The organism is Mesorhizobium sp. XAP4 (assembly GCF_029269325.1).
In the GTDB taxonomy this organism is placed as follows: domain Bacteria; phylum Pseudomonadota; class Alphaproteobacteria; order Rhizobiales; family Rhizobiaceae; genus Mesorhizobium; species Mesorhizobium ciceri.
In genome coordinates this window covers 57,672-168,473 of sequence record NZ_JARIXW010000005.1, presented here as the reverse complement: position 1 = coordinate 168,473, position 110,802 = coordinate 57,672, and the positions used below count along the sequence as shown (strand labels likewise).

Here is a 110,802-nt window from a genome sequence, read left to right as displayed (position 1 = left end):
CAGCGGTTTCGGACCAAACAGCCGGGCAAGCGCCGCACCCAACCCAACGGTCAGCCCAAGGACGAAGGACAACAGCGTCAGCGGCACGGTGAAGATCAGCGCCGCCCACAACAGCGAAGGCAGCGACTCCAGCATCAGTTGCAGCCAGTGCGGCACGTAAGACCCTCCAAATAAGTCGAGGCTTCGTCGAGGCGCGACATATCACGACAAAAGCGGCGGACCGTCAAAGACGACTCGCCGCTCGATATGTCCTGTGGGCCGCGGAGCGGCCCGCCTCATAGATTACTTCGAAACGTCCTGGCCGAAATAGGTGTCGGAGATTTTCTTATAGGTGCCGTCGGCCTTGATGTCGGCCAGCGCCTTGTTGATCGCCGCGACCAGCTCCGGATCGCCCTTGCGCACGATGACGCCGGAATAGTCGGCGTTTTCCTCTTGCGCGGCGATCTTCACATTGGCGTCGGGCTTGTGCTTCTTGAAGTCGAGGAACGACAGGCTGTCATTGATCGTGGCGTCGGCACGGCCTGTCAGAAGCAGCTGGATCGATTGGTCGAAGCCATCGGTGCCGACCAGCTCGGCGCCGTTCGTTTCGGCCAGCTTGCCGAAATTCGAGGTCAGCGACTGCGCCGACTTCTTGCCCTTGAGATCGGCAAAGGTCTTGATGTCTGTGTTGTCGCCGCGCACGATCAGCACCGCCTTGGAGGCGATGTAAGGATCGGAGAAGTCGTACTTGGCCTTGCGGGCATCGGTGATTCCGACCTCGTTGATGACGGCGTCATAGCGATTGGCGTCGAGGCCGGCGATCAGCCCGTCCCACTTGCCTTCGAGGAATTCGACCTTGACGCCGAGCTTGTCGGCGATCGCCTTGGCGATTTCGACGTCGAAGCCGACCAGTGCGCCCGAAGTGTCATGATAGGTGAATGGCGCATAAGTGCCTTCCGTGCCGACCTTGATGACCCCGGCCTGCTTGATCTGGTCGAGATTGGCGCCGGCATGGCCTGCGGTGACAGCCAAGGCCTGCAGCGTTCCGGCGATGATGAGCGACTTGAGCCATTTCATTTTTCTGTGATCCCGTCCTTGGCCGGCTGACCGGCATATTGTGAGCGCTGGAAACTGACAGATGCAAGTCGAAAAAATAAGGAACAGAATTCCAAAAACGATCAGTTTCTGAAATCAGATACTCAAACTGGCGCTTTCCAGCCGACATCACGGCTATCGCGGGTAATCCCCGGAGTCCGCCAGGCAACACATACCCGCAGCCACGGTCGCGGAACCTTTCCCGCGCATGGCAGTTCTGGCTGTTCTAGGGCACGACGCCGCCATTTCAACCCGGGCGCCAGCCAAGTTTGCAAAGTCATCCGCACCACCCAGGGAGCGCCTCATGATGGAAGACACGGCAGGACGGATCATGGTCCGCGCGGCAATGAAGGCTCCCTACCTCGAGCGTGACGAAGAGCATCGGCTTGCATTGCTCTGGAAGGAGGACAACGACCAGAACGCGCTGCACAGCATCACCGTCGCGCATATGCGGCTGGTCATTTCCATGGCCTCCAAATTCCGCCATTACGGCCTGCCGCTCGGCGATTTGGTCCAGGAAGGTCATGTCGGACTGCTCGAGGCCGCCGCCCGCTTCGAGCCGGAGCGCGAGGTGCGGTTCTCGACTTATGCGACATGGTGGATCCGTGCCTCGATGCAGGACTATATCCTGCGCAACTGGTCGATCGTGCGTGGCGGCACCAGCTCGGCGCAGAAGGCGCTGTTCTTCAACCTGCGACGCCTGCGCGCGCGGCTGGCGAATGGCGCCGAGCCACTGTCAAACGCAACGCTCTATCGCGAAGTATCGGAAGCACTCGGCGTCTCCGAAGCCGACGTGGCGATGATGGATTCGCGGCTGTCGGCTCCCGACTCCTCACTCAACATGCCGGTTGCCGACGATGCGGGTTCGACCGAGCGCATGGATTTCCTGGTCTCGGACGATCCGCTGCCCGACGAGATCGTCGGCGACAAGATCGATGTCGCGCGCCGCTCGCTCTGGCTGAGGGAGGCGCTTCGCGCGCTCAACGCACGGGAGTTGAGGATCATCGAGGAACGCCGGCTTAACGACGAGGGCGCGACGCTGGAAGCGCTCGGCGAAACCCTCGGTATCTCCAAGGAACGCGTCCGCCAGATCGAGGCCCGCGCCATGGAAAAGCTGAAGGTCGCGTTGGTGAAGCAGAATCCGGAGTTCATGGCGACTGCCGCCTGAACGGCGGCAGGCGTCCGGAGGTGCCTACTTGTCCGTGACGATCTTGACCTTGTCGCCGGCCGAAACCGCGGCACCAGGCGACAGCGCGTTGAGGACGCGGAACAGGTCGAGCTTACGGTCGACGCCGACCATCTGCGCCGAAAGCGAACCCATCGTCTGCCCAGGCTGGACAGTGACGACGCGGATGCGCAGCGGCTTCAGCGCCGCCTTTTCGGCGGCACTCAAGATCCGGAACGAGCCGCTGACCGAGCGGGCGATTGTGTCCAGCGACGTGCTGGCCGAAGGGGCCGCGGTCAGCAGCCGGTAGACCTGGCCGCCGGCGCGGATCACCGCAATGTCGAACTGCCAGCCTTCGGCGCCGGCATGCGCGGTCGCTGCCTCGTTGCCGTTGATGGTTTCCTGCCTGACGCTGCTGTCGACGAGACCAGCCACCCAGCCGCTGCGGATATAGTCCGTCAGCGCCCGGTTCTTGTCGATCGACACGCCATCGAAACGGATCGCTATGTCGCCGGGGCCGGTGGCCGTCACCGCTGCCGCCGAATTGTCGATGATGAAGCCGTCCGGTACCGTGAACGAAACGCCAAGGCCCGGATGCAGGAAGGTTTCGCCGCGCACATAGCCTTCTTCCGGCGTGTCGCCATAGAGCAGGCCGTCTATGCCGGCGAGGAAGGAATCGCGGTCGCGCGTGCCGACGCCCGGCGCGCCGAACTGGCGGGCATGGCGCTGCGCCAGATCGATGCGCTGCGGCGTATTGGGGTGCGTGGCCAGGAAGTCGAGGCTGGCGTCGGTGGCGCCGCTGATCGAGCGGAAATCCGTGTAGGCCGACATCGATTGCAGGAAGCGGCCGGCGGCGAAAGGATCGTAGCCGGCCTCGCCGATCGACTTGATGCCGATGGCGTCGGCTTCCAGCTCCTGGTTGCGCGAGAATTGCGCGAGCCTCAGCTTGCCGCGGATCAACGCCGCCTTGGCGGTCGGGCTGTCGCCGAGCACATCGGAAACCACCTTGGTCGCCAGGCCTTCCTCTGCCTCGAGTTGCTGGCGCTGCAAGCCGTGATTGGCGGTGACGTGGCCCATCTCATGCGCGATGACAGCGGCAAGCTCGGCCGAATCATTGGCCAGCGCCAGGAGGCCGCGCGTGATGTAGAGATAGCCGCCCGGCAGCGCGAAGGCATTGACATTGGGCGAATTCAAAATGGTGATGCGATAGGTCTGTGTCGGGTTGGCGGACACCACCGTCAAACTACCGACCACCTTGGCGACCATGCGCTCGAGCTTGGGATCGGAATATTCGCCGCCATAGGTCGCCAGGATGCGCGGATGCTGCGCCCTGGCCAATTCGGCGAGCTTGTTGTTGGCGCCGACATTGTCCACCGTGATCGGCTTGTCGGAAGGCTGGAAGCCGGATTCCTGAACTTCCGGCGGCGTGAACATCTGGCAGCTTGCCAACGCCACGGCAAAGCCGGCCAGCGCGAGGAAGCGCGCCAGCGGTTTCATTCCCAATGTGTTAGCGCCGATCGCCAGAACGGCTTCCTTTCGGGTCCCGGCACATGACATTGAAAATCGGGGACGATCTTCAGAATGTTCACGTGCCATATCTCAAACTGCTGCAGTATCCGCGGCCCATCCCAGGGGCGGGCGCCGGATACTGCAGGCAAATCACGGCCTGTGCCGGACCGGTAGGGCGGACCTAGCCACACTCCCCCGGTCATGGCAAGCAAACGCCACATCGCCTGGAGCCGGTTTGACCGTAAATTATGTCCGCTTCCGGGCAACATCGCGTGATGTGGAATATCCGGCACCCGCGCCGATATAGCGCCGGAACGCCTCCGGACCAGCCCCGGCAAAGAAATCATCAGCCTTGCCGGTCGCAGCGACCAACCCATTGTCGACAAACACCATATGCTCGCCGATGCGGCGTGCATCCTCCGGCTGGTGGGTGACGAACAGCACTGTCATGGCGCGTTCGGCATGAACGGCGGCAACCAGGTCCAGCATCTCGTCGCGCAAAGCCGGTCCGAGCGAAGCGAAGGGCTCGTCGAGCAGCAACACCGGTCGGTCGCGCACCAGCACGCGGGCCAGTGCGACGCGCTGGCGTTCGCCCCCGGAGAGCTCGCGCGGCAGGCGTTTCTCCTTGCCCGCAAGACCGGTGCGCGCAAGCGCCTCGGCGACCGCGGCGCGGTCCGCCTCGGTCAGCCGCAGGGATGGCGAACGGCCGAGCCCGACATTCTGCTCGACGGAAAGATGCGCGAAGAGATTGTTCTCCTGGAACACCATCGACACTGGCCGCGCCGAGGCCGCCTCGGCGCTGACATCGACACCGCCGATCAGCACGCGGCCCGACCGTGGGGTCTCGAAGCCGGCGACCAGATTGAGCAGCGTCGACTTGCCCGAACCGCTCGGCCCCATGATGGCGGTGATCGTCGCCGCGGCAAACTCGACATCGAAAACAAGCGGCGCCTCGCCATAGCTGAACGACACTTTGTCCAGCCGCACCGGCGCGCCCTTCGCGAGCCCGTTGGCCGCCTTTTCACGCATCACGGACCTCCTCCCTTCCCAGCCAGTGCGCCGCCACGATCAACGCGAGACAGACGAGGCCGAGCAGCAGTGCGAGGCCGGCGGCATCCTCGGTGCGGTAGCTGCCCATCCGAGCCAGAAGAAGGTAGGGCAATGTCTGCACGGAATCACTGCCGAACAAGGCAATGACACCGAGATCGCCGAGCGACAGCGCCATGGCGAAAGCGAAGGCCGTGGCGAGCGGTCGCCGCAGCGACGGCCAGTCGACCAGCATCAGCCGGTTCCAGCCCGCAATGCCGAGCTGTGCACAGAGCCGTTCGTGACGCTCGCTCGCTGCATCATAGGCGGGACGCACGGCGCGGAGCGCAAACGGCATCGCCATCACCGCGTTGACGGTGACGACCATGACCGGGGCGATGGCGAAGACATCGCCGACATGGCGCAACAACAGGAACCAGCCGGCGCCGACGACGATCGGCGGCACGACCAGGACAAAGCCGGCGCCGGTATCGGCGGCATGTTCGAGCAGTGTCTTGCGGCCAGTCCGGCTGTTCAGCGCCAGTGCCCGCCGCGCCATGGTCAGCGCCAGCGACAGCATCACCGAAAGCAGCGCCGACAGGAAGGCGAGCGCCGCGCTGGTCAGCGTTGCCTGCCGGACAGTGGCCTCGCCGGCCAAGCGGGCGAGATCGGCACTCAATCCGGCCATCACGGTTGCCGCCATCGGCCCGACAACGAACAGCAGCGCCAGGACGATGAGTAGCGCGTTCAACCAGGTCTCGCTCCGATTGACCGAAAGATAGCGGCGTTGCGCGACCGGCAAATTGGTGTCGCCGACCACATTGGCGCCTAGCCGCGTCAGTGCCAGCACCACGATAAAGGTCAAGGCGATCTGCAGCAGCGTCAGTGCAACGGCCCGTGCGGGATCGAAATCGAAGCGCAGCGCCTGGTAGATGCCGACCTCAAGCGTCGTCGCGGCCGGCCCGCCGCCGAGCGTCAGCACGATCGTGAAGGATGTGATGCAGAGCATGAAGACCAGCCCGGCGACGCCGGGCAGTGCGGCGCGCAGCGTTGGCCATTCGATCAGCCGGAACGCCGGCCGCGCCGCCATGCCGAGTTGGCTCGCCAGCCGCCATTGGTCGGCCGGTATGGTCTGCAGCGCCTCGAGGAACAGCCGCGTCGCCAGCGGCAGGTTGAAGAAGACATGGGCGACGAGAATGCCGGACAGGCCATAGATGCCCGGCCAGCTTCCGCCGCCGATAACGGCAAGCACGCCTGCGAAATAGCCGGCACGGCCATAAAGCGCCAGGATGCCGAGCGCTGCAACAATAGCCGGTAGGGCCAACGGTACGGCGAAGATCTGCAGGATGAAGGCGCGGCCGAAGAAACGTGGATGTCGTGACAGAGCGCGCGCCACAAACAGCCCCGGGATGACCGAAAGCAGCGTCGACAGTGCCGCTTGCCAGAGCGTGAAGCGAGTGACGCGAAGCAGATAGGGATCGAAGGCTGCCCAGGCGCCCGAGAAATCATGGGCGCCCTCGAAAAGCAGGCCGGCAAACGCGCCGCCGATCAGCAGCGCGATTGCAGCGAGCGCGACAATGCCGACACTGACGCGGGAATCCGTGGAATGCGCCGGCGCCATCGCGCTGCCTATTTGCTCATCACCGCCAGCCATTCATCGACCCAGGCCTTGCGGTTGGCGGCGACCTCTTGCGGGCTGAACAGCAAGGTCTTCGTCGGCTTGACCAGTTTGTCGAAGGCCGGATTGAGCGGCTTGTCGGTCTTGCCTGCCGGGAACATCCAGTTGGTCTCGGGGATGGCATCCTGGAATTTCGGCCCGGTCATGAAGGCCATGAACTTGGCCGCCAGCGGATTCTTGGCTCCTGTCGTGGTGATACCCGCCACCTCGATCTGCAGATACTCGCCCTCCTCGAAGGAGGCCGCCTGGTAGCGCTCCGTGTTCTCGGCGACCATGTGGTAGGCTGGCGACGTCGTGTAGGACAGCACCATCGGCGCCTCGCCCTTGGTGAACAGCCCATAGGCCTCGCTCCAGCCCGGCGTCACGGTCAGCACCTTGGCCTTGAGCTTGGCCCAGGCCTCGGGTGCCTTGTCGCCATAGACTGACTTGACCCAAAGAAGCAGGCCGAGGCCTGGCGTCGAGGTGCGCGGATCCTGGATGACGATCTTGTCGTTGGCACTGCCTTCGATCAGCTCCTTCAGGCTCTTCGGCGGCGTCTTCATCTTCTGCGTGTCATAGACGACAGCGAAATAGCCGTAGTCGAAGGGGACAAAAGTGTCGTCGCTCCAGCCGCCCGGCACATTGACATCCGTCACCGCGCCATGCGGCGCGAACAAGCCTGACGCCTTGGCATCGGCGGTGAGATTGGTATCCAGGCCAAGCACGATATCGGCCTTGGTCGATGCGCCTTCCAATCTGACGCGGTTGAGCAGCGCGACGCCATCGGCGACCGAGACGAAGTCGACGTCGCAGCCGCATTCGGCCTCGAACTCCTTCTTCACCACGGGACCCGGACCCCAGTCGGCGGTGAAACTCTCATAGGTGTAGACGGTGAGCTTGTCCTTGGCCAAGGCGGGCCCGGACAAGGCCACGACCGTTGCTGAAACAAGAGCGTATAAAAGCGTGCGCATCGGCGCCTCCTTCGTTCGAATTGAAAGGAATTGAGGCGTCGGACTGTCCGAAACGTCTAATCCCTCCGCCGGTACAAACCGGATCAGGTTCAGCGGGTTGGCGAGACTGCCTCTCAGCCGGTCCGCGAAGATCGCGTCCGGCACCCCGTTAGAGCGTTTCGACACATAGGCCGGGCCGATCCGCCATGCAAGCGGGAGTTTGCCGCCTTCCGTTTCCCGTGCCGGGCTGGTAAGGGCCACACGATATGAGCACATTCACCATCCTGCTTGGCGGCGATCTCATCCGTACGCCACGGCTCGACCGTCAGGTCAAAGGCTCCCGCGTCATCGCCGCCGACGCCGGCATCGGTCATGCGCGGTTGCTGGGTCTCGTGCCGGAGCTGTGGGTGGGTGATTTCGATTCGGTGCCGGCCAACCTGCCGGACGATCTCGCTTCCGTGCCGCGCCGGACCTTCCCGGCGGAAAAGGACCAGACCGATGGCGAACTTGCCGTCGCCGCGGCACTGGAGCGCGGCGCGACCCGCCTGGTGCTGGCCGGCGCCTTTGGCGGCAAGCGCGCCGACCACGCTTTTCTGCATCTGTCGTTCGCCCTGCGGCTGGCGGAGGCGGGAACGGACGTGCTTTTGACCAGCGGCGCTCAGGAAGGCATCCCCCTGCTGCGCGGAACGGCCGGCTTCGACTATGCCGACGGCACGCTGTTTTCGGTGCTCGGCTTTTCCGAGCTCGACGGCCTGACCGTCACCGGCGCCAAATGGCCGCTCGCTCACGTCAAGGTGGCGTTCGGTTCGTCGCTGACCATTTCCAACGAGGTCAAGTCCGACAAGACCGGGGGCCGCCTCGAAATCGCGCTCGGCCATGGCCGCGCGATGCTGCTCGCTCATCCCTATCCCTTACCTGAAAGCTGACATGGCCCCGCCCCTTCTCAACCTCGACGGGATAAAACTGACCTTCGGCGGCACGCCGCTGCTCGATGGCGCCGCCTTGACGGCTTCGGCCGGCGACAAGATCGCACTGGTCGGCCGCAACGGGTCCGGCAAGTCGACCCTGCTGAAGATCGCCGCCGGCCTGATCGAGCCGCAGGACGGCGAAGTGTTTCGCCAGCCTTCGGCGACCGTCCGCTATTTGCCGCAGATGCCCGACATGGAAGGTTTTGCCACTGTCCGCGCCTATGTCGAGGCCGGGCTTGGCCCCGCCGACGATCCCTACCGCGCCAGCTATCTGATGGAGCATCTCGGCCTGTCGGGTGAGGAACGTCCGAACGACCTGTCGGGCGGCGAGGCGAGGCGCGCCGCCCTTGCCCGCGTCATGGCGCCGGAGCCCGATATCCTGCTGCTTGATGAGCCGACCAACCATCTCGACCTCTCGGTCATCGAATGGCTGGAAGAAGAACTCATCCGCACCTCCTCGGCGCTGATCGTCATCTCGCACGACCGCCGCTTCCTCGAACGCGTGTCGCGCGCCACGGTCTGGCTCGATCGCGGCCAGACCCGCAGGCTGGACAAGGGCTTCGGCCATTTCGAGGAATGGCGCGACCTGGTTCTGGAGGAAGAAGAACGCGAGCAGCACAAGCTCGGCCGCCAGATCGTTCGCGAAGAGCATTGGCTGCGCTACGGCGTGACGGCGCGGCGCAAGCGCAACATGCGCCGGCTTGGCGAGTTGCAGACCATGCGTCAGCGTTTTCGCGGTCATCGCGGGGCCGAAGGGTCGGCGACCATGGTGGCGAGCGACGCCACCGAGTCCGGCAAGCTGGTGATCGAGGCGAAAAACATCGAAAAGAGCTTTGGCGATCTCACCGTGGTCAAGGCGTTTTCGACCCGCATCCAGCGCGGCGATCGCGTTGGCCTGGTCGGGCCGAACGGCGCCGGCAAGACCACGCTCTTGAAAATGCTTACCGGCGAGATGAAGCCGGACGCCGGTTCGGTGCGGCTCGGCACCAATCTGGAGATCGCAACGCTCGACCAGAAGCGCGAGGCGGTCGACCCGCAGGAGACGCTGGCACAATATCTCACCGATGGGCGCGGCGAAAACCTCGTCATCAATGGCGAGCAGCGCCACGTGGTCTCCTACATGAAGGATTTCCTGTTCAAGCCGGAGCAGGCGCGCACGCCGGTGCGCGAGTTGTCCGGCGGCGAGCGGGCGCGGCTCCTGCTGGCGCGCGTGCTGGCGCGGCCCGCAAACCTTCTGGTGCTCGATGAGCCGACCAACGATCTCGACATGGAGACGCTTGAACTGCTGCAGGAACTGGTCGCCGGTTTCGCCGGCACCGTCATCCTGGTCAGCCACGACCGCGATTTCCTCGACCGCACCGTGACCAGCCTGATCGCGCCGGATGGTGAAGGCCGCTGGATCGAATATGCCGGCGGCTACTCCGACATGCTGGCGCAGCGCGGCGGCACGAAGCTGGACGACCGCAAGGCGCGGGCGAGAGCCGAAAATGGCGAGGCGCCCGCGTCAGGCAAGAGCGAAGCCGCCGCGCCAAAAGGGCCGGCGAAGAAACTGTCGTTCAAGCAGAAATTCGCACTGGAATCCCTGCCGAAGAAAATCGAAGCTGTGATGGCCTCGATCTCGCGGCTGGAGAACAACATCGCCGATCCGGCCTATTACGAGCGCGATCCGGCCTCGTTCCAGAAAACCATCGCCGCCCTCGACAAGGAGCGCGCGACGCTGGCCGCGCTCGAGGAAGAATGGCTGGAACTGGAGATGTTGCGCGAGGAGATGGAAGGGTAGGCTCGCACACCTCCAATTAGCGTCGCTTGATTATTGCTCCGACGCCGAAATGCGCATATATTATACGCATGTTGCGGAGGCTATTATGCGCAAAATTGCCTTGAGTGCGACCCGTCAGCCAGCAAATCTGTCGATCGATTCGAACCTCATGAGGGAAGCCAAGGGACTTGACGTGAATGTCTCGCGCGCTGCGGAGGCCGGCATCGCGGAGGCGGTAGCTGCCGAAAAAACGCGGCTGTGGAAGCTTGAGAACCGCGCCACGATGGACGCGTGGAACGACTATATCGAGAAACATGGCATCCCGCTGGAAGAGTACCGGCAGTTCTGATGCCCCGCTATGATGTCTTCGCCGGTCGCATCGAAGGCAGCTATGTGCTCGACGTTCAGTCAGAGCTGCTCGACAATTTCAAGACGCGGGTGGTCGTGCCGCTTCTGCCGGTCGCAATGGTGCCACCGCCGATGCGAAAGCTTCATCCGATTTTTGAGATCAACGGTCGAAAGCTCGTTATGGCAACACACCTGGTTGCCACCGTTTCTGCCAGCGAATTAGGCGAAAGTCGGCTGAACCTGATCAAGCACCATGACGACATCGTCGCTGCGCTCGACATGCTGTTCCAGGGCTTCTGAACGGCGGCTACAGCGTCTCAGCCTGCCGTCTTGGCCTGCCAGGCCTTGATTGCCTCGTCGAACACCTTCTCTCCGGGAATGCCCTTTTCCATGGTCAGCAACGCCCGCCGTCCGGTCTTGTAGACCACCGGCACGTCGATCCAGTCCTGGCCGCGCAACAAGGTCATGTTGGCGTCTTCGTCGGCCTTGTTGTCGTTGAGCGCGACGAGGAAGAAGCCGTCGGCAATCTTGGCCGGAATGCCGATCAGCGGGCTGCCGGCATCCTGCTCCGAAGCCTTCATGGCAACGCGCAGGATGTTGTCGACACCGCCGCCCTCGAAGCCGTCGGGCGTCAGGAAGATCATCTCGATAATATGGCTGGCCGGCAGCGTCTGGTCGGTGTTGCGGCGGATGGTCATGCGCAACTGGATGTCCTTGCCGGGAATGGTCGCCTCGGCGCGGATCGCCGGCTCCGGCGGCAGGTCGCCACCGGGCGATTCCTGCACCAGCGACCAGACGATGTTGCCGGGCTCGGCGGAGCCCTGGGCGGTGCTGGTGCGCTCCTCATAGAAGATCGCCTTCTGGCCGACAGGCAGGGCGGCTTCCGCAGGCGCAGCCGCCGGGGCGGGCGGCGCGGCACCTGCCGGTGCTGGCGGCGTGCCGGCAGCACCGGCCGGCGCTGCAGGCGCTGCTCCGTTGGCAGGCGGCGTTGCGGGGGCGGCATCTGTCGCCGGAGGCGTAGTCGCGGCAGGCGTACCGGCGGCCGGTGCGGAAATCGCCGGTGCGTTCGTGGCCGAGGGCGGAGTGGTCAGCGCCGCGACCGATTCGCCTTCGCCGATGCCGCTTTGGCCACCGGCCGGACCCGGGTCGACTTCACCACCCTGCGGTGTCAGCCGCTGGGTGTATTTCGTGCTTTCGGCTTCCGTGCCGCCAGCCGCGGGCGCCGGCGGCGCTGCCGCGGCATCGGTTGCCGGCTTGGCCGGCGCCGGCTTCACGGGTTCGGTTTTCGCTACCTGATTGCGGCCAAGCCCCAGCATCTTGCCGAAGGCGTCCTTGTTCAGCCAGATGCCATAGCCGCCGCCGGCAACGACCAGCAGTGCGACGACAGCCGCGATCAGCCCGCCATAGCTGCGCTTGCGCTCGGCGGGACGCAGGCGCTGGAAGGTGTCCTGTACCGGCTCTTCATTGTCTTCGTTGCTGGAAAAGACATCGGCCTCGTCGTCCGCCTCCTCGGCGTTCATGCCTGGAAGAGGCGTGTCGGCGCGAGCCGGCTGGGCAGGCGCCGGCGTCGATCTTTGCCAGCTTGGCTCGACCTTGGCGGCAGGCGGCGGCGCGGGTTGATAGAGCTCGGGCTTGGCGACGGGCGGTGCCGGCCAGGCCGATTCCGCCTTCGCCGGCTGCCTCGTATGGCTTGGCTGGTTCTTGTTGCGATCGATCGACGAAAAGATGTGTTCCAGCTCCGCGAGCGGGTCGGTCTCCGGCACGCTCTTGGCATAATCGCGCTCGACGCTTGTAATGGCGTCTTCCAGCGAACGCATCTGCGTGGCTATGGCTTCGGGAGCCCACGGCGGCGAACGTTCACCAAGCTTCTTCGCCAGCATGGTGCGAACGCTGGCATAGATGCGCGTACGCTTTTCCGGCGTCTCGTCGCCATGCTTGTCGAGCGCGTTTTTCAGAATAGCAACGAAATCTGCCATGCTTCAGTCGACCTGTATTTTGCTTCCGCGCCGGCCCCCACAAATCAGCCGCGATGCCCGGAAAGGCTTCAGAAACTAGTCTTGAAACGGATCGGTCACAAGTATCGTGTCGTCGCGTTCCGGGCTGGTGGAAAGGAGCGCGACCGGTGCGCCGATGAGCTCCTCGATGTAGCGGACATACTTGACCGCCTGGGCCGGCAGATCATTCCAGCTGCGCGCGCCGGCAGTGGTGCCTTTCCAGCCCTCGAGCGTCTCGTAGACCGGTTCGACACGTGCCTGCGCGCCCTGGCTGGCCGGCAGATAATCGATCATCTCGCCGTCGAGACGGTAACCGGTGCAGACCTTGATCTCGTCCAGCCCGTCAAGCACGTCGAGCTTGGTCAGCGCGATGCCCTTGATGCCGTTGACCGCGACGGCCTGGCGCACCAGCACCGCGTCGAACCAGCCGCAGCGGCGCTTGCGACCGGTGACGACGCCGAATTCATGGCCGCGCGTGCCGAGGAATTCGCCGACCTCGTTCTTCTGCTCGGTCGGGAACGGACCCTCGCCGACGCGTGTCGTATAGGCCTTGGTGATGCCGAGCACATAGCCGATGGCGCCCGGGCCAACGCCGGAGCCGGCGGCAGCCTGTCCGGCAACCGTGTTCGACGAGGTCACGAACGGATAGGTGCCGTGGTCGATATCGAGCAGTGTGCCCTGCGCGCCCTCGAACAGGATGCGCTCGCCAGCCCGGCGCTTGTCGTCGAGGATCTTCCAGACCCGGTCCATATAGGGCAGGATGTCGTCGGCGACCGAGGTTAGTTCCTGCATGATCGTGTCATGCGTGACTTCCGCATGACCAAGCCCGCGACGCAGCGCATTGTGGTGCGTCAGCAGCCTGTCGACTTTCAAGGGCAGTGTTTCCAAATCCGCCAAATCCATCACCCTGACCGCGCGCCGGCCCACCTTGTCCTCATAGGCGGGGCCGATGCCGCGACGGGTCGTGCCAATCTTCGTCCCGGAATTGGATGCGGCGTCCTCACGAAATCCGTCCAACTCTCGATGCAGGGACAGGATAAGCGCTGTGTTTTCGGCTATTTTCAGGCGATCCGGCGCTACTTCGACACCTTGCGCCTTGAGTTTTGCCACCTCGGCGACGAAAGCGTGCGGGTCGAACACGACGCCATTGCCGATGATGGACAGCTTGCCCTGGCGCACGACGCCCGACGGAAGCAACGACAGCTTGTAGACCTTGCCGTCGACGACCAGCGTATGGCCGGCATTGTGGCCGCCCTGGAAACGCACCACGACATCGGCGCGCTCCGACAGCCAGTCGACGATCTTGCCCTTGCCTTCGTCACCCCACTGCGAGCCGACGACCACCACATTGGCCATGTTTCTTTTCCCTTGAGACGCCGCCAAGCGGCTTGAATATGGTTCGAAACGACAGGCCTCTATAACGTCAAGACCTCGCGAGCGCGACCTTTCTTTGCCGTCGAAAATGCCCTGAGGCACAACAATTTTCGGCTTTGACATCATTTACTTGGGCGAGCGAGGGCAATAGGCCGGCAAACACCGCAGCTCCGGCGACTGGAATCCCGCGATGCATCGAAGCGCCTACATATTCCTGCTGCTCACCACCTTGCTTTGGGGTGGAAATTCGGTGGCCGGCAAGCTGGCGGTCGATCACGTCTCGCCGATGACGCTGGTCTTCCTGCGCTGGGTGCTGGCCGTGGCGATCATGCTGCCCATCGGCTGGAAGACCATCCAGAAGGACTGGCCGATGGTCCGCAAGCACTGGTTCGTGCTGGTCGCCCTCGGCGCCAGCGGCTTCACCCTGTTCAACACCATCTTCTACACGGCGCTCAACTACACGACAGCGATCAATGTCTCGATCGAACAGGCGGCTATGCCGATCCTGATCATGACTGCCAATTTCGTCTTCTTCCGCCTGCGCGTGAACTGGGCGCAGATTGTCGGCGTCGTGCTGACCATCGCCGGCGTGATCCTCACCGCCTGCCATGGCGACCCGCGCCGGCTGTTGACGCTGGAACTCAATTTCGGTGACGCCATCATGCTGGTCGCCGTCTTTCTCTACAGCGGCTATTCAGTCGGGTTGCGGCTGAAGCCGGTGATGCACTGGCAGAGCCTGATGCTGGCCCTGTCGGTTTCGGCACTCGTCACCTCGTTGCCGTTCTTCCTGTGGGAGGTCCTCGCCGGCAAGGTCATCATGCCCGACGCGCGCGGCTGGACCGTCATCGTCTATACGGCGATCGGCGCCTCGGTCGTTTCGCAGATCTTCTACATCAGGGGCAACGAGCTGATCGGCGCCAACCGCGCCGGCCTTTTCATCAATCTGGTGCCGATCTTCGGCACGCTGCTGTCGGTGCTGATCGTCGGCGAGACGTTCCAGCTCTATCAGGCGCTGGCCTTGGTGCTCGTGCTGGGCGGCATCGGGCTTGCCGAATACAGCGGGCGCAAGATGGCAATGGCGGACCACCGCGGATGACATTTGGCGGCTGACGCCCTCCGCCGTCGCGGCAACGCGAACGGCCTGGACTTCGCCAATGGCGCGGAAACAGCGGCATGAATCCTGCCGCGTCCCCTACTTGGAACATTTCACCTCCAGCGGAGTTTGAACGCCAGGGAGGCGACATGATGAGCCACAACCCTCGCAGCACGGCAAGCATTGCTGGTCACCCTATCCACCCGATGCTGATTCCGTTTCCGATTGCCTTTTTTGTCGGCACCTTCGTTTGCGACCTTATCTTCTGGCGAACAGCCGATCCCGGATGGGTCACCGGGTCGCTTTGGCTTCTCGGCGCAGGCCTGATCATGGCTGCCCTGGCTGCGCTTGCTGGCTTGACGGATGTTCTCGGCGATGTTCAGGTCCGCAATCTCACGACGGCATGGCTCCATGCCGGCGGCAATGTGCTCGTCGTGTTGATCGAGCTTTACAACTGGTACTCGCGGTATGCCGGCGGAGCGGCGGCCGTGATGCCAACCGGCATCGTCCTATCGCTGATCGTGGTTCTCATCTTGCTGTTTACGGGCTGGAAGGGCTGGGAACTGGTCTACCGACATCGCGTGGGTGTCTCCGATGGCTCGGATGAGTTGACATGAACCGGCCGCCGCGGCGGCCGGCGTCAACGAGGTGGGTCGGCGACCGCCTGTCCTCAATCACATCGCGTTGACGTCGAACTGCAGCCGCTTGGCCGAGTCGATCGACTTGTGCGCCTTGACCTTTTCCAGCACGGCTTCCGGGAACGGCGCGTCGAGATAGAGCAGCGCTATGGCATCGCCGCCCGGCCGGTTGCGGCCGAGCTGGAAGTTGGCGATGTTGACGCCATTCTCGCCGCAGACGGTGCCGAGCAGGCCGATGATGCCCGGCGCGTCCGCATTGGTGGTGTAGAGCATGTGCTGGCCGACCTCGGCATCGAGGTTGATGCCCTTGATCTGGATGAAGCGTGGCTTGCCATCCGAGAAGCATGTGCCGGCGATCGAGCGCGTCATGTGCTCGGTCTTCACCGTCAGCTTGATATAGCCGTCGAACACGCCCGACTTGTCGCGCTTGACCTCGGCCACGATGATGCCGCGCTCCTTCACCATGATCGGCGCCGACACCATGTTGACGTCCGAGACCTGAGGCCGGATCAGCCCGGCGAGTGCTGCACTGATCAGCGCGCGCGTGTTCATCGTCGCGGTCGAGCCGTCGAACAGGATCTCCACCTCCTTGATCGGATCCTCGGTGACCTGGCCGACAAAGGCGCCGAGCACCTCGGCGAGCTTGACGAACGGCTTCAGCCGCGGCGCCTCCTCGGCGGTGATCGACGGCATGTTGATGGCGTTGGAGACGGCGCCCTTGATCAGATAGTCGGCCATCTGCTCGGCAACCTGCAGCGCGACATTCTCCTGGGCCTCCGTCGTCGAGGCGCCGAGATGCGGCGTCGCCACCACATTCTCCATGCCGAACAGTTCGTTGTTCTCGGCCGGTTCGACCTCGAAGACGTCGACGCCGGCGCCGGCCACCTTGCCACTCTTCAGCGCTGCGACCAGATCGGCCTCGACGATCAGACCGCCGCGTGCGCAATTGATGATGCGCACGCCCTTCTTCATCTTGGCGATCGCCGCGGCATCGATGATGTTGCGCGTCTTGTCGGTCAGCGGCGTGTGCAGGGTGATGAAATCGGCGCGGGCGAACAGCTCGTCGAGCTCGACTTTGTCGACGCCAAGCTCCTCGGCACGGCTGTCCGACAGGAACGGATCGAAGGCGATGACGTGCATCTTGAGGCCAACGCCGCGCGTCGCGACGATCGAACCGATGTTGCCGCAACCGATGACGCCCAGCGTCTTGCCGGTTATCTCGACGCCCATGAAGCGGTTCTTTTCCCATTTGCCGGCATGGGTCGAGGCGTTGGCTTCAGGGATCTGGCGCGCCAGCGCAAAGATCATCGCCACCGCATGTTCGGCTGTGGTGATCGAGTTGCCGAAGGGCGTGTTCATCACGATGATGCCCTTGCGGCTTGCCGCCGGGATATCGACATTGTCGACGCCGATGCCGGCGCGGCCGATGACTTTGAGATTGGTAGCGGCGTTGATCAGCTTTTCGGTGACCTTGGTCGCCGAGCGGATGGCGAGGCCATCATACTGGCCGATCACTTCGGCGAGCTTATCCTTGTCCTTGCCGAGATCGGGCAGATAGTCGACCTCGACGCCGCGATCCTTGAAGATTTGCACGGCGGTGGGGGAGAGTTTGTCTGAGACGAGAACGCGGGGCGCCATGGCGGCCTCCTTGAAATGGATTTGATCCTGATGGGAGTGGGCGGCCCGAAGGCCGCCGCGAACGATCTCAGGCCGCCGCTTTGAGCGACGCCTTCTGTGCGGCGAATGCCCAGTCGAGCCAGGGCAGCAGCGCTTCGAGATCCGACGTCTCGACCGTCGCGCCGCACCAGATGCGCAGGCCGGGCGGTGCGTCGCGATAGGCACCGATATCATAGGCGACGCCTTCCTTGTCGAGCACCGACACCAGCCCCTTGGCGAAGGCCGCCTGCCCGTCGGCGTCGAGCGCGGACACGTCCGGATCGGTGAAGGACAGGCAGACGGACGTGTTCGACCGTGTCGCCGGCTGGACGGCGAGATGACCGAGCCAGGAGGACTTGCCTACAAAGCGATCGAGGACGGCCGCATTGGCATCCGCCCTGGCGATCAGCGCGTCGAGGCCGCCGGTCGACTTCGCCCAGTTGAGCGCATCGAGGTAATCCTCGACGCACAGCATCGAGGGCGTGTTGATGGTCTCGCCCTTGAAGATACCTTCGATCAGCTTGCCGCCTGAGGTCAGGCGGAAAATTTTCGGCAGCGGCCATGAGGGCTTGTAGGTTTCCAGCCGCTCGACGGCGCGAGGCGACAGGATCAGCATGCCGTGAGCGCCCTCGCCGCCCAGCACCTTCTGCCAGGAGAAAGTGACGACATCGAGTTTTTCGAAGTCGAGCCTCTGCGCGAATGCGGCGGAAGTCGCATCGCAGACGGTCAGGCCCTTGCGGTCCGCGGGAATGAAATCGCCGTTCGGCACGCGAACGCCCGACGTGGTGCCGTTCCAGGTGAACACCACATCGCGGTCGAAATCGATCTTGGTGAGATCAGGCAGCTCGCCGTAGCCGCCTTCGATCTTGCGCACGTCGGCGAGCTTCAATTGCTTGACCACGTCGGTGACCCAGCCGGAGCCAAAGCTCTCCCAGGCGACCATGTCGACGCCGCGCTCGCCGAGCAGCGACCACAGCGCCATCTCGACCGCACCGGTGTCCGACGCCGGCACGATGCCGATGCGGTAACCCGCCGGGACCTGGAGAATCTCCCGCGTCAGCTCGATCGCCTGTTCGAGCTTGGTCTTGCCGATCTTGGCGCGGTGGGAACGGCCGAGCGCAGCATTTCTTAGCGCCTCGACCGACCAGCCGGGGCGCTTTGCGCAGGGACCTGACGAGAAATTGGGGTTTGCCGGACGGAGTCCGGGCTTCATATGCGTCGTCATCGTGGTCTATCCTTCCAGATAGTGGCCCCTCGTTGGGGAGGGGTGGCCCACGGACGGCGATATTCGTTCGGGCTTCAGGCGTCAAGAGGAAAGTTTTTGTCGTTGCCGGGATACCGGCGATCCCTGATCAGGATGTCGTGACTTCAAACGCAAACGGCGGACCCCGAAAGATCCGCCGTCCTGGTCCTCGTACTCGCCGCGCCTACCAGAGATCGTAGCGCAGCCCGACCTTGACCTGATGATAATCGAGGCCCTTTTTGAACTCAGGGTTGCCGACAGCGTCTGCTGTCACGTATTTCGCGGAAGGCAGAGCCGTGTATTGATAGCCGACATCGACTGCAACATTCTTGCTGACCTGATAAGCAAAGCCGGCGCCGAGCGTATAGGCGAAGCTGAACTGCTTCTCCGACTGCGTCGTCCCATCATAGCCGTTTGGATCGTCGCATTCAAAGATGGTCGTGGTTGTACCTGATGTTGTCGATGAATTCTGACAGTTGCGAGCGCCTTGAGCGTACTTGTAGGTGCTGTACGCTATGCCGACACCGCCTCCGACATAGGGCGTGAAGCCGACATAAGTGCCCAGGTCGACAAAGGCGCTGGCCATCACATCGTAGGCCTTGTTGTTGCCGTCGTTGGAGCCTTCGCATCCACGGGTGCTTGGGCCGGCGAACGCGCTTGTGCTGCCACCGCTGGTGACAGTCACCGTCTGCGTTCCATCGCAAGTACTGTCGAATTTGCTGGCGAATTTGCTTGTCGGCAGCAGACCGAAATTCAATTCACCGCGGAAGTAATCGTTGAAATGGTAGCCCATACCTATCGAACCAGACAGCGGGCTGGTGTCCGTAACCAGACCGGCCGGAGTTTCCGAAAATTCATAGGGCTTGTTGAAGGCATAGCCGAGATCGCCGCGCAGATACCAGCCGGAGCCGACCTCGACCGGGACGTAGTCGGGCGCCTGGTCGACATAGATCGGCGGATCGTAGTCGGCCGCGTGCACCGGCGTCAGCGGCAGGAGGGCTAGTGCACCGAGCGCCAGCGCCATACGCGATGTAAGTTTCATGGTCCCCGACTCCCGAATTTGGCGCAGCCCGCAATCGCAGCGGCAGCCATCGTTTCAAGAAGCATTGTTAACCATAGTGGTTAAGTGCCGGTTAAGGCTAACAGAGCGTTAGCGAATTCATTTCCCCTGTCGATTCCAGGCGGCCAACGAAAAACCGCCCGGCTGAGGCCGGGCGGTTTGTGAAGAATTCAAGTAATGTAGATGCTGTTACTTGGTGTAGATCGGCTCGGGTTCGGGCTGGTAGGCAACGACCGGCGCGGCGCAACCGTTGTTACCACCGAACTGGTAACGCAGGCCACCGCGCACTTCGTGTGTGTTGATGCCACGATCGAAGCCGGGACCGGAGCTGGTGATGTTCCAGTCGAACATGCGGCCGCCCTGGATATGGGAGAAGCGGTAGCCGGCATCGAGAATGATCTTGTCGGTCAGGCAGTACGAAGCGCCGGCCATCAGACCGTAGGCGAAACGCCAGCTTGATCTGCCGGGATTGAACTCGGTGGTGTTCGGGTCGTAGACATCATCCCACTTGACGCGGGCGCCGCCGATGCCGGCGCCAACGTAAGGCGTGATGCCATGGTAGGTGCCGAGATCGACATAGGCGTTGGCCAGCAGCAGCAGGGCGCTCATCTTCGACACTTCGGTCGATGTTCCGTTGATATCCGAGGTGCCGCCGTTGAAGTTCGACTTGAACCAGTAGTCGGCGGTCAAATCGGTCCGGAAGTGGTCGTTGATCTTGTAGCCAACGCCGGCACCGAGCGAGAACCCGCCCTTGAGCTTGCCGAAATCGAAACTTCTGGTGCCGGGCGTGACCGTACAGTTACATTGATCGATGGTGTAGGTCATATAGTCGATGCCGCGCACGGTCGACTTGTGATAGTCGATGTCGCCGCGGATATACCAGCCGCCGACTTCTACCGGCTGCTCGTAGACGGCCTGAGGCGGAGCCTCTTCGACGATCGGTTCCGGCAGGTCGGCCGCGAACAACGGCCCCGCCAGGCCTGCGAACAGTAAGGCGAGCAGGGCCTTTCTTGCTGTCTTGAACATGCTTGTCACCCCTGAGAAGCTCGGAACGGCGAACCCGCCCGAAATGCGATTGGCTTTCAGTCGTGGATAATGAATTGCAAAGGTTAAAAGGCGTTTAACCCTGTTGCTTAACCACGAATCTCGAAACTTCTGGGAACCGGTGCGAGATTTCCGAACAGCGAACAGACTGGGAGCCGACAAGAAAAAGCCCGCCGAAAGGCGGGCCTTGGACAGGTTCAGGCGACGACGTCCTGCCGGGCGCTGTGGGGCTCAGGCGGCGCTGCGCGTTTCCGAGATGATGTCCACGATGCCATTCACCACGGACTCGACCAGTTGCGGGTCGTCGCCCTCGGCCATCACGCGGATCAGCGGCTCTGTCCCGGATGGCCGGATAACCAGCCGTCCGGTCTTGCCGAGCCGGTTACGCGCGTCTTCGATGGCGGCCTGGACCGGCGCCTCCTCGAGCGGCTTGCCGCCGGAAATGTGAACGTTCTTCAGGAGTTGCGGCACGGGTTCGAATTTCTTCGACAGTTCGCTGACCGGCCGGCCCTGCCGCTTGATGCAGGCCAGCACCTGCAGCGCCGAAACCAGGCCGTCGCCGGTGGTCGAAAAGTCGGACAGCACGATATGGCCCGACTGTTCGCCGCCGACATTCAGCCCGTGCGCGCGCATATGCTCGACGACATAACGGTCGCCGACCTTGGTGCGGTGCAATTGCAGCTTCATGTCGCCGAGGAAGCGTTCGAGGCCCAGATTGGACATGACGGTTGAGACGACACCGCCGCCGGCAAGCCGTCCGCTCTGGTGCCAGGATTCGGCGATCAGCGCCATGATCTGGTCACCATCGACGATCGCGCCGTTTTCATCGACGATGACGACGCGATCGGCGTCGCCGTCGAGCGCGATGCCGATATCGGCGCGCACTTCGTGCACCTTCTTTTGCAGGCCGGCCGGGTGGGTCGAGCCGCATTCCTTGTTGATGTTGAAGCCGTTGGGCTCGACATTGATGGAGACGACTTCGGCGCCCAGTTCCCACAGCGCCTCGGGCGCCACCTTGTAGGCCGCACCATTGGCGCAATCGACGACGATCCTCAAGCCCGCGAGCGACATCGAGCGCGGCAAGGTGCGCTTGGCGAATTCGATGTAGCGGTCATGCACGCCGTCGACGCGCTTGGCGCGGCCAAGCCCGTCGGAATCGGCGAGCGCCAGTTCGATATCCCTGTCGAGCATGCTCTCGATGCGCTCCTCGATCTCGTCGGAGAGCTTGTAGCCGTCGGGTCCGAACAGCTTGATGCCGTTGTCGTAGTAGGGGTTGTGCGAGGCCGAGATCATGACGCCGATATCGGCGCGCAGCGAACGCACCAGCATGGCGACAGCCGGCGTCGGGATCGGGCCGAGCAGGAACACGTCCATGCCGGCGGCACAAAGACCGGCGACCATGGCATTCTCGATCATATAACCGGAAAGTCTGGTGTCCTTGCCGAGCACGACACGATGTCGATGGCTGCCGCGCTGGAAGGAAAGGCCGGCGGCCATGCCGACCCGCATCGCGATTTCAGCGGTCATCGGAAACTTGTTGGCGCGTCCGCGAATGCCGTCCGTGCCGAAATAATTCCCTGCCATGCCAGTCAGCTTCCTCGACGTTTCTTCCCCGGCACGTCATGCCACAAGTGGCCAGGGCGCTATGATCACATTGTGTGATTATACGTTACCAATCCTTAGAAAACCATTGTTGTGCACTGCACACAACGTGGCCGCAACCTGACATGCCCAGACTGCCATGCTGCAATATACAAGTCATTCGAGCCTTTCAGCGCGGATGCACCAGGAAAATCTTGCTCTGAACCAGGCAACGGACAACGATTTCATCACCTTATCGGGAGAAGCCGATTTTCGGCGATATATACGCCACTTAGCATCTGGCGCAACCGACCGTTGAGCGTTATTGATTTGCAGGGACGTATCATGGGCTGCTGCAACGGAGAAACGCTATGCTCATCCACCGACTTGCCACTTTGACCGGCCTCGCCGTCGTGACCTTGTTCCTGGCCGCGCCAGCCAACGCACTGACGATGGCCGAGTGCAGCACGAAGTATAACGCCGCCAAGGATGCGGGGACACTGGCCGGAGCGACCTGGAACCAGTTCCGCAAGGCTCAGTGCGGCACCGACGCCGCAGCGACGACCGACGCCAAGCCGGCCGATGCCAAGAAAGCGACCGACACCACGAAGGCTGCCGCGGCGGACGACAGCACGGCCAAGGGCCTGACGGCGAAGGAATGCAGCACCAAGTATCAGGCGGCGAAGGCTGCCGGCACGCTGAACGGCATGAAGTGGAACGACTTCCGCAAATCCGAATGCGCCGCCGGTGCATCCGCCGCTGCCGCCGCCAAGCCGGCGACCACCAAGGCCGCCGCGGCTCCCGCCGCTCCCGCAGACAATGGCGGCAAGGGTCTGAGCATGGCCGAATGCAGCACCAAGTATCAGGCCGCCAAGACGGCCAACACGCTGAACGGCATGAAGTGGAACGACTTCCGCAAGACCGAGTGCGGCGCAGCCGCCTCGGATGACGACACCGTGCCGGCCGCCGACGAGGCGAGCTACACCAAGGAGCCGGCGAAGCCGACGACGGCTGCGCCCAAGGGCGTCAAGTTCCCGTCCGCGATCTCGGCGAAATATGCCAGCGAGACCCCCGGAAAGGGCCGCATGCACACCTGCCTCGACCAGTACTATGTCCTCAAGGACGCCAACGCGCTCGGCGGCCTGAAGTGGATCCAGAAGGGCGGCGGCTTCTACAGCCTGTGCAATGCCAAGCTGAAGGGCTGATCGCTTAGCCATAGTCTCCAAACAAAGGCCCGCGCATCGCAAGATGCGCGGGCCTTTTTTGTTGCGCGAAGACGCACACTGCCTTGCTCGCATCTGCATGTCGCCGGCTGCCGGCATCATCAATTCGCCTACACTGCCCACCGCCAAGCTCATCGGTAGTCCGTAAAGATTCTGGTTGAACATATAGAGAACAAACCATATACAAAAAGACGTCAAACTTATTATCAACCAGGAGGGTCTTATGCACGGTTTGAAATTGGCGGTATTGACTGCGACCGCATTTGTCGCTTGGAGCGTCGCCCCCGCAAGCGCACTGACGATGAAGGAATGCGGCGAGACCTATCGAACAGCCAAGGAAGGCGGCACTCTGAACGGCATGGACTGGACGGCTTTTCGCAAGGAGAAGTGCGCGACATCAGCAGCGGACAGTGTCAGCGAGGATACGGTCAAAACCGAGCCGCAGACGAAAAAGGAAACCAGCGCGGCGGTCGCCCCCACTGTAGCGCCCGCGGGCGTGACATTTCCGACCACGCTGGCCGCCGAGTTCAAGACCGAAAAGCCCGCGAAGGCGCGCATGAAGACCTGTCTCCAGGGCTACCATGGCAACAAGGACGCGGGCACGTTGAACGGCCTTCGCTGGATCCAGAAGGGCGGCGGTTATTACAGCCTGTGCAATGCCAAGCTGAAGAGCTGAGCGACAAGACATCTGAAGAAGAGAAGGCCTGCGAACCGCAGGGTTCGCGGGCCTTTTTGTTGCCTTCGAGGGCACGCCAGCGGCGACGTTGCCAATCTCCCCCTTGTGGGGGAGATTGGCTATCACCTAGGCTTTCGCCAATCGTCACCGTCGCAGATGCGAGGTCGCGGACAACTCCTCCCCAACGCCAAAAACAAAAAACGCCGCGGAGCAAGCCGCGGCGTTCGACGAAATCGGTGGCCGAACTCAGCTCGACGGCTGTGGTTCCATACCGCCTTCGGGCTCAGGACCCTTCTTGCGGCGGCCGCCGGACTTCGGCACGGCCGAGCCACGACTTGGCGGCGTATCGTCGCCGAGGTCGCGTGCGGGCTTGTGGCCGGCGATCAACTGCTTGATCTCCTCGCCGGACAGCGTCTCGTATTCCAGCAGGCCCTGCGCCAGCGCGATCCATTCCTTCTTCTTCTTGGTCAGGATGGACTTCGCCGACGAATAGGCCTCATCGATCAGGCGGCGCACTTCGGCGTCGATGATCTGCGCCGTTTCTTCCGAGACGTTCTGCGTGCGTGCCACCGAATGGCCAAGGAACACTTCTTCCTGGTTGTCGCCATAGGCGACATGGCCGAGCTTGTCGGAAAAGCCCCAGCGCGTGACCATGGCACGCGCCAGCTTGGTCGCCTGCTCGATATCCGAAGAAGCTCCGGAGGTGATGTTCTCCTTGCCGAACTTGAACTCCTCGGCGACACGGCCGCCCATCATGATGGCGAGCCGCGAGATCATGTATTTGTAGCTCATCGAATAGCGGTCGCCTTCGGGCAACTGCATGACCATGCCGAGCGCACGGCCGCGCGGGATGATGGTGGCCTTGTGCAGCGGATCGGCCGACGGCACGTTGAGCGCGAGGATGGCGTGGCCGGCCTCATGGTAGGCGGTCAGTTCCTTCTCGGCCTGCGTCATGGCCGACGAGCGGCGCTCGGCGCCCATCATGATCTTGTCCTTGGCGTCCTCGAATTCAGCCATGGTGACGAGGCGCTTGTTGCGTCGTGCCGCCATCAGCGCGGATTCGTTGACGAGGTTCATCAGGTCGGCGCCGGAGAAGCCAGGCGTGCCGCGCGCGATCACCTTGAGGTCGACATTGGGCGCCAGCGGCACGTTGCGCACATGCACCTTGAGGATCTTCTCGCGGCCGACGATGTCAGGGTTCGGCACCACGACCTGGCGGTCGAAGCGGCCTGGCCTGAGCAGTGCCGGATCGAGCACGTCGGGCCGGTTGGTGGCAGCGATCAGGATGATGCTTTCGTTGGATTCGAAACCGTCCATCTCGACCAGCAGCTGGTTCAGCGTCTGCTCGCGTTCGTCATTGCCGCCGCCGAGGCCGGCGCCGCGATGACGGCCGACTGCGTCGATTTCGTCAATGAAGATGATGCAGGGCGCGTTCTTCTTGGCCTGGTCGAACATGTCGCGGACGCGGCTTGCACCGACGCCGACGAACATCTCGACGAAGTCAGAACCGGAAATGGTGAAGAACGGCACATTGGCTTCGCCGGCAACCGAGCGCGCGAGCAGCGTCTTGCCGGTTCCCGGAGGGCCGACGAGCAGCACGCCGCGCGGAATCTTGCCGCCGAGCCGCTGGAACTTCTGCGGATCGCGCAGGAACTCGACGATCTCTTCCAGATCTTCCTTGGCTTCGTCGACGCCGGCAACGTCCTGGAAAGTGACGCGGCCATGCGCTTCGGTGAGCAGCTTGGCCTTCGATTTGCCGAAGCCCATCGCGCGGCCGGAGCCGGACTGCATCTGGCGCATGAAGAATATCCAGACGCCGAGGATGAGGATCATCGGCAGCCAGGAGATCAAATAGCCGAACAGCGAATTGGAACCGTCCGTTTCAGGCCGTGCATTGATGGTGACGTTCTTGTCCTGCAGCCGCGAGACCAGCGAAGGATCGCCGGGCGAATAGGTCTGGAAACCGCTGGAATTGTCGGTGTAGGTGCCGCTGATACGAGCGCCAGCAATGGTCACCGTCTTGACCCGCCCGGCCGCGACATCCTGCAGGAACTGCGAATAAGGCACATCGCTGGAAGCCCCTCGCGTCTGCGGCGTCTGGAACAGATTGAACAGGGCTATGAGCAGGACCGCTATGATCGCCCAGAGCGCGAGGTTGCGATAGTTCGGATTCATCAATTGTCCCGTTGGCGTCCGCGAGGCAGACACGCGTCATGAGAGGAAACTTGCGCCTAACATAGGGAGAGCGTCCCCCCTTGCCAAGCAGAACAGCACGTCTGGGTTAAGCTTTCGCGCAACCATCAGCCGGCACTGTGGCCGCTGAAAGGCAAGGGCGGGACCGGGGCCGCGCCAATCAGCCCGGCGACGGCCCGCGCCGGCGCTAGGTCGAAGGATGGCAGGAAGCGGCCGAAGGGGGCAACGACCGGCCGCGCTTCCACCGTCGCGGACTTCAGTCCATATCCAGGCAAACCAAGGCATTCACCGGCCTGCCACACCGCCGGTTCGGCCGCGAGCGCGGCGCGCATCAGGCTCGACGGGGTTTTTCCTTCACCCGTCGCCAGCCGCTTCGCCGCTGCCGCGCCTAACGGGGCAATCAACAATGCGCTGCTGCTGTCGTTCAATGTGATGTGCCGGCGGCCGTCCCACAGGGTGCTGCCGGTGGCGGCAGCGGCGGCGGGCAGTCCGCGCGCCTCGCGGCGCAGGAATATGCCGGAGCGCCGGGAATCGACAACCGTCCGCGACAATGTGGCGCAAAGAAATCCAGCCCTCAGCCGACCGAACAGAGCCTCGCTGCGGGCCTGATCCGGCAGGAAGACAATCCCGCCGGTCGTGGCCAGAAGGATGCGCAACGCATAGACGGCCGCCTGCTCGTCACCGGAGGAGAGCAGGCACGGGTCGAGGCGGATGAGGCCGATGGCTGGCTGGCTGGCGAAGCCATCGATCAAACCGGCTGCGCTGGCGCCAAGCTGCCTGCGCTCGAGGGCGGCCTGGCCCGCGAGCGTCAACATGCCCTTCACATGCTCGACACTCTCGCCGGCAAGCGCGGCCCGCACACGCGGCCGCTCGAAAGCCGCGTCGACATTGGTCGGATCGTCAGCCCAGCCGACATTTTGACGGCGCAGGACGTCGCGCAATACCGCGCGCCGCACGCCGAGGAGCGGCCGCACGATCCAGATGCGCCAGTCATAGAGGGTGGCCGGCGCCATGCCGGCAAGTCCCCGGCCGGCCATGCCGGCATGGCCTTGGCCCTCGTCCCGCGCGTGCCGCATCAGCACCGTTTCCGCCTGGTCGTCGGCGGTATGGCCGGTGAGGATCATGCCGATGCCTTCCGCTTGTGCCGCCTCGGCTAGCAGCCGGTAGCGCGCCTCGCGAGCGGCGGCGGGCAGACCGGTCGATGGCTTTGGACCCGACCATGTCAGGATGCGGTGTGAAATTCCGAGCCTGGCGCACAGCTTCGCCACTGTTTGCGCTTCCGCAGCCGAACCGGACCGCAAACCGTGGTCGATCGTCACCGCCAGCAGCCTGGTTGCCGGCGCCCTACGTTCGAGATGGTGTTTGAGAAGAAGGAGCAGGGCGGTCGAGTCGCTGCCGCCGGACACGGCCGCAACAGCGCCGCTGGTAAAATCGATATGCGAAAAAGGGTTAGTCGAAAGGTCCGGCTCGGTGTCGAGCATGATGCATGTCGCCCAAAAGTGATCCCGGTTTCAGGACAACGACATGTATGACAAGGATCAGCAGGCAGCCAGAGCCTTCTCCTGCTTGACGCGTTCCTTGAGCGCGCTGGAAATATCGGGGTAGCGCTTGCCGACCTCGCTGAAAGTGGCGCAGGCAACGTCATGCTGCTTGAGGCCGACCAGCGACACGCCGAGCTTCAGCAACATGTCGGGAGCTTTCTTGGCCTTGGGGTAGTCCTTGCTGGCGGCAAGGAACGTCTCGGCCGCATCGCGGTATTTCTGCTGGCCGAGCAATGACTCGCCCAGCCAGTAATGCGCATCCGCTGCTTTCGCATCCTTGGGGAAGCGGGCGATGTGGTCGCGAAAACCCTGCTCGGCGGTGCCGTAGTCGCCCGAGAGGATGAACTGGTATGAGTTGCGGTAGAGCTCTTCCGGATTGTTGGTGGCGGGCAACGCCGCGACCACCGTATCGGATTTGCCGGCCTTGGGCGCCGCCCCGGCGACTGGCGCGGTATCCTGCGCCGGCGCGGTCGATTGTGTGTTGCCGCCAGCATCGATGACATTGCCGTTCTTGTCGACGGTGATGCTGCCGAAGGTCTTTTCCGGCGCTCCCGTACCGGGAATAACCTTGCCGGGGTCGCCATCCGGAGATTCGACGATGACGTCCTCGACCGTCTTGCCGACTGCCGATTGATCGTTGGCGGGCTCGGCGCCGGCATCGGCCGGCGCCCGTGTTGCCGGGGCCGCCGCCACGTTGTTGTCGGTGCCGGTGGTGGCGTCCGATTTCTTCTGCGCCGGCGGCTGTCCGCCTTGCGTGCCGCCACCTTCCAGCTGCTGGAAGCGGAATTCATTATCTTCCTGCTGCTTGCGGATCTGCTCCTGCATTTGCAGGACCTGGAAATTGAGTTCCTCGATCTTGCCGTTCATCTGCCGCAGCTGCTCTTCCAGGCTGGTGACAGCGGTAGGATCGGACTGCACCAGCTGAACCTGGTCCGGTTTCTTCTTTTGACCAAAAAAGCCGGGCAATTCGATACTGGGAAGATGGAAGGTAAAGCCGCTGTCGGTTGATTGCCCTGTGCCGCTCGCCCCGGTGCCGCTAGCCAGGGCGGTGACGCCTGATAGGAGCAGCAGCGCAAGCGTGCCGCTCAGAACCGATCTCAAATGCATGTGCCTCTCGCAGTGATTTCGTTAGCTTGTTCGCGCCTTCCAATCAGAATGGGACCAGCCAAGCGCCCTCGGCTCATAGCAGGAGCCGAGACTTCGGCCAAATTTTGTTTCGGGCATCCGGATATGAAAAAGGCGGCCCCAAGGCCGCCTTTCGCACAAGTATGTTGCATTTTTACCGCTAGACGGCCACGCGTCCTTTGACGCGCCGGTCCATGATGCCTCAGGAGCCAGCGCCGCTAAGCGTAGTGACCGCGCGGCGATTCTGCGACCAGCAAGAGATGTCGTCGCAAACCGCGACCGGACGTTCCTTGCCGTAGGAAATGGTCTTGAGACGGCTGGCCGAGACGCCCTTGGCGACAAGGAAGTCACGGGTAGCGGCTGCGCGGCGGGCGCCGAGCGCCAGATTGTATTCGCGCGTTCCGCGTTCGTCGGCATGGCCTTCGACGACGATGGCATACTGCTTGTACTGGTTCAGCCACTGTGCCTGGCGCGAGAGCGTCGTCTGCGCATCGGCACGGATCGAGGTCGAGTCCGTGTCGAAGAAGATGCGGTCGCCAATGTTGACGGTGAAGTCCTGCGCCGATCCGGGTGTTGCGGCGCCGGCGCCGTTAAGGCCAAGATCGGCCGCGTTGTTCGGCGTCTTCTTCGAGGCGCAACCGGCGATGGCGAGCATCGCCACCAGCGCGATCATGACCGGGTTTCTGGTAAGTGCTGCAATACGGCCCATGCCGCCTCTCCTTCGTAATTCGAGTGGTCTAATTTGAGTGATTTCGTTGATCACCCAGTAACCACGTTTGGGTTAACCGGCATTCAAGAAACACGGTTAAATTTTGGTTTAAGCTGCCCGTCCGCAGCCATTGGCCATGAGCCACAGTTGGCGCGGACCCTAGGCGGAAATACGGCCAAAACGCGACAAAGAGATGGAAAAGAGGAATTGAAGAGTTGGGGAATTGAGGAACTGAAGAGAGAATTCACTTCAGCTTTTCTCTCAGATTGATCAGCATGCCGTAGATATGGGCATAGGATCGCAGCCAATCGTCGTGTTGTGCCTGGCTGATGTATCCAAGGTCGAACGCGTAGGAAATCCACGTCTCCACTTCGCTGCATGACCCATTGCCATCGAAATGAACCGCGCGAATTCGGGTTTGGAGTGAGTCTGCTTGGCAAATCCCTCAGCCAAATTGGCGCAGATTCCCTTGCTGGAGCGACGCAACTGATCAGCCAGTGCGTATTGCTCCATTTTCGGGAAAGCGAGCGTCGCTTTATGTACGTCAAGAGAGACCACATAAGCGCGCTTATAAACCTCTAGATCCTTCGCACGCTTGATGTGGCCGCCCGCCTTCTCCATTCTTCAGTTCTTCAATTCCCCAGTTCCTCAGTTCGTCTCTTACTCCAGCAGCGGCGACCAGGCAGGGTCCGAAGCGAAGTTCGCCGTCGGGATCGATTGCTCGTTGCGTCCGGTCAGATCGACCGAAACCAGTTTGGGGCCACCGGCGGAATCGCGGAAGAACATCAGCACGCGGCCATTCGGCGCCCAGGTCGGTCCCTCCTGCTGGAAGCCGGAGGAGAGGATGCGCTCACCCGATCCATCGGTCTTCATGACGCCGATCTGGAATTCGCCGCCGGTCTGCTTGGTGAAGGCAATCAGGTCGCCGCGCGGCGACCAGACCGGTGTCGAATAGACGCCGTCGCCGAAGGAGATGCGGGTCTGGCCCGAACCGTCGGCGCCCATCACGTAGATCTGTGCGCGGCCGCCACGGTCGGAGGTGAACACCACCTTGCTGCCGTCGGGCGAATAGGACGGCGAGGTGTCGATGGCGGTCGAGTTGGTCAGCCGCGTCGTCGAGCGGCTGCGCAGGTCCATGGCGAAGATGTTGGAATTGCCGTCGTCGCGCAGCAGGCTCATGATCACCTTCTGGCCATCGGGCGAAAAGCGCGGCGCAAAGGTCATGCCTGGGAAATTGCCGACCAGTTCGCGTTGGCCGGTCTCGATCTGCAGCAGATAGACCCGCGGCTGACCGCTTTCATAGGACATGTAGGTGATTTCCTGCCGGTTTGGCGAGAAACGCGGCGTCAGCACGATCGACCTGCCGTCCGAAAGATAGCGGACGTTGGCGCCGTCCTGGTCCATGATCGCGAGGCGCTTCTTGCGCGCATTCTTGGCGCCGGATTCGTCGATGAAGACGACGCGGGTGTCGAAATAACCTTTTTCGCCGGTCAGCCGCTCATAGATGGCGTCGGCGATGATATGGGCGACACGCCGCTGATTGGCGTCGTTGGCGAAGAACTGCTCGCCAGCCATCTGCTGGCCGGCAAAGGTATCCCACAACCGGTACTGGGCGCGGATGCGGCCGTCGGCTTCCTTGCTGACGCTGCCCGTGACCAGCGCCTGCGCGTTGATCACCTTCCAGTCGTCGAAGCGCGGTGCTGCATCGGGGTTGGTGATTTTCTCGATAAAGGCGCTCTTGTCGATCGGAGCGAACAGACCCGAACGCTTCAAATCGGCGGTGACGATCTGCGAAATCTGCGCCCCAAGCGCGTCGCCGCCCTGGAAATCCGTGATGGCGATCGGCAGCGGCTCGACGTTGCCCTTGTTGACGTTGAGCTCGACGAGCGCCAGCGCCGGCAACGTGCCTGCCGCGGTCATGCCCATCGCCATTGCTGCGACCATCAGGAGCGGCTTGAGGATTGATTTCATGTCTTCTCGCTTCTCGTACTGATTTTCGGATGACAGGGCCTTAGAGGCCGAGCATCTCCCTTGGATCGAAGGTGACGCGGACGTCGGCCCAGATGTCCTGCTTGCCGGCGGGAACTTGCAGGCCGGTGACATCGCATTTTTGCACCGCACGAACGGCACTTTCGTCGAACTGGCGATTCCCGCTCGACTTTTCGACCGCCGGGCGCCCGTCCAGCTTACCGGATGCATCCAGGTTGAACCGCACCACGACGAGGAAGTTCTCGGAACCTTCAAGGCCGACAGGAAGGGTCCAGCAGCCGCCGAGCTGGCTTTCCAGGGCACCCATTTCGGACCTGGAGAGCTTCTGACCTTGGTCCTTGTCGCCGCCGAGCGACGCCTGCTGGGTCGAGCGCTTGGCGCCGCCGCCGGATGGTTTCTGCTTGTCGAGGAGCGCGGAGATCTCGTCGGCGTTGAATTGCTTGTCATCGGATTTCGGCTTCGACGACGCTTCCTTGACCGGCTTGTCGGCGTCCTTCCGCTCCGGCGCCTTGGCGCTTTCGGCCTGCGCCGGCTGCGGCTTCGGCCGCGCTTCCGGCGCGGGAGCGGAATCCGGCAGCTGCGTCGCCTCGGCGGGCGGCTCCTGCGCTATGGCTTCAGCGACGGCGTCGGGCTTGACCTCGGGCGTCGGATCGATGGCCGCGGTCTTGTCCTGCGGCGGCGGGGTCGGCGCCGGCTTGGCCGGTGTCGGCTTGGGATCGGCCTGCTTGACCGGCTCGGGCTTGACCTCTTCCTTGGGCGTCGGCGCCGGCGCCACTTCCGTTGCCGGGGTGGGCTTGGGCTTCTCCTGCGGCTTTGGCACGTCCTCGGGCTTCGGCTTTTCGATCGGGGTCGGCGCGGGCGGCGGAGCCGAGGTCATGTCGACGGGCTTCGGCTTGGCTTCCGGCGTTATCGGCTTGTCGGTGTCGACGCTGTTCTCGCCGACCTTCTGCGCATCCGGAACGATGTCCGGGCGCTGCGTCGGCACAGGCGCCGGCTTTTCATGCATCACGGCCTTTTTGTCGCCCTGCAACGTCTGCGCAATGGCTTCCATCGGCACGATATCGACCGCGACCGACTCGACGTCGGACGACGGAAGTGCCGCCGGCGCCGTCAGCGTGAACAGGCCGAAGGTCAGCGCCGCCGTATGCAAGATCACCGATGTGGTGAGGCCGGTCTTCATCGCGCGTCTACTGGTCCTGTTCCTGCAGTGAAACCAGGCCGATGTTCTTGTAGCCGGCGGCCGAAATACGGGCCATCACCTTCATCGCCGTACCATAGTCGGTGGACTTGTCGCCGCGGATGAAGATGCGCTCCTCATAGCCGGTCTTGGAAATTGCCTGCAGCTTGGCTACCAGTTCCTCGATCGGGATTTCGGTTTCCTGCAGGTAAATCTGGCCGGCGGCGTTGATCGAGACGGTGATCGGCTGCGTGTCGGCATTCATCGCCTTAGCCTGCGTATCCGGCAGGTCGATCGGCACGCCGACCGTCAGCATTGGCGCCGCGACCATGAAGATGATCAGCAGCACCAGCATCACGTCGACCATCGGCGTGACGTTGATCTCGGACATCAGTGCATGGTGACGGCCGCGCCGCCTGTGGCCGCGCCCGCCGCGTCCTCCCATGCCCATGGACATACCCATCTGCTACTCCTCAGGCCTTGGGGGCCACTTTTTCATCGATTTGGCGCGAGAGTATGGCGGAGAACTCGTCGGAGAATCCTTCCATGCGCACGGCTATCTTGCTCGCATCGGACGACAGCTTGTTGTAGGCGATGACGGCGGGAATGGCGGCGAGCAGGCCGATGGCCGTCGCCAACAGCGCTTCGGCGATGCCCGGCGCAACCACGGCGAGACTGGTATTCTTGGAGCCGGCGATCGCCTGAAACGACGTCATGATGCCGATGACGGTGCCGAACAGGCCGATGAAGGGTGCCGCCGAGCCGGTGGTGGCAAGGAAGCCGAGGCGGCCTTCCAGCTTTTCCATCTCGCGGGTCAGCGCCAGGTCCATCGCCTTGTCGATGCGGGTTTGCAGGCCGAGCGGCGACTTGGCGCCCTTCTCGAAACTCTTCTTCCACTCGCGCATGGCCGCCACGAAAATGGCGCCCATGCCGGTGGTCTTGCGATCGGCGAGCGTGCGGTAAAGCTCCTCCAGCGACTGCCCCGACCAGAACACCTGCTCGAACCGGTTGAGCGCCAGCCGCATGCGGGCATAGGAAACCAGCTTGTCGACGATGATCGCCCAGGTCCAGACCGAGGCGCAGAGCAGGCCGATCATGACCAGCTTGACCACCCAGCTGGCCGAAACGAACAGCGACCAAACCGACAATTGCGCGCCCGGATCGGCGAGTGCGATATTTTCCATCGTTACGTCCTTAAGATTTTCCGGGCGAAGCTGGCGGCTGGCCCCTGGCATCCCTTGTGGTCGGTTCGCACGAAGCTACCGGAACAACCCCAAACTGTGCCGTTGTCGGCCTTTTCAGGGCAAATATTGGTGAAAGGAAGGCGTTCGATAACGCCAATCTTCACCAATCTCTTCATGAACCGTTATGGTTAAGGATGGGTTAGTATATAAGGCGCGGCGCATTGCCACGCCCGCACAGTTGTAACGCCATCATCCAAGCGCGAAGTCAGGATGGGTTGAGATTCAGGTCAGGCCGAGCCGAAAGCGGTGGTTTCCGAGAACCGGAGCGGAGGGTACTTGAAGTACCCGAGCACCGGAAGCGCAGGGAATCACCGTTTGCAGGCCGGCATCACCTGAATATCATCCCATCCGGGGCATGAATGCCGCCACCCATTCCTTGGGAAAGCGCCTTGGGCGGCCATTCTCGCCGATGATCGCCGCCTCGACCTTGGCCTCGACCAGCACCTCGTCGCCGCGCTTGAGCTGTTGCGCCATGAAGATGCGCGCGCCGGAAATCTCCTCGGTGCGGGTGTCGACGGTCAGGATGTCGTCGATGCGGGCCGGGCCGCGAAAGTCGATCTCCATGCGACGCACCACCCAGACTATTCTTTCGCCATGCTTGCCGTCGGCAAGCTCTGTGTGATGCACGCCGGTGAGCCTGAGATAGTCGGAGCGGCCGCGTTCGAAGAATTCGAGATAGCGTGCATGGTAGACGACGCCGGAGAAATCGGTGTCGGCATAGTAGACTCGCGCCATCAGCCGGTGGCCGAACGCCGTCAGCGCACCGGAAAGCCCGGCCAGCAGCGTCGCCGATTCACCATGATCGCCCATTGCGCTTCCTTTTTTAGTCCCAGCGAGGCACCAGTTTCCCGCGGAACATAACATCGGATGGCACTGTTGACGGCGATGATCAAGAGTTTGACGGCGGCGCTGTTCGTGTTGGTGGCTTTGGCGCTGCCTGGCCAGACCGCGACATTCTCGATGAAGCGCGGCCTCAATCTCGACCAGTGGGTCACCTGGCCCGGCGAGGACCAGTGGGGCGACGCCAAGGCCATCCTGCCCTATCCGGAGTGGCGGAAATTCCTTGGGGAGGACGACCTCAAGGCGTTGAAGGATGCCGGCTTCGATTTCCTGCGCATGCCGGTCGATCCATCGCCCTTTCTGTCCGACCAGACCGTGGCCTTGCGTGACGATCTCTATGCCAGCGTGCTGGACTCGGTGCGCATGATCAACCGCGCCGGACTCAAGGTGATCGTCGACATGCACCTGATCCCGGCCGGCGGCAGCCGCAAGATCGGAATGGCTGAAGTGATGGGCGACCCACGGACCTTCGACGCCTATGTCGAGATGGTCCGCAAGATGGCCCGCACGCTGGCCAGCGAAGATCCCGCCCAGGTCGCCTTCGAGCCCATGAACGAACCGATCGTCGACTGCGACAGCGATGGCACCAGCCTGTGGCCGGACCGCCAGCGCAAACTGTTCGCGGCGGCGCGATCCTCGGCGACGAAACTGACCCTGGTGCTGACCGGCGCCTGCTATTCCGCCGCGAGTTCGTTGGAAAAGATCGACCCGAAGACGATTCCGGACGACAACGTCATCTGGACCTTCCATTCCTACGATCCGTTTCTGCTCACCCATCAGGGCGCAACCTGGGCCGGAGACTTCATCCCCTATGTGACTGGCCTGCCCTATCCGCTGAGTGCGGTGCCCAAGGCACAGCTCGACGTGACGCTCGACACCATCCGCGCCAGGATCAAGGCCGAGGCGCCATGGACGCGGCAAAGCGGCCTGCTTGCCTATCTTGACGAACAGGTCGCCAGCATGGACACCCCCGACAGACTGCTCGGCTTGATGGATGCGCCGTTCGAAAAGGTCGAGGCGTGGGCGAGGGCCAACGGCGTCAAGCCTGGAAACATCACGCTGGGCGAGTTCGGCATGATCCGCCAGGAATACGGCAATTCCTATGTGATGCCCGCTGGGTATCGGGCCGCCTATGTCAGGGACATGATCGCGCGTGCCGAAGCACATGGCTTCTCATGGTCGGTGTGGAGCTATGGCGGCGCCTTCGGCATCGTCGATGCCTTCAACGGCGACAAGGCCGAGCCGGATGTGATGGACGCGATCAAATCGCTTCACTGAGGCGATCTGGATTTAGCCAAGGTCGATCGACAGGATTTCCGGCCGCATCCCGAAACGCACCGGCAATATGCTGAAACCGAGCCCGCCGGAGACGATCAGATTGCGATCGTTCTCGACGACGTGGCCATAGGCGTAGCGGTTGCCGAAACGCGATGGCACGACCGGCGAATAGCCGAACAGCCGAATTTGTCCGCCGTGGGTGTGGCCGGACAGGGTCAGCGAGACGCGCCACGGCACTTTCGGAAAAATATCCGGCTCGTGCGCAAGCAGGATGATGGGCGAGGTGTCGCTGACCTTGGCCAGCGTGCCGTCGAGATCGTCCAGCCCCGTGAAGCCGGCGCGGTCCCTGGTCGGCAGCAGAGCGAGCTGGTCGGCGAGCCCGGCAATCCACACACCATGCCCATCCTTTTCCAGGCGCACGACATCGTTCTCCAGCACCGGAATGCCGACTTTCTCCAGGGCCTTGCGCGCTACGGTCGGGCCGGCCCCGGCGCGCTGCGCGAAGCCATCTGCCCACCAGTCATGGTTGCCGAGAATCGAGAGCACGCCGAGCGGTGCCTTGAGGTTTGAGAGGGCGGAGGCCCATTGCGACGGCGTCACCGGGCCGGTCACCAACGACATGCCGGCGATATAGTCGCCGAGCAGGACGATCACGTCCGGCTGCAGGGCATTCGCGTCTTCGACAAGTGAGGCGATCCGCTCCGGCGTCATCCATGGCCGGCAGGCATGGATATCGGCAAGCGCGACGATGCGCAGCTTCAGGCCATCAGGCCAATGCGGCGGCGTTAGCGCATAGCGTTTCACATGCGTCAGCAGCATCGGCTCTATGCCGGCCGCATAGGCGCTGAACGCGGCAACCGACAGAACCGACCCGCCGATGAAGCGCAGGAATCCGCGTCTGGTGATCATTGCATGGCTCCGGCAAACCATCGGAGCGAGACTGCCCCGGGATGGCACCGCCACCAGAGCCGACGAATAAGCCGGCAAACCGGCGAAGCCGAGGATATTTTGCGCAGGCCGCTCACAGATCCTTCGTCGGCCCGGAACCTGCGCCTGATCGCCCGGCCGCTATTCTTCCTGGAACAGGTTGATCTGCTGCTGCGCCAGATCCTTCGGCGCGTCGAGGCCGAGATGGCGCCAGGCATTGGCCGTCAGCATGCGGCCGCGCGGCGTGCGCTGGATGAAACCCTGCTGGATCAGATAAGGCTCGATGATGTCCTCGATGGCATCGCGCGGTTCGGACAGGCCTGCGGCGATCGTCTCGATGCCGACCGGCCCGCCGCCGAAATTGCGCGCAATCATGCTGAGGTACCGGCGGTCGAGCGAGTCGAGGCCGAGCGCATCGACTTCCAGCCGGGTCAACGCTTCGTCGGCGATCTTGCGGTCGACGTGGCCATCGCCGGCCACCGAGGCGAAATCGCGCACACGGCGCAACAACCGGCCGGCGATGCGTGGCGTGCCCCGCGCGCGCCGCGCGATCTCCAGCGCGCCGTCGTTGCCGAGCGGCATTTGCAGGATACGCGCGCCACGCCGCACGATCTGCTCCAGCTCCTCGACCGTGTAGAAATTGAGCCGTACCGGAATGCCGAAACGGTCGCGCAACGGATTGGTGAGCAGGCCAAGCCGCGTGGTGGCGGCGACGAGCGTGAAGCGGGCGAGGTCGATCTTGACCGAGCGCGCCGCCGGGCCTTCGCCGATGATCAGGTCGAGCTGAAAATCCTCCATCGCCGGATAAAGGATCTCCTCCACCGCCGGGCTCAGCCGATGGATCTCGTCGATGAACAGCACGTCGCCTTCCTCGAGATTGGTCAGCAGCGCGGCAAGATCGCCGGCCTTGGCGATGACCGGACCCGAGGTCGAGCGGAAATTGACGCCGAGCTCGCGCGCCATGATCTGCGCCAGCGTCGTCTTGCCGAGACCAGGCGGCCCGACGAACAGCACATGGTCGAGCGCCTCGCTGCGGCTCTTGGCGGCCTCGATGAACACTTTGAGATTGGCCCGCGCCGCCGCCTGGCCGACGAAATCGTCGAGCGTCTGCGGCCGCAAGGTCTGCTCGGCATCCTCGCCGCGTTTTTCCGGTGCAATCAAGCGGGGCGACAGGCTCATGCCGCCTTCCTTGCACACGGCAAGGGGCTGAACAAGCGGCGGCTCACCGCGCAAGTTCCTTCAGCCCGAAGCGAATCAGCTTCGGCGCATCGGCATCCTCGCCCGCCGTCTTCAGCGCCGCCGCCACCGCATTGGCGGCCGTGTCGCGCGAATAGCCGAGATTGACCAGCGCCGAGACCGCGTCGGTGATCGGCGCGGATGCCACGCCGTCGCCGAGCTCCTGTTTCAGGCCGATGGTGCCCGAAGCGGTTCCGGCATAGGCCGGCGCTTTGTTCTTCAGTTCGGTGACGATGCGCTCGGCCACCTTCTTGCCGACGCCGGGTGCGCGAGAAACCATGGCGATGTCGCGCAGCGCAATCGCATTGGCGAGATCTGCCGGCGCCAGCGTCGACAAGATGGCCAGCGCCACCTTGGCGCCGACGCCCGGAACATTGTTCATCAGCAGCCGGAACCACTCGCGTTCCAGCACTGACTGGAAGCCGTAGAGCCGCAGCATGTCCTCGCGGACATAGGTCTCGATGAACAGCACCACCGCTTCGCCGGGCGAAGGCAGCGCCGCCAGCGTGCGCGCTGAACAATAGGCGACGTAGCCGACGCCATGGATATCGACGAGGCAATGATCCTCGTCGACCTCGTCCAGCGTGCCCTTGAGCTTGCCGATCATTGGACGCAATCCCCGTTAGGGATGAGTATCGGGCGTGATGAGCTCGACATCTGGAAAGTACTTTCTGAAACCTGCGGGATCGCGAGTAAGAATGGGATAGCCTCGGATGGCAGCGTGAGCCCCAATCAAGAAGTCGGGCATCACCTTCTCTCGAGGTCCGCCCAACCGCCGATAGACCGAGAACGCTCTCGACGCAGCAAAGGCCGCCTCGAACGGGAGACTTTCGCGCCGGAACTCGTCTTCAGGCAAGGCATCATCGACATCGTCTATCGCCTCATAGCGCATCGAAAACTCGGCGTAGATAATCTGATTGATGACCAGGCTGCCTTGCTTGAGGGCAGACACCATTTTGGACCACGACCACTTTGACCAGACGGGATCGCGAACGGCGATATCGACAAGCACGTTGGTGTCGACAAGCGTCGCCAAGATTAGCGATCCCGGGTCAAAGCCATGACGGCATCGGCATTCATTGTCTGATCGCCGCTGCCCTCAAGCCGATCGAGCGCAGCAAGAAAACGATCGAGTCTTTCGCGGTCGGCCAACCGCCCCTTGTCATGCTTCGGCGTGATCGTGATCTTGCCGCCTTCGATGCCGAAGATGACTTCGCTGTTGGCGCCAATCCCAAATGTCTCCCGCAGATCCCGTGGGATTGTCACTTGACCTTTGCTCGTCACACGCATGAAACACCCCTTTCTTACAAGTAAGGATTATTCCAACCCGGTGAACAAGTCAAGAACATCTCTATCCAGCGAGTGCCATCCGGTAGGCCACGCTTTGCCGGTGATGCGCGTGGCAGATGGCGATGGCGAGCGCGTCGGCGGCATGCTCGGTATCGAAAATGGCTTTCGGCAACAGCACCTTCACCATCATGTGGATCTGCTTCTTGTCGCCATGGCCGACGCCGATCACCGCCTTCTTGACGGCGTTGGGCGCATATTCGGCAACGACAAGCCCGGCACGCGCCGGCACCAGCATGGCGATGCCGCGTGCCTGGCCGAGCTTCAGCGTCGCCACGGCGTCCTTGTTGACGAAGGTCTGTTCGACCGCCGCCTCGTGCGGCATCGCGCTGTGCAGGACTTCGGCAAGCCCGTCATGCAGCTGGCACAGCCGCGTTGCCAGCGCGGCCTTATCGTCTGATTTCACAGTGCCGGAAGCAATGAAGCGCAGCGAATTGCCGAGGCTTTCGACGATGCCCCAGCCGGTGCGCCGAAGCCCGGGATCGATACCGATGATGCGAATCGCTTCCGCCATTTGCCGAGTTTACCTCCGGCGGACAGCGATGCCAGCGAAATGTGAACAAACCGGAAACAGAAGGCGGACCGCGGTCTAACCTCGAGCGAAAGCCGTGTTGAGCAGGCTGATCTGGTCGGAAACCGGGTTGGGGCGGCGAGCCATCGGTTGCATGTCGACCATGGCGCCGGAGCCATAGATCTCGTCGTCCATGCGGCGCACCAACGCTTGCAGGCGCAGCGAGCGGGTGACGAGGTCGAGGAAATCCTCGGGCAGTTCGGCCCAACCGGCGGCTTCGTCATGGGCGGAAGCGGTGTCGAGGCGCACCTTGGACTTTTCCGATGCCACCTGGTCACGGGTCATCTCGCCGGAATTGGCGGCGCGCTGCAAAAGCAGCCAGGAGGCAACCTGCATCAGCCTGGTGGTCAGCCGCATCGATTCGGCCGCGTAGAGCGTGGCGGCCAGCCGCGACAGCTTCTTCGCCTCGGCCCGGCCCTTGCCGTCGAGATATTCGGCGGCCTGTTCGACCAGACCCATGCCTTCCTGGTAAAGCGGCTTGAAGGATTGCGAGAAAACCCGGCGTTCCGCCAGCTTGACGGTTTTCGCACTGCCCTTCGAAGGCTCGTTCATTGATACGCCCCTGCACTTGCAACCGGCCGATTCGGCTCCCTGCCGATACACCCGGAACCCTATCTGACTGAAGCTTGAAAATGCGCTTCGTCACCGGTGAAGGCAAGCACATGTTTAACAGAAGGTTAACGGCACCCCTGTCGGGCGGCCCCGCTGGGGTGCGGACAAAAAAAGAGAAATCGAGACAAAAAAAGAGCCGCGGATAAGGCGGCTCTCAGGAGTTTAACAGGGAGGCGTCAAACAAAGTGGCTCCAACCACTCGGTAAGAATCCAGATCACTGGATGAACATAGTAAACACCTGTAAAGCTTAATGAAGCCTTAACGGTGCAGATGTTTTTTGACCGAACGCCGCCATACTGTGCCGTAACAGCACAGCATCTCCTGCGTCAGGCTCGGCTCAAGCGGTCTTCCAGACCGCCGGCACAGCCTCACCTTCCCTTAGGCTCGGCTCAAGCGGTCTTCCAGACCGCCGGCAAGGCGATGAAGGCGAACAGCAGCATGGCTGCGTAGAAGCCCATCGAGGAGGCCGCCACCAGCGGTTCGATCGCGGCATTGCCGGCAAGCAGGAAATAGAGGCCGATCAGCAGGCCGATGCCGCTGACCGCCGTCAGCCAGAAATGAACTGTGGCGAGCGTCTTCTGCCCGATTGCCGGAAACAAATGGTAGAAGAAGGCGAAGACCGCCGACATCAGCCATCCGGCCACCATCGTGTGGGCGTGGGTCGGCATCTGGCCGTGATCCTGGCTGATCGCCATGTACAGGCCGAGCGCCATGCCGCACAGCGAATAGATGATGGCCAGCGTGAAGAAATTCCGTGCTATCCCTTGCATAATGGTCCCCCGAATTGCCTTTTCCCGCTTGCGGGAATGGGTTGATCGTCAGGCGATTGTTGTCGCCATCGGGCTCCCGGCATTGGCGCACTAATATCGGCAGCGTATCCAGACGATGTCGCGCCAACCCCCTCCCGACGATTCGTACATTAGCAGAAAATCAGATAATGCGTTCACAATCTGCGACCTCGCGCGTTGGCCGTAAGCTGAAACAGAGCCGGATTTTTCGCGACATCGTTCCGAAACAGGCGCCACGCTAAACGCCCGCTCCTCTGACGGCCGGCGCAAATCGACGCCGCCGCAAACCTGACCGGACACTGCAGGAGCAACCCATGGACTGGTACTCGATCGTCAAATTCCTCCACGTCACTACCGCCATTCTGTGGGTCGGCGGCGGCTTCGTACTGTTCCTGCTGGGCATGCTTGCCGAGCGCGCGGGCAACATCGAGGAAAAGCTGCAGGCAATGCGCGCCAGCGGTCAGCTGGGCGGCAGGTTCTTTGCGCCGATGTCGATGCTGACGCTGATCTTCGGCCTCATCATGTGCTGGTTCTGGGTCGGCTTCTCCGATTTGTGGGTACTCATCGGCCTGGCGGGATACGCCACGACCTTTTCGATCGGCATGTTCATCTTCAAGCCGACCGGGGAGCGCATGGGCGCAATGATCGCCAAGGAGGGCGTCACGCCAGAGGTTCTTGCCATCGGCCAGCGCATGATGAGCGCGGCACGTTTCGACTATGCGGTGATGCTGGTGATCATTGCCGACATGGTGCTCAAACCGACCGTGCATGACATCGGCATCCTTGCCGGCATGGTGCTGGTCGTTATGGTCGGCGCGACACTGGCTTTTGGCGGCAACCGTCGTCTGGTGCCAAGCGCCGCCTGACCCCTAATGACGGGGCGGCTGCGCGGCGTCCTTTCTACATCAGGCCGACAATGCCATCCCACAGCAGCTTCAGCGCCACGACCGCGACGGTTGCGTAGGTAAAGGGATAGAAGGTTTCCGGCCGCATGCGGCGCACCAGCCACGCTCCGGCGATGGTCGACAGCGGCGCCAGCGGCATCAGCACCGCCGATGCCGTCAGATTGGCGGTGTCGAACTGGCCGAGCGCGAAATAGGGCACCAGCTTCAGCGCGTTGGTGGCGGCAAAGAAGATCGCTGCGGTGCCCGACAGAACTTTCGGATCGAGACGGATCGGCAAGGCATAGACCTGGAAGGGCGGGCCGCCGACATGGGCAACGAAGCTGGTGAAGCCGGCGACCGTGCCCCACACGGCGGCGGCCACGCGGTTGGGCGCGGCCGCGTGATCGGCGCCGTGGCGGAACTGCAGATAGAGCCAGCGCAGGACGAAGATGATGGCGACGGCGCCAACGATCAGCCGCACCGCCTCTTCGGTCACCAGTGCCGCCGTCAGCCAGCCAAGGCCGATGCCGATGACGGCGCCCGGCATCATGTCGACCAGCATCTTGCGGTCGTAAACGCCCCACCACGTCCACACCGAGACGATGTCCATCAGGCACAGGATCGGCAGCAGGATGGCCGCCGCCTGCACCGGCGGCATGGTCAGCGCCATCAGCGGCACGCCGACGAAACCGACGGCACCGCCAAAGCCGCCCTTCGACAGGCCGACCAGAATGACCGCCGGAATGGCGGCCGCATAGAACCACGGATCGAGAAGCAGGCCTGACATGGGAGGGGACTGGTCCGGAGGGAAAGCGTGTCGACGCTTGAATAGCCCAGAATGTCGGGCGGAGCGACAGCAAATATGAGCGTGGCGGCCGCACATGCGGGCCGACGCAGGCCTGTGCCTACCGACGCGCCGAGACCAGCAGGAACATCGGCCGCTCGAGCTCTTCCGCCAGTTCGGGTTTGGCCGCAATCTGCTCTGATGTCGGACTGAACTCCTCGACATGCGCGATGGTGAAGCCGGCCTGCAGGAGAGCGTTGAGCGTGGTGCCGATCGTGCGGTGATGTTTCACCACGCCCTTGGCCAGCCAGTCCGTGCTGCGCGGTCCTTCCACCAGATACTGGTCGACAGGCCACGTCTTTCGGCCTTCGCTATCGATCACCCAGCCGGGTTTGGTCGGCGCCATGAAGATCGGATGTTCCGTCGAAAAGACGAAATGCCCGCCAGGCGCCAGGGCCCGATGCACGGTCCCGAACAGACGCGACACATCCTCGACATAGTGCAAGGCGAGCGAACTGTAGACGAGATCGAAGCTGGCTTCCGGCAGGCTGAGCCGATCGAGATCGGCCGTCTCATAGCTTATCCCTGCATCCGGGCCGGCGGCCCTTGCTCGGGCAAGCATCTTCTCCGACAGGTCCAGGCCAAGCACCTGCGCCGCCCTATGCTCGCGTGCCCATCGGCAGAACCAGCCGAAGCCGCAGCCGAGATCGACGACCCTCAAGCCGCCGACATCGGGCAGCATCGCGCGCATCGCCGGCCACTCGGCGGCACCCTCCAGCCCTTCGACCGAACGGCCGAGTTGGCTGTAGCCTGCGAAGAAATCCTCACGGTCGTATATGTTCTGCGCCATGACAGTCTCGGTCTCATTTGGTCGGCACACTAACCAAGCGGCCACCGGCTTTCCACCCGGCTCGATCAGGAGGCATGCAAGACCTTTGCCCTATCCCGAGAAGCAGCCGCGTCGAGCGGTGGCGGCCGCCGCCGGATCGGCTGCGCCTTGATGATGGCGGTGCTTGTCTCCGCCTTGTCGGCGATACGGTCGAGAATCCCGTCGAGATCGCCGATCGAGCGTACGAACAGCCGGGCGACGAAGCAGTCATCGCCCGTTACCTTGTCGCATTCGCCGAATTCGGGGATGTCCTCGATCAGCTTCTGAACGATGTGCAGCTTGCCCGGCAGAGGCCGGATGCGCACGATCGCCTGCAGGGTATAGCCGAGCGCCAGCGGATCGATCTCGACGGTGAACGCCCGGATGACGCCGCGCTCCTCGAGTCGTCGCAGCCGCTCCGAAACGCTTGGCGACGACAGCCCGACCTGGGCGGCCAGCTCCTTCAGCGAGGTCCGTGCATCCTTGACCAGGATTTCAAGGAGATTTCGGTCGAGATCGTCCAGCATCTTTTTCCTTTTCCCGACAGCTTGGAGCTTTCTCCTAATATAATTAGGCCAATAGGCCATACACCCTTTCCAATCTGATGGAAAGCTTCGCGACCGCATGAGATTATGGCGGCTCAACCGATACGGAGGTTTGTTGTGAACGAGACAGTACGCGGCACGGTCGAAATGTCCGCCGCAATGGCCATCCTGGGAACGATCGGATGGTTCGTCGTCCTGTCCGGCCAGCCGATCATGGATGTGGTGTTTTGGCGTTGCGCTTTCGGCGCGCTGACGCTGCTCATCATCTGCGCCGGGCTGGGGTTGCTGCGCAACAGGCTGTCGCTGCGCATCATCGGCATCGCCGCGCTCGGCGGCGTCGCCATCGTCGTCAACTGGCTTTTGCTGTTCAGCGCTTTCTCGCGCGCGTCGATCTCGATCGCCACCGCCGTCTACAACACGCAGCCCTTCATGCTGGTCGGCTTCGGCGCGCTCTTCTTCGCCGAGCGGCTGAGCCTGACCAAGCTGACCTGGCTGACCATCGCCTTCGCCGGCATGGTGCTGATCGTGCAGTCGGCTCCCGATGCCGGCCCCAATGCCGGCATGGCCGGCACGGATTATTTCACCGGCATCGTCATGGCATTGGGCGCGGCCTTCTTCTGGGCCGTCGCCGCCATCGTCACCAAGAAGCTCAAGGGCACGCCACCGCATCTGATTGCGCTGATCCAGGTCTGCGTCGGCGTCGTCATGCTGGCGCCGTTCGCCAATCTATCCCGGCTTCCAGCCGATGCCTGGAGCTGGACCATGCTGGCGACGCTCGGCATCGTCCACACCGGCCTGATGTACATACTGATGTACGGCGCCATCCAGAAGCTGCCGACGCATCTGCAGGGATCGCTGTCGTTCATCTATCCCGTCGTCGCCATCCTGGTCGACGTCGTCGCCTTCGGCCATCGGCTGCATCTGAGCCAGGTCGTCGGCGCTACCGCCATCCTGATCGCCGCCGCCGGCATGAATCTCGGCTGGACGCTGTGGAAGGGCAAACCGCCCGTCGCGAGCCCGCACCCGATCAAGTGAAGCGGCCCGCCGGCTGCCCGGCGGATCAAACATCGCGATCCCGGCTGCCCGCCTGTTCAAGGCGGGCACTTTGCTCTATGCCGCAATCCAACCATCTTCGCCCGGCATAGGCGAAACGCGGGACCCGAAGAACCATGAATGAAGCAACGCCCCCCAATCGCTGTCGCATCGTGCTGATCGCGCCGCCCGGCGTGCCGGCGGCCCGTATTGTCACGGCATTCGATGGTGGCGATGTCGCTTCGCTGATCCTGCCCGAGAACGGCATGGATGAAGCCTCCTTCCAGGCTTTCGCCGAACGGATCGTGCCGGCAGCGCAAGCCGCCGGCGTTGCTGTCATCATCGCCGGCGACACCCGCATAGCCGGCCGCGTCCAGGCCGACGGCATCCATGTCGAAGTCTCCAAGGCCGAACTCGCCGAGACGATCGAGCATTTCCAGGCAAAGATGATGGTCGGCACCGGTGGCGCCAAGACGCGTGACGACGCGCTCGAGCTTGGCGAGACGCGGCCAGACTACATTTTCTTCGGCCGCTTCGGCTACGACAACAAGCCCGAACCGCACCCGCGCAACCTGTCGCTCGGCGCATGGTGGGCGGACATGATCCAGATCCCTTGCATCGTCATGGCCGGATCCGACATCGCCTCGGTCGAAGCCGTGGGCGCCACCGGCGCTGAATTCGTGGCGCTGTCGAGCGCCGTGTTCGCCGACGGCACCGACCCCAGGACAGCGGTCGCCACCGCCAACGCGCTGCTCGACGAGACTGCGCCGCGTTTCGAGGACTGAAATGTCATCGGCGACGCTTCCCCTCCAGGCTCTGCTTGCGGTGCTGATGGTCCAGGCGGCGGCCGCGGAGACCATCCCCTTGCCGCAGCCCAAGCCGGAAATCGGCGTCCACACCGATAAGCCGATCGACAAGCCGTTGCCGCAGCCCGCCACCACGGCCGAGCCTGCGCCGCTGCCGTCGGCCGACGCCGTCAATCCCGACCGCTTCGGCGCAAAACCCGCCGACGCGGCCTATGGCGCCTTCCAGCGCGGCCTCTACAAGACAGCTTACAATCTGGCATTGGTCCGGGCGCAAAACGGCGACCCGGCGGCGCAGACCCTGGTGGCCGAGATCCTGTCGCGAGGTCTCGGTGTACCGGTCAATTCGGCGCAGGCGGCGAAATGGTACGCCTTGGCCGCCGAACAGGGTGTGCCGGAATCGCAGTTCCAGTATGCGCTGATGCTGCTCGACGGCCGCTATGTCAAAAAGGATGGAAAAGAGGCCTACGCCCTGATGCAGGCCGCAGCCGAAGCCGGCAACCGGCTGGCGCAATTCAATTTCGCGCAGATGCTGGTCCAGCAGGACCCCGGCGACGCCGGTATGGCCAAGGCGGTCTCCTACTATGAACGCGCCGCTGCGACCGGCCTCGCGGACGCGCAATATGCAATGTCGCAGATCTACGCCAACGGTGTCGGCGGCAAGCCACGCGACGATGCCCAGGCAAGGCGCCTGCTGGCGCAGGCCGCAAGGCAGAACTACGACACCGCGCAAATCGATCTCGCCGCCTGGATGATCGAAGGCCGCGGCGGCGCGCGCGACCTGAAATCCGCCTTCGGCTGGATGAAGCAGGCGGCGGAGGGCGGCAATGTTGCCGCCCAGAACCGCCTGGCCAAGCTCTATATGCAAGGCATCGGCACCGATCCGGACCTGGTCCTTGCCGGTGCCTGGTACATCATTGCCCGCCGCGCCGGCCTCATCGATCCGCAGATGGACGACTTCCTGCAGGGGCTGGACGACGACCAAACCAAGCAGGCGCTGCAGAAGGCCAACCGACTGCCTTGACGGCGGTTCTCACGGTCATTGCAAGTGCAACCCCGGCTCCCTTGCCTGGTCGCAACCTGCCCGCTCCCTTGCCTCTTCTGGCGATTTGTGGTCTTGGGAGCCCGAAATCGCTTTCCCAGCGAATATCCCTTACCGACGGCGTGGCCGTAGGCATCATTCCGGATCATCTCATCATGGCCAAGATCAATGGCAACGAAATCCGTCCCGGCTATGTCATCGAGCATGATGGCGGCCTTTGGGTGGCGGTCAGGACCAACACCGTCAAGCCTGGCAAGGGCGGCGCCTACAATCAGGTCGAACTGAAGAACCTCATCAACGGCACCAAGCTCAACGAGCGCTTCCGCTCGGCCGAGACGGTCGAACAGATCCGGCTCGACCTGAAGGATTTTTCCTTCCTCTACGCGCAGGAAGACGCCCTGGTGTTCATGGACACCCAGAGCTACGAGCAGCTCGAATTGAACAAGGACTTCGTCGGCGATCGCGCCGCCTTCCTGCAGGACGGCATGATGGTAACGGTCCAGCTCTACGAAGAGCGGCCGATCGGCATTTCGCTGCCCGACTATGTGACGCTGACCATCACCGAGGCCGACCCGGTGGTGAAGGGCCAGACGGCGGCATCGTCCTACAAGCCGGCGATCCTGGAGAACGGCATCCGCGTCCTGGTGCCGCCCTTCATCGGCGCCGGCGAACGCATCATCGTCGACACCAACGAAATCACTTACGTGCGCCGCGCCGACTGACGCATGTCGCCCAACAGTGGCCCGGTTCCGGGTCACCGACATGCATCGAGGCAGAATTTAAAGCGCAGCACCGGGAAAAAGCACTATGGCACGCTCAGCCCTTCTCAACGTCATGGTCCAGGCCGCAATGAAGGCCGGCCGCTCGCTGTCGCGCGACTTCGGCGAAGTGCAGAACCTGCAGGTCTCGATGAAGGGCCCCGGCGACTATGTCAGCCAGGCCGACCGCAAGGCCGAGGACATCGTCTTCGCCGAACTGTCCAAGGCACGGCCCGGCTATTCCTTCCTGATGGAGGAGCGCGGCGTGGTCGAAGGCGACGACGGCCAGCATCGCTGGATCGTCGACCCGCTCGACGGCACCACCAATTTCCTGCACGGCATTCCGCTCTTTGCCGTTTCGATCGCGCTGGAGCGCCAGGGCCAGATCGTTGCCGGCGTCATCTACAATCCGGCGATGGACGAACTCTACACCTGCGAACGCGGCGGCGGCGCCTTCATGAACGACCGCCGCTTGCGCGTCGCCGGCCGCATCAAGCTGGTCGACACGGTCATCGGCTGCGGCATGCCGCATCTCGGCCGCGGCCACCACGGCAATTTCCTCGTCGAGCTGCGCAACGTCATGGCCGAGGTTTCCGGCGTCCGCCGCCTCGGCTCCGCATCGCTCGATCTCGCCTATGTCGCTGCCGGCCGCATGGATGGCTTCTGGGAAACCGGCCTGTCTGCCTGGGATATCGCCGCCGGGCTGCTTTTGATCCGCGAGGCGGGCGGCTTCGTCTCCGACATGGATGGCGGCCAGGACATGCTCGACAACGGTTCGGTCGTCGCCGGCAACGAGATCATCCAGCGCGCTTTGCTCAAGGTCGTGAAGAAGCCGCTCTCCTCTCGTTGACAGGCAAGCCGCGCCGACAAACCGCCGCGCTGATGCGCCGCAGTCGCAAAACCGCAACGGAAGCTTGAAATACTGCCCGGCGAGCGCCCAGATTGGAGGGCGCGGCGCAGGAACCCGGCTTAGTGAGAGACAACGAACCCTACCCCGATATCCCGTTCATCGGACGCTGGCACTATTCGCGTGCCGAGATGATCGCTGACGGTATCGTCCACGCGGTCGGCATCGTGCTGGCGATATCGGCCGGTTCCGCGCTGCTGGCGCTGGCGGCGTTTCGTGTCGGACCCGGCGAATACATCGCCGCCGCCTTCTACGTGATTTCGCTGCTCACCGTGCTCTCGGTGTCGATGACCTACAATCTGTGGCCGGTCTCGTCGCCGGCAAAATGGGTGTTGCGGCGTTTCGACCACGCCGCGATCTATCTGCTGATCGCCGCGACCTATACGCCTTTCCTGGCGCAGCTCGAAGGCTCGCCGCTGGCGCGCTGGATGATCGTGCTGGTCTGGACCGCGGCAGCGCTGGGCATTGCCATCAAGGTGTTCTTTCCCGGCCATTTCGACCGGCTGGCGATCGGCTTCTATCTCGCCATTGGCTGGAGCGGCATCATCCTGGTCAAGCCGCTTGTCCAGACGCTACCGACGACATCGATAGCGCTGATCGTTGCCGGCGGCATCGTCTACTCCTGCGGCGTCATCTTCTTCGCCTGGAAGGGGCTGCGCTTCCACAATGCGCTGTGGCACGGTTTCGTCGTCACCGGCGCCAGCCTGCATCTGGCCGCCATGGTCGACTGTCTGGTCATCAATCGCCTCTGACACTATCGACGCGGCAATATTGCCAAGCGCCATTCAATTTGGTCACAATTCCGTTTAGAGTCGCGGTTTACGTGATCGGCGGCGGCATCGGAAACGGGGCACGGATGGCTTTTCTCAGATCCTTCGGCATGGGCAGACGTTCTGATGTCCTGATCTACGACCCGCATAAATTATCGAGCCCGCAGGTCTTTCTGCTGACCATGGTGATCTTCCTGGTCATCGTCGCCTTCATCGCCGCCATCCTCACCCGACAGATCTCAACCGCCTTTGGCAGCAATCCCGGCCTCAATGGCCTGATCGTCGGCGTGCTGGTGGTCGGCATCCTTTTGGCCTTCGCCCAGGTCGGGCGACTGTTTCGCGAAGTGCGCTGGGTCAACTCCTTCCGTGCCGGCTCGGAGACGACCGAACCGGTGCTGCTGGCGCCGATGAAGGCGATGATCGGCCGTTCCTCGGCGATGGCCTTCTCGACCAGTTCGATGCGCACCATGCTCGATTCCATCGCCACGCGCCTCGACGAAAGCCGCGACACCTCGCGCTATCTCGTCGGCCTGCTGGTGTTCCTCGGCCTGCTCGGCACCTTCTGGGGATTGTTGAACACCATCGGCTCGATCCGCGAAACCATCGAATCGCTCGATCCCGGCACCGGTGACGCCGCCGCGGTGCTCGATTCCCTGAAGCAGGGGCTTTCGGCGCCGCTGGCCGGCATGGGCACCGCCTTCTCGTCCTCGCTGTTCGGCCTCTCCGGCTCGCTGGTGCTCGGCTTCCTCGACCTGCAGGCCGGCCGCGCCCAGACGCGCTTCTACACCGAACTGGAAAACTGGCTTTCCTCGGTCACCGACCTGTCGTCGGACATCGTCGTCGCCGACCCGGCCAAAACCGAATCCTCCGACGAGATCCGGGTGCTGTCGGAACGGCTGCGCTCGATGCAGGAGAATGGCGGCGGCTCCAACCCGCGCGTCGCCACCGCCATGGCCAATCTCGCCGACGGCATTTCCGGCCTGGTCAAGAATATGCGCTCGGAACAGCAGATCATGCGTGACTGGGTCGAGGCCCAGTCCGACGAGCAGAAGGCGATGCGCAACACGCTGGAAAAGATCGCCGATGCCCTGAAGAAGCCCGGAGTGCACTGACGTGGCACTCGCCAGGGGCCGGCGCACCGATCGCCGCATCGACTACTGGCCGGGCTTCGTCGACGCGCTGTCGACGCTGCTTTTGGCCATCATGTTCCTGCTCACGGTCTTCGTGCTGGCGCAGTTCCTGCTGGGACGCGAAATCTCCGGCAAGGATACGGCGCTCTCGCGCCTCAACTCGCAGATCAACGAACTGACCCAACTGCTGGCGCTGGAGCGCTCGACGGCGCAGGACAAGGATGATTCCCTGGCCAATCTGCAGGCGTCGCTGTCGGCCGCGCAAGCGGAAAAGAGCCGGCTCGAACGATTGCTGGCGCAAGGTGCCGGTGCCGGCGACGCCGCCAACCAGCGTGCAGCGGCGCTCGGCGGCGAACTCGACAGCCAGCGCCAGATCAGCCAGCAGGCGCTGAGCCAGGTCGAGATCCTCAACCAGCAGATCGCGGCGCTGCGCAAGCAGATCGGCGCGCTCGAGGATGCGCTCAACGTCTCCGAAATCCGCGACCGCGATTCCAACACCAAGATCGCCGATCTCGGCCGCCGCCTCAACGTCGCGCTGGCGCAGCGCGTGCAGGAGTTGAACCGCTACCGCTCCGACTTCTTCGGCCGTTTGCGCGAAATCCTCGCCGACCGCGAGAACATCCGCATCGTCGGCGACCGCTTCGTCTTCCAGTCGGAAGTGCTGTTCCCGACCGGCTCTGAGGTGATCAACGATGCCGGCAAGGTCGAGATGAAGAAACTCGCCGACGCCATCATCGAGTTGCAGAAGGAAATCCCGCCCGAGATCAATTGGGTGCTGCGCGTCGACGGCCATACCGACAACAAGCCGCTCTCCGGCACCGGCCGCTACCGCGACAATTGGGAACTGTCGACGGCGCGTTCGACCTCGGTGGTGAAATTTCTGATCGAGAACGGCGTGCCGGCCAACCGCCTGGTCGCGGCAGGCTTCGGTGAGTTCCAGCCCCTCGATCCCGCCGACACCGAAGAGGCGCGCAACAAGAACCGCCGTATTGAACTGAAGCTCACCGAACGTTGATCCAAAATCACGCGAACTTGTTCGTCGGCTCAACCTTAGGGCGCAGACGGAGGCCGGCAAGGCCTGAAAAGATTATCTTTTTTTAATTACACATTGTCGCAGGGCGGTCCTAGCCTGCCGCCCGGGCCGAGAACCGCCGGCGATGAATCCCCCCTCATCGCGACGCGACGGAACCGGACGGCCCAAGGCTGGAAGGCAGGCGGACAACCGCCGCCTCCCTCTACAAGAGGAGACGCGTGATGCGCTCTTTCACTCCCAAGACCTCGCTTAGAACTGCAACACTCACGGCGCTCCTCATCGCCGTTCCGCTTGCCGGCGCCTATGCCGCGGGCCATCACAAGGGCGCTCTCGACGCGACCGATCCAACCGATATGACTGGCCCGCGTGTCGAGGCGCTTATCCAACAGGTGCAGGGCGTCCGGCAGGGCATCGTGGACGCAAGACAGGCCAACAACATCACCCCGGCTGTGGCGGAACGCCTGGAAATGCGCACGGCCCACATCAGTCAGGCGGCAGAGAAAGTCGCCGCCTCCGATCACGGCAGGATACCGGCCGCGCAATACCATGATCTGCTGCGCCGTCTCGACAATGTCGACCAGCGGCTGATGATCGACACCGGCAGCGGCTTCATGATCGGCGACGGCGCCGACGGCGGCAATTACCCGAACGGCTGAGGCCATAGCGCCCGAAACGGTCCAAGAGGAAGGAACCGCCTGGCGCCTTCGAGAGCGATCCCGCGGGCGTCCTTTTTACCAGCCGAGCAATACCGCGATCAGGGCGATCACCGCCGGCACGGTCTGGATGAACAGGATCTTGCGCCCGACCGTTGCCGCGCCATAGAGGCCGGCAATGGCCACGCAAGCCAGAAAGAAGACCTTGACCTGGAAACCGGCCGCACCAAGGTATAGCCCCCAGATCAACCCGGCGGCGAGGAACCCGTTATAAAGTCCCTGATTGGCCGCGAGCACTTTCGAGGCACTGGCGAATTCCGGGGTCAGGTTGAAAGCCTTGTGCCCGCGCGGCGTGTCCCACAGCACCATCTCCAGATAGACGATGTAGGCATGGATCAAGGCCACCAGCCCGACCAGGATGTTGCCGATCATTTTTCCCCCTTGATGTGTTGCCGGCAGCATTTCATGCGCGGCCTCGCCTGCGCAAGGTGCATTTGCCGGACGGCATCCGAGGGTTGCCAACGCTTTTGCGTTGGTGTCTTTTCGCGCCGTCCCAATCACGGAAGTCGCCATGTCCTTTCAGAAACTCGACGACCTCGGTCACAAGCTCGAAGCGCTCGAGCATGCGCTGGCCATCCTCGGTGCCGATGAGGCCACGCACATGGCCGTCGGCGGCGGCGAGAAGCGTGCCGAGGCGATGTCGGCACTGGCCGGCATGTATCACACCAGGGCAACGGCGCCCGAGATAGCAGACTGGATCGCCGCGGCCGAACAGGAAGCGCTGGGGGAGGAGCAGCGCGCCGCCGTCTCGGAACTGCGGCGGCAATACACCAACCTGACCTGCCTGCCGGTCGAATTCGTCGAACGCCAGACGACCGCGCGCTTGCGTTGCGAGCAGCTGTGGCGCGGCCTGCGCGCCAAGAACGACTGGGCAGGCTTCCAGCCGGCGCTGGAAGGCGTCGTGGCGCTGGTGCGCGAGGAGGCGGCGCTGCGTGCCGATGTGCTCGGCCTGGCCCCCTATGACGCGCTGATGGAGCAGTACGACCCCGGCAACCGCACCGCCGACATCACGCCTGTGTTCAGCGACCTGAAGGCTTTTCTGAAAAGTTTCGTGCCGGAGGCGCTGGCGATCCAGGACGCACGGCAGCGCAAGCGCCCGCTGAAGCCGCTTTCGGGCACCTATGCGATCGATCGGCAGCGCGAGCTCGGCCTTGCCATGATGACGGCAGTCGGCTTCGACCTGACGCATGGGTCGCTGTCGGTGTCGCACCACCCTTTCTGCGGCGGCGTGCCGAGCGACGTGCGTATCACCACCCGCTACAAGACGTCCGACTTCCTGTCGGCGCTGATGGGCGTGCTGCACGAGACCGGCCATGCGCTCTACGAACAGAACCTGCCCAAGGCATGGTCGCACTGGCCGCTCGGCAAAGCGCGCGGCATGGCCGTGCATGAAAGCCAGAGCCTGTTCGTCGAGAAGCAGCTAGGCCGCAACCCGGCCTTCTGGCGCTGGGCGCTGCCAGTGGTTGAAAAGCATCTCGGCGAAGCCTGGTCGCTCGACGACATCCTGCCGCACGTGCATCGCGTCGGACGCGGCCTGATCCGGGTCGATGCCGACGAGGTGACCTATCCCCTGCATGTCATCCTGCGCTACGAACTGGAACAGGAACTCGTCTCGGGCCGGCTGGAGGTGGCCGATCTGCCCGAAGCCTGGGACGCCAAGATGCGCGACTACCTCGGCCTTTCCACCATCGACAACCCAGCCGACGGGCCAATGCAGGACGTGCATTGGCCCAGGGCAGCTTTCGGCTACTTCCCCTCCTACACGCTTGGCGCGATGATGGCGGCCCAGCAATGGGCGGCGCTGACGCGGGAGCATCCTGCCGCCGACGAGGATCTCGCCAAAGGCAATTTCGAGGCGATCAACGACTGGCGCCGCCAAAAAATCTGGTCACAGGGGTCACGCTGGTCGACGCCGGACCTGCTCGAACGCGCCACCGGCGAAAAGCTCAATGCTACCTATTTCGTGAACCATCTGAAGCAGCGCTATGGAGCCGCATAGCGGCTGTCGCCACAGCGGCAGATCTGCCTACTCCGCCGCGCCCCTGAAAGCACTGGCGCCGGTTTCAAACTGCAGCTTGGCCAGCCGCGCATAGATGCCGCCCTTGGCGACAAGGCTCTGATGCGTGCCTTCCTCGACGATCGAGCCGCCATCCATGACCAGGATCCTGTCGGCCTTCAGCACCGTTGCCAGGCGGTGGGCGATGACGATCGTGGTGCGGCCCTGCATCAGCCGTTCCAATGCCGTCTGCACCAGCGTTTCGCTTTCGGCGTCGAGTGCCGAGGTGGCCTCGTCGAGCAACAGGATCGGCGCGTCGCGCAAGATGGCACGGGCGATCGCAACCCGCTGGCGCTGACCGCCTGACAGCGTCACGCCGCGCTCGCCGACTTGGCTGTCATAGCCTTTTTCCAGCTTGAGGATGAATTCATCGGCAAGTGCATCCTTCGCCGCCGTCTCGATTTCGGCCTTGCTGGCTCCCGGCCGGCCGAAACCGATATTGTCACGCGCGCTTGCCGCGAAAATGGTGACGTCCTGCGGCACGATGGCGATGCGCTGGCGGACCGAAACGGGGTCGGCCTCGCGCACATCGACGCCGTCGATCAGGATCTTGCCTGTTTCGGGATCGTAAAAACGCAGGATCAGCGAAAACACCGTGCTCTTGCCGGCCCCTGACGGCCCGACGATCGCCACCGTCTCGCCCGGCATGACCTGAAAGCTTAAGCCGTGCACGGCGGCGCGGTCGGGCCTTGCCGGGTAGGAGAAGGAGATATTGTCGAAGACGATCGCGCCCTTGGCGACGGCCGGCAGCGGCTTCGGATCGGCGGGAGCCTGGATCGCCGGCTTCTCGGCCAGGATCTCGGTCAGCCGTTCGGCAGCACCCGCCGCTTGCGCAAGTTCGCCCCACACTTCCGACAGCGCGCCCAGCGCGCCGGCGGCGAACACCGAATAGAGCAGGAACTGGCCGAGCGTGCCTGGCGATATCGAGCCTTCGAGCACGTCGCGCGAGCCGAACCACAGCACCGCCACGACGGACGAGAAGATGGTGAAAATGGCGAAGAAGGTTAAGAAGGAGCGCGCGAAGATCGAGGAGCGTGCCGCCTCGAAAGCAGCTTCCACCGCAGCCGAGAAATGCCCGGTGACCAGCTTCTCATTGGTGAAGGCCTGCAGCGTGCGCACCGCGCCGATCTGCTCGCTGGCATAGGCGGTGGCATCGGCCAGCGTATCCTGCGCCTGGCGTGATTTGCGCCGCACCGAACGGCCGAAGGCGACCAGCGGCAGCACGATCACGGGTATTGCCGCGATGACCAGGCCGGACAGTTTCGGGCTGGTGATGACCATCATCCCCACCGCGCCAAGGCCGAGGATGACATTGCGCAGCGCCACCGAGGCCGTCGCTCCGACCGCCGACTTGACCTGCGTCGTGTCGGCGGCAAGCCGCGACACGATCTCGCCCGACTGGGCGGTGTCGAAGAAGGCAGGCGACAGCGTCGTCACATGGGCAAACACATCGCGCCTGATATCGGCGACGACGCGCTCGCCCAGCGTGATGACGAAATAGTAGCGGCCGGCCGATGCTGCCGCCAGCAGGGCGGCCATAGCCACCAGCGCTGCGAAATATTCGGCAATGAAGGTCGTGCTGGACGACGAGAAGCCATGATCGATCATGCGACGCACCGCCAGCGGCAGCGCCAGCGTGGTTGCCGCCGCGATAACCAGCGAGATAATGGCGCCGACGACCAGCGTGCGGTAGTGCGTGATGTAGGGGAACAGGCGCCTGAGCGGCTTGAGCGAACGCCGGCGCTCGTCTGCGCTGGTGATTTGCGCCATCCCGATGTTTCCTCCAGCCGTCCTTGGGGTCTGCGCCTCAATATGCGCTTGCCGCGGCCTTGTGATTCAATTCCGGCTGATGTATAGGCTCGCCGACCGTTTTAGAAGCCGTGGCTCCTCAATAGCTGCGGCTTCGAGTTTTAAAAAGGGGCGCATCGACGCAGGCTTATGCCCGTCGGCAGCGCCGGCAAGCCAGGAACCGAACCATGAAGACCGACATCCATCCCGATTACCACACCATCAAGGTCGTCATGACCGACGGCACCGAATACACGACCCGTTCGACCTGGGGCAAGGAAGGCGATACGATGAACCTCGATATCGACCCGACCACCCACCCGGCCTGGACCGGCGGCCAGCAGACCCTGCTCGACCGCGGCGGCCGCCTGTCGAAGTTCAAGAAGCGTTTCGAAGGTTTCGGCATCTAATTGTATGTCGCCCAAAAGTGCGAAGCGGTTTTGGGATAACGACTTGCATCAAGTAAGAACTTAAGCCAAACGAGCTTTCTCAGATCGAAAACCCGCCCTTGTGGCGGGTTTTTTGTTGCGGCGCGGTCCTACTCGGCCAGCAATTCCCTTAACGCCATGCGCTTGTAGGCGGCGACCAGCCTGTCGCCCTCCTGCCGCTCAACCGAGATCGCCAGCCGCATGGCGGCCTCGCCCATCTGCCAGACCAGAAACGCCGTGGTTTCCAGTGTCGCCGGATCGGCTGCCGGCCGCAGCCGTTTCAGCACCGCGCTGAGGAATTCGGCGTTGGCACGGCTGTCGGCGAGTTCGAGCTGGCGCAGCGCCTTGTCAGCCTGCGTGCCCGACCAGATGTCGCGGATCACCGGCTCGGCCAGGAACAGCCGGTAATAGATGTCGACCAACTCTGAAAACGCGGACTGCAGGCCTTCGGCGTCGCTGATGCCAGCCAGTGCTGCCGAAATGCAGGACTGGCTTTCGGCGGTGTAGCGCTCGGCCAGCGCCCAGATGATCGCCCGCTTGTCCGGAAAGAACTGATAGAGCGACCCGATCGACACCCCAGCGCGCTCCGCCACCTCACCCATGCGCATGGCATCGCTGCCTTGCTCGGCGATCAGCGCCGAGGCAGCCGCCAGCATGCGCTCGACCCGCTCGCGGCTGCGCTGCTGGCTCGGCGCCCGACGCGGTGAAGCAGCCTGCTTCTGTGCGGAAACGGGGGTTGCCGCGTCTTCCATACCTGACTCCAAATGCCGCCACACTCACTTGACTCGAAAAATACGAGGGTTTATCACGTTTTGCAAATGTGAGGATTAATCACGTTTATGCGGAGGAAAGCACAATGGGCATCTGGAGCAACTGACATGATCGCGAAACTTCTTCCCACTCTCATCTTCATTGCCGCACTTGGCTCAGGCGTCGTCGGCGGCGTCTTCTTTGCTTTCTCCAGCTTCGTCATGCCGGGCCTCGCCCGCATGCCAGCCGCAAGCGGCATTGCCGCGATGAATTCCATCAACGTCACAGCGGTGACGCCGCTGTTCATGACAGCGCTGTTCGGCACGGCTCTCGTCTGCATCGTTGTCGCCATCGGTGCGGTGATCGGCTGGAACCAGCCAGGCTCGCTCTGGCTGGTTGCCGGCAGCCTGCTCTATCTCATCGGCATCGTGGTGGTGACGATGATCTTCAACGTCCCGCTCAACGATGCGCTCGCCGCCCTCGATCCGGCCAGCAGCAATGGCGCAAGCCTGTGGACGCGCTACCTCGACGAATGGGTGATGTGGAACCATGTCCGCACCATCAGCGGCATAGCCGCGCTGGCATCCTTCTGGTTCGCCGCGCGTTGAAAAGGATGGATGGAGCCGCCGATGAAGGATCAATATTCGAATATGGCCTTCGGCATGGCGATCGGCGTTGGTGTCGGTGCCGCGGTCGGCACCGCTCTGGATGACCTTCCGATGGGCGTCGCCGTGGGTATTGCGATTGGCGCCGCCTTCGGAGCGTGGCGACGCAAGTGACGGCAGCGGCGGCCTCTACGCCTTTGTCTTCCGATCGGAATGACCGAGGTCGCGGTCCGGATCAATGACATCGCGGACCAGTTGCTTCAGCTTGGCCGCGTCCGGAAAACCGCCGTCGCGCTTGCGATCCCAGACAAGCACGTCATTGCAGGAAATGGTGAAGATGCCGCCGGTGCCCGGCACTAGCGTTACTTCGCCAAGGTCCGTGCCGAAGGTCGACAGCAGCTCCTGCGCCATCCAGCCGGCGCGCAACAGCCACTGGCACTGCGTGCAGTAGCTGATGCGGATGGCGGGGAGCACGCTTTCGCTCATGCCGGGCTGAGCTCCGCTCATGCCGCGCTGAGCTTGGCCATGGTCTCGTCGTCGACTTCGAAGTTGGCGTAGACGCTCTGCACGTCGTCGTCGTCCTCGAGCGTGGCGACCAGTTTCATCAGCGACTGTGCCCGCTCCTCGTCGACCGGAACGTTGTTCTGCGGCCGCCAGATCAGCTTCACCGATTCTGCCTCGCCGAGCGAGGTTTCCAGAGCCTTCGACACCTCACCGAGATTCTCGAAGGCGCAATAGATGGTGTGGCCTTCCTCGTCGGTTTCCACGTCGTCGGCGCCGGCTTCGATTGCCGCTTCCATGACCTTGTCGGCGCTGCCGGCCGATGCCGGATAATAGATCTCGCCGACGCGGTCCCACATGAAGGAAACCGAGCCCGTTTCCCCCATCGCGCCGCCGGCCTTGGTGAAGGCAGCACGCACATTGGACGCCGAGCGGTTGCGGTTGTCGGTCAGCGCCTCGACAATGACGGCGACGCCGCCCGGGCCATAGCCCTCATAGCGCACGGCTTCGTAATTCTCGGCATCGCCCATCGAGGCCTTGTTGACGGCGCGCTGGATGTTGTCCTTCGGCATCGACACCGCCTTGGCGTTCTGGATCGCCAGCCGCAAGCGCGGGTTCATCGATGGATCGGGCGTCCCGCTTTTAGCGGCGACGGTGATTTCGCGCGCCAGCTTGGAAAACATTTTAGACCGCACCGCATCCTGGCGGCCCTTGCGGTGCATGATGTTCTTGAACTGTGAATGGCCAGCCATGGCACCCCTGTCGTCTTCTCGGCTAGAGCATCGCGAAGCGAAGTGATCTGACCTCGTCTTCCGCAATGCTCGAATTCAAAATTTCAGAGCGTCCCAGGTGCACCTCTTGGAAGCACGGCGTTCTCTGTCGGAATGGCCGGCTTATAGATAAATCGGCTCAATTCGTCCAGCCGCACCGCGCATGCGGCGCAAGACGTGACCTGCTGCGGCGGCTCACGCCTCGAGGTCCGACTTCAGTCGGTCGATGATGCTGAGCGCATGGCCGGCATACTGGCTGATCCAGCGGTCGTGGATCTGCTTGATCGGCAGCGCGTTGAGATGGTTCCAGCGCTCGCGGCCGTCGCGCCGCGCAACGATTAGGTCGGCCTCCTCCAGCACCTTCAGATGCAGCATGACCGTGCAGCGATCGATATCGGGAAAGGCCTCGCACAGCATGCCGGTCGTCTTCGGCGCGTCCTTCAGCTGATCCAGCATTTCGCGCCGGCGCGGATGCGCCAGCGCCTTGAAAACATTGTCGTCTTGCGATCTGCTTGACATGTTATGTTTATATAACATATCTTTGGACCGATCAAGGGAAGGAGCTGTGGATATGTCACTTGGATTCAGTGTTTCCGGACGCATCGGCAAGCCGGTCGCCGACGTCTTCGACGCAGTCGTCAATCCGAAGAAACTGAGCGGCTATTTCACCACGATCGGCGGCGCCAGCGCCCCGCTGGAAGCCGGCGCCGGCGTCGTCTGGTGGGGCAAGGTGCCGGTTGAGGTCGACGAAGTGGTCAAGGACCGCCGCATCGTGCTGCGCTGGGATGCCACCGATGAGGACGGCAAGCCGGCCTACAAAACCCGCATCGAGATGAACTTCGAACCGCTGGACGATGGCGGCACCTTCGTCACCATCGCCGAGAGCGGCTGGCAGGAAGGCGCGGTCGGCCTGAAGAAGTCCTACCTCAATTGCGAGGGCTGGTCGCAGATGCTGGCCTGCATGAAGGCCTATGTCGAGTACGGCATCAATTTGCGCGACGGCTACTACCGCAGCGAGATGAAAGGCGAACCCGCCAACGAGACCAATGTTTGAGCGACCCGACATCTGAGCAACCAGAAGGAAGAGGAGGCCTTTGCGATGAAGAAAGTAACGCCATTCCTGATGTTCGAGGGCAAGGCCGAAGAGGCAATGACCCTCTATTGCGAGACCATTCCCGGCAGCAGCGTCCTCGACGTCACGAATTACGGCCCCGGCGAAGACGGTCCGCAAGGAACGGTCAAACTAGCGCGGGTGTCGATCGCCGGCCTGGAAGTCATGGTCTTCAACAGCCCCGTCCACCATGCATTCACCTTCACGCCATCGGTGTCGCTGTATGTGGACTGTTCCTCCGAGGATGAACTGAACCGAATTGTCGAGACGCTGGGCAAGGATGGCGCGTTCCTGATGCCATCGGACAATTACGGCTTCAGCCGCCGTTTCGCATGGCTAAACGACAGGTTCGGGGTCTCCTGGCAGATCAATCTCGCATGACTGGTCTGTGCAAGGGCGACCACCCTGCTGCTCTTGCCTCAATGCCCGCCGCCCGGCTTCTTGCGCCGCCGCGCCAGCATGTTGAGCCCCTCGACCAATGCCGAAAAGCCCATCGCCGCATAGATGTAGCCCTTGGGCACATGGTAGCCCATGCCGTCGGCGATCAGTGTCATGCCGATCATCAAAAGGAAGCCCAGCGCCAGCATGACAATGCTCGGGTTCTTGGCGATGAAGTTGGCCAGCGGCCCGGCCGCCAGCATCATCACGCTGACCGCCACGATCACGGCGATGTACATGATGGCGATCTCGTCGGTCATGCCGACGGCGGTGATGATCGAATCGATCGAGAAGACCAGGTCGAGCAGTAGGATCTGGAAGATCGCGCCGGCGAGGCTGATCTGCAGCGTCTCGCCCATCATCGTATCCTTGTGGTCGTCGGGATCGACCGTGTGATGGATCTCCTTGGTCGCCTTCCAAACCAGGAACAGGCCGCCGGCGATCAGGATCAGGTCGCGCCAGGAAAAACCATGGCCGAAGGCCGTGAATACCGGCGTGGTCAGCTGGACGATGATCGAAATGGTGGCCAGCAGCACCAGCCGCATGATCAGCGCCGCCGAGATGCCGAGCCGGCGGGCACGGGCCCGTTGTGCTTCCGGCAGCTTGTTGGTCAGGATCGAGATGAAGATCAGATTGTCGATGCCGAGCACGACCTCGAGCACAATCAGCGTCAGCAGCGCGACCCAGGCGGTTGGATCGGACACAAATTGAAAATGCGGCGCCAGGAATTCGATGAGCTGCATGGAGGTCGTCCCCTCTTTTAACGATCTAGAGCAGTGTCGCCGGCAGTTAGGTACTAAGCGTGCCTATATCAATGTCATGACCAGAAGGACGGTGCGGTTTCCTCCAGCCGCGGGCCGCGACGAAACGGCGCGATCCGCTCGGTCAGCCCGGTGCGGTCGGAAATATCGACGCCGACGCCGCACAAGGTCGCCGGTCCGGTCGCCGCTTCGAAGCGGCCTTTCGGCACTTTCGACAGGAACCGGTTGAGCGGCTCCTCCTTGTCCATGCCGAGCGAGGAATCATAGTCGCCGCACATGCCGGCGTCGGACATATAACCGGTACCGCCATTGAGGATCTGGTGATCGCCGGTCGGCTGGTGGGTGTGGGTGCCGACGACGAGGCTGGCGCGGCCGTCGACGAAATGCGCGAAGCACATCTTTTCCGAGGTCGCCTCGGCGTGGAAGTCGATGATCACGGCATCCGCCTGCTCGCCGAGCGGACAGGCGGCAAGCTCGCGTTCGCCGGCCTGGAAGGGATCGTCGAGTTCGGGATGCATGAACACCCGGCCCATGATGTTGGCGACCAGCACGCGCGCGCCGCTCCTGGCGATGTAGACGCCGGAGCCGCGCCCGGGCGTGCCCTTGGGAAAGTTCGAGGGGCGCAGGAAGCGCTCTTCGCGCGGCGCGAAGGCGAGTGCGTCGCGCTGGTCCCAGACATGGTTGCCGGTTGTGACGACATCCGCACCGGCCGCGATCGTCTCGCGAAAGATATCTTCGGTGATGCCGAAGCCGCCGGCGGCGTTCTCACCGTTGACGATGACGAAATCGAGTTTGAAGTCGGAGATCAAGCCGGGCAGCTGTTCCCACACCGCCGTCCGTCCTGTCTTTCCAACCATGTCACCGAGGAAGAGAAGTCTCATATGATCCCGCACCGAAGGTCAGCGAAGCAAAAGCTGCATGACGTCTGTGAAAGATCATGCGTCCTTTTATCTACAATTTTGACGCGAAGCGGCGCAACCCGCTCTCGGTCAGTATTTCCGGAATGACGACGTCATGTTCCTCATCCGGCACCATTGCCACCTCCTGGCAGTCGAAGGCGATGCCGACCAGCCGCGGCGGCTGTCCCTTGTCGATCAGCTTGGCGATGGCGCGGTCGTAATAGCCGGCACCATAGCCGATGCGATGGCCGCGCGCATCGAAGGCGGCGAGCGGCACCAGCATCACCGAGGGGTCGAGCACTTCTGCTTCTTCATGCGGGCCGACCGTGCCGAAACCCATCTCGACCATCGGCGCGCCGCGCACCAGTTCGCGAAAGACGATCGTGGTTTTGTCGAGAATGGCCGGCAGGCAAAGCCGCGCGCCCCTTTCGCGCAAGGCAAACATCAGCGGCCTGACGTCGACTTCCGAGCGCATCGGCCAGAAGCCGGAAACGATCTGGCCCGGCTCAATGTGGAGGTGATCGCGTGCCGTCTCTGCCATTTCAAGCGCGACCTCCACCCGCCAGAATTCGTCGAGCGCATCGCGGCGTCCGAGGGCCTCGCGGCGAAGCTGCTTTTTGAGGTCTTTGAGAGAGGTCATGCAGTCAGGGTAGAAAAGGTCAGATCTGGATGGAGTGTTGGGAGCGACGTTTTCCACCGCAATCATCCACCGAAATGCGGGACGCGTGGCAATAAGTGACGATCCACACAACCGGTGGAGAGAGCGATCCCGGGAACCTACAAAGTAGGTGGGCGCCGTGTGAGAAAACCCACGGGTCTTCCCAGGGACAGCTCCCTAAGGATCGTTAAGGCCCCGGGGAAAATGTTCTCCTGCCGGGAAGCACAGACCGTCCCGCCCAATATAGGCTGCCGGCCGGCTAAGCGCCAGTGAGACGGGCACTCTTTCCGTGTTGGGTTCAGGCCCTCGCGCCGCCAACACCTCACCCTTGCACAGGCACGGCCTCGTCCTTACGGTCGCGATGACCAACCGAGGAGCAAGAATGCGTTTCGAAGGCACGGCGGCCTATGTCGCCGACAAGGATCTGATGGTGGCCGTCAATGCGGCGATCGCGCTGGAGCGGCCCTTGCTGGTCAAGGGCGAGCCCGGCACCGGCAAGACGGAACTGGCCCGCCAGGTGGCGGCTGCACTCGGCCTCGACCTCATCGAATGGCACGTCAAGTCGACGACGCGGGCGCAGCAGGGCCTGTACGAATATGATGCCGTCTCGCGGCTGCGCGACAGCCAGTTGGGCGACGAGCGCTTTAACGACATCAGGAACTACATCAAGCGCGGCAAACTCTGGGAGGCTTTCGCCGCCGGCAGGAAGGTCGTGCTCTTGATCGACGAGATCGACAAGGCCGACATCGAATTCCCAAACGATCTCCTGCAGGAACTCGATCGGATGGAGTTCTTCGTCTACGAGACCGGCGAAACCATCCGCGCCGCCGTCAGGCCGATCGTCCTCATCACTTCCAACAACGAGAAGGAGTTGCCGGACGCGTTCCTGCGCCGCTGCTTCTTCCATTACATCCGCTTTCCCGACGTCGACACGCTGCACAGAATCGTCGACGTCCACTATCCCGGCATCAAGCAGAACCTGGTTCGGGCAGCCCTCACCCAGTTCTACGAGATCCGCGAAGTGCCGGGGCTGAAGAAAAAACCGTCGACCTCCGAGGCGCTCGACTGGATAAGGCTGCTGGTCGCCGACGACATCGCGCCCGAGGATCTGCGCGCCGACCCGAAGAACGCGTTGCCCAAGCTGCATGGCGCATTGCTGAAGAACGAACAGGACGTGCATTTGTTCGAGCGGCTGGCTTTCATGGCGCGCAGGCAAGGATGAGGCGCCGGGCACTGGCTACGATCGAGCTTCGCTTGCGCCCTGAGCACGATGACGGTCCCTTGCCTCTTGCGGCGCGACGTTTCTGGGGCCGAAGACGACGAAGCTGATGACGGCAAGGGCAAGAACGCCGATCCCGCTATAGAGCATGACCCAGCCAAAACCGTTGACCAAGGCGGCATGCGCAAGCGCGCCGGACGGATCGAGGGTCGCCAGCCTGGGCGAATATTGCGAGAGGCCATCGAGATTTCCGGTGGCGATCTTTTCCGCCAACGCGCGCAATTCGTCCGGGTCAAGGGCCGTGCCCAATGCGGTTTTGAGATAGGAAGCAATTCCCTGCGTCAACAGCAGGCCCAGCACCGCGATGTTGATGGCGAGCGTGATCAGCCGCGCGCTGATATCGATGCCCGAAGCCATGCCGGCGCGATCCGGCGACACCGAACCCGTCGTGGTGTTGGTGGTCGGTGAGTTGGTGAGGCCGATACCGATACCGGCGATCAGCGTACCGGGCAGCATGGTCAGCCAGCTGGCTCCCTCAAGGCTCGAACCTATCCTCATGGCGATAAAGCCGACCCCCAATGTCAGCAACCCGAACGGGATCGCCACCCGCGCCTGATAGCGGGCGCGCAGGCGCTCGGCGGTCGAGGACATCAGCATCAAGGGAAGCGTGTAGACGAGCAGCAGCAGGCCGGTCGTGGTGCTGTCGTAGCCGAGCACACCCGAAAAATAGATCGGCAGATAGATGATGAACGGCCAATAGCTGAAATTCATGCCGATGCCGCCCATGATCGCTCCCGAAAATTGACGGATCCGGAACACCGAGAAATCGAACATCGGGTAGGGGCTGATCTTCTCGGCAACGAGGAACGCGGCGAAGGCCAGCACGGCAGCACTTGCTACGCCGATGCGGGCGCCAGAGCCGAGATCGGCCCCTTGCGTGATCAGATAGGAGAAGCCAAACACCGCGAACGAGAGCGTCAGGATACCGGCACGGTCAAGCTTCTGGGCATTGTGGTCGCGTGATTCGGTGACACCGGCACCGATGAAGACCAGCGCAAGGATGGCAAGCGGCACATGGATGAGGAACACCCACTGCCAGCTCGAGAACGCGACGATCAATCCACCGATGGCGGGACCAAAGCCAAGCCCGATCCCCGAGACGACGCTCCAGGCCACAAAAGCCTTGCCGCGTTCGCTGCCGTCCTGAAATTGGTGGGACAAGACGGCCACGCTGCAAGTGAACATCGCCCCTCCCGCCAGGCCTTGCAGGAAGCGTGCAATGATGAGGAGCGAAGCGCTCGGCGCGAGGCCGCACAGCAGTGAGGCCAGGCCGAAGGCGATGGTGGCGATCACCATCACCCGTTTGCGGCCGAAGCGGTCGGCCAGCGTTCCTGTCGCCATCAGCACCGTGGTGCAGGCAATGGTGTAGGCGTTCATGATCCATTGCAGATCCTTAAAGTAGGCGGCGAGCACGCTTTCCAGTTTCGGAAGGATCACCGGGACGCTGGAGATTTCGAGGCCGAACAGCAGCGAGGCAAGGCAGGCCCCGGCAAGCGCAACGGTGTTTCGGTCGATTTGAAACGTCATGTCGATCACTTTCTGTCGAAGCATTCTGGAACCGGGCTGGCTCTTCAAACTGCGGTCGAGATGACATAGACGAGGCTTGACCATGAAAAAAGACTATGCATTTCTATTTCAGAGATAACAAAATGGAATGCCGGAGATGGCCAGTCTCGATGTCGATGCCGTGCGCACTTTCGTCATGGTGGCCGACCTGCAGAGCTTCACCCGGGCGGCTGCAGCACTTGGCAGCACCCAGGCGACGATCAGCGTCAAGTTGCGGCGGCTCGAGGAAAAGCTCGGCGCACGTTTGATCGAACGAACCCCGCGCCGCGTGGCACTGTCGGAAAGGGGGGCTGTCTTCCTGCCCGTGGCCCGCGAATTCCTTGCCGCCCATGAACGCGCCGTCGCGGAATTTTCCGCGGCGCCATGTCGGCTTGCGCTCGGCTTCGTCGATCATGTCGCGGGGCCTGAGCTTTCCACGCTGATCGCCCAGCTTCATGCCCACGATCCGTCGCTCGCGCTCAACATACGGATCGATACCAGCTCCATGCTGGAAGACGCTTTCGATCGCGGCGAACTCGATGCGGTGATTGTGCACCAGGAAGATGACAGTCGACGCGGTGAAGCTTTGTCGCGCACCCACTATGGCTGGTTCGCGGCACCTGGCTTCGAATGGCGACCAGGCACGCCCCTGCGCCTGGCTCTTTTAAGCACCAGATGCAATTGCCCGGACCGTATGAGAGCGGTCGAAGCGCTGGACCGGGCAGGCATCGCCTGGAATGAGGCTTTCGTCGGCGGCGGCGGCGCTGCCGTCAACATCGCGGTATCGGCGGGCTTTGCCCTTTCCGCCCTCGCTTACCGGGTTGCGCCCCCGGGCTTGATCGAGGTGGGCCGCAAACTCGGCCTGCCACCAATTCCCCCGTCCGAGATCGTTTTGCAGTCGCACGCTCTGCCGCCGCGGGCGCGGGAGGCGCTGCACATGCTCGCGACCGCTTTTCGCGAATATAGTTCGCCTGCCGAATAGGCAAGGGTGTTCCTGATCCCGATTCTATTGGTATGGATCGGGTTCCAGACTTCAGAGGGAACGAAATGTCCGAGATAATCGTCCGCCCGCTCGCGCAGTCCGACCACGCCGATTGGCGGCGCCTGTGGACCGACTATCTCACCTTCTATGAGACGAAGCTGCCGGAAGAGGTCTACGCCATCACCTGGAAGCGGCTGTTCACTCTGGGCGAATTCGAGCCAAAAGGCTTCATCGCCACACTGGACGGCAAGGCGGTCGGTCTCACGCACTACCTGTACCACCGCTCCGGCTGGTCGGAGAAAAACAACTGCTATCTGCAGGATTTGTTCGCCGACCCGGATGTGCGCGGCAAGGGGATCGGCGCCGCCCTTATCAACGCAGTGAAGGAAGAGGCGGCAAAGATCGGCGTCAAGAATGTCTACTGGATGACGCACGAGACCAACGCCACCGCGCGCAAGCTTTACGACCACGTCGCCCGCCGCACGGGCTTCATCGAGTATGATTTGCTGTAACCGGCCATGTTCATCCCCTTCTTCCTTGAACTGAAGGCTGCACGCGTTCCCGTCTCGCTCAGGGAATATCTGTCGCTGCTGGAGGGTCTGGAAGCCGGGCTGGTCGACTACGACGTCGAAGGTTTTTATTACCTCGCCCGCGCCGCCCTGGTGAAGGACGAGCGCCATATCGACCGCTTCGACCAGGTGTTCGCGCATGTCTTCAAGGGCATCGAAGCACTGGGCGGGCCGGATGCAGTCGATATCGCCAACATCCCCGAGGAATGGTTGCGCCGCCTCGCCGAAAAGCACCTGACCGACGAGGAGAAAAAACTGGTCGAAGCGCTCGGCGGTTTCGAGAAACTGATGGAGACATTGAAACAGCGGCTGCAGGAACAAAAAGGCCGTCACCAGGGCGGCTCGAAATGGATCGGCACCGGCGGCACCTCGCCTTTCGGCGCCTATGGCTACAATCCCGAAGGCGTGCGCATCGGCCAGCATGAAAGCCGCAGCCGGCGCGCGGTGAAGGTCTGGGACAAACGCGAGTTCAGGAATTTCGACGATGCCGTCGAACTCGGCACCCGCAACATCAAGATCGCGCTGAAACGCCTGCGTCGCTGGGTGCGCGAGGGCGCCGAGGAAGAGTTCGACCTGCCCGGAACCATCCACGCCACGGCCGAACACGGCTATCTCGACGTGCAGACGCGGCCAGAGCGGCGCAACGCGGTGAAGCTGTTGATGTTCTTCGATGTCGGCGGCTCGATGGACGACCACATCAAAAGCGTCGAGGAGCTATTCTCGGCCGCCCGCGCCGAATTCCGCCAGCTCGAATATTTCTATTTCCACAACTGCCTCTATGAGGGCGTGTGGAAGGACAATCGCCGCAGGCATGCCGAGGTGATTCCGACCTTCGACCTGCTTCACAAATACGGTCCGGACTACAAGGTGATCGTCGTCGGCGACGCCTCGATGAGCCCTTACGAGATCGCTCACCCCGGCGGTTCGGTCGAGCACTGGAATCCGGAGGCGGGCAGCGTCTGGCTCGGCCGTCTGCTGCAGCAATGGCCGAACGCGGTATGGCTGAACCCCGAAAATCCCAAGAACTGGGGCTACACCCATTCGGTTGCGATGATCCGCGACATTTTCGGCGGCCGCATGTTCCCGCTGACGCTGGCCGGGCTGGAGGGCGCGACCAAGCAGCTTTCAAGAAAGCACTGAAAGACCGACAGGAGATCCGATGACCTGCTTCCTCTGCCTGCAATGCGGCGTCCAGTTCGCGGCGACAGAGACGCCGCCAGAACATTGCCCGATCTGCGAGGACGAGCGCCAATATGTGCGCTGGGAGGGCCAAGCGTGGATCACGCCGGAGGAACTTGCCGAAGGACACCGGCTTGTTATGAAGGACGATGCCGGCGTTCTCGCCTTCGGCATCGAGCCGCGCTTCGCCATCGGCCAACGGGCGCTGCTGGCGCAGACGCCACACGGCAACGTGCTGTGGGACTGCGTTTCGATGGTCAGCGACGAGGCGGTGGCCGAGATCAACCGCCGCGGTGGCCTGGCGGCGATCGCCATCTCGCACTGCCACTATTATTCGGTGATGGCCAGTTGGAGCGAGGCGTTTGGCGGCGTGCCGATTTATCTCCATGCCGATGACCGCCAATGGATCATGCGACCGCACAAGGCGATCGTCAGTTGGGAAGGCGAGACGCTGGCCATAAACCCTTCGCTGACGCTCATCCGCTGCGGCGGCCACTTTGCCGGCGGTCAGGTGCTGCACTGGAAACGCGATGTCGGCGACGTCTTGCTGGCCGGCGATATCTTGCAGGTGACGCCGACGCGCCGCCATGTCAGCTTCATGTACAGCTATCCGAACTACGTTCCGCTCAATGCAGCGGCCGTGCGCCGCATCGCGGCGGCACTGGAGCCATTCGCGTTCGACCATATCTATGGTGCATGGTGGAACCAGAATGTCATCGGGGGCGCAAAAGCGGCGTTGGCTGCTTCGGTCGATCGCTATCTCAGGGCGATCGCATAAAGATCGCGATCGAAAATGCGGGCAAATCGCGTAACAAATGCCTATCTTGGTGCGAATATGAGGTTGCAATCCGCGCATGATCCCGAACCTCCGGTTCGGAAAGGATTATGCGCAAAACCAAAGTACTACAGCGTCCTTTGCGCGTCCGATGGGCGCGCGGCGCTGTGGTGGCGAGCCGGCAAGGCTGAGGAGATCGAATGGACACCCACACCTACCCTGTAACCCGCACCGACGCCGAATGGCGCGCCCGGCTGACGCCGGAGCAGTATGCCGTCATGCGCGGCCACGGCACCGAGCGGCCGGGAAGTTGCGCTTTGCTCTACGAGAAGCGCGCCGGCACCTTTTCCTGCGTCGGCTGCGACCAGCCTTTGTTTGAATCCAAGCTGAAGTTCGAGAGCGGCACCGGCTGGCCGAGCTTCAACGACCCGGTGCAGGGTTCGGTCGAAAACACCGTCGACCGCAGCTACGGCATGGTTCGCACCGAATGCCATTGCGCCCGCTGCGGCAGCCATCTCGGCCATGTTTTCGAGGACGGCCCGCCGCCGACCGGCCTGCGCTATTGCATCAACGGCGTGGCGCTGAAATTCGAGCCGGCGGCCTGAACCGAAATTCGATTGAATGAATGAAAAGGGCGGCTGCGGCCGCCCTTTTCATTGCCCCCCCGGCCGAACCCGGCGAACGCGGTGGGCGCCCGTGTCCGCTCTCAGACCACGACCGTCAGGATCAGCCATAATGTGGCGCCGAGCGTCATCAGCGAGGCCTTGGCGCCACCGGCCTTTTCCGTGGTTCGCCATACGGAAAAGGTCAGAAAGAGGTTGTAGGGCACCGGTGCGAAATGCACCGCCAGAACCAGCGCGAGCGGCAGCTTCAGTCCGAGCAGGACGATCGCGGCCACCAGAGATGCTACGTTGAGCGCCGTGCCGACAAGAACAAGGTCGCGCCAGAACAGCCGGTCGAGCGGCACCTGGCCTTGCCAGCGTGAGCGGAAAAAGGAGCCGATACCCTCTGGCAACACCGGATGTCTATCCCTGCCTCAGGACTTCGGTTACCGCGCGCTCGAAACGCGAACATTCGGTCACCAGCCAGTCGGCCATGGCTGGCCAGTTGTCCTCGGCATAGCAGTTCACCCGCCACATCGAATTGATGCCGAGATCCTCGCAACTCTGTTCCGGCCTGAGCTTCAGCCTGGCTTCGATATCAGGCTGGAACGGTTTCAACCGCGACCACGCTTGCGTGGCGCCGAACTTCTCGTTGCGGCCGAAGAAGACGCCGACCTGGCTCTGCGCCGGCGCGACATACATGGAAAGGACCAAGGCGAAATCGGGCAGCCCGCGCTGCCAGAACCAGGGTCCGCGCCTCGCCATCAGAGCCCTTTCTTCCGGATGCCGCTCGGCGAACAGCGTCCAGAAGCCGCGCTGGCGGAATTCAGAGGCGCGGCGGGCGCCGAAGTCGAATTCGCTCATGGCTCGATGCTCGCTCCGGCATCATGCTCGGCCGGAGACTGTTTCGAAATTCGCTCCGGCGAGTCATATGGTGGTGGTTTCGAGAATCGGAGCGGAGCGTACTTAAAGTACGTGAGCTCAGTTCTACTGCATTGCAGTAGAACTAGGGAAGCGCAGAAAACGCCACCAGATGGCCGCCGGAGTAGAATTTCCAGACGGTCTCTACACCATGCCGAGTGCGGCCTTATACAGATCGAGGATGGTTTCCTCTTCCTGACGCTCGGCCTGGTCCTTCTTGCGCAGCCGGATGATCGTGCGCATCGCCTTGGTGTCGAAGCCTGTGCCCTTGGCCTCGGCGAACACTTCCTTGATGTCGTCGGAAATGGTCTTCTTCTCTTCCTCGAGCCGCTCTATGCGCTCGATGAAGGCACGCAGCTGGCCGGCGGCAACAGTCTGGCTGGTATCGGTGATATCGTCGGCCATATTTTTCTCCACATCGTTTCTGCGCCGCGACTCGGGATGCATGCAGCGGCGAATTGAGCGGGCTCGATGCCCGACCGCCGGCGGCGGGTCAAGCTGTTATCGATGATCGAACTGACGCTGCCGCCACGATGCGGACAGCGATCCCCAGGAAGGTATCAATTAGCCGAAAGCGATCAGCAGATCCTTGGCATCGATCTGGTCGCCTGCCTTGACCAGCACCTCGGCGACCGTGCCGTCGCGCTCGGCATGCAGCGCCGTCTCCATCTTCATCGCTTCGATGGAAAGCAGCACGTCACCGGCCTTCACAGCCTGGCCGGCAGCCACCGAAAGCGCAGAAACGACGCCCGGCATCGGTGCGCCGACATGCGCCTCGTTGCCGGGTTCGGCCTTGCGGCGGGCCTTGGCGGCGGACGCGCCATGCGCCCGGTCGGGCACCTTGACACGGCGCGGCTGGCCGTTGAGCTCGAAGAACACGGTGACCATGCCCTTCTCGTCGACATCGCCGATGGCAAGGCACCGCACCACCAGCGTCTTGCCCTTCTCGATGTCGACGAAAATCTCGTCTTCCGGCTTCATGCCGTAGAAATAGGTCGGCGTCGGCAGCACGCTGACCGGCCCATAGGTTTCCTGTGCGCCGGCGAAATCCGTGAACACCTTCGGATACATCAGCCACGAGGCGAATTCGAATTCCGACAGCTTGCGCTCGAGCTTCTCCTCGATTTCCTTGCGGTTGGCCTTGAGGTCGGCTGGCTTGAGCAGCGAGCCGGGCCGCACCGTGATCGGCTTGTCGCCTTTGAGCGCCTTCCTCTGCAGCGCCGCCGGCCACCCGCCTGGCGACTGGCCGAGATCGCCGCGCAGCATCGAGACGACCGAGTCCGGGAAGGCGATATCCCTGTCGGGGTTTTCGACATCGGCAACGGTCAGGTCCTGGCTGACCATCATCAATGCCATGTCGCCGACGACCTTGGACGACGGCGTCACCTTGACGATGTCGCCGAACATCAGATTGACGTCGTGATAGGTCTGCGCCACCTCGTGCCAGCGCGTCTCCAATCCGAGCGAGCGAGCCTGTTCCTTCAGATTGGTGAACTGGCCGCCCGGCATCTCGTGCAGATAGACTTCCGAGGCCGGCCCCTTGAGGTCGCTTTCGAAGGCGGCGTACTGGTTGCGCACCGCTTCCCAGTAGAACGAGATCTTCCTGATCCATTGCGGGTCGAGACCGGGGTCGCGTTCGGTGCCCTTCAGCGCCTCGACGAGTGAGCCAAGGCATGGCTGCGAGGTGTTGCCGGAGAAGGCATCCATCGCCGCGTCTATGGCGTCGACGCCGCTTTCCACCGCCGCCAGCACCGTCGCCGCCGACAGGCCCGACGTGTCGTGGGTGTGGAAATGGATCGGCAGGTCGGTCGCCTCGCGCAGCGCCTTGAACAGCACGCGTGCTGCGGAAGGCTTCAGCAGGCCGGCCATGTCCTTGACGGCGATGATGTGGGCGCCGGCCGCCTGCAATTCCCTGGCCAGGCCGACATAGTATTTGAGGTCGTATTTCGCCCGCGCCGGATCGAGGATATCGCCGGTGTAGCAGATCGCCGCTTCGATCAGCTTGCCTTCGGCTCCGACCGCATCCATGGCGACGCGCATGTTGTCGACCCAGTTCAGGCAATCGAAGACCCGGAACAGGTCGATGCCACCGCTTGCTGCCTGCTTGACGAAATGCTGCACGACATTGTCGGGATAGTTGGTGTAGCCGACGCCATTGGCACCGCGCAGCAGCATCTGCAACAGCAGATTGGGCGCCGCCTCGCGCACCAGCGACAGCCGCTCCCACGGATCCTCGGTGAGGAAGCGCATGGCGACGTCGAAGGTGGCGCCACCCCAGCATTCCAGCGATAGAAGCTGCGGCAAGGCACGCGCATAGGTACCGGCGATGCCGGCAATGTCATGCGTGCGCATGCGCGTCGCCAGCAGCGATTGATGGCCATCACGCATCGTCGTGTCGGTGACCAGAACCTCCTTCTGATCGCGCATCCAGGCGGCGAACTTCTGCGGGCCCAGCACATCCAGCTTCTGCTTGCTGCCGCCGGGCACATTGCCGTTGAGGTAAGGCACCACGGGTGCCGCGGCGTCGGCCTTCGGCTGCGGCCGGCCGCGCGTCTCGGGATGGCCGTTGACGCTGACGTCGGCGAGATAGTTGATGAGCTTGGTGGCGCGGTCCTGGCGCTTGACCTGCTGGAACAGTTCCGGCGTCGTGTCGATGAACTTGGTCGTGTAGGAATTGTCGGCGAAGCTCGGATGGTTGATGATCGCTTCGAGGAAGGTCAAATTGGTGGCGACGCCGCGGATGCGGAACTCGCGCAGCGCCCGATTCATGCGGGCGATCGTCTCGGCCGGCGTCGGCGCCCACGCCGTCACCTTCTCCAGCAGCGGATCGTAGAAGCGGGTGATGACCGCGCCCGAATAAGCGGTGCCGCCGTCGAGGCGGATGCCGAAGCCCGTCGCGCCGCGATAGGCGGTGATGCGGCCGTAATCCGGGATGAAATTGTGCTCGGGATCTTCCGTGGTGATGCGGCACTGCAGCGCGTGGCCGTTCAGCCTTATGTCCTTCTGCGCCGGCACGCCTGATTCCGGTGTGCCGATGGCAAAGCCGTCGAGGATATGGATCTGCGCCTTGACGATGTCGATGCCCGTCACCTGCTCGGTGACGGTGTGCTCGACCTGGATGCGCGGGTTGACCTCGATGAAATAGAATTTGCCGGTGTCGGCATCCTGCAGGAACTCGACCGTGCCGGCGCCGATATAGCTGGTTTCGCGGGCGATCTTGAGCGCATGGCCGCAAAGCTCCTCGCGCTGCGACATTTCGAGATAGGGCGCCGGCGCCCGCTCGACGACCTTCTGGTTGCGGCGCTGGATCGAACAGTCGCGCTCGAACAGGTGCACGGCATTGCCATGGGTATCGCCCAGCACCTGCACCTCGACATGGCGGGCGCGTTCGATCAGCTTTTCGAGATAGACCTCGTCCTTGCCGAAGGCGGCTTTCGCCTCGCGCTTGCCTTCGGTGACTTCACGGGCAAGATCGGCTTCGGCGCGGATGGCCCGCATGCCGCGGCCGCCGCCGCCCCATGATGCCTTCAGCATCACCGGATAGCCGATTTCCTTGGCCAGTGTCTTGACCGTCTCCATGTCATCCGGCAACGGATCGGTGGCGGGGATCACCGGCACGCCGACCTCGATGGCGAGATTGCGCGCCGCGACCTTGTTGCCGAGCCGCCGCATTGTGTCCGGCCTCGGCCCGATAAAGGTAATGCCGGCTTCGGCACAGGCGTCGGCGAATTCGGGACTTTCCGACAACAATCCGTAGCCGGGATGGATAGCATCGGCACCCGACAGCCTGGCGACGCGGATCACCTCCTCGATCGACAGATAGCTTTCGATCGGCCCCATGTCCCTGGTCAGATGCGGCCCGCGTCCGACCTGGTAGCTCTCGTCGGCCTTGAAGCGATGCAGGGAGTATTTGTCTTCCTCCGCCCAGATCGCCACGGTTTTGAGCCCGAGTTCGTTGGCCGCGCGGAAGACGCGAATGGCGATTTCGGACCGGTTGGCGACGAGGATCTTCGTGATGGCCAAGGACTGGGCTCCAGCGACGGAAGGAAGAGAAATCGGCGCAATGATTAGCGTGAAAATGCTGCAGTGCAAACGAAATTGACGCGCATTTAAACCGATTGAAATGGAATCATTGCGCCAAGGACCCTCCCCATTCCTCCGAACAGCCAAAAAAGCGCCGGCTTTCCGGTTAATGCACGATCATTCCCCGGCTAAGCATCGGCTCCATCGGCCGCCCCTGAACATGACGATGGCAAAAGAAAATGCCCGGCGCGAGGCGCCGGGCATCCGTAAATGGTCTGGAGACTGACGAGCTTACATCTTCTGGACGTAGGTGTACTTGCCGTCGTCGCCCTTCTTCCATTCGTACATGACGTAGCCGGGCAGCGTCGGGTCGCCCTTGGCGTCATAGGACAGGTCGCCGAGAACGGTCTTGAAGGGGCCGTTTTCATGCAGCGCCTTGGCAACTGCCTGCGGGTCGTTCGACTTGGCAGCGGTCGCTGCTTCCGCGATCGCCTGCACGGCGGCGTAGGAGTAGAGCGTGTAGGCTTCCGGCTCGAAACCCTGCGCGCGGAACTTCTCGACGAGTTCCTTGTTGGCGGGGATCAGGCGCGGATCCGGGCCGAACGTGTTGAGCGTGCCCGCAACTGCGTCGCCAGCGATCGAAGCCAGTTCGTTCGACACGATGCCATCGCCGGAAACCAGCGTCGCCTTGAGGCCCTGGTCGGCCGCCTGACGGATGATCAGGCCGGCTTCGGTGTGCAGGCCGCCCCAATAGATGATGGAAACGCCGGCTTCCTTCATCTTGGCGATCAGCGCCGAGAAGTCCTTGTCGCCGACATTGATGCCTTCATACATGACTTCCGTCACGCCCTTGGCGTTCATCGCCTTCTTGGTCTCGTCGGCAAGGCCCTGACCGTAGGTGGTCTTGTCGTGAACGACAGCGATCTTGGCGTCCTTGAAGTTGGCGGCGAGATACGCGCCGGCAATGCTGCCCTGCTGGTCGTCGCGTCCGCAGGTGCGGAACACGTTCCACAGACCGCGCTCGGTGAATTGCGGGTTGGTCGCGGCCGGCGTCACTTCGACGATGCCGTTTTCCGCATAGACTTCAGATGCCGGGATAGAGACGCCGGAGTTGAAGTGGCCGACCACGAACTTGACGCCGTCGCCGACGAACTTGTTGGCGACCGAGATACCCTGCTTCGGATCGGAGACGTCGTCGCCGACTTCGAGCTTGATCTGCTCGCCGTTGATGCCGCCCTTGGCATTGATGTCGGCGACAGCAGCTTCCGCCCCCTTCTGCAGCTGCGCGCCGAAGGCGGCGTTCGGACCGGTGATCGGGCCCGCGACGCCCATCATTACGTCAGCCCACGCGCTGCCGCCGAACGCGACAAGCGCGGTCAGGGCGACGGCGGACAAAAGTGACTTTTTCATTTAAACGCTCCCATTAACGGAGTGGGCGTGGATGAAGCTTTCATGCGATGCCCACCCTTATCGCAGAAAGCATAGTTTGCCGATTTTCAGGCACTTGTCACGCCGATTCAATTTCGAGGCGGCGTTAATGATGAACGTCAACCTTTCGGTTTCCAGCTCAAGAGTGAAGCTCTTTCGTAGAGCCAATTATACTGTGTCACCATCTGGTTGGTGCGCGTGTATTGATAGCCGACGAAGCCGAGGATCATCAGCACGATGGTGTCGACGACATAATAATGCAGCGAGAACATGGTGCCGCCGAACAGCGCGTGATGGATGAAGCGGATCGCGATGCCGAGGCCCAGCACATAGGCGAACAGCTGGATGAAGCTGCGCCACGTCTGGGCACTGGCCTTGCCCGTCATCCACGCCGCCCAGCCGCCGAGCAGACAGGTGACGAAGAAGAACTGCCAGATCGAGGGTTCCTCGTAAAGAATGCCCTGCATGGTGAAGTCTCCCTAGCATGATCCCGAAAAGTTGCGGACTTTCCGGACAAAGATCATGCGACAAACAAACAATCTGGAGCGGAATAGCGGTGCACGCATTCCGCTTCGAACTCAGTGGTGTCCGCCCTCGAGATAGGCGGCGCGCACTTCCGGATTGGCGAGCAGTTCCTTGCCGGTACCGCTCATCGTCACATTGCCGTTGACCATGACGTAGCCGCGCGTGGCGAGCTTGAGCGCGCCGAAGGCGTTCTGCTCGACCAGGAACACGGTCAGCCCCTGGGTGCGGTTCAGTTCGCGGATGGCGTCGAAGATCTGTTTGACGATCAGCGGCGCGAGACCCAGCGACGGCTCGTCGAGCAAAAGCAGCTTCGGCCGTGCCATCAGCGCGCGTCCGATCGACAGCATCTGCTGCTCACCGCCCGACAGCGTGCCACCGCGCTGGGTGATGCGCTCCTTCAAACGCGGGAACAGCGTGAACACCTTCTCGACGTCCTCGTCATAGTGCTTGAGGTTGTCGAGGCTGGCGCCCATCTGCAGGTTTTCCATCACCGTCATGCGCGGAAAGATCCGCCGGCCCTCGGGCGATTGGGCAATGCGCATGCGCGCGATCTCGTGCGTCGGCATCTGGGTTATGTCGGTGCCGGCAAAGGTGATAGTCCCGGCGCGAGCCCGCGGCGCACCGAAAATAGTCATCATCAGCGTCGACTTGCCGGCGCCATTGGCACCGATCAGCGCCACGATCTCACCCTGCTTGACGGTGACATCGACGCCGTTCAGCGCCCGGATGTTGCCGTAATAGGTCTGCACGCCCTTGATATCGAGCAGCGTTGTCGCGGCCATCACTTGCCCCCTCCACGCTTGCCCGCCACGGGCTTGGCAGCGGTCTTGCTCGCGGTCTTTCCGGAGGCTGCCTTTGCAGTCTTTGCGGAAGCATGGCTCGTCGCCACCTTGCCCGCATCGACGCGGCGCGAAAATTCCGTGTCCCTGCCCTGGCCGAGCAGCCTAGCCTGTTTGACCCATTCCTCGCGCGCGATACGTCCGTCAAAAGCAAGATAGGCTTCGGCGGCCTCGACGTCGGCCTTTTTCCAGGCGCCGATCTGGTCGAAGTGGAAGATGCCGTGATCGTTGAGCTTCTTCTCGTTGACCGTACCGATGCCCTTTATGCGGGTCAAATTGTCGGCCTTGCCGCCGCGAGGCGCAGCCAGCCGGTTGGAGATCTCTCCAGTCTTCGCCGCAGGCTTGGCGGATGCGGTCGACTTCGCCGCCGTGCCGGTTGCCGCCTTCGACGTCGCTTTCGGAGCAGGCTTTGCCTTCGCCGGCGGCACGGCTGCCTGCGAGGCTGCCTTGTTTGCCGCGGCGAGCGACCTGGCGTCGACCTGACCGGCCTTTGACGCTCCCTTGGCCACCGTAACCCGCTCGCCCGAACTATGGCCTACCGTGTCGGTCACCGGCCCGGCGAGATAGGACGACGATGTTCCCGGACCGTGCGCGGCATCCGGCCCCGTATCGAGCTGTTCGATGACATCTTCGTCGCCGACTTCGGTAAGGACCGCTTCGACTTCCTCGTCGTCGACGCCGAGATAGGCGGCGATGACGCGCGGATCGGTGCGCACCGACTGCGGACTGCCGTCGGAGATCTTGCGGCCATACTCCAGCACCACGACATGGTCGGAGATCTGCATGACCACCGACATGTCGTGCTCGATCAACAGGATCGAGGCGCCGGATGTGTTCTTGATGTCGATCAGCAGCTCATTGAGCGCCGCCGATTCCTTCGGATTGAGGCCGGCCGCCGGCTCGTCGAGGCACAGAAGCTCGGGTCCCGTGCACATGGCGCGAGCGATCTCGAGACGGCGCTGCGCGCCATAGGGCAGGTCGCCGGCCGGGTCGTCGGCACGGTCGACAAGATCGGCCTTTTCCAGCCAATGCTTGGCGAGCTCCACCGATTCGGCCGAGGCCTTGCGATAGCCACTGAAGCCGAACAGGCCAAGCACCGTGTAGCCCGATGCCTTCATCAGTTTGTTGTGCTGGGCGACCAGCAGGTTCTCCAGCAGGGTCATGCCGGAGAACAGGCGGATGTTCTGGAAGGTGCGCGCCACCTTGGCGCGCGCCGGGATTTCATGGTTGGGTAGCCGCTCGAGCAGGAAGGTCGAACCATCGTTCCGGTTGAGCGTGATCATGCCTTCCGAGGGCTTGTAGAAGCCGGTGATGCAATTGAACACCGTGGTCTTGCCGGCGCCGTTGGGGCCGATCAGCGCGGTGATCTCGCCGCGCTTGGCGGCGAAAGACAGATCCCCGATGGCCACCAGGCCACCGAACTTCATCGACAGATGATCGACCTGAAGGATAGCGTCGTTCATGCCCGAAGCGGCTTTCTGAACAGGGTTCGCATTCATCAGCCGTGTCCTTCCTTGGTGAAGGAGCTTGAGACGGCCTTTCGCTCCTTCAGGAAGGCGGTTGGTTCACGACTGCCGACGAAGCCGCGCGGCTTCCACAGCATGACGATGACCATGGCCATGCCGAACAGCAGCATGCGGTAGAGTTCCGGTGTGAAGTCCGGTCCGAAGACCTGCTTGAGGAAGTCGAGTTCGCGCAACGCCTCGGTGCCGCCGATCATCACCATTGCGGCGACCGCTATGCCGACCAGCGAGCCCATGCCACCGAGAACCACGATGGCCAGGATGATGGCCGATTCCAGGAAGACGAAGGATTCCGGGCTGACGAAGCCCTGCCGTGCGGCGAAGAATGCGCCGGCGAAGCCGCCGAACATCGCACCCGTGGCAAAGGCCGTAAGCTTCGTGGTGGTGGTGTTGATGCCGAGCGAGCGGCAGGCGATCTCGTCCTCGCGCAACGCTTCCCAGGCACGGCCGACCGGCATGCGCCGCAGCCGGATGGTGACGAAGGCTGTCAGCAGCGCCAGCGCCAGGATCAGGTAATAGAGGAAGATCTTGTAGTAGGCGCTCGATGTCGCCAGATGCAGCACCTTGGCGACGTAATTGGGGTCCGACACGTTGAAGGTCATCAGGCCGAAGAAGGTGACCTTCGGGATGCCGGAAATACCGGCTGAACCGTTGGTGACCTCCCGCCAGTTGATCAGCACCAGGCGGATGATCTCACCGAAAGCCAAGGTGACGATCGCCAGGTAATCGCCGCGCAGGCGCAGCACCGGGAAACCGAGCAGCACGCCCCAGAAGGCGGCCATCGCGCCGGCGGCCGGCAAAAGGATCCAGAACGACAGGCCGTACTGCGTGCCGAGCAGCGCATAGGCATAAGCGCCGACCGCGTAGAAGGCGACATAACCGAGGTCGAGCAGGCCGGCGAGGCCAACGACAATGTTCAGGCCCCAGGCCAGCATCACATAGATCAGGATCTGGATGCCGAAATTGTCGACCCATTTCAGCGAGCCTTGCAGTCCGCCGACGAACGACCAGGACATCAGCGACAGGATCGCCACCACCAGGATCGGATAGAGGATCAGCGCGGCAATGCCGAGTTTGGTGAAGTTGGCATGAATGAAGCCGCGGAAATAATAGATCACGCAGGCCAGCACATAGATGACCGACAAGGCGCGCAGGAACTGCAGATAGCCCGCCGGCTCCGCTCCCACCCATCCGACGAGAGAGCTGTTGACCGCAAACAACACCACCGCCGCGACCAAGGCCACGATGAAGGCCGGCAACTGGAAGAAGCGTGACGCCACGCTGGCCGGCAGCAGGCCGGTGGCGACGTCGGTGATCTTCTGGTTGGCCAGGAAGGGCTGTCCATAGGCGACATAGAGGAAGCGCCCGACAGCCGTGGCGATAACCACGGCGGCAAGCAGGCCCCAGCGTGTCGTCAGGACCAGTTCATTGGAAATGTTCTGGCCGGTCTTCAGGCCGATGAACAGCACGAACAGGCCAAACGATATGGCAGCGGCATAGAGCGCCTCACGCAATGCGCGCTGCATGGGGGTGGCGACGGTGTCGCGCTCCGGAGATACGGTGACGGCCATAGTCTCAGACCTTTTCGACTTCTGGCCGGCCCAATATGCCGGAAGGCAGGAAGATCAGCACGATGGCCAGGATCGAGAACGCCGCGACATCCTTGTAGTCGATCGAGAAATAGGCCGACCACATGCTCTCGATGAAGCCGATCATCAGCCCGCCGACCACCGCGCCCGGCAGCGAACCGATGCCGCCCAGCACCGCCGCCGTGAAGGCTTTCACGCCCGGCGTGAAACCATCCGAGAAGGCAATGACGCCGTAATACATCAGGAACAAAGTGCCGGCGACCGCGGCAAGGGCCGCACCCATGATGAAGGTGATCGAGATGGTACGGTCGACATCGATGCCGAGCAGCGCCGCCATCTTGCGGTCCTGCTCACAGGCCCGTTGCGCTCGTCCAAGCGAGGTCTTGTTGACCAGATACCAGAACAGCGCCAGCAGCAGCGCCGTGACGACGACGATGATGATCTGCTTCAGCGACACGCTGATGCCGTTGATGTTGTAAACCTGGCTGACCATCGGCGGGATCGGCTTGTTGCGGGGACCCTGCGTCACCTGGACGAAGTTCGACAGCGCGATCGACATGCCGATGGCAGTGATCAGCGGGGCCAGTCGGAACGAACCGCGCAGCGGCCGGTAGGCCACCTTTTCGATCGTCCAGTTGTAGAGGCTGGTGAGCAGCATCGCCACGATCATCATGATCAGCAGCGCCAGCACAACCGGCACGGAATAGAACAGCGCGCCAAGGGCGAGGAAGACGATCAGTGCCGTGAAGGCACCCACCATGAAGATGTCGCCATGGGCGAAATTGATCATACCGATGATGCCGTAGACCATCGTGTAGCCGATCGCGATCAGCCCATAGATCGATCCCAGCGTCAGCCCGTTGATAAGCTGCTGGACAAAGTACTGCATGTGTACATGGCTCCCCTGGAATGTCGCCCATGCAGACGCATTCCTTTTCGTATTTCCCCTAGTCGTAAAGTTTCGAGCCCGGATTGCAACGTCATTTTTCAATCGTCATGCGTGTTTTCGAAGCGCGCCGCCCGATTGCCCGTTTTCCATCATCCGACCCCTGGACTATCGCGGAACCTACCATTGGCATAACGCAATGTCTTTGACGATTCGACCGCATCATGCGCCCCGTTTCGAAGAAATCGCCGTCAAAATTAGGTGATGAAAGGAATCCTTGCGTTTTTGGCACGATCCATTTTTCAGGTCGTTGCTTTCCGCAAGGTCAGGATTCCCATCACTTGACAACAAACCCGTGCGCGAACGGGTCGCGGTCGTCGATGAAGATGGTGTTCAGTCCGGTCATCCGCGCCCAGCCGCCGATCGAGGGAATGATGGCCGGCTTGCCGGCCACGCTGACATCCTTTTCGACCTTGCCCTTGAACAGCGAACCGATGATCGATTCATGCACGAAGCTGTCTCCGGCCTTGAGTTTGCCCTTGGCATGAAGCTGCGCCATGCGCGCCGAGGTGCCGGTGCCGCAGGGCGAGCGGTCGATCGCCTTGTCGCCGTAGAACACGGCATTGCGGGCATCCGCCTCATCCACCGTCGGCGCACCGGTCCACAGCATGTGCGACAGCCGGTTGATGCCAGGATTTTCCGGATGCACGAAGGAATATTTCTCGTTGAGCCGCTGCCGCACCACCGGGCTCCAGGCGATGAAGTCGCCCGCCGAATGATCGGCCATGTCGCGATAGTTCTCCTGCGGTTCGACGATGGCGTAGAAGTTGCCGCCATAGGCGACGTCGACGGTGATTTCACCGAGCCCAGGGCATTCGACCGTCAGCCCCTCGGCATGGAGGAAGGATGGCACATTGGTGATGCGCACCTCCTCGACATAGTCGCCGACCTGCTTGTATTCGGCGACGACCAGCCCGGCCGGCGTGTCGAGCCTGAGCACGCCCGGCGTCTTTGGTTTGATCAGTCCGTGCTCGATGGCCATCGTCACCGTACCGATCGTGCCATGGCCGCACATCGGCAGGCAGCCGGAGGTTTCGATGAACAGGATGGCGATGTCGCAATCCTCGCGCGTCGGCGGATAGAGGATCGAACCGGACATCCCGTCGTGGCCGCGCGGCTCGAACATCAGCCCGGTGCGGATCCAGTCATACTCGGCCAGAAAATGCGCACGCCGCTCCATCATCGTCGCGCCCTGCAACAGCGGGCCGCCGCCGGCGACCAGCCGCACAGGATTGCCGCAGGTGTGGCCGTCTATGCAGAAGAAGGATTTCTTGGCCATGACGCTCCTCGAAAATCAAAAACCCGAAAAAATCAAAATCGTTGCGGACTGAAGGGGGCCAGATCGATCGGCGGAGTCTGCCCCAGGACAAGATCCCTGATCAACCGTCCGGTGGCCGCCGCCTGGGTCAGGCCGAGATGGCCATGGCCGAAGGCATAGACCACCGACCGCTTTCCCGGCGCGCCGCCGATGACGGGCACTGAATCCGGCAGCGAGGGGCGGAACCCCATCCATTCGCGCCCGCCCGAGAGATCGAGCCCCGGCAGGAATTTCTGTGCCTTCTGCAGCAGCGCCTTCGACCTGGCATAATTGGGCGGCCGCTCGATGCCGCCGAGTTCGACGGCGCCGCCGACGCGCAGGCCCGTTTCGAGCGGCGTGACGACGAAACCATGGCCGGAGAAGATCAGCATCCGCTTCACGTCGAAGGCACTCGTGGGCAAGGTGGTGTTGTAGCCGCGCTCGGTCTCCAGCGGAATGCGATCGCCGAGTTGCTTCGCTAGCAGATGCGACCAGGCGCCGGCGGCGACGACGAGGTGCCGGGCCTGTCTGGTCGTGCCGTCTGCCAACGTCAGCGTCGCTCCATCCTGATCCGCCGCGACTTGGCTGATCCGGACCAGCTCAAAGCGAGCGCCCTTGGCCTGCGCATAGGTCCACACCGCTTTGCCCAGCAGTTTCGGGTCGGCGACCGTCTTCCATCCCGGCACGAATGTGCCTTTGATGAAGCGCGGCGACAGCCCCGGCTGCAAGGCGGCCAGTTCCTCGCCCTCGACGTGGCGGAAACCGATGCCGAAACGCTTACGCGCCGCCCAGCCGGGCAGCCCGGCCTGAAATTCGGCTTCGCTTTCGTAAAGCTCGAGCGAGCCATCCTCGCGCAGCATCGACCGCGTGCCGGAGCGATCGAGCAAGCCCATCCACTCCGCCTCGGCAAGCTTCATCATGCCTGCTTGAGCGGCAAGGCTCGCCTCGTATTTCCCCGGCGCACCGGCGCGCCAGAAGCGGATCAGCCAGGGCAGAAGCGTCGGCAGGTAGGCGGGCGGGATGCTGAGCGGGCCGAGCGGATCGGCCAGCCATTTCGGCAGCTGCCGCATCATGCCCTTGTGCGCCAGCGGCAGCACGTCGGAGAAGGCGAAGGCGGCGGCATTGCCCGAGCTCGTCTCCTCGCAAATGCCTGTGCGATCGAAGACGGTGACCCTGCGTCCCGCCTCAGCGAGAGAAGCAGCGGCACAGATACCGATGATGCCGCCACCGACGATGGCTATGTCCAACCCTTCTCCCCGTTCACGGGGAGAAGGCGCCCGAAGGGCGGATGAGGGGCTGCGCCCCGCTTCTGTCGACTTGGAATTTCCTTGCACGTGGGCGCTGCCCCTTATCTGGCTGCCACCATCTTCTCCCTGCGAACAGGAAGAAGAAGCCTCAGAACTGCGGCAGTGTCGGCCGCACCGCGAGCGCATCCTTGACGATCTTCTCGACGGACTTGCGGCGATCGCCAGACAGCGGCTGTCGCGGCATACGAACGCGGTCATTTGTGTTGATCGCGAACACTTCGGCAAGCTTGATGTTTTGGACCAGATAGGTCGAGACGTCGAGATCGAGCAGCGGCCGGAACCAGCGGTAGATGCCGAGCGCCTCTTCGCGGCGACCCTGCTTCATCAGCTGGTAGATGGCGACCGTCTCGCGCGGGAACGCGGTGACCAGTCCGGCCACCCAACCGATGGCGCCGACCGACAGCGCCTCGAAGGCCAGATTGTCGACGCCGGTGAACAGGTCGTAGCGAGTGCCCAGGCGATTGATGATCTCGGTCGAACGACGGATGTCGTCGGAGGATTCCTTGATCGCGACAAAGCGCTCGTCCGACGCCAGCTCCTCCATCTGGTCGACGCTGACGTCGACGCGGTAGGCAAGCCGGTTGGAGTAGATCATGACCGGCAGGTCGCCAGCCTGCGCGACCGCGCGCAGCGCCGCGACCGTCTCTTCCGCATTGGTGTGGTAGATCGGGCTCGGCACGACCATCAGGCCGTTGGCGCCTTCCCGGCTCGCGCGCTTGGCGATGCTGGCCGCCTCGCGTGTGCCGGCCTCGTTGACCGTCAGCAGCACCGGCTTCTTGCCGGCGACCTTTTGTGCGGTCTTCAGCACCTCGATCTTCTCATCGGGCGACAGCATCGGCCCCTCGCCGAGCGATCCGCAAACGATGATGCCGTCGCAGCCAGCTTCCATCTGCAGGTTGAAGCAACGCTCCATCTCGGCATGATCGAGGCGATCATCCGCGGTGAATTTGGTCGTGACGGCAGGAAAAACTCCGGTCCACATGATCATCTCTCCATCTGATATATCACTGGTATATCTATTAACAAACCCGCTGTCAATGCGGAATCCGTTATGATATATTCAAGATATATCAGGAGAGCGCATTTGATATCCACGGCAGCAAGCACCTCGGCGGAGCCGGCCGCGACCAGGGCCTACCATGTGCTCGAGCACATGATCGTCACGCTCGAACTGGCCCCGGCAAGCTTCGTCACCGAGGGCGCCCTGATCGACAGGCTCGGGCTTGGCAGGACACCGGTGCGCGAGGCGATCCAGCGGCTGGCCTGGGAAGGGCTGCTCGACATCAGGCCGCGCGCGGGCATCGCCATCGCCCCGCTGCATCCCGGCGACTGGCTGCGCGTGCTCGATGCGCGTCGCGGCGTCGAGGTGGTGCTGGCCCGCTCGGCCGCCCGCTTCGTCACCCGCGAGGCCGCCGACCTGTTTCACGAAGCAGCGCTTGCCATGCAGAAAGCGGTGATCTCGGGCAACGTGCTTGCCTTCATTCAGGCCGACAAGGCACTTGACGAAGCGTTGGCGCTGGCTGCCGACAATCCCTTCGCCGCCCGTTTGGCCGCCCCGTTGCAGACCCACAGCCGCCGCTTCTGGTTCCGCTACAAGGCCGAGACCGGTCTTGCCGAATCCGCCGAGCACCATGTCGCGCTGATCCGCTCGATCCTTGCCGGCGACGAGGAGGCCGCGGCCAAGGATGCCAAACGCCTGATGGCGCTGCTGCGCGGCCACGCCGAAACGGCGGCGACGCGCTGAACGTCTTTTAATCCGATGCGCTTTCGTCGCCGGTGCTTCCTCGAAGCTCGGATCAGGTCCCTGGCAAGGCAGCCGCCGCCATCAACGAACCGTCCCAGCCTTCGCCCGCCGTGATGACGCAGCTCTGACCATGCGTGTCGGTGGCAAGGATCGTCCAGGTGCCCTGGTCGGAGACGAATATCTCAAGAATGACGCTCGGGTTGACCAGGCCGCGCGCAGCCTCGCTTTCGTGGAATTTTTCCCCGAGCGCTTTGATCATATCCGCACGGGCTGCGCATTGCTCCGCCATCGCCGGGACGGCGGCAAACGCGGAAACCGCCGCGAAAAATAGCGTTGCCACAAGACGGGTCATCTGACACCTCCTTGCGCCAGACGATGTCCCCGAAGCTGTCGCCAGCGCCGTTGCTTGATCTGCCGTACCTCCTTGCGGCAGGACTGCAAACCAAGACGGCAGATGCCCACTTGGTTCCATCACATTAGCGTTCACGCAGATAGGGTCGTCGCCGGACTGCAAAAAAGCCCGGGCGCGAGCGCCCGGGCCTCAAATTCAAAATCAATCTGTTGTCCGGTCAGTTCATCGTCGGGATGACGAATTCGGCACCGTCCTTGATGCCTGCCCGCGCGACCGCAGCCGAAGGCGAGGACGCGCAACCAGGAAATCGTCCGGTTAGTTCATCGTCGGGATGACGAATTCGGCACCGTCCTTGATCCCGGACGGCCAGCGCGAGGTCACCGTCTTGGTCTTGGTGTAGAAACGGAACGCGTCCGGGCCGTGCTGGTTGAGGTCGCCGAAGGAAGACGCCTTCCAACCGCCGAAGGTGTAGTAGGCGATCGGCACCGGGATCGGCACATTGATGCCGACCATGCCGACCTGGACACGGCTTGCGAAATCGCGCGCGGCATCGCCGTCACGAGTGAAGATGGCGACGCCATTGCCCATCTCATGGTCGTTGGCGAGCTTGATCGCGCTCTCATAGGTCGGCGCGCGCACAACCGACAGCACCGGCCCAAAGATCTCTTCCTTGTAGATGCGCATGTCCGCGGTGACGTTGTCGAACAGGCAGCCGCCCATATAGTAGCCGTCTTCATAGCCCTGCATGGAGAAGCCGCGGCCGTCGACGACCAGCTTGGCGCCTTCCTTGACGCCGGTGTCGACATAGCCCTTGACCCGCTCCAAGGCTTGGCGCGTCACCAGCGGGCCGAAATCGGCGGAAGAGTCGGTCGAAGGACCGACCTTCAGGCTTTCGACGCGCGGGATCAGCTTTTCCATCAGCCGGTTGGCGGTGTCGTTGCCGACCGGGACGGCAACCGAGATCGCCATGCAGCGTTCGCCGGCCGAGCCGTAGCCGGCGCCGATCAGCGCGTCGACCGTCTGGTCCATGTCGGCATCGGGCATGATGATCATGTGGTTCTTGGCGCCGCCGAAGCACTGCACGCGCTTGCCGGCGGCCGTGCCGCGCGAATAGATGTAGTGGGCGATCGGCGTCGAGCCGACAAAGCCGATGGCCTTGATGTCGGGATCGTCGAGGATGGCGTCGACCACGTCCTTGTCGCCATTGACGACATTGAGGATGCCCGCCGGCAGGCCAGCTTCGAGGAACAGTTCGGCGATGCGCATCGGCACGCCCGGATCGCGCTCCGACGGCTTCAGGATGAAGGCGTTGCCGCAGGCGATGGCCGGCGCGATCTTCCACAGCGGGATCATTGCCGGGAAGTTGAACGGCGTGATGCCGGCGACGACGCCGAGCGGCTGGCGCATCGAATAGACGTCGATGCCGGGGCCGGCGCCGTCGGTGAATTCACCCTTCATCATGTGTGGCGCGCCGATGCAGACTTCGACCACTTCGAGGCCGCGCTGGATGTCGCCCTTGGCGTCGGCGATCGTCTTGCCGTGCTCGCGCGCCAGGATGTCGGCCAGTTCGTCATAGTCGCGGGCGACCAGTTCGAGAAACTTCATCAGCACGCGCACGCGACGCTGCGGGTTGGTTGCGGCCCATTTCGGCTGCGCAGCCTTGGCGTTCTCCACCGCAGCGCGCAGTTCCGCCTGTGATGCCAGCGCCACCGTGCCGCGCACGGAGCCGTCCATCGGCTGCATGACATCCTGCTTGCGGCCGCTGGTCCCGGCGACGTGCTTGCCGCCGATGAAATGACCATAGTCGATCATGATTTCTCTCCCTTGTTTGTGATGCTGCATTGTCCGCCTTTGGCCGGCGGATGGCAACGCGACGGAGAACGCAACCGTTGTGCGGAAAGTAGATAGCGGTTGACGGACGAGCATCAATTCTCGCAAATGCGGAGACCCCGTCTGATAGCAGCAGGGATTGAGAGATTGAGTTCCCACCACAGGACGCGGCGTCAGCGATTGTCATCTGGACCATCCCCATGAACTGGGATGACGTCCGCATCTTCCTTGCCGTGGCGCGTGCCGGCCAGATCCTTGGCGCCGCCAAACGGCTGGAGCTCAACCACGCCACCGTCTCACGCCGCATCGCCGCACTCGAGGATGCGCTTCGGACAAAGCTGTTTCGCCGGCTGACCACCGGCAGCGAGCTGACTCCCGCCGGCGAGCGCTTCCTCGACATTGCCGAGCGCATGGAGGGCGACATGATCGCCGCGCGCTCGACCATATCAGGCGAAGGCGACGATGTTTCCGGCACGGTGCGCATCGGCGCCCCGGACGGTTTTGGCGTTGCCTTCCTGGCCAAGCGCCTTGGCGCGCTGACCGCCCTGCACCGCGAGCTGACGATCCAGCTGGTGCCGGTGCCGCGCTCCTTCTCCCTGTCGCGCCGCGAGGCGGACATCGCCATCACTGTCGAGCGGCCGACCGAAGGCCGGCTGGTGGCGGGAAAGCTGGTCGACTATTCGCTCGGCCTGTTTGCCTCGCGCGCTTATGTCGATGCCAATGGTCTGCCCAAAACAGCGGCCGAACTCGGCCAGCACACCCTTATCGGCTATGTGCCGGATCTCATTGTCAGCCCTTCGCTCGATTACGCGGCCGAATTCAGCGCGGACTGGCGCACCAGTTTCGCCATCTCCTCGGCGCTCGGCCAGGCCGAAGCAGTGCGCTCGGGCGCCGGCATCGGCATCCTGCACACCTTCGTCGCCCGCTCGATGCCGGAACTCGTCCCGGTCGATGTCGTGGCACCCATCCGCCGCGCCTACTGGCTGGTCTATCACGAATCGGTCAGGCCGCTGCGCCGCGTCCAGATCGTCGCCAGCTTCATCACCAAGATGGTGGAGCGGGAGCGGAACCTGTTCGTCTGAGGCATGTCGCCCAAAACTGATCTCGGTTTTGGGCGAACGACATGCATAAACTAAGACGCTAAAGCGCATCGCATGAATCCGATCAAACGCGATACGCTTTGGCCGTGCCGCCTTTTCCTTGCCACAAAACCGGCCAGTGTGGCATCAGGCGTGCGGTCGCCGGCCACGGGCAGGTCGCCGGGTGGGGAACCTTTCAGAAAGCTGGCGCGGATAGACATGCGAGCCGTTCTTGCCATCCTGCCGCTGCTTTTCGTTTCCGCTTGCGCCAATCCGTGGACGAAGGTTCCGGAGGCCGAACTGCCCAAACCGATCCGCTACGCCATGGCGCGGCCTTCGCCTTTCGTCTTCGGCAATTATTGCGGCCCCGGCACCCGCACCGGCGATCTATCGGCCCGGCCGGCCGACCGCCTCGATGCGGCCTGCCAGACGCATGATGCCTGCTACATCGCCCGCCACAACCATTGCGACTGCGACGGCGCCCTGGTCGCCTCGGCGAAAGCGATCCGTGACGACAACGCAACGCCGCGCAAGATGCGCGGCGAGGCCGAACTGCTGATCGCCACCTTCGCCATTCCCGTCTGCAAGGTCTTCCCGCAGGGCTTCATGCCGCCGCGCGATCCGGCGCAATTGAGCGCCCTGAAGACCGGAGCGGCCGGGTGAAGGGTCGCGCATTCATCGCCGTCGTTCTGTTCGGGCTGGCTGTCCTTGCCGGCTGTGCCGGTACTGGTCGCAATGCCTGCGATCTCCTGCAAGGCCAGAGCGCTTGCGCGCGACCCGCGCTCTCCGCGGAGACAGCTGGGCCGCGGATCGCCGCCGCGCAGTTTTTCGGCGACGCCGGCACCAGCGACTACGAAAAACGCTTCCTGGCGCTGCTCGCCCGCCATCAGCTTGGCGCCATGGACCGCGCCAACGGCACCGGCCCTTTCGGCCACGACCGCCATGAGATCGCCAACAGCGATTTCCAGGCGACCTACCGGACGCTGCAAAAACTGGCCGGGCCGGTTGCCGAAACGCATCTGCCGCCGGCCGACGCCAACAGCGGCGAGGGTCATTTTGACGGACGCTGGCGGGTGTCGCGACAGACGCTCTACATCGATGCGGCGGCGCGGCCTTCGGCGCCCAAGACCTTCGATTTCTCCGGCCTGCAAGCGCGCGGCGTCGAGATCGTGCTGCGCCAGGCCGGCAAGCAACCGGCCGACATCGAAGGCGTCTGCGACGGCACGCTGGCGATCCGTGCCGGCGGCGCTTCACGCACCATCGCCACCGGCACGGCATTTCGCTTTCGTCTGTCCGGCGAGGACGATACGGTCAGCCTGTTTCCAAGTGACGGCCTGAACCGCTGCGCGACAAGAATCCGCTCCAGCCTTGCTCCGGCCGGCGCGCCGCTCACCATCCGACGCGAAGAGAGGGCCGATCCGGCGCTTGCCGCTTTCGACAGTCGCTACGAGCGTTGCCCGACGCCAGACCCAACCGGCCTCGATCCTCTCAGCCGCGCCTTCTATGCCAGCCGTTGGCTGTCGCAGACCTGTGCCTTGCCGATCGGAAAGCCGCGCCTGCTGCGCAAATCGCGCGATGGCTTCAACGCCAAGGTCGAGGCGCTGATGGGAGCGCCGCTGTCCGACAGCGCCCTCGACAAGGGCGACCCGGAGCTGCCGCTCGACTTCTCCAGGGCCCCAAAACTGAAGCTGATCTATCTGTCATCCCTGGAGTTCAAGGCCGACTTCTCCGGCCGCATCATCGAACGGCTGATCCGTCATCATGCAGCCCTCGGCACCAAGGTGCGCATCCTGGTCACCGACGTGCTGGAGCGCGACAAGGACGACGCCATGCTGCATCGGCTGGCGGCCGAATTCCCCAATGTCGGGCTGCAGGAATATCGCTGGCGGGCGGACCGGGGCGCGCCGATCGACGAGCAGATTTCACAATTGCACAAGGTCCATCACGTCAAGATGCTGGCGACGCTTGCCGACGATCCACGGCGGTCGCGCGCCATCATCGGCGGCCGCAACATCCATGACGGCTTCCTGTTCCACCAGCCGATCGATCTGTCGCGCTATCCAGACCTTGAGCAATACGGCAAGACCGACGGGTTGTCGCTGAACTACTATTCGAACTGGAGCGACTTCGACATCGAGTTCGCCGATCCGGCCACGGTCGAGACCCTTGCCGCGCATCTTTCGACAGTGTGGCTGCGCGACGCCGACACCAATCTGGCGCGCCCCTTCTCCATTCCGGTCCGGTCCGACGGCGCCCGTCCTTCAGGCACGGCACGACACTTCATTTCGGTGCCTTACGAGGATGGCCATGCGCTGGAGGACTATTTCGTCGAGTTGGTCGACGCCGCCCAGCACCATATCCAGATCGTTAATCCCTACCTCAACCTGACGCCCAAGCTTGCCCAGGCTGTTGACCGGGCGCTCGCGCGCGGCGTCAGGATCGACATTGTCGGCCGCATCGATCTCAAGGGCGATATCGGCGGCAAGTTCCTCACCGCGCTCAACAAGCTGTTCGTCGAGAAATATGGCGACCGCATCAACATCCGCGAGTTCAAGGCGCCTGACGTGGTGCTGCATTCCAAGATCATGATGATCGACGAAAGGCTGGTCGCCATCTCGTCGGTCAATCTCAACAACCGCAGCTTCTTCCACGACAGTGAGAACGGCATGATGGTGCTCGATCCGGCCTTCTACACCAGGATGAAGCCGATCTATGACGACTATGTCGCCCACTCCAATCCGGTCGCCACCAATGTGACGATCCCGTGGGCGTATCGGCTGCTTTTCGACGAGGACTGGGTCCGGCAGGCGTTCTGACTCTCTAGCGCAGATAGCGCTCCTGCGCGAGGTCGCGGACGTCGATGTCAGGCACCCGGTTGGAGATGATGTCGGCCAGCACCTTGCCCGAGCCGCAAGCCATGGTCCAGCCGAGCGTGCCGTGGCCGGTGTTGAGATAGAGATTGGAAAGCTCGGTGCGGCCGATCAGCGGCGGGCCATCCGGCGTCATCGGCCGCAGCCCGCACCAGAACGTCGCGTCCCGCATGGCGCCGGCGCCCGGAAAGAGATCGCCGACCGAGTGTTCCAGCGTGCGCCGCCGCGATTCGTGCAGCCTGAGGTCGAAGCCGGAAATCTCGGCCGTGCCGCCAACCCGGATGCGGTCGCCAAGCCGGGTGATCGCCACCTTGTAGGTCTCGTCCATCACCGTCGAGACCGGTGCCGCGGCGGCGTCCTTGATCGGCACGGTGATCGAATAGCCCTTGACCGGATAGACCGGGATCGGCCGCTTCACCCGGCGCATGAAACCCGCCGAATAACTGCCCAGCGCCATCACATAGGCGTCGGCGGTCTTCCAGCCCTTGCTGGTGCTGAGATTGGCAATGCGGTTGCGGCTGCGGATGACGCGCCAGATCGTCACGTCGTACTCGAACTTGACGCCGCGCGCCACGCAAAGCTCGGCCAGCCTGTCGGTGAACATCTTGCAGTCGCCGGTCTCGTCGTGCGGCAGCCTGAGGCCGCCGACGAACTTTTCGCGCACCCCGGCAAGGCCAGGCTCAGCCGCGATGCAACCGTCCTGGTCGAGGATCTCGTAAGGCACGCCATACTTCTTCAGCACCTCGACATCGCCGCCGGTGCCGTCAAGCTGCTTTTGCGTCCGGAACAGCTGCAGCGTGCCCTGGGTCCGCTCGTCATAGGCGATGCCGGTCGCTTCGCGCAGCGCCTTGAGCGTATCGCGGCTGTATTCGGCCAGCGGCACCATGCGCGCCTTGTTGATCGCATAGCGCTCGGCCGTGCAGTTGCGCAGCATCTTGATGAGCCATGTCCACATATGCGGATCGAAGGCCGGCCGCACCACCAGCGGGCCATGCTTCATCAGCAGCCATTTGATCGCCTTCAGCGGAATGCCGGGCCCGGCCCAGGGCGAGGCGTAGCCGGGCGAAATTTCGCCGGCATTGGCGAAGCTGGTTTCCAGCGCCGGGCCTTTCTGGCGGTCGAGAACCGTCACCTCGTGGCCGGCCTCGGCGAGAAAGTACGCCGTGGTCACTCCGACGACGCCGCCGCCCAGCACCATGATCTTCATCGTTCACTCCTTGCCGCGTCGCACGCCCTTGAGGACGCCTGGACGCGGCGCATTTCCGATTTGCGCATGATCCCCGGCGAAAATCGATGCCGATTTTCGAGATCATGCAGTGTTGCCTGTTCACGCCGCCGCAGGACCGGGGTCGTCATCCCCTGTCTGCCGCATTCCGGCCCTTTCGCCAAGGGGCCGCCAATCGGCTGCGGCGCTGTAGACAAGGGTGAGCCCATGCGGCCGTCGCGCCTCGGCCTGGGATTTCTCCCTGACGGCACGCCGCGCGGCCTCCGGCTGGTAGAGCACGGTCGCGATCAGGACCGACTCCCGCCTGCCGTCGGCCTGTTCGATCCATGCAGTCTGGCCCTCGGCCATGCCGAGCATGCAAAGCCCCCGCCTTGTCATGATCGACAGGCTGGAGCCGACCGGGCCGCGCACCTCGTTCTGCACCAGGGTCCGGGTCTGGGCGGGGCCGGCATCGACACGGAACACCAGCCTGCTGTTCAGCGTCACGATATCGGATCCGACCGAATCGATCGCGACGACCTCGGCCTTGGAAAGCTTGTCTTCAAGCATTGGAACAATCGGATCCGCGAAAGCCCGCCGACGCTCCAACATGATTTCGAGGACGGCGAAGTCCTTTGTCGTCAGCTGGAAATTCGCGCCTGTCATCACCGTCTCCATGATCAGGCCCCCTCCCGCCCGCAGGCCGGCGTATCGACCACTTCGATGGTCGCCGACAGTTCCCGGCCGCCACGGCTGCTCCAGCACACCGTCTGCCCAGCGGTCGCGCCGATGAGCGCCGTCCCCATCGGCGTCAGCACCGAGATCCTGTTTTCACTGATGTCTGCTTCGCCGGGATAGACCAGCGTGACGCGCTGGATGTTGCCGCCATCGTTGCGGATTGTCACCGCCGAACCCATCCGCACCACATTGGCCGGCATGGAAGCCGCTGCCGTGATAACGGCACGGTCCATCTCCGAAAGCAATTCTTCGGCCGTCTCGGGCACGCGGTCGAGCGACGCCCGCGCCAGGCCCGTCAGCCTATGATGGTCGGCATCGGTGACCAGAAGCCGGCTCGGTGGACGCAATCCTGTTGCATGTTGCATGGCAAACCTCATGACTTGGCGCATCGAACAGACGCGCGCCTGCCGCCGCGCAAACGGTGGCTTGATGAAAAACCGGCAGCCGCGAAGCTGTCTGGCTCGGGAATGATAATGTCAGGTAGAAATGCCCCGGTTCGGACGGACGCCAAAAGGCGACCGCGCCGGGGCTACGATCCCGCGATCGGGCAGACCCTGAACAAGGTTCTGATATAAGCTGGGTTGCTCATGCATGGAGCCTTGCCGACAGGCGTCCGCTTGTCAAGCGCGGCCAAACCGCTCAACCGCCGACATAGCGCCGGTAGAAGCGCGGGCCGAGGCTGGTCAGGATCTCGTAGCCGATGGTGCCGGCATGGCCGGCGGCGTCATCGACGCTTTGCGAGGGACCGAGCAGTTCGACCAGATCACCCTCGCGCAGCCTGCCGCCCGGCAGGGCGGAAATGTCGAGAATGATCGAATCCATCGACACCCGCCCGACGAAAGGTAGCCGCACGCCCTCGAACCAGGCGGCGGACGCGGCGCGGCGTTGCCAGCCATCAGCGTAGCCGAACGAAATCGTCGCCAGCCTGAGCGGGCCTTGCGCATGATAGGTGTGGCCATAGCCGACGCCGGCGCCTTTTTCGACGCTTCGCGTCTGTGCCACCTTTGCCTGCAACCGCACCACCGGCAGCATCGGATTGGGCTTTGGCGGCGTCGGATTGATGCCGTAGAGCGCGGCACCGGGGCGGGCGAGATCGTAGTGAAAGCGCTCCCCAAGAAAGATGCCGGAGGAATTGGCCAGCGAGGCCGGTGCCGCCGGCAGCATCTTGCGCAGCTGCTCGAATGCCAGTCGCTGCAGCTCATTGGCCGGGTGCTCCGGCTCGTCGGCGCAGGCCAGATGGCTCATCACGAACCTGATGTCGATGCCGTCGAAGGCCTGCGGATCGGCGGCAACGCGCTCCACATCCCGGGGCGCCATGCCGAGCCGCGACATGCCGCTGTCGACCTGGACCGCGGCCGGCAGTTTTCGGCCGGCGCGGCGGGCCGCAGAACGCCAGGCTGCCAGTTGCTCGGGGCTGTTGATAACAGCGCAAAGGTTTGCTGCCACGGCGTCCGGCTCGGCACCGGGCGGAATGCCGTTCAACACGAAAATGGCAGTGCCGGCCCCAAGCGAGCGGCGCAGGGCGACGCCTTCGCCCAGAAGCGCAACGAAGAAGACATCGCAGCCTTCGCGCAGCAGTGCCGCCCCGACCTGGCCGGCGCCAAGGCCGTAGCCGTCCGCCTTGAGCACACCAGCGCAGGCAACATCGCCCAACCGCGCCTTCAGCCGCCGGTAGTTTTCACGGATTGCACCGAGATCGATGGTGAGGATGGCCCCAGCCGCCACTTCGCTTGTGGCGGTGACCTCTTCTGGCGGCGATTTTTGGAGGGCGTCGTTCATGGCGACCGTTCTTGTGGTGGATGGGTTAGTCAGTAGTCAGTAGAAATTGGCGCGGACCGCAACAGAACATTCAACCCTACTCCCCTACTCCCCTACTCCCCTACTCCCCTACTATCGCACCAGATGCCGGAACGCCGCCACCACATCCTCATAGACATGGCGCTTGAACGGCACGATCAGGTCAGGAAGGTCCTGCATCGGCCGCCATGCCCATTTGTCGAACTCGGCGGTGTGGCCACCCGGCGGCGGATTGATCTGGATCTCGCTGACATCGCCGTGGAAGCGAAAGGCGAACCATTTCTGCGTCTGGCCGCGATACCGGCCCTTGAAGGCGATGCCGACGAGATGCTCCGGCAAATCATAGTTGATCCAGTCCGGCGCCTCGGCCAGTAGCGAGACGCCGCGCATGCCGGTCTCCTCATAGAGCTCGCGCTCGGCCGCCTGCAGGGGCTCCTCGCCCTCGTCGATGCCGCCTTGTGGCATCTGCCAGAGCTGCGTCGTGCCGGCAAATTCGCTGTCCGGTTCGGCAATGCGGTGCCCGACCCAGACCAGGCCCTCGGCATTGAGGATCATCAGCCCGACGCAGGGTCGATAAGGCAGCGTTTCGCGGTCGATTTTGTTCGTCTTTGGCATCAGTCACTCTTTCCAGCCGTCTTCCGAGGGCTAGCCTTTTTGCGGATCGATAGCCACCGCTGAAATCGGCACGATCTCGATGCCGCGCTTCTTGGCCTCGACCACCCAGGATGACACGGTATCGACCGTCAGGTCGAAGGCCGAACCGATGCCGACGGCAGTGCCTTTGGCCCGCGCGGTCGCCTCCAGGCTGTCGAGCTTCTTCAGGATTTCGCCGCGATCCTGCACGGCATCAATCGCCATGTCGCCGGCGACGAAGGGCACGCCGTCTTTCAGCGCCAGATCCGGCGCCAGACTGCGCGCCGACGAGCCGTCATCGATATAGGCGAGGCCGCGTTTGCCGAGCTCGGCGATGAACGGCTCCATCGCCGCCGCGTCAGCGGAAAAGCGGGCGCCCATATAGTTCATGACGCCGGTATAGTTGGTCGTCCGCGACAGCGCCCAGTGCAGGCTCTTCAGGTTCTCGTCCGCGCTCGCCGCCACCGTCAGCGTGTTGCGTCCCGGATTGACCTTGGGATAATCGAACGGTTCGAGCGGCACCTGCATGACGATCTCGTGGCCGCTCTGCCTGGCTGCCTGCATCCAGCGGCCGATGCTGTTGCCTTGCGGCGCGAAGGCCAGCGTCACTTCCGCCGGCAGTTTGGCGATGGCCGCCTGGGTGCCGGTCTGCGAAACCGAAAGCCCGCCGATGACGATCGCCACCCGTGCGCCGCGCCCGCCCGACCAGGGCCGCGCATAGACGTCGAACGGCCGCCTGCCATCGGCGGCGCGCACCGGCAACGGCCCGGTCTCGCTGGCCTCGATCAGCGCCTTGTCTGGAATATGCGCGACCTTCAGGTTCTGGCCGACGGTCGACGGGTCGCGAATGACGATCGCTGCCTTGGGCGGCCCATCGCCCTCCTCCGTCTGCACATGGATGATCTGCGGCCCACCTGATTTGACCGGCGCCTCCGGCTTCGGTGCCGCCGGGGCCAATGCAGGCGGCGCGGCGGCAGGTTCGGCCGCAGCGGTCACTTTCGGCGTTGAAACGGCAACCTCTTGCGGCTTACGAAACGGCTTTTCCCTGAGCGCGATCGCGCCGGAGATGCCTGCCACCACCAGCACGGCCACTGTCGCCATGATCGCACCGCCGCTGAGCTTGCCGGCGGCGCGCGGCGGCCGGACTGCCTGTCCGAGCGGGCGTTCGATGTCCTTGCCGATATCAGTCAAGCGTAATCCCCGGGCGCATGGCTCCGAAGGCGAAGCCACTTCGAAACGGCATGCGCGAATTCATCAATCCCGGCGCACCCCCACGCCATGCCTTGGGAGCTTTGCCTCGCCCCCGAATCAAGCTGCCGGAACCTTTCGGTCCCGGCAGCATCGCATTGCTTCCATCATGCTCAAACAGAAAGATGGAGCGGCGCGTGCGCCGCTCCAGATGCCTACTGGTTGAGAACCGCCTTTTGCGGATTGGGCGGGAAGGACGGATCGGTCTTCTGACCGCGCAGCAGCTGCTCGGCATAGATGAGCTGCAGATCGTCCTTCGGATCCGGTGGCACATAGGCCGCAGAGCCCGAACCCGTCGTGCTCTCGTCGGCGCCCTTGATATGGCCCTTGAGATCGGATTCGCCACGCGTCAGATCCCTGCCCTGCAGTTCCGGCGGCAGTGGCTGTTCGACCTTGATGTCGGGCGTGATGCCCTTGCCCTGGATCGACTTGCCGGACGGCGTGTAATAGAGCGCCGTCGTCAGCCTGAGCGCACCATTCTCGCCGAGCGGAATGATGGTCTGCACCGAACCCTTGCCGAAGGACTGCGTGCCGACCACCGTGACGCGGCGCAGGTCCTGCAGCGCGCCGGCGACGATTTCCGAGGCACTGGCCGAACCGCCATTGACCAGGACGATCATCGGCTTGCCGTTGATGTCGTCGACCTGCTTGGGCTTGGCGTCGAAGCGGGTGACGTCCTTGGGGTCGCGGCCGCGCGTCGAGACGATCTCGCCGCGGTTGAGGAAGGCATCGGACACGCTCACCGCCTGGTCGAGCAGGCCACCCGGATTGAGGCGGAGATCCAGAACATAGCCCTTCAGCTTGTCGTCGGGAATCTGCTTCTTGATGGTGTCGATGGCGTTCTCGAGGTCGTCATAGGTCTTTTCGGTGAAGGAGGTGATCTTCATGTAGCCGATGTCGTTCTCGACCCGGAACTTGACCGCCTTGACCTTGATGATGTCGCGCACGACCGTCAGTTCGATCGGCTTGTCGGCGCCCTGGCGCAGGATGGTCAGCTTGATCGGCGTGTTGACCAGGCCGCGCATCTTGTCGACCGCATCGTTGAGGGTCAGGCCGCGAACCTCTTCGCCGTCGATCTTGGCGATGTAGTCGCCGGCCAGCACGCCTGCCTTGGCGGCCGGCGTGTCGTCGATCGGCGTGATCACCTTGACCAGATCGTTCTCCATGGTGACTTCGATGCCGAGGCCGCCGAACTCGCCCTTGGTCTGGACGCGCATATCCTGCGCCTGCTCGGCATTCATGTAGGAGGAGTGCGGGTCAAGCGAAGCCAGCATGCCGTTGATGGCATTCTCGACCAGCGACTTGTCGTCGGGCGGCGTCACATACTGTGCCCGCACGCGCTCGAAGATATCGCCGAAGATCGCCAGTTGCTTGTAGGTCTCCGACCCTGCAGCGTTCGCCGCCGAGCCGGGTGCGCCATAGACCAGGCTCATGGCGGACGCGCCCATCAGCGCACCGGCAAACAGAAGCGACAGTTTCCGCATTATTCACGTCCTTCCAGAAAAACGGTCCGCCCACCATGGGGCCGGATCGACGGGTTTTCCATCCTTGCGGAACTCGACATAGAGTTCCGGCGTGGCATTTCCATTCTTCGAAACCGAGGTGCTCGCCACCCGGGCCTCTCCCATCGCACCGATCGGCTCTCCTGCAAGCACTGATTGACCGGTCGCGACGCTGATTCTGCTCATCCCCGCCAAAACGACATGATAGCCGTCGCCTGCGTTCAGGATCAAGAGTTGACCATAAGAGCGAAACGGCCCCGCATAAAGCACATTTCCATCCGCCGGCGCGGTAACGATGGCTCCCGATTGTGTCGCAACCATGTCGCCTAGCATCACCGCGCCGTTACCGTCGTCGGCGCCGAATCGCCGCTTGATGCGGCCGGTCACCGGCAGTGCGATCTGTCCCTGCAGCGCCGAAAAGGGCACCGCGGCGGCAAGTTGGTTGCTTTCCGGAACGGGCAGCGACGCCAGTTCCGCCGGCGCGGATGTCTTGTCGCCATCCGCCGTCTTCTGCTCAGCGGCCTTGGCGGCATCGGCGGCCTTGCGGCTCTTGTCGGCCTGCGCTTCGAGCGAGGCGATCAACTCTTTCAGGCTGCCGGCCTTGGCCGCCAGCGCCTCGGATCGCTGCTTTTCCGCGGCCATTTGCGTTTGCGTGTCGGCTTCGAGCTTCTGCTTGGCCTCCAGCAGCATGCCGAGCCGCTTCTTTTCCGCCGTCTGGTCGCCGACCGCCGCCGTCAGCCGCGCCCGTTCGGCCTCGATCGACGCCGTAATCCTGGTCTGTTCCTTGAGATCGGCAAGCAGGCTATCGGTCTGCTGGCGCAGTTCCGGCACAACCGCGCCGAGCAGGATGGCGCTGCGCACCGACGACAGCGCGTCCTCGGGCTTGACCAGGATCGCCGGCGGCGGGTTGAGGCCCATGCGCTGCAGCGCGCCCAGCACTTCGGCCAGAACGTCGCGCCGCGCCATCAGCGAGGCGCGGATCTTCTGTTCCTGGCCCTTCAACCCTTCCAGCCTGGCGCCGATGTCCTCGATGTCCTGGCCGAGCTTCTGCTCGGTCATCGCCGACTGAATCAATGCGGCGGTGATCGAGGCGTGATCCTTCTTGATCGTCGCGATGTCGGCGGAGAGCTTGGCCAATCGTTCGGACGACAGCGTGATCTCCTTCGAGACCCGTTCATATTCGGCCCGGCTCTGGTCCGGATCGGGAGCCAGGTCGAGCGTGTTTTCCGCCCGCCCCGCATGCAGCGACAGCACAAGCACCGCCGCCGCGATGCCGCAGCGCGCGCGCCATGAGCCCGTTCTTGATTTTCTGTCTTCAGACATTGAAGCCCGACTCTATGCGTGGCTTCGTTAACGAACAATCAACCATGTTCGAAACCGCCCACTCGATGCAATGTTACGTTGGCATTGGGGCGGAAATCCGGGTGTGTCGCACCAATTCACCGGCTTACGAGCGATGGTAGGGATGTCCCGAAAGGATAGTGGCCACACGATAAAGCTGCTCTCCCAGCATCACGCGCACCAGTTGATGCGGCCATGTCAGCAATCCGAACGACATCACCAGTTCGGCCTGGTCGCGCAGCGACTGATCGTGGCCGTCGGCGCCGCCGATGGCGATGATCAGCGCCTTGCGGCCACCGTCACGCAACAGGCCGAGGCGCCCGGCGAAATCTTCCGAGGAAAAGCTTTTGCCGCGTTCGTCGAGCAGGATCAGGGCGGTGCCGGGCTGCAACTGCGTCTGCAGTTTCTGGCCTTCCTCACGCCGGCGCTCGTTGGCAGTCTGGCCGCGCCCCTCGGCTATTTCGGCAATGCCGCCAAATTCAAGCCCCACCGCCGGGCCGCTCTTGGCGAAGCGCTCGAAATAGCGGTCGGCCAGCAGCTTCTCGGGGCCGGCTTTCATCCGGCCCACGGCATGAACTGATATCTTCATCCTTGCCTTGTAAGCCGCGCGAACGACTTAGTGGAGCGTTTCTTCCTCGAGGTCCGGCGCCTGCCACATCTTTTCGAGATTGTAGAATTCGCGGACTTCGGGGCGGAAGACATGGACGATGATGTCGCCAGAATCGATCAGGACCCAGTCGGCGCCGGACAGCCCCTCGACGCGCGCGGTGCCGAGACCGGCATCCTTGATCGCTTTGAGAAGATGATCGGCGACAGCCGCGACATGACGGTGCGATCGGCCCGAAGCGACGACCATATAGTCGCCGAGGCTCGATTTCCCCTGGATGTCGATGGAGACAATATTTTCGGCCTTGGAGTCTTCCAGACTGGCAAGGACTGTCTTGATGGCGCGGGACACGGCGTCGTCTACGCTGATCCTGGCCGGCGAAGGCATGATATCGGCCTTCTTCCGCAGTGCTGTTCTCAGTGTATTTCCTTTCGCAGCAAGAACAACCAAATCACCCCTTGAAGCAGGTGACACCACTTAGATAGGCAGAGTTCCCTGACAGTTTCAAGACGGGACCCTGCCTCGCACGAACGTATTGTCGCTCCTGTGGTTCCGCCGCACACCGGAAAAGATCGGAACCCTCGCCGTCGGCATGGGTTATCGGCTCACCGACCAACCGGATTTCCCCCATGCCGATCGACCCGCAAAACGCCTTCCTCAGCGTCCAGGCTGGCCTCGCCCAACTGAGCACGCTGATTGTTTCCTACTCCTTCTCGGCCATCGGTGCCGTTATCCTCTTGATCGTCGGTTATATCGTCGCCGGCCTTGCCGAACGTTCGATCTTCGCCGGTCTCGGCCATATCCATGGTTTCGACGCGACGTTGCGGCATTTCTTCTCGAAGATCGTCCGCTATGCCATCCTGATCCTCGTCACCATCATGGTGCTCGGCCAGTTCGGCGTGCAGACGGCCTCGATCATTGCCGCGATCGGTGCCATTGGCCTCGCCATCGGCCTGGCGTTGCAAGGCACGCTGCAGAACATCGCGGCCGGCATCATGCTTCTGGCACTGCGGCCGTTTCGCATCTGCGAGTCCGTCGAGGTCGGTTCGATTGCCGGTACGATCGAGGAGATCGGCCTGTTCGCAACCAAGCTCAGGACGGCCGACGGGGTCTACATATTGGCGCCCAACTCGACGCTGTGGAACCAGCCGGTGCGCAACTTTTCGCGCAATGGGGTGCGCCGCAGCGACATCACGCTGAGCATCGGCTCCTGGAACGACATCGACCGCGCTCAAAAGACATTGCTTGCCATTGCCGCCGCCGAACGGCGGGTCAAGCGTGAGCCGGCACCGATCGCTTTCGTCGCGACATTGGGCGATAGCACCGTTTCGATTGCCTTGCGCTACTGGACATCGTCGGCGGACTTCTTCGCCACCCAGACCGATCTCACCAAGCGCGCCAAGCAGGAATTCGATAGCGAAGGCATATCGATCCCGCTGCCGCCACCGGAAGGCCCGTCGCCGGAAGCCCGTCGACAATAGTCGGGTGGCTCAGTGCCGGCCCTCATCGTCCGGTGCGAAGGCGAGTTCGACCGGCAACGGCGCCTGCGCCGTCATCGGTGCGAAACTGCCGGTTTCGCCGACCGGGACCGCACGCGTCGTGAACACACGCAAAAGCACGAACAGGCAGAAGGCTGCGGCGATGAGAACAGCCACATAGATGAAAGCCTGCGTTCCGAAGACGGCCGACAGCGCCGTCACGATGCCGGGCACGACGAAGCCCGACAGCGACCAGGCAAACAAAAGCGAACTGGACAGCGCCACCATGTCGTCCTTGCCGGCGCGGTCGGCGGCGTGCGCGCTGGCCAGCGAATAGATCGATTCCGAAGCGCCGTCCCACACGATGTAGATCACAACCAACGCGGCCAGCGCGCCGCCATCGAACCCGAGTGCAAACAGGCCGGCGACCATGGCGAGCGCGGATGCGGCGATCAGCACATAGCGGCGGTCGGTTCGGTCGGAAATCCAGCCAAGCGGGATCTGCAGGATCAGCGTGCCGAGAGGCATCGCCGAAAGCAGCAGCGCCACGTCGGCCTGGCTGTAGCCCTTGGCCGTGGCGTGGATCGGCGCGAAGCCAGCAATCGACATGGACAGGCCGCCGACGGCAAGCATGCCGGCGACGCCGACCGGTGAAACCCGCCAGGCACGGCGCAGCGCCACCGAGGCCGCCTGCGGCGCCGGCGGCTGGGCAAGTTTGGTCATCCCGACAGGGAGGATCGACAGCGCGGTGAAGACGATGCCGATCAGCGGCGCATCCGCTGTCCTGATATCGACCAGCGCCAACGTCGCGTAGCCGACGCCGAGCCCGGCGACATAGGCGACGTAGAAGAAAGCCATCACCCGGCCGCGGATCGCGTTGGCAACGGCATCGTTCAGCCAGCTCTGCGCGACGATGAACAGGCCGCATATGGCAAAGCCGTAGAGCGCGCGCGCGGCTATCCACAGCAGCGGAAGGATCCCGGCGCCGACAGCCGCGTTGGCCAGCGCGATCAGCGCCGACAACACCATGAAGGCACGGGCATGGCCGACCCTTCGCACCAGCGGTCCGGTCAGGATACAGCCGGCGAGCCCGCCGGCCGAAAGCCCGGTGATGATCAGCCCGGCCCAGGTCGGATCGAAACCCTCGGCGCCAAGCCGGACCGGGATGTAGGCAAACATCAGCCCGTTGCCGACGGCAATCAGCGCCATCGACACGATGACGCTGGCAATCGCGATCAGCGGCGTGGGCTCGGCGCCCTGCTCGGCTTCGCTGCGGTTTTTCCTGGGAATCGACATGCCTGCTCAGGATTGCCCATGAAACGGGCAAAGGAAGCGATAAAAGCGACATGGCCGGGCGGCCGGGCTCACCCCTTCGCCAGCTTGCGGATCGCGCTCGATGACAGCGACGAGCGCGGGCCGTGAATGAAGGTCCAGGCCGGCGCCTTCATGCGGGCAAGCCGCGGCGCATCGCCCTCGTCGATGCGGGCATAGTCGAAGGTCTTGGCGACGACCGAGGACAGGAACGACAGCGTCGCGCCCGGGCGGTCGATGACGGCGATCGGGAAGGTCATGACGATCTCGCGCCAGCGCTGCCAGCGATGGAAATCGCGCAGGCTGTCGGCACCCATGATCCAGACGAAATCGACACCGGGATTGCGCGCCTTGACCAGCGCCAGCGTATCGGCGGTGTAGCGGACGTGATGGGCGGCTTCGAAAGCGGTGACCTTGATCTTCGGGTTCTTGGCAATCTGTTCCGACAGCTGCAGCCGTTCGCCCAGCGGCGCCAACTCCCTGGTGTTCTTCAGCGGATTGCCCGGCGTCACCATCCACCACAACTGGTCGAGCGCCAGGCGTCTGAGCGCGATCTCGGCGACCAGCGCATGGCCGGCATGCGGCGGATTGAACGAGCCGCCGAACAGGCCGACGGCGAGGCCTTTCTCGGCGTGCGGCATTTTGAAATAGTGGGAGGGGATAGCCTCCTTGCCCGCCCCCTTGTGGGGAGGGTCGATCCGCGAAGCGGAGCGGGGTGGGGGTATCGCGGAATTCAGCGTCGTTCCCCCCACCCGGCTCGCTATGCTCGCCACCCTCCCCACAAGGGGAAGGGTAAGACCAGCGCTCAAGGTCTCACCTGTCCCGACCCGCGCACACGGTATTTGAACGACGTCAGCTGTTCGACGCCCACCGGTCCGCGCGCATGCATCTTGCCGGTGGCGATGCCGATCTCGGCGCCCATGCCGAATTCGCCGCCGTCGGCGAACTGCGTCGATGCGTTGTGCAGCAGGATCGCCGAATCGATCTCGTTGAAAAACCGCTCGACGGCTTGCGCATCCTCGGCGACGATCGCCTCGGTGTGATGCGAGGAAAACGTCTCGATATGCTCGATCGCACCACCGATACCGTCGACCAGTTTTACCGCGATGATGGCATCGAGATATTCTGTCACCCAATCGGCATCGGTCGCCGGCTTGGCGTCGAAAAACACTTTCAGCACCTCGGCATCGGCATGGATTTCGCAGCCGGCGGCGCGAAGTGCATCAAGGATCGGCACCAGATGCGTGGAGGCAACCGCCCGGTCGACCAGCAGCGTCTCTGCGGCACCGCAGACGCCGGTGCGCCGCATCTTGGCGTTGACGGCGATCCTGACAGCCATATCGAGCTTGGCGGAACGGTCGATGTAGAGATGGCAGATGCCTTCGAGATGCGCGAAGACCGGGACCCGCGCCTCGGCCTGCACCCGTCCGACCAGGCTTTTGCCGCCGCGCGGGATAATGACGTCGAGGTTGCCGCCCAACCCCTTCAGCATCTCGCCGACGGCGGCGCGGTCGGTGGTCGGCACCAGCTGGATGGCATCCTCCGGCAGGCCCGCTTGCTTCAGCCCTTCGACCAGGCAGGCGTGGATGGCGGCCGAGGAATTGAGCGAATCCGAACCGCCGCGCAGGATCACCGGATTGCCGGCCTTGAGGCACAGCGCGCCGGCATCGGCGGTGACGTTCGGGCGGCTCTCATAGATGACGCCGACGACGCCGAGCGGCGTGCGCACGCGCTCGATATGCAGACCGTTCGGCCGGTCCCACTGCGCGATCACGTCGCCAACCGGATCCCGCAGCGCGGCGATTTCGCGGATGCCGTCGGCCATGGCGCGGATGCGCGCCGGATCGAGCTTCAGCCGGTCCATGAAGGAGGTGGAAAGCCCGGATTCATGACCATTCGAAACATCGATGGCGTTGGCGTCGAGAATGTCCTGCTCACGGGCCACGATCGCCTCGGCCATGGCCAGCAGTGCGGCGTTCTTGGCGGCGGTCGTGGCAATGGCCAGCGGCCGGGCGGCAGCCCGGGCGCGCCGGCCGATATCGGCCATCAGCGCGACAGTGTCATCCCCGGATTTTTCATGCAGTTTCAGCATGGCTCATCCTCCGCTTACATCGCCACCGACCGTGACTTGGTCACCGGCCCCTGTTTGGTCGCCAGCCCGTACTTGGTCACCCGAATGGCTCACCACAAGGTCATCGCGGTGGATCATCGCCGAACGCGCCTCGTAGCCGAGCACGGTTTCGATCTCGGCCGTCTTCAGGCCCGCGATCCTTACGGCATCGGCGGCATCATAGGCAACCAGCCCGCGCGCGATCTCGCGGCCCTCGGGCGACAGGATCGCCACCGTGTCGCCGCGCGAGAAATTGCCGCTGACCAGCTTGACGCCGGCCGGCAGCAACGATTTGCCCGACAGCAGCGCGCCGATGGCGCCGGCATCGACCGTAAGCCGGCCGGCCGGCTCGAGCTGGCCGGCGATCCAGGTTTTGTAGCCCTTGACCGGGTTGCTGCTCGGCCGAAAGAAAGTAGCGCGCTCGCCGCGTTCGATCGCCATCAGCGGCGACAGCCGAGTGCCCGACGTGATGATCATCGCAGTGCCGGCGGCGGTGGCGATCTTGCCGGCATCGAGCTTCGTGCGCATGCCGCCGCGCGACAGCTCGGAAGCGGCCGCACCCGCCATCGCCTCGATATCAGGCGTGATGCGGTCGACCACCGGAATGAATTTGGCGTTGGGGTCGCGCGCCGGCGGCGCGGTGTAGAGCCCGTCGATGTCGGAAAGCAGCACCAAAAGATCGGCGCCCATCATGGTGGCGACGCGGGCCGCCAGCCGGTCATTGTCGCCGTAGCGGATTTCGGAAGTCGCCACCGTGTCGTTCTCGTTGATGACCGGCACTGCCTTCATCTTCAAGAGTGTCGAGATCGTCGCCCGCGCGTTGAGATAGCGGCGGCGCTCCTCGGTGTCGCCGAGCGTCAGCAGGATCTGGCCCGATTTCAGGCTGCCCTTGCCGAGCGCGTCCGACCAGGCGCCGGCCAGCGCGATCTGTCCCACGGCTGCCGCCGCCTGGCTCTCCTCCAGTTTCAGGGCTCGCTTGCCGAGGCCAAGGATGGTGCGGCCAAGCGCGATAGCGCCGGACGAGACGACGAGGATTTCAGCGCCGCCCTGGGCCAGCCCGGCAATGTCGTCGGCGAGCGAAGCCAGCCAGTCGCGCTTCAGGCCCGTCGCGCGGTCGACGAGCAGCGCCGAGCCGATCTTGACGGTGATGCGCCGATATTTTCTCAGCGACTGCATGACCCTATTTGTCCCAGCGCGTCTCGACCGGCGCCGCGATCTGCGCGCGCGCCTCAGCAATCACCGCCATCAGCGCCCGCTGCACCGCCTCGACGCCCTCGCCGGTGACCGCCGACAACAGCATCGGCGCGCGGCCGGCAGCGCGTTTCAGCGAGGCGACCTTCTTCTTGCGCGCATCGGCGTCGAGCGTATCGACCTGGGAAAGCGCCAGGATCTCGACCTTGTCGGTGAGGCCATGGCCATAGGCGTCGAGCTCGGCTCGCACGGTCTTGTAGGCCTTGCCCGGATTTTCCTCCTGCGCCGAAACCAGATGCAGCAGCACACGCGTGCGCTCGACGTGGCCAAGGAAGCGATCGCCGATGCCGACGCCCTCATGCGCGCCTTCGATGAGGCCCGGAATGTCGGCGATGACGAATTCGCGCGCGTCGATGCGGGCAACGCCGAGGCCGGGATGCAGCGTCGTGAACGGATAGTCGGCGATCTTCGGCTTGGCTGCGGTGACCGCCGCCAGGAATGTCGACTTGCCGGCATTGGGCAGCCCGACCAGCCCGGCATCGGCGATCAGCTTCAGCCGCAGCCAGATGTTGAGCTCTTGCCCCGGCAGGCCGGGATTGGCGCGGCGCGGCGCCTGGTTCGTCGAGGTCTTGAAATGCTGGTTGCCGAAACCGCCATTGCCGCCCTTGGCCAGCAGAAAGCGCTGTCCGACCACGGTCAGGTCGCAGATCAGCGTCTCGTTGTCTTCTTCGAACACCTGCGTTCCGGCCGGCACTTTCAGCGTGACGTCGGCGCCCTTGGCTCCGGTCATGTTGCGGCCCATGCCGTGGACGCCGGTCTTGGCCTTGAAATGCTGCTGATAGCGGTAGTCGATCAGCGTGTTCAGCCCGTCGACCGCCTCCAGCCAGACATCGCCGCCGCGGCCGCCGTCGCCGCCATCCGGCCCGCCGAACTCGATGAATTTTTCGCGCCGGAACGACACCGAACCGGCGCCGCCGTCACCGGAGCGGATGTATACCTTGGCTTGATCGAGAAATTTCATGAGATTGTACAGTTTCTACTAGTGGCTTTGCGGCATTGCTCTAAACCTTGGCCCTTGCTCTAAACCAAGGCGCGGCGAAGGGCGAGGCCGTTTTGTGACAATGGCCATGTGGGGTTGGCCGGAGAGACGTCGGAATGAAGCTTGTAACCTACAACATCCAGTACGGCATCGGCCTCGACGGGCAGTACGATGTCGGGCGCATCGCCGATGCCGTGCGCGGCGCCGACGTGATCGCTTTGCAGGAGGTGACCCGCAACAATCCTCGGAATGGCGGCCGCGACATGGTCGCCGAGATCGGCGAGGCGCTGCCCGACTATTTCGCCGTCTATGGCAGCAATTTCGAGGCCAATATCGGTTCGCACATCGACAACGGCCGTGCCGTCACGAAAACCTTCCAGCTCGGCAACATGGTGCTGTCTAGAACGCCCATTCATCTGTCGCGCAACCTGCTTTTGCCGCGCAGCCGCAGCTTCGAGATGATGAACTTCCAGCGCGGCGCGCTGGAAGCGCTGATCGAGACGCCGCTTGGTTTCATCCGGTTCTATTCCATCCATCTCGATCACCGCAGCCCCCTCGAACGCGCCAGCCAGATCCAGTTCCTGCGCCAACGCATGCTGAACTATGCGCTCGAAGGCGGAGCACTGTCCGGCGTCGCCGAGATCGGCCTGCCGGAACTGCCGCATCCCGAAGCCTTTGTCGGCATGGGCGATTTCAACATGCTGGCCGGCTCACCCGAATATGTCGAACTCGCCGGCCGGCCGGACCATGAATTCGGCATGCCGCTGACCGCCGACTTCGCCGTCGATGCCGCCTTGCGGCTGAACGCCACCGGCGACGATCTCATCAGTTGGGTCGATCCCAAGCAACCCACCGATCCCAGCCGGCACAAGCGCATCGATTATATCTTCACCAGCGCTTCGCTTGCCAGATCCCTGCAGCGTCTGTGGGTCGACCGAAAGGCAGTCGGCTCGGACCATCTGCCGGTGTGGGTCGAACTGGGCTGATGGCCATTCATCTGGCGGCGTTTTCGCGTTCGACGATCGCCATCATAATCGTATCGCGGTATTCCCCGTCGACATGGACGGCATCGCTCTGCACGCCCTCCCTGACAAACCCGACCTTGTCGTAGAGAGAGATGGCGCGAGCATTGTCGGAATGCACGGAGAGTTCGATGCGGACGAAACCGGCCCTGCGCGCTTGCACCAAGGTTGCATTGATGAGCCGCAGTCCAAGCCCTCGCCCCCGATAGGGAGGAACAATCCCCATCCCGAGGGAGCCGCGATGGGCATGGATGAGCCGATCATGGCGTGAGATGTCGCACCAGCCGACGACCTCGCCACGAACAACGGCCACGAACCCCGGATCGCCTCTCCCGATACGGTCCATTGCGAAACTTCTGACTTGATCCAGCGGTGGCGCCTCAAGGAAGGACAAGTACTTTCGCTCACGCGCTACGACATCGAGCGCGCGATGAAAGCTTTCGATATCCCCAGGCGTCATCGGCGCGATCGCGGCCGTTTCAATATCGCTGCTGTCGACCATTGGCTTGACCGCCGTCATCCATCAGAAATGCACCCAGTTCCGCAGGCTGGTCCAGGTCTTGCGATCGAGCCGGTAGCGCTCGACGGGAACCTGGCCGGCGACGATCGAGTTCAGCATGCCCTGGCCGGCATACTGGAACCCGCATTTGTGGATGACGCGGCGCGAGGCCGGATTGATGACCCGCGTCGAGGCATGCAGGACCTGGATCGACGTCCTCTGGAAGGC

At 63.2% G+C, this 110,802-nt stretch carries 113 protein-coding genes, 1 other RNA gene, 1 pseudogene and 1 riboswitch (2 of these 116 running past the window's edge); of the genes and pseudogenes, 38 read left to right on the top strand and 77 right to left on the bottom strand.

Features of this window, described 5'->3' with window-relative positions; all coding sequences use genetic code 11:
- Both P3C39_RS22165 and P3C39_RS22160 read right to left on the bottom strand, forming a co-directional pair.
- Positions 1-156, bottom strand: partial view of an amino acid ABC transporter permease gene (locus P3C39_RS22165; RefSeq protein WP_013529174.1) — the 5' end (the start) only. The gene continues 525 nt to the left of window position 1, outside the view; the window shows 156 of its 681 coding nt (coding positions 1-156); its start codon is at positions 154-156; its stop codon lies off the left edge, out of view.
- A gap of 126 nt (positions 157-282) precedes the next feature.
- Positions 283-1,056 (bottom strand): amino acid ABC transporter substrate-binding protein, encoded by a 774-nt coding sequence (locus P3C39_RS22160; RefSeq protein WP_013529173.1) that lies wholly within the window; start codon positions 1,054-1,056, stop codon positions 283-285.
- 322 nt (positions 1,057-1,378) lie between these two features.
- Between P3C39_RS22160 and P3C39_RS22155 the strand changes: the two genes are divergently transcribed.
- The gene (locus tag P3C39_RS22155; RefSeq protein ID WP_027162506.1) at positions 1,379-2,242 is read left to right on the top strand and encodes an RNA polymerase factor sigma-32; all 864 of its coding nucleotides are present in this window, start codon (positions 1,379-1,381) and stop codon (positions 2,240-2,242) included.
- A gap of 24 nt (positions 2,243-2,266) precedes the next feature.
- Here P3C39_RS22155 and P3C39_RS22150 read toward each other — a convergent pair whose 3' ends face one another.
- The 4 genes from P3C39_RS22150 to thiB form a co-directional block, all read right to left on the bottom strand.
- Positions 2,267-3,736: a M48 family metalloprotease gene (locus P3C39_RS22150; RefSeq protein WP_024502938.1), complete on the bottom strand. Its 1,470-nt coding sequence runs from the start codon at positions 3,734-3,736 to the stop codon at positions 2,267-2,269.
- A gap of 258 nt (positions 3,737-3,994) precedes the next feature.
- Positions 3,995-4,777: a thiamine ABC transporter ATP-binding protein gene (gene thiQ, locus P3C39_RS22145; protein ID WP_275954380.1), complete on the bottom strand. Its 783-nt coding sequence runs from the start codon at positions 4,775-4,777 to the stop codon at positions 3,995-3,997.
- Positions 4,770-6,395 (bottom strand): thiamine/thiamine pyrophosphate ABC transporter permease, encoded by a 1,626-nt coding sequence (gene thiP / locus P3C39_RS22140; protein WP_275954425.1) that lies wholly within the window; start codon positions 6,393-6,395, stop codon positions 4,770-4,772. Before thiP ends, thiQ begins: the two co-directional genes overlap by 8 nt.
- 8 nt (positions 6,396-6,403) lie before the next feature.
- On the bottom strand, positions 6,404-7,402 hold the full coding sequence (gene thiB / locus P3C39_RS22135) for a thiamine ABC transporter substrate binding subunit (protein WP_013529168.1): 999 nt from the start codon (positions 7,400-7,402) through the stop codon (positions 6,404-6,406).
- Positions 7,403-7,445: 43 nt separating this feature from the next.
- Positions 7,446-7,560, bottom strand: a riboswitch (TPP riboswitch).
- Between the two features lie 87 nt (positions 7,561-7,647).
- On the opposite strand from thiB, the gene P3C39_RS22130 reads away from it, so the two are divergent.
- The 4 genes from P3C39_RS22130 to P3C39_RS22115 all read left to right on the top strand — a co-directional run bounded on the left by P3C39_RS22130 (position 7,648) and on the right by P3C39_RS22115 (position 10,756).
- The gene (locus P3C39_RS22130) at positions 7,648-8,307 is read left to right on the top strand and encodes a thiamine diphosphokinase (protein WP_275954381.1); all 660 of its coding nucleotides are present in this window, start codon (positions 7,648-7,650) and stop codon (positions 8,305-8,307) included.
- A 1-nt stretch (position 8,308) separates the two neighbouring features.
- Positions 8,309-10,129, top strand: a complete 1,821-nt coding sequence (locus P3C39_RS22125) for an ABC-F family ATP-binding cassette domain-containing protein (RefSeq protein ID WP_127371643.1) — start codon at positions 8,309-8,311, stop codon at positions 10,127-10,129.
- Positions 10,130-10,214: 85 nt separating this feature from the next.
- Complete coding sequence (locus P3C39_RS22120; protein ID WP_063170355.1) at positions 10,215-10,457, top strand: type II toxin-antitoxin system CcdA family antitoxin; 243 nt, start codon at positions 10,215-10,217, stop codon at positions 10,455-10,457.
- Entirely contained in the window at positions 10,457-10,756 is a 300-nt protein-coding gene (locus P3C39_RS22115) for a CcdB family protein (RefSeq protein ID WP_063169193.1), read from the top strand. Before P3C39_RS22120 ends, P3C39_RS22115 begins: the two co-directional genes overlap by 1 nt.
- A gap of 17 nt (positions 10,757-10,773) precedes the next feature.
- On the opposite strand, the gene P3C39_RS22110 is transcribed toward P3C39_RS22115, so the two are convergent.
- The gene (locus tag P3C39_RS22110) at positions 10,774-12,432 is read right to left on the bottom strand and encodes a hypothetical protein (RefSeq protein ID WP_275954382.1); all 1,659 of its coding nucleotides are present in this window, start codon (positions 12,430-12,432) and stop codon (positions 10,774-10,776) included.
- A 75-nt stretch (positions 12,433-12,507) separates the two neighbouring features.
- Complete coding sequence (locus P3C39_RS22105; protein WP_013529162.1) at positions 12,508-13,806, bottom strand: adenylosuccinate synthase; 1,299 nt, start codon at positions 13,804-13,806, stop codon at positions 12,508-12,510.
- A gap of 208 nt (positions 13,807-14,014) precedes the next feature.
- On the opposite strand from P3C39_RS22105, the gene P3C39_RS22100 reads away from it, so the two are divergent.
- A complete protein-coding gene (locus P3C39_RS22100) occupies positions 14,015-14,920 on the top strand; it encodes a DMT family transporter (RefSeq protein ID WP_275954383.1) in 906 nt (301 codons plus the stop codon).
- 149 nt (positions 14,921-15,069) lie between these two features.
- A complete protein-coding gene (locus tag P3C39_RS22095; protein ID WP_013529160.1) occupies positions 15,070-15,534 on the top strand; it encodes a DUF2231 domain-containing protein in 465 nt (154 codons plus the stop codon).
- Between the two features lie 57 nt (positions 15,535-15,591).
- On the opposite strand, the gene serA is transcribed toward P3C39_RS22095, so the two are convergent.
- The 5 genes from serA to glmM form a co-directional block, all read right to left on the bottom strand.
- Positions 15,592-17,193 (bottom strand): phosphoglycerate dehydrogenase, encoded by a 1,602-nt coding sequence (gene serA, locus P3C39_RS22090; protein ID WP_024502929.1) that lies wholly within the window; start codon positions 17,191-17,193, stop codon positions 15,592-15,594.
- Between the two features lie 67 nt (positions 17,194-17,260).
- The gene (locus tag P3C39_RS22085; protein WP_275954384.1) at positions 17,261-18,436 is read right to left on the bottom strand and encodes a phosphoserine transaminase; all 1,176 of its coding nucleotides are present in this window, start codon (positions 18,434-18,436) and stop codon (positions 17,261-17,263) included.
- A gap of 202 nt (positions 18,437-18,638) precedes the next feature.
- Positions 18,639-19,478 (bottom strand): outer membrane beta-barrel protein, encoded by an 840-nt coding sequence (locus P3C39_RS22080; RefSeq protein ID WP_318011902.1) that lies wholly within the window; start codon positions 19,476-19,478, stop codon positions 18,639-18,641.
- 225 nt (positions 19,479-19,703) lie between these two features.
- A complete protein-coding gene (locus tag P3C39_RS22075) occupies positions 19,704-20,540 on the bottom strand; it encodes an outer membrane protein (protein ID WP_027162513.1) in 837 nt (278 codons plus the stop codon).
- Between the two features lie 249 nt (positions 20,541-20,789).
- A complete protein-coding gene (glmM, locus tag P3C39_RS22070; RefSeq protein ID WP_275954385.1) occupies positions 20,790-22,142 on the bottom strand; it encodes a phosphoglucosamine mutase in 1,353 nt (450 codons plus the stop codon).
- A gap of 368 nt (positions 22,143-22,510) precedes the next feature.
- Between glmM and P3C39_RS22065 the strand changes: the two genes are divergently transcribed.
- Both P3C39_RS22065 and P3C39_RS22060 read left to right on the top strand, forming a co-directional pair.
- Positions 22,511-23,344, top strand: a complete 834-nt coding sequence (locus tag P3C39_RS22065; RefSeq protein WP_275954386.1) for a hypothetical protein — start codon at positions 22,511-22,513, stop codon at positions 23,342-23,344.
- A 241-nt stretch (positions 23,345-23,585) separates the two neighbouring features.
- Complete coding sequence (locus P3C39_RS22060; RefSeq protein WP_275954387.1) at positions 23,586-24,038, top strand: hypothetical protein; 453 nt, start codon at positions 23,586-23,588, stop codon at positions 24,036-24,038.
- A gap of 246 nt (positions 24,039-24,284) precedes the next feature.
- Here P3C39_RS22060 and ftsH read toward each other — a convergent pair whose 3' ends face one another.
- The 10 genes and pseudogenes from ftsH to ybgC form a co-directional block, all read right to left on the bottom strand.
- On the bottom strand, positions 24,285-26,213 hold the full coding sequence (gene ftsH, locus P3C39_RS22055; protein WP_013529152.1) for an ATP-dependent zinc metalloprotease FtsH: 1,929 nt from the start codon (positions 26,211-26,213) through the stop codon (positions 24,285-24,287).
- A gap of 125 nt (positions 26,214-26,338) precedes the next feature.
- Entirely contained in the window at positions 26,339-27,712 is a 1,374-nt protein-coding gene (gene tilS, locus P3C39_RS22050) for a tRNA lysidine(34) synthetase TilS (protein WP_275954388.1), read from the bottom strand.
- A 57-nt stretch (positions 27,713-27,769) separates the two neighbouring features.
- Positions 27,770-28,879 carry a tol-pal system protein YbgF gene (gene ybgF, locus P3C39_RS22045; RefSeq protein WP_027162518.1) on the bottom strand — a complete coding sequence of 370 codons (1,110 nt, stop codon included), beginning with the start codon at positions 28,877-28,879 and terminating at the stop codon, positions 27,770-27,772.
- A 220-nt stretch (positions 28,880-29,099) separates the two neighbouring features.
- Entirely contained in the window at positions 29,100-29,606 is a 507-nt protein-coding gene (gene pal / locus P3C39_RS22040; RefSeq protein WP_013529149.1) for a peptidoglycan-associated lipoprotein Pal, read from the bottom strand.
- A gap of 244 nt (positions 29,607-29,850) precedes the next feature.
- A pseudogene (locus tag P3C39_RS22035) lies at positions 29,851-30,227 on the bottom strand (four helix bundle protein).
- A 39-nt stretch (positions 30,228-30,266) separates the two neighbouring features.
- Positions 30,267-31,577 carry a Tol-Pal system beta propeller repeat protein TolB gene (tolB, locus tag P3C39_RS22030; protein ID WP_013529148.1) on the bottom strand — a complete coding sequence of 437 codons (1,311 nt, stop codon included), beginning with the start codon at positions 31,575-31,577 and terminating at the stop codon, positions 30,267-30,269.
- Between the two features lie 40 nt (positions 31,578-31,617).
- A complete protein-coding gene (locus P3C39_RS22025; protein ID WP_013529147.1) occupies positions 31,618-32,775 on the bottom strand; it encodes a TonB family protein in 1,158 nt (385 codons plus the stop codon).
- A gap of 7 nt (positions 32,776-32,782) precedes the next feature.
- Positions 32,783-33,235 (bottom strand): protein TolR, encoded by a 453-nt coding sequence (gene tolR, locus P3C39_RS22020; protein ID WP_023811855.1) that lies wholly within the window; start codon positions 33,233-33,235, stop codon positions 32,783-32,785.
- Positions 33,236-33,245: 10 nt separating this feature from the next.
- Positions 33,246-33,956, bottom strand: a complete 711-nt coding sequence (gene tolQ / locus P3C39_RS22015; protein WP_013529145.1) for a protein TolQ — start codon at positions 33,954-33,956, stop codon at positions 33,246-33,248.
- A gap of 399 nt (positions 33,957-34,355) precedes the next feature.
- The gene (gene ybgC / locus P3C39_RS22010; protein WP_013529144.1) at positions 34,356-34,826 is read right to left on the bottom strand and encodes a tol-pal system-associated acyl-CoA thioesterase; all 471 of its coding nucleotides are present in this window, start codon (positions 34,824-34,826) and stop codon (positions 34,356-34,358) included.
- A gap of 57 nt (positions 34,827-34,883) precedes the next feature.
- On the opposite strand from ybgC, the gene P3C39_RS22005 reads away from it, so the two are divergent.
- Positions 34,884-36,134, top strand: a complete 1,251-nt coding sequence (locus P3C39_RS22005; RefSeq protein WP_275954389.1) for a cellulase family glycosylhydrolase — start codon at positions 34,884-34,886, stop codon at positions 36,132-36,134.
- 12 nt (positions 36,135-36,146) lie between these two features.
- Here the strand turns inward: P3C39_RS22005 and P3C39_RS22000 are convergent, their stop codons facing one another.
- The 8 genes from P3C39_RS22000 to P3C39_RS21965 form a co-directional block, all read right to left on the bottom strand.
- Positions 36,147-37,043: a metallophosphoesterase gene (locus P3C39_RS22000; protein WP_275954390.1), complete on the bottom strand. Its 897-nt coding sequence runs from the start codon at positions 37,041-37,043 to the stop codon at positions 36,147-36,149.
- Between the two features lie 159 nt (positions 37,044-37,202).
- Positions 37,203-38,240 (bottom strand): Holliday junction branch migration DNA helicase RuvB, encoded by a 1,038-nt coding sequence (gene ruvB, locus P3C39_RS21995; protein WP_063170357.1) that lies wholly within the window; start codon positions 38,238-38,240, stop codon positions 37,203-37,205.
- A 43-nt stretch (positions 38,241-38,283) separates the two neighbouring features.
- On the bottom strand, positions 38,284-38,904 hold the full coding sequence (gene ruvA, locus P3C39_RS21990; RefSeq protein ID WP_013529140.1) for a Holliday junction branch migration protein RuvA: 621 nt from the start codon (positions 38,902-38,904) through the stop codon (positions 38,284-38,286).
- A 15-nt stretch (positions 38,905-38,919) separates the two neighbouring features.
- Positions 38,920-39,333, bottom strand: a complete 414-nt coding sequence (locus P3C39_RS21985) for a type II toxin-antitoxin system VapC family toxin (protein WP_275954391.1) — start codon at positions 39,331-39,333, stop codon at positions 38,920-38,922.
- A 2-nt stretch (positions 39,334-39,335) separates the two neighbouring features.
- A complete protein-coding gene (locus P3C39_RS21980) occupies positions 39,336-39,587 on the bottom strand; it encodes an AbrB/MazE/SpoVT family DNA-binding domain-containing protein (protein ID WP_013529138.1) in 252 nt (83 codons plus the stop codon).
- A gap of 61 nt (positions 39,588-39,648) precedes the next feature.
- Complete coding sequence (gene ruvC / locus P3C39_RS21975; protein WP_275954392.1) at positions 39,649-40,158, bottom strand: crossover junction endodeoxyribonuclease RuvC; 510 nt, start codon at positions 40,156-40,158, stop codon at positions 39,649-39,651.
- Positions 40,159-40,233: 75 nt separating this feature from the next.
- Positions 40,234-40,767, bottom strand: a complete 534-nt coding sequence (locus P3C39_RS21970) for a DUF1465 family protein (RefSeq protein WP_013529136.1) — start codon at positions 40,765-40,767, stop codon at positions 40,234-40,236.
- A 450-nt stretch (positions 40,768-41,217) separates the two neighbouring features.
- Positions 41,218-41,598, bottom strand: coding sequence for a hypothetical protein (locus P3C39_RS21965; protein ID WP_013529135.1), 381 nt, complete (start codon positions 41,596-41,598; stop codon positions 41,218-41,220).
- A gap of 332 nt (positions 41,599-41,930) precedes the next feature.
- Between P3C39_RS21965 and P3C39_RS21960 the strand changes: the two genes are divergently transcribed.
- A complete protein-coding gene (locus P3C39_RS21960) occupies positions 41,931-42,482 on the top strand; it encodes a DUF2269 family protein (protein WP_063173250.1) in 552 nt (183 codons plus the stop codon).
- A 34-nt stretch (positions 42,483-42,516) separates the two neighbouring features.
- Here the strand turns inward: P3C39_RS21960 and P3C39_RS21955 are convergent, their stop codons facing one another.
- The 3 genes from P3C39_RS21955 to P3C39_RS21945 form a co-directional block, all read right to left on the bottom strand.
- Entirely contained in the window at positions 42,517-43,287 is a 771-nt protein-coding gene (locus tag P3C39_RS21955; protein WP_013529133.1) for a sulfite exporter TauE/SafE family protein, read from the bottom strand.
- A gap of 118 nt (positions 43,288-43,405) precedes the next feature.
- A complete protein-coding gene (locus P3C39_RS21950; protein WP_275954393.1) occupies positions 43,406-44,134 on the bottom strand; it encodes a class I SAM-dependent methyltransferase in 729 nt (242 codons plus the stop codon).
- A gap of 65 nt (positions 44,135-44,199) precedes the next feature.
- Complete coding sequence (locus tag P3C39_RS21945; RefSeq protein WP_013529131.1) at positions 44,200-44,679, bottom strand: Lrp/AsnC family transcriptional regulator; 480 nt, start codon at positions 44,677-44,679, stop codon at positions 44,200-44,202.
- 135 nt (positions 44,680-44,814) lie between these two features.
- On the opposite strand from P3C39_RS21945, the gene P3C39_RS21940 reads away from it, so the two are divergent.
- From P3C39_RS21940 to P3C39_RS21900, 9 genes are all read left to right on the top strand, one after another.
- Complete coding sequence (locus P3C39_RS21940) at positions 44,815-45,732, top strand: DMT family transporter (protein ID WP_027162529.1); 918 nt, start codon at positions 44,815-44,817, stop codon at positions 45,730-45,732.
- Positions 45,733-45,866: 134 nt separating this feature from the next.
- Positions 45,867-46,514: a thiamine phosphate synthase gene (locus P3C39_RS21935; RefSeq protein ID WP_013529129.1), complete on the top strand. Its 648-nt coding sequence runs from the start codon at positions 45,867-45,869 to the stop codon at positions 46,512-46,514.
- 1 nt (position 46,515) lies between these two features.
- Entirely contained in the window at positions 46,516-47,556 is a 1,041-nt protein-coding gene (locus P3C39_RS21930) for a tetratricopeptide repeat protein (protein ID WP_013529128.1), read from the top strand.
- A 173-nt stretch (positions 47,557-47,729) separates the two neighbouring features.
- Complete coding sequence (efp, locus tag P3C39_RS21925) at positions 47,730-48,296, top strand: elongation factor P (RefSeq protein WP_013529127.1); 567 nt, start codon at positions 47,730-47,732, stop codon at positions 48,294-48,296.
- A gap of 85 nt (positions 48,297-48,381) precedes the next feature.
- Positions 48,382-49,182, top strand: a complete 801-nt coding sequence (locus P3C39_RS21920) for an inositol monophosphatase family protein (RefSeq protein ID WP_013529126.1) — start codon at positions 48,382-48,384, stop codon at positions 49,180-49,182.
- A gap of 122 nt (positions 49,183-49,304) precedes the next feature.
- The gene (locus tag P3C39_RS21915; RefSeq protein ID WP_275954394.1) at positions 49,305-49,991 is read left to right on the top strand and encodes a hemolysin III family protein; all 687 of its coding nucleotides are present in this window, start codon (positions 49,305-49,307) and stop codon (positions 49,989-49,991) included.
- A gap of 104 nt (positions 49,992-50,095) precedes the next feature.
- Positions 50,096-51,121: a MotA/TolQ/ExbB proton channel family protein gene (locus tag P3C39_RS21910; RefSeq protein WP_013529124.1), complete on the top strand. Its 1,026-nt coding sequence runs from the start codon at positions 50,096-50,098 to the stop codon at positions 51,119-51,121.
- Between the two features lies 1 nt (position 51,122).
- Positions 51,123-52,154 carry a peptidoglycan -binding protein gene (locus tag P3C39_RS21905; RefSeq protein WP_013529123.1) on the top strand — a complete coding sequence of 344 codons (1,032 nt, stop codon included), beginning with the start codon at positions 51,123-51,125 and terminating at the stop codon, positions 52,152-52,154.
- 239 nt (positions 52,155-52,393) lie between these two features.
- The gene (locus P3C39_RS21900; protein ID WP_027162534.1) at positions 52,394-52,828 is read left to right on the top strand and encodes a hypothetical protein; all 435 of its coding nucleotides are present in this window, start codon (positions 52,394-52,396) and stop codon (positions 52,826-52,828) included.
- Between the two features lie 75 nt (positions 52,829-52,903).
- On the opposite strand, the gene P3C39_RS21895 is transcribed toward P3C39_RS21900, so the two are convergent.
- Positions 52,904-53,257, bottom strand: coding sequence for a DUF1304 domain-containing protein (locus tag P3C39_RS21895; protein WP_063169204.1), 354 nt, complete (start codon positions 53,255-53,257; stop codon positions 52,904-52,906).
- A gap of 139 nt (positions 53,258-53,396) precedes the next feature.
- Here P3C39_RS21895 and P3C39_RS21890 point away from each other — a divergent pair, with 139 nt between their 5' ends.
- A complete protein-coding gene (locus P3C39_RS21890) occupies positions 53,397-54,884 on the top strand; it encodes a carboxypeptidase M32 (RefSeq protein ID WP_275954395.1) in 1,488 nt (495 codons plus the stop codon).
- 27 nt (positions 54,885-54,911) lie between these two features.
- Here the strand turns inward: P3C39_RS21890 and P3C39_RS21885 are convergent, their stop codons facing one another.
- On the bottom strand, positions 54,912-56,711 hold the full coding sequence (locus P3C39_RS21885) for an ABC transporter transmembrane domain-containing protein (protein WP_275954396.1): 1,800 nt from the start codon (positions 56,709-56,711) through the stop codon (positions 54,912-54,914).
- 206 nt (positions 56,712-56,917) lie between these two features.
- Between P3C39_RS21885 and rpmE the strand changes: the two genes are divergently transcribed.
- Positions 56,918-57,139 carry a 50S ribosomal protein L31 gene (rpmE, locus tag P3C39_RS21880; RefSeq protein ID WP_013529118.1) on the top strand — a complete coding sequence of 74 codons (222 nt, stop codon included), beginning with the start codon at positions 56,918-56,920 and terminating at the stop codon, positions 57,137-57,139.
- 128 nt (positions 57,140-57,267) lie between these two features.
- Here the strand turns inward: rpmE and P3C39_RS21875 are convergent, their stop codons facing one another.
- On the bottom strand, positions 57,268-57,909 hold the full coding sequence (locus tag P3C39_RS21875) for a TetR/AcrR family transcriptional regulator (RefSeq protein WP_024502910.1): 642 nt from the start codon (positions 57,907-57,909) through the stop codon (positions 57,268-57,270).
- A 126-nt stretch (positions 57,910-58,035) separates the two neighbouring features.
- Here P3C39_RS21875 and P3C39_RS21870 point away from each other — a divergent pair, with 126 nt between their 5' ends.
- Both P3C39_RS21870 and P3C39_RS21865 read left to right on the top strand, forming a co-directional pair.
- Positions 58,036-58,515, top strand: a complete 480-nt coding sequence (locus tag P3C39_RS21870) for an anthrone oxygenase family protein (RefSeq protein ID WP_275954397.1) — start codon at positions 58,036-58,038, stop codon at positions 58,513-58,515.
- Between the two features lie 21 nt (positions 58,516-58,536).
- On the top strand, positions 58,537-58,686 hold the full coding sequence (locus tag P3C39_RS21865) for a hypothetical protein (protein WP_013529115.1): 150 nt from the start codon (positions 58,537-58,539) through the stop codon (positions 58,684-58,686).
- Between the two features lie 15 nt (positions 58,687-58,701).
- Here the strand turns inward: P3C39_RS21865 and P3C39_RS21860 are convergent, their stop codons facing one another.
- The 3 genes from P3C39_RS21860 to P3C39_RS21850 all read right to left on the bottom strand — a co-directional run bounded on the left by P3C39_RS21860 (position 58,702) and on the right by P3C39_RS21850 (position 60,302).
- On the bottom strand, positions 58,702-58,998 hold the full coding sequence (locus P3C39_RS21860) for a SelT/SelW/SelH family protein (RefSeq protein ID WP_275954399.1): 297 nt from the start codon (positions 58,996-58,998) through the stop codon (positions 58,702-58,704).
- Between the two features lie 17 nt (positions 58,999-59,015).
- The gene (locus P3C39_RS21855) at positions 59,016-59,765 is read right to left on the bottom strand and encodes a YebC/PmpR family DNA-binding transcriptional regulator (protein ID WP_013529113.1); all 750 of its coding nucleotides are present in this window, start codon (positions 59,763-59,765) and stop codon (positions 59,016-59,018) included.
- A 213-nt stretch (positions 59,766-59,978) separates the two neighbouring features.
- Complete coding sequence (locus P3C39_RS21850) at positions 59,979-60,302, bottom strand: helix-turn-helix domain-containing protein (protein ID WP_024502907.1); 324 nt, start codon at positions 60,300-60,302, stop codon at positions 59,979-59,981.
- 52 nt (positions 60,303-60,354) lie between these two features.
- Between P3C39_RS21850 and P3C39_RS21845 the strand changes: the two genes are divergently transcribed.
- Both P3C39_RS21845 and P3C39_RS21840 read left to right on the top strand, forming a co-directional pair.
- Complete coding sequence (locus tag P3C39_RS21845; protein WP_063169205.1) at positions 60,355-60,837, top strand: SRPBCC domain-containing protein; 483 nt, start codon at positions 60,355-60,357, stop codon at positions 60,835-60,837.
- Positions 60,838-60,882: 45 nt separating this feature from the next.
- Entirely contained in the window at positions 60,883-61,275 is a 393-nt protein-coding gene (locus tag P3C39_RS21840) for a VOC family protein (RefSeq protein ID WP_063169206.1), read from the top strand.
- A 38-nt stretch (positions 61,276-61,313) separates the two neighbouring features.
- Here P3C39_RS21840 and P3C39_RS21835 read toward each other — a convergent pair whose 3' ends face one another.
- The 4 genes from P3C39_RS21835 to ssrS all read right to left on the bottom strand — a co-directional run bounded on the left by P3C39_RS21835 (position 61,314) and on the right by ssrS (position 63,884).
- Positions 61,314-62,075, bottom strand: coding sequence for a TerC family protein (locus P3C39_RS21835; protein ID WP_013529109.1), 762 nt, complete (start codon positions 62,073-62,075; stop codon positions 61,314-61,316).
- Between the two features lie 74 nt (positions 62,076-62,149).
- A complete protein-coding gene (locus P3C39_RS21830; RefSeq protein WP_024502904.1) occupies positions 62,150-62,974 on the bottom strand; it encodes a YmdB family metallophosphoesterase in 825 nt (274 codons plus the stop codon).
- A 70-nt stretch (positions 62,975-63,044) separates the two neighbouring features.
- Positions 63,045-63,632 carry a 5-formyltetrahydrofolate cyclo-ligase gene (locus P3C39_RS21825; RefSeq protein WP_024502903.1) on the bottom strand — a complete coding sequence of 196 codons (588 nt, stop codon included), beginning with the start codon at positions 63,630-63,632 and terminating at the stop codon, positions 63,045-63,047.
- A gap of 96 nt (positions 63,633-63,728) precedes the next feature.
- Positions 63,729-63,884, bottom strand: a non-coding RNA gene (gene ssrS, locus P3C39_RS21820) — 6S RNA.
- A 148-nt stretch (positions 63,885-64,032) separates the two neighbouring features.
- Between ssrS and P3C39_RS21815 the strand changes: the two genes are divergently transcribed.
- Entirely contained in the window at positions 64,033-64,872 is an 840-nt protein-coding gene (locus P3C39_RS21815) for a MoxR family ATPase (RefSeq protein ID WP_275954400.1), read from the top strand.
- A 15-nt stretch (positions 64,873-64,887) separates the two neighbouring features.
- On the opposite strand, the gene P3C39_RS21810 is transcribed toward P3C39_RS21815, so the two are convergent.
- Positions 64,888-66,456 (bottom strand): MFS transporter, encoded by a 1,569-nt coding sequence (locus tag P3C39_RS21810; protein WP_275954401.1) that lies wholly within the window; start codon positions 66,454-66,456, stop codon positions 64,888-64,890.
- 136 nt (positions 66,457-66,592) lie between these two features.
- Here P3C39_RS21810 and P3C39_RS21805 point away from each other — a divergent pair, with 136 nt between their 5' ends.
- From P3C39_RS21805 to msrB, 5 genes are all read left to right on the top strand, one after another.
- Entirely contained in the window at positions 66,593-67,456 is an 864-nt protein-coding gene (locus P3C39_RS21805) for a LysR family transcriptional regulator (RefSeq protein ID WP_275954402.1), read from the top strand.
- 65 nt (positions 67,457-67,521) lie between these two features.
- Entirely contained in the window at positions 67,522-67,968 is a 447-nt protein-coding gene (locus P3C39_RS21800; protein ID WP_224618763.1) for a GNAT family N-acetyltransferase, read from the top strand.
- Between the two features lie 6 nt (positions 67,969-67,974).
- Complete coding sequence (locus tag P3C39_RS21795) at positions 67,975-69,165, top strand: VWA domain-containing protein (protein ID WP_275954403.1); 1,191 nt, start codon at positions 67,975-67,977, stop codon at positions 69,163-69,165.
- 19 nt (positions 69,166-69,184) lie between these two features.
- The gene (locus P3C39_RS21790; RefSeq protein ID WP_275954404.1) at positions 69,185-69,982 is read left to right on the top strand and encodes an MBL fold metallo-hydrolase; all 798 of its coding nucleotides are present in this window, start codon (positions 69,185-69,187) and stop codon (positions 69,980-69,982) included.
- 197 nt (positions 69,983-70,179) lie between these two features.
- Positions 70,180-70,584: a peptide-methionine (R)-S-oxide reductase MsrB gene (gene msrB, locus P3C39_RS21785; RefSeq protein WP_275954405.1), complete on the top strand. Its 405-nt coding sequence runs from the start codon at positions 70,180-70,182 to the stop codon at positions 70,582-70,584.
- A gap of 101 nt (positions 70,585-70,685) precedes the next feature.
- Here the strand turns inward: msrB and P3C39_RS21780 are convergent, their stop codons facing one another.
- The 13 genes from P3C39_RS21780 to P3C39_RS21720 all read right to left on the bottom strand — a co-directional run bounded on the left by P3C39_RS21780 (position 70,686) and on the right by P3C39_RS21720 (position 85,961).
- A complete protein-coding gene (locus P3C39_RS21780; RefSeq protein ID WP_024502896.1) occupies positions 70,686-70,997 on the bottom strand; it encodes a hypothetical protein in 312 nt (103 codons plus the stop codon).
- Positions 70,998-71,004: 7 nt separating this feature from the next.
- Entirely contained in the window at positions 71,005-71,445 is a 441-nt protein-coding gene (locus P3C39_RS21775; protein WP_013529100.1) for a hypothetical protein, read from the bottom strand.
- Positions 71,446-71,646: 201 nt separating this feature from the next.
- Positions 71,647-71,907: a DUF2312 domain-containing protein gene (locus P3C39_RS21770; RefSeq protein WP_013529099.1), complete on the bottom strand. Its 261-nt coding sequence runs from the start codon at positions 71,905-71,907 to the stop codon at positions 71,647-71,649.
- A 159-nt stretch (positions 71,908-72,066) separates the two neighbouring features.
- Positions 72,067-75,525 (bottom strand): pyruvate carboxylase, encoded by a 3,459-nt coding sequence (pyc, locus tag P3C39_RS21765; protein WP_275954406.1) that lies wholly within the window; start codon positions 75,523-75,525, stop codon positions 72,067-72,069.
- Between the two features lie 291 nt (positions 75,526-75,816).
- Positions 75,817-76,935 carry a branched-chain amino acid ABC transporter substrate-binding protein gene (locus P3C39_RS21760; protein ID WP_013529097.1) on the bottom strand — a complete coding sequence of 373 codons (1,119 nt, stop codon included), beginning with the start codon at positions 76,933-76,935 and terminating at the stop codon, positions 75,817-75,819.
- Between the two features lie 137 nt (positions 76,936-77,072).
- Positions 77,073-77,420, bottom strand: a complete 348-nt coding sequence (locus P3C39_RS21755) for a DUF6867 family protein (protein ID WP_013529096.1) — start codon at positions 77,418-77,420, stop codon at positions 77,073-77,075.
- 111 nt (positions 77,421-77,531) lie between these two features.
- On the bottom strand, positions 77,532-78,260 hold the full coding sequence (locus P3C39_RS21750; RefSeq protein WP_013529095.1) for an ABC transporter ATP-binding protein: 729 nt from the start codon (positions 78,258-78,260) through the stop codon (positions 77,532-77,534).
- Positions 78,260-79,816, bottom strand: a complete 1,557-nt coding sequence (locus tag P3C39_RS21745) for an ATP-binding cassette domain-containing protein (protein ID WP_013529094.1) — start codon at positions 79,814-79,816, stop codon at positions 78,260-78,262. The genes P3C39_RS21750 and P3C39_RS21745 overlap by 1 nt, the downstream gene beginning before the upstream one ends.
- Entirely contained in the window at positions 79,816-81,411 is a 1,596-nt protein-coding gene (gene livM, locus P3C39_RS21740; protein WP_013529093.1) for a high-affinity branched-chain amino acid ABC transporter permease LivM, read from the bottom strand. The genes P3C39_RS21745 and livM overlap by 1 nt, the downstream gene beginning before the upstream one ends.
- A 4-nt stretch (positions 81,412-81,415) precedes the next feature.
- Positions 81,416-82,318: a branched-chain amino acid ABC transporter permease gene (locus P3C39_RS21735; RefSeq protein ID WP_013529092.1), complete on the bottom strand. Its 903-nt coding sequence runs from the start codon at positions 82,316-82,318 to the stop codon at positions 81,416-81,418.
- Between the two features lie 334 nt (positions 82,319-82,652).
- Positions 82,653-83,654, bottom strand: coding sequence for a 4-hydroxyproline epimerase (locus tag P3C39_RS21730; protein WP_275954407.1), 1,002 nt, complete (start codon positions 83,652-83,654; stop codon positions 82,653-82,655).
- A 32-nt stretch (positions 83,655-83,686) separates the two neighbouring features.
- Positions 83,687-84,919, bottom strand: a complete 1,233-nt coding sequence (locus tag P3C39_RS21725) for an FAD-binding oxidoreductase (RefSeq protein WP_084016357.1) — start codon at positions 84,917-84,919, stop codon at positions 83,687-83,689.
- A 148-nt stretch (positions 84,920-85,067) separates the two neighbouring features.
- Complete coding sequence (locus tag P3C39_RS21720; protein WP_024502892.1) at positions 85,068-85,961, bottom strand: dihydrodipicolinate synthase family protein; 894 nt, start codon at positions 85,959-85,961, stop codon at positions 85,068-85,070.
- Positions 85,962-86,030: 69 nt separating this feature from the next.
- Here P3C39_RS21720 and P3C39_RS21715 point away from each other — a divergent pair, with 69 nt between their 5' ends.
- Positions 86,031-86,723 carry a GntR family transcriptional regulator gene (locus P3C39_RS21715; RefSeq protein ID WP_050596296.1) on the top strand — a complete coding sequence of 231 codons (693 nt, stop codon included), beginning with the start codon at positions 86,031-86,033 and terminating at the stop codon, positions 86,721-86,723.
- Between the two features lie 52 nt (positions 86,724-86,775).
- Here the strand turns inward: P3C39_RS21715 and P3C39_RS21710 are convergent, their stop codons facing one another.
- The gene (locus tag P3C39_RS21710) at positions 86,776-87,075 is read right to left on the bottom strand and encodes a hypothetical protein (RefSeq protein WP_024502890.1); all 300 of its coding nucleotides are present in this window, start codon (positions 87,073-87,075) and stop codon (positions 86,776-86,778) included.
- Positions 87,076-87,390: 315 nt separating this feature from the next.
- Entirely contained in the window at positions 87,391-88,887 is a 1,497-nt protein-coding gene (locus P3C39_RS21705) for a CoA-acylating methylmalonate-semialdehyde dehydrogenase (protein WP_013529086.1), read from the bottom strand.
- Between the two features lie 218 nt (positions 88,888-89,105).
- Between P3C39_RS21705 and P3C39_RS21700 the strand changes: the two genes are divergently transcribed.
- The 3 genes from P3C39_RS21700 to P3C39_RS21690 all read left to right on the top strand — a co-directional run bounded on the left by P3C39_RS21700 (position 89,106) and on the right by P3C39_RS21690 (position 92,800).
- A complete protein-coding gene (locus P3C39_RS21700; protein ID WP_013529085.1) occupies positions 89,106-89,987 on the top strand; it encodes a LysR family transcriptional regulator in 882 nt (293 codons plus the stop codon).
- 216 nt (positions 89,988-90,203) lie between these two features.
- Positions 90,204-90,647: a hypothetical protein gene (locus tag P3C39_RS21695; RefSeq protein WP_013529084.1), complete on the top strand. Its 444-nt coding sequence runs from the start codon at positions 90,204-90,206 to the stop codon at positions 90,645-90,647.
- Positions 90,644-92,800: a phospholipase D-like domain-containing protein gene (locus tag P3C39_RS21690; protein ID WP_275954408.1), complete on the top strand. Its 2,157-nt coding sequence runs from the start codon at positions 90,644-90,646 to the stop codon at positions 92,798-92,800. The genes P3C39_RS21695 and P3C39_RS21690 overlap by 4 nt, the downstream gene beginning before the upstream one ends.
- Positions 92,801-92,804: 4 nt before the next feature.
- Here P3C39_RS21690 and P3C39_RS21685 read toward each other — a convergent pair whose 3' ends face one another.
- The 10 genes from P3C39_RS21685 to rsfS all read right to left on the bottom strand — a co-directional run bounded on the left by P3C39_RS21685 (position 92,805) and on the right by rsfS (position 102,311).
- Positions 92,805-94,061 carry a D-amino acid dehydrogenase gene (locus tag P3C39_RS21685; RefSeq protein WP_275954409.1) on the bottom strand — a complete coding sequence of 419 codons (1,257 nt, stop codon included), beginning with the start codon at positions 94,059-94,061 and terminating at the stop codon, positions 92,805-92,807.
- Positions 94,062-94,181: 120 nt separating this feature from the next.
- Positions 94,182-94,724, bottom strand: coding sequence for a nucleoside-diphosphate kinase (locus tag P3C39_RS21680; RefSeq protein WP_024502885.1), 543 nt, complete (start codon positions 94,722-94,724; stop codon positions 94,182-94,184).
- A 14-nt stretch (positions 94,725-94,738) separates the two neighbouring features.
- The gene (rnk, locus tag P3C39_RS21675; RefSeq protein WP_275954410.1) at positions 94,739-95,161 is read right to left on the bottom strand and encodes a nucleoside diphosphate kinase regulator; all 423 of its coding nucleotides are present in this window, start codon (positions 95,159-95,161) and stop codon (positions 94,739-94,741) included.
- A gap of 274 nt (positions 95,162-95,435) precedes the next feature.
- Positions 95,436-96,575: an alanine racemase gene (alr, locus tag P3C39_RS21670; protein ID WP_275954411.1), complete on the bottom strand. Its 1,140-nt coding sequence runs from the start codon at positions 96,573-96,575 to the stop codon at positions 95,436-95,438.
- 111 nt (positions 96,576-96,686) lie between these two features.
- Positions 96,687-97,208, bottom strand: a complete 522-nt coding sequence (locus P3C39_RS21665; protein WP_013529078.1) for an RNA pyrophosphohydrolase — start codon at positions 97,206-97,208, stop codon at positions 96,687-96,689.
- A gap of 30 nt (positions 97,209-97,238) precedes the next feature.
- Positions 97,239-98,417: a divergent polysaccharide deacetylase family protein gene (locus P3C39_RS21660; protein WP_013529077.1), complete on the bottom strand. Its 1,179-nt coding sequence runs from the start codon at positions 98,415-98,417 to the stop codon at positions 97,239-97,241.
- A 212-nt stretch (positions 98,418-98,629) separates the two neighbouring features.
- On the bottom strand, positions 98,630-99,961 hold the full coding sequence (locus P3C39_RS21655; RefSeq protein ID WP_024502881.1) for a S41 family peptidase: 1,332 nt from the start codon (positions 99,959-99,961) through the stop codon (positions 98,630-98,632).
- A complete protein-coding gene (locus tag P3C39_RS21650) occupies positions 99,962-101,299 on the bottom strand; it encodes a murein hydrolase activator EnvC (RefSeq protein ID WP_024502880.1) in 1,338 nt (445 codons plus the stop codon). It lies immediately after the preceding gene.
- A 124-nt stretch (positions 101,300-101,423) separates the two neighbouring features.
- Positions 101,424-101,906, bottom strand: a complete 483-nt coding sequence (rlmH, locus tag P3C39_RS21645) for a 23S rRNA (pseudouridine(1915)-N(3))-methyltransferase RlmH (RefSeq protein WP_013529074.1) — start codon at positions 101,904-101,906, stop codon at positions 101,424-101,426.
- 27 nt (positions 101,907-101,933) lie between these two features.
- A complete protein-coding gene (gene rsfS / locus P3C39_RS21640; RefSeq protein WP_013529073.1) occupies positions 101,934-102,311 on the bottom strand; it encodes a ribosome silencing factor in 378 nt (125 codons plus the stop codon).
- 242 nt (positions 102,312-102,553) lie between these two features.
- Between rsfS and P3C39_RS21635 the strand changes: the two genes are divergently transcribed.
- The gene (locus tag P3C39_RS21635) at positions 102,554-103,405 is read left to right on the top strand and encodes a mechanosensitive ion channel domain-containing protein (RefSeq protein WP_275954412.1); all 852 of its coding nucleotides are present in this window, start codon (positions 102,554-102,556) and stop codon (positions 103,403-103,405) included.
- A 9-nt stretch (positions 103,406-103,414) separates the two neighbouring features.
- Here the strand turns inward: P3C39_RS21635 and P3C39_RS21630 are convergent, their stop codons facing one another.
- From P3C39_RS21630 to obgE, 5 genes are all read right to left on the bottom strand, one after another.
- Entirely contained in the window at positions 103,415-104,698 is a 1,284-nt protein-coding gene (locus tag P3C39_RS21630; RefSeq protein ID WP_224618790.1) for an MFS transporter, read from the bottom strand.
- A 68-nt stretch (positions 104,699-104,766) separates the two neighbouring features.
- Positions 104,767-105,354, bottom strand: a complete 588-nt coding sequence (locus tag P3C39_RS21625) for a nicotinate-nucleotide adenylyltransferase (protein ID WP_013529070.1) — start codon at positions 105,352-105,354, stop codon at positions 104,767-104,769.
- Positions 105,355-105,518: 164 nt separating this feature from the next.
- Positions 105,519-106,805 (bottom strand): glutamate-5-semialdehyde dehydrogenase, encoded by a 1,287-nt coding sequence (locus P3C39_RS21620; protein WP_013529069.1) that lies wholly within the window; start codon positions 106,803-106,805, stop codon positions 105,519-105,521.
- 3 nt (positions 106,806-106,808) lie between these two features.
- Positions 106,809-107,999 carry a glutamate 5-kinase gene (gene proB, locus P3C39_RS21615; protein WP_013529068.1) on the bottom strand — a complete coding sequence of 397 codons (1,191 nt, stop codon included), beginning with the start codon at positions 107,997-107,999 and terminating at the stop codon, positions 106,809-106,811.
- A gap of 4 nt (positions 108,000-108,003) precedes the next feature.
- The gene (gene obgE, locus P3C39_RS21610) at positions 108,004-109,035 is read right to left on the bottom strand and encodes a GTPase ObgE (protein ID WP_013529067.1); all 1,032 of its coding nucleotides are present in this window, start codon (positions 109,033-109,035) and stop codon (positions 108,004-108,006) included.
- A gap of 134 nt (positions 109,036-109,169) precedes the next feature.
- Between obgE and P3C39_RS21605 the strand changes: the two genes are divergently transcribed.
- On the top strand, positions 109,170-110,039 hold the full coding sequence (locus P3C39_RS21605) for an endonuclease/exonuclease/phosphatase family protein (protein ID WP_013529066.1): 870 nt from the start codon (positions 109,170-109,172) through the stop codon (positions 110,037-110,039).
- A 7-nt stretch (positions 110,040-110,046) separates the two neighbouring features.
- On the opposite strand, the gene P3C39_RS21600 is transcribed toward P3C39_RS21605, so the two are convergent.
- Positions 110,047-110,577, bottom strand: a complete 531-nt coding sequence (locus tag P3C39_RS21600) for a GNAT family protein (protein ID WP_013529065.1) — start codon at positions 110,575-110,577, stop codon at positions 110,047-110,049.
- A 21-nt stretch (positions 110,578-110,598) separates the two neighbouring features.
- A protein-coding gene (locus P3C39_RS21595) for a GNAT family protein (RefSeq protein WP_024502874.1) crosses the window boundary here: on the bottom strand, positions 110,599-110,802 show its final stretch. The gene runs 384 nt beyond the window's last position; 204 of the gene's 588 nt are visible here — the last part of the coding sequence; the start codon falls outside the window, past its right edge; the stop codon is at positions 110,599-110,601.

Excerpts from the sequence above, each read along its gene's own strand:
- P3C39_RS21600 (WP_013529065.1), bottom strand. The coding sequence starts at position 110,577 with ATGGTCGACAGCAGCGATATTGAAACGGCCGCGATCGCGCCGATGACG.
- ybgF (WP_027162518.1), bottom strand. The coding sequence starts at position 28,879 with ATGCATTTGAGATCGGTTCTGAGCGGCACGCTTGCGCTGCTGCTCCTA.
- P3C39_RS21795 (WP_275954403.1), top strand. The coding sequence starts at position 67,975 with ATGTTCATCCCCTTCTTCCTTGAACTGAAGGCTGCACGCGTTCCCGTC.
- P3C39_RS22065 (WP_275954386.1), top strand. The coding sequence starts at position 22,511 with ATGCTCATCCACCGACTTGCCACTTTGACCGGCCTCGCCGTCGTGACC.
- P3C39_RS21815 (WP_275954400.1), top strand. The coding sequence starts at position 64,033 with ATGCGTTTCGAAGGCACGGCGGCCTATGTCGCCGACAAGGATCTGATG.
- P3C39_RS21860 (WP_275954399.1), bottom strand. The coding sequence starts at position 58,998 with ATGAGCGAAAGCGTGCTCCCCGCCATCCGCATCAGCTACTGCACGCAG.
- P3C39_RS22150 (WP_024502938.1), bottom strand. The coding sequence starts at position 3,736 with ATGAAACCGCTGGCGCGCTTCCTCGCGCTGGCCGGCTTTGCCGTGGCG.
- P3C39_RS21700 (WP_013529085.1), top strand. The coding sequence starts at position 89,106 with ATGAACTGGGATGACGTCCGCATCTTCCTTGCCGTGGCGCGTGCCGGC.
- msrB (WP_275954405.1), top strand. The coding sequence starts at position 70,180 with ATGGACACCCACACCTACCCTGTAACCCGCACCGACGCCGAATGGCGC.
- ftsH (WP_013529152.1), bottom strand. The coding sequence starts at position 26,213 with ATGAATCCGAACTATCGCAACCTCGCGCTCTGGGCGATCATAGCGGTC.
- P3C39_RS21720 (WP_024502892.1), bottom strand. The coding sequence starts at position 85,961 with ATGTGGACCGGAGTTTTTCCTGCCGTCACGACCAAATTCACCGCGGAT.
- P3C39_RS21960 (WP_063173250.1), top strand. The coding sequence starts at position 41,931 with ATGGACTGGTACTCGATCGTCAAATTCCTCCACGTCACTACCGCCATT.
- P3C39_RS21890 (WP_275954395.1), top strand. The coding sequence starts at position 53,397 with ATGTCCTTTCAGAAACTCGACGACCTCGGTCACAAGCTCGAAGCGCTC.
- P3C39_RS22080 (WP_318011902.1), bottom strand. The coding sequence starts at position 19,478 with ATGGCGCTGGCGCTCGGTGCACTAGCCCTCCTGCCGCTGACGCCGGTG.
- ruvA (WP_013529140.1), bottom strand. The coding sequence starts at position 38,904 with ATGATCGGCAAGCTCAAGGGCACGCTGGACGAGGTCGACGAGGATCAT.
- rsfS (WP_013529073.1), bottom strand. The coding sequence starts at position 102,311 with ATGCCTTCGCCGGCCAGGATCAGCGTAGACGACGCCGTGTCCCGCGCC.
- thiQ (WP_275954380.1), bottom strand. The coding sequence starts at position 4,777 with ATGCGTGAAAAGGCGGCCAACGGGCTCGCGAAGGGCGCGCCGGTGCGG.
- ruvB (WP_063170357.1), bottom strand. The coding sequence starts at position 38,240 with ATGAGCCTGTCGCCCCGCTTGATTGCACCGGAAAAACGCGGCGAGGAT.
- P3C39_RS22005 (WP_275954389.1), top strand. The coding sequence starts at position 34,884 with ATGGCACTGTTGACGGCGATGATCAAGAGTTTGACGGCGGCGCTGTTC.
- rpmE (WP_013529118.1), top strand. The coding sequence starts at position 56,918 with ATGAAGACCGACATCCATCCCGATTACCACACCATCAAGGTCGTCATG.
- livM (WP_013529093.1), bottom strand. The coding sequence starts at position 81,411 with ATGGCCGTCACCGTATCTCCGGAGCGCGACACCGTCGCCACCCCCATG.
- alr (WP_275954411.1), bottom strand. The coding sequence starts at position 96,575 with ATGAACGACGCCCTCCAAAAATCGCCGCCAGAAGAGGTCACCGCCACA.
- P3C39_RS22160 (WP_013529173.1), bottom strand. The coding sequence starts at position 1,056 with ATGAAATGGCTCAAGTCGCTCATCATCGCCGGAACGCTGCAGGCCTTG.
- P3C39_RS21840 (WP_063169206.1), top strand. The coding sequence starts at position 60,883 with ATGAAGAAAGTAACGCCATTCCTGATGTTCGAGGGCAAGGCCGAAGAG.
- P3C39_RS21845 (WP_063169205.1), top strand. The coding sequence starts at position 60,355 with ATGTCACTTGGATTCAGTGTTTCCGGACGCATCGGCAAGCCGGTCGCC.
- rlmH (WP_013529074.1), bottom strand. The coding sequence starts at position 101,906 with ATGAAGATATCAGTTCATGCCGTGGGCCGGATGAAAGCCGGCCCCGAG.
- P3C39_RS21620 (WP_013529069.1), bottom strand. The coding sequence starts at position 106,805 with ATGCTGAAACTGCATGAAAAATCCGGGGATGACACTGTCGCGCTGATG.
- P3C39_RS21910 (WP_013529124.1), top strand. The coding sequence starts at position 50,096 with ATGGCTTTTCTCAGATCCTTCGGCATGGGCAGACGTTCTGATGTCCTG.
- tolQ (WP_013529145.1), bottom strand. The coding sequence starts at position 33,956 with ATGGAAAATATCGCACTCGCCGATCCGGGCGCGCAATTGTCGGTTTGG.
- P3C39_RS21965 (WP_013529135.1), bottom strand. The coding sequence starts at position 41,598 with ATGCAAGGGATAGCACGGAATTTCTTCACGCTGGCCATCATCTATTCG.
- P3C39_RS22125 (WP_127371643.1), top strand. The coding sequence starts at position 8,309 with ATGGCCCCGCCCCTTCTCAACCTCGACGGGATAAAACTGACCTTCGGC.
- P3C39_RS21680 (WP_024502885.1), bottom strand. The coding sequence starts at position 94,724 with ATGACAGGCGCGAATTTCCAGCTGACGACAAAGGACTTCGCCGTCCTC.
- P3C39_RS21605 (WP_013529066.1), top strand. The coding sequence starts at position 109,170 with ATGAAGCTTGTAACCTACAACATCCAGTACGGCATCGGCCTCGACGGG.
- P3C39_RS21665 (WP_013529078.1), bottom strand. The coding sequence starts at position 97,208 with ATGCCAAAGACGAACAAAATCGACCGCGAAACGCTGCCTTATCGACCC.
- P3C39_RS21885 (WP_275954396.1), bottom strand. The coding sequence starts at position 56,711 with ATGGCGCAAATCACCAGCGCAGACGAGCGCCGGCGTTCGCTCAAGCCG.
- P3C39_RS21810 (WP_275954401.1), bottom strand. The coding sequence starts at position 66,456 with ATGACGTTTCAAATCGACCGAAACACCGTTGCGCTTGCCGGGGCCTGC.
- P3C39_RS21625 (WP_013529070.1), bottom strand. The coding sequence starts at position 105,354 with ATGCCGCACGCCGAGAAAGGCCTCGCCGTCGGCCTGTTCGGCGGCTCG.
- P3C39_RS21855 (WP_013529113.1), bottom strand. The coding sequence starts at position 59,765 with ATGGCTGGCCATTCACAGTTCAAGAACATCATGCACCGCAAGGGCCGC.
- P3C39_RS21705 (WP_013529086.1), bottom strand. The coding sequence starts at position 88,887 with ATGATCGACTATGGTCATTTCATCGGCGGCAAGCACGTCGCCGGGACC.
- P3C39_RS21865 (WP_013529115.1), top strand. The coding sequence starts at position 58,537 with ATGAAGGATCAATATTCGAATATGGCCTTCGGCATGGCGATCGGCGTT.
- P3C39_RS21715 (WP_050596296.1), top strand. The coding sequence starts at position 86,031 with ATGATATATTCAAGATATATCAGGAGAGCGCATTTGATATCCACGGCA.
- P3C39_RS21980 (WP_013529138.1), bottom strand. The coding sequence starts at position 39,587 with ATGCGTGTGACGAGCAAAGGTCAAGTGACAATCCCACGGGATCTGCGG.
- P3C39_RS21755 (WP_013529096.1), bottom strand. The coding sequence starts at position 77,420 with ATGCAGGGCATTCTTTACGAGGAACCCTCGATCTGGCAGTTCTTCTTC.
- P3C39_RS22085 (WP_275954384.1), bottom strand. The coding sequence starts at position 18,436 with ATGACGACGCATATGAAGCCCGGACTCCGTCCGGCAAACCCCAATTTC.
- pal (WP_013529149.1), bottom strand. The coding sequence starts at position 29,606 with ATGGGCCGTATTGCAGCACTTACCAGAAACCCGGTCATGATCGCGCTG.
- P3C39_RS21710 (WP_024502890.1), bottom strand. The coding sequence starts at position 87,075 with ATGACCCGTCTTGTGGCAACGCTATTTTTCGCGGCGGTTTCCGCGTTT.
- P3C39_RS22130 (WP_275954381.1), top strand. The coding sequence starts at position 7,648 with ATGAGCACATTCACCATCCTGCTTGGCGGCGATCTCATCCGTACGCCA.
- P3C39_RS22095 (WP_013529160.1), top strand. The coding sequence starts at position 15,070 with ATGAGCCACAACCCTCGCAGCACGGCAAGCATTGCTGGTCACCCTATC.
- P3C39_RS21775 (WP_013529100.1), bottom strand. The coding sequence starts at position 71,445 with ATGAGCGAATTCGACTTCGGCGCCCGCCGCGCCTCTGAATTCCGCCAG.
- P3C39_RS22000 (WP_275954390.1), bottom strand. The coding sequence starts at position 37,043 with ATGATCACCAGACGCGGATTCCTGCGCTTCATCGGCGGGTCGGTTCTG.
- P3C39_RS21745 (WP_013529094.1), bottom strand. The coding sequence starts at position 79,816 with ATGAATGCGAACCCTGTTCAGAAAGCCGCTTCGGGCATGAACGACGCT.
- P3C39_RS21945 (WP_013529131.1), bottom strand. The coding sequence starts at position 44,679 with ATGCTGGACGATCTCGACCGAAATCTCCTTGAAATCCTGGTCAAGGAT.
- P3C39_RS21955 (WP_013529133.1), bottom strand. The coding sequence starts at position 43,287 with ATGTCAGGCCTGCTTCTCGATCCGTGGTTCTATGCGGCCGCCATTCCG.
- ybgC (WP_013529144.1), bottom strand. The coding sequence starts at position 34,826 with ATGGGCGATCATGGTGAATCGGCGACGCTGCTGGCCGGGCTTTCCGGT.
- P3C39_RS22075 (WP_027162513.1), bottom strand. The coding sequence starts at position 20,540 with ATGTTCAAGACAGCAAGAAAGGCCCTGCTCGCCTTACTGTTCGCAGGC.
- obgE (WP_013529067.1), bottom strand. The coding sequence starts at position 109,035 with ATGAAATTTCTCGATCAAGCCAAGGTATACATCCGCTCCGGTGACGGC.
- P3C39_RS22115 (WP_063169193.1), top strand. The coding sequence starts at position 10,457 with ATGCCCCGCTATGATGTCTTCGCCGGTCGCATCGAAGGCAGCTATGTG.
- tilS (WP_275954388.1), bottom strand. The coding sequence starts at position 27,712 with ATGCTCGACACCGAGCCGGACCTTTCGACTAACCCTTTTTCGCATATC.
- tolR (WP_023811855.1), bottom strand. The coding sequence starts at position 33,235 with ATGGGTATGTCCATGGGCATGGGAGGACGCGGCGGGCGCGGCCACAGG.
- P3C39_RS21630 (WP_224618790.1), bottom strand. The coding sequence starts at position 104,698 with ATGTCGATTCCCAGGAAAAACCGCAGCGAAGCCGAGCAGGGCGCCGAG.
- P3C39_RS21800 (WP_224618763.1), top strand. The coding sequence starts at position 67,522 with ATGTCCGAGATAATCGTCCGCCCGCTCGCGCAGTCCGACCACGCCGAT.
- tolB (WP_013529148.1), bottom strand. The coding sequence starts at position 31,577 with ATGAAATCAATCCTCAAGCCGCTCCTGATGGTCGCAGCAATGGCGATG.
- P3C39_RS21805 (WP_275954402.1), top strand. The coding sequence starts at position 66,593 with ATGGCCAGTCTCGATGTCGATGCCGTGCGCACTTTCGTCATGGTGGCC.
- P3C39_RS21760 (WP_013529097.1), bottom strand. The coding sequence starts at position 76,935 with ATGAAAAAGTCACTTTTGTCCGCCGTCGCCCTGACCGCGCTTGTCGCG.
- rnk (WP_275954410.1), bottom strand. The coding sequence starts at position 95,161 with ATGCAACATGCAACAGGATTGCGTCCACCGAGCCGGCTTCTGGTCACC.
- thiB (WP_013529168.1), bottom strand. The coding sequence starts at position 7,402 with ATGCGCACGCTTTTATACGCTCTTGTTTCAGCAACGGTCGTGGCCTTG.
- P3C39_RS21870 (WP_275954397.1), top strand. The coding sequence starts at position 58,036 with ATGATCGCGAAACTTCTTCCCACTCTCATCTTCATTGCCGCACTTGGC.
- P3C39_RS21930 (WP_013529128.1), top strand. The coding sequence starts at position 46,516 with ATGTCATCGGCGACGCTTCCCCTCCAGGCTCTGCTTGCGGTGCTGATG.
- P3C39_RS21825 (WP_024502903.1), bottom strand. The coding sequence starts at position 63,632 with ATGACCTCTCTCAAAGACCTCAAAAAGCAGCTTCGCCGCGAGGCCCTC.
- P3C39_RS21730 (WP_275954407.1), bottom strand. The coding sequence starts at position 83,654 with ATGGCCAAGAAATCCTTCTTCTGCATAGACGGCCACACCTGCGGCAAT.
- P3C39_RS22155 (WP_027162506.1), top strand. The coding sequence starts at position 1,379 with ATGATGGAAGACACGGCAGGACGGATCATGGTCCGCGCGGCAATGAAG.
- P3C39_RS22105 (WP_013529162.1), bottom strand. The coding sequence starts at position 13,806 with ATGGCCAATGTGGTGGTCGTCGGCTCGCAGTGGGGTGACGAAGGCAAG.
- P3C39_RS21790 (WP_275954404.1), top strand. The coding sequence starts at position 69,185 with ATGACCTGCTTCCTCTGCCTGCAATGCGGCGTCCAGTTCGCGGCGACA.
- P3C39_RS21900 (WP_027162534.1), top strand. The coding sequence starts at position 52,394 with ATGCGCTCTTTCACTCCCAAGACCTCGCTTAGAACTGCAACACTCACG.
- ruvC (WP_275954392.1), bottom strand. The coding sequence starts at position 40,158 with ATGGCGGAAGCGATTCGCATCATCGGTATCGATCCCGGGCTTCGGCGC.
- P3C39_RS21830 (WP_024502904.1), bottom strand. The coding sequence starts at position 62,974 with ATGAGACTTCTCTTCCTCGGTGACATGGTTGGAAAGACAGGACGGACG.
- P3C39_RS21850 (WP_024502907.1), bottom strand. The coding sequence starts at position 60,302 with ATGTCAAGCAGATCGCAAGACGACAATGTTTTCAAGGCGCTGGCGCAT.
- efp (WP_013529127.1), top strand. The coding sequence starts at position 47,730 with ATGGCCAAGATCAATGGCAACGAAATCCGTCCCGGCTATGTCATCGAG.
- P3C39_RS22060 (WP_275954387.1), top strand. The coding sequence starts at position 23,586 with ATGCACGGTTTGAAATTGGCGGTATTGACTGCGACCGCATTTGTCGCT.
- P3C39_RS21920 (WP_013529126.1), top strand. The coding sequence starts at position 48,382 with ATGGCACGCTCAGCCCTTCTCAACGTCATGGTCCAGGCCGCAATGAAG.
- P3C39_RS21835 (WP_013529109.1), bottom strand. The coding sequence starts at position 62,075 with ATGCAGCTCATCGAATTCCTGGCGCCGCATTTTCAATTTGTGTCCGAT.
- P3C39_RS21970 (WP_013529136.1), bottom strand. The coding sequence starts at position 40,767 with ATGAACGAGCCTTCGAAGGGCAGTGCGAAAACCGTCAAGCTGGCGGAA.
- P3C39_RS21895 (WP_063169204.1), bottom strand. The coding sequence starts at position 53,257 with ATGATCGGCAACATCCTGGTCGGGCTGGTGGCCTTGATCCATGCCTAC.
- P3C39_RS22120 (WP_063170355.1), top strand. The coding sequence starts at position 10,215 with ATGCGCAAAATTGCCTTGAGTGCGACCCGTCAGCCAGCAAATCTGTCG.
- thiP (WP_275954425.1), bottom strand. The coding sequence starts at position 6,395 with ATGGCGCCGGCGCATTCCACGGATTCCCGCGTCAGTGTCGGCATTGTC.
- P3C39_RS21650 (WP_024502880.1), bottom strand. The coding sequence starts at position 101,299 with ATGTCTGAAGACAGAAAATCAAGAACGGGCTCATGGCGCGCGCGCTGC.
- P3C39_RS22025 (WP_013529147.1), bottom strand. The coding sequence starts at position 32,775 with ATGAAGACCGGCCTCACCACATCGGTGATCTTGCATACGGCGGCGCTG.
- P3C39_RS21770 (WP_013529099.1), bottom strand. The coding sequence starts at position 71,907 with ATGGCCGACGATATCACCGATACCAGCCAGACTGTTGCCGCCGGCCAG.
- P3C39_RS22100 (WP_275954383.1), top strand. The coding sequence starts at position 14,015 with ATGCATCGAAGCGCCTACATATTCCTGCTGCTCACCACCTTGCTTTGG.
- P3C39_RS21875 (WP_024502910.1), bottom strand. The coding sequence starts at position 57,909 with ATGGAAGACGCGGCAACCCCCGTTTCCGCACAGAAGCAGGCTGCTTCA.
- P3C39_RS21685 (WP_275954409.1), bottom strand. The coding sequence starts at position 94,061 with ATGAAGATCATGGTGCTGGGCGGCGGCGTCGTCGGAGTGACCACGGCG.
- serA (WP_024502929.1), bottom strand. The coding sequence starts at position 17,193 with ATGGCGCCCCGCGTTCTCGTCTCAGACAAACTCTCCCCCACCGCCGTG.
- P3C39_RS21635 (WP_275954412.1), top strand. The coding sequence starts at position 102,554 with ATGCCGATCGACCCGCAAAACGCCTTCCTCAGCGTCCAGGCTGGCCTC.
- P3C39_RS21735 (WP_013529092.1), bottom strand. The coding sequence starts at position 82,318 with ATGCAGTACTTTGTCCAGCAGCTTATCAACGGGCTGACGCTGGGATCG.
- P3C39_RS21750 (WP_013529095.1), bottom strand. The coding sequence starts at position 78,260 with ATGGCCGCGACAACGCTGCTCGATATCAAGGGCGTGCAGACCTATTAC.
- glmM (WP_275954385.1), bottom strand. The coding sequence starts at position 22,142 with ATGGCAGGGAATTATTTCGGCACGGACGGCATTCGCGGACGCGCCAAC.
- P3C39_RS21695 (WP_013529084.1), top strand. The coding sequence starts at position 90,204 with ATGCGAGCCGTTCTTGCCATCCTGCCGCTGCTTTTCGTTTCCGCTTGC.
- proB (WP_013529068.1), bottom strand. The coding sequence starts at position 107,999 with ATGCAGTCGCTGAGAAAATATCGGCGCATCACCGTCAAGATCGGCTCG.
- P3C39_RS21935 (WP_013529129.1), top strand. The coding sequence starts at position 45,867 with ATGAATGAAGCAACGCCCCCCAATCGCTGTCGCATCGTGCTGATCGCG.
- P3C39_RS22110 (WP_275954382.1), bottom strand. The coding sequence starts at position 12,432 with ATGGCAGATTTCGTTGCTATTCTGAAAAACGCGCTCGACAAGCATGGC.
- P3C39_RS21950 (WP_275954393.1), bottom strand. The coding sequence starts at position 44,134 with ATGGCGCAGAACATATACGACCGTGAGGATTTCTTCGCAGGCTACAGC.